General features: G+C 69.2%; 101 protein-coding genes, 1 tRNA gene, 2 pseudogenes and 1 riboswitch (2 of these 105 only partly in view). Of the genes and pseudogenes, 64 read left to right on the forward strand and 40 right to left on the reverse strand.

Annotation, left to right across the window (positions count from 1 at the left end):
- From paaZ to ACHAA4_RS10315, 3 genes are all read left to right on the forward strand, one after another.
- Positions 1–513, forward strand: the 3' portion of a protein-coding gene (paaZ, locus tag ACHAA4_RS10305) for a phenylacetic acid degradation bifunctional protein PaaZ (RefSeq protein ID WP_435774087.1). The gene continues 1596 nt to the left of window position 1, outside the view; 513 of the gene's 2109 nt are visible here — the last part of the coding sequence; its start codon lies beyond the left edge, outside the window; it ends in the stop codon at positions 511–513.
- A gap of 172 nt (positions 514–685) precedes the next feature.
- Positions 686–2269 carry an LTA synthase family protein gene (locus tag ACHAA4_RS10310; RefSeq protein ID WP_435774088.1) on the forward strand — a complete coding sequence of 528 codons (1584 nt, stop codon included), beginning with the start codon at positions 686–688 and terminating at the stop codon, positions 2267–2269.
- A gap of 105 nt (positions 2270–2374) precedes the next feature.
- A complete protein-coding gene (locus ACHAA4_RS10315; protein ID WP_435774089.1) occupies positions 2375–3685 on the forward strand; it encodes a carboxylesterase family protein in 1311 nt (436 codons plus the stop codon).
- Between the two features lie 120 nt (positions 3686–3805).
- Here the strand turns inward: ACHAA4_RS10315 and ACHAA4_RS10320 are convergent, their stop codons facing one another.
- Positions 3806–5206, reverse strand: coding sequence for an aldehyde dehydrogenase family protein (locus tag ACHAA4_RS10320; RefSeq protein WP_435774090.1), 1401 nt, complete (start codon positions 5204–5206; stop codon positions 3806–3808).
- A 64-nt stretch (positions 5207–5270) separates the two neighbouring features.
- Complete coding sequence (locus ACHAA4_RS10325; RefSeq protein ID WP_435774091.1) at positions 5271–6887, reverse strand: GMC family oxidoreductase; 1617 nt, start codon at positions 6885–6887, stop codon at positions 5271–5273.
- A 95-nt stretch (positions 6888–6982) separates the two neighbouring features.
- Here ACHAA4_RS10325 and ACHAA4_RS10330 point away from each other — a divergent pair, with 95 nt between their 5' ends.
- Positions 6983–7948, forward strand: coding sequence for an AraC-like ligand-binding domain-containing protein (locus ACHAA4_RS10330; protein ID WP_435774092.1), 966 nt, complete (start codon positions 6983–6985; stop codon positions 7946–7948).
- Between the two features lie 2 nt (positions 7949–7950).
- Here ACHAA4_RS10330 and ACHAA4_RS10335 read toward each other — a convergent pair whose 3' ends face one another.
- The 15 genes and pseudogenes from ACHAA4_RS10335 to ACHAA4_RS10405 all read right to left on the reverse strand — a co-directional run bounded on the left by ACHAA4_RS10335 (position 7951) and on the right by ACHAA4_RS10405 (position 21032).
- On the reverse strand, positions 7951–8721 hold the full coding sequence (locus ACHAA4_RS10335; protein ID WP_435774093.1) for an enoyl-CoA hydratase/isomerase family protein: 771 nt from the start codon (positions 8719–8721) through the stop codon (positions 7951–7953).
- 24 nt (positions 8722–8745) lie between these two features.
- Positions 8746–9897, reverse strand: a complete 1152-nt coding sequence (gene paaE / locus ACHAA4_RS10340) for a 1,2-phenylacetyl-CoA epoxidase subunit PaaE (RefSeq protein ID WP_435774094.1) — start codon at positions 9895–9897, stop codon at positions 8746–8748.
- Positions 9897–10409: a 1,2-phenylacetyl-CoA epoxidase subunit PaaD gene (gene paaD, locus ACHAA4_RS10345; RefSeq protein WP_435774095.1), complete on the reverse strand. Its 513-nt coding sequence runs from the start codon at positions 10407–10409 to the stop codon at positions 9897–9899. Before paaD ends, paaE begins: the two co-directional genes overlap by 1 nt.
- 11 nt (positions 10410–10420) lie before the next feature.
- Entirely contained in the window at positions 10421–11248 is an 828-nt protein-coding gene (gene paaC, locus ACHAA4_RS10350) for a 1,2-phenylacetyl-CoA epoxidase subunit PaaC (protein ID WP_435774096.1), read from the reverse strand.
- Entirely contained in the window at positions 11245–11544 is a 300-nt protein-coding gene (gene paaB / locus ACHAA4_RS10355) for a 1,2-phenylacetyl-CoA epoxidase subunit PaaB (RefSeq protein WP_036474355.1), read from the reverse strand. Before paaB ends, paaC begins: the two co-directional genes overlap by 4 nt.
- 97 nt (positions 11545–11641) lie before the next feature.
- Complete coding sequence (gene paaA, locus ACHAA4_RS10360) at positions 11642–12673, reverse strand: 1,2-phenylacetyl-CoA epoxidase subunit PaaA (RefSeq protein WP_435774097.1); 1032 nt, start codon at positions 12671–12673, stop codon at positions 11642–11644.
- Between the two features lie 187 nt (positions 12674–12860).
- Positions 12861–14087 (reverse strand): MFS transporter, encoded by a 1227-nt coding sequence (locus ACHAA4_RS10365; RefSeq protein ID WP_435774098.1) that lies wholly within the window; start codon positions 14085–14087, stop codon positions 12861–12863.
- 69 nt (positions 14088–14156) lie between these two features.
- Positions 14157–14891, reverse strand: coding sequence for a MerR family transcriptional regulator (locus ACHAA4_RS10370; RefSeq protein WP_435774099.1), 735 nt, complete (start codon positions 14889–14891; stop codon positions 14157–14159).
- Between the two features lie 12 nt (positions 14892–14903).
- A pseudogene (locus ACHAA4_RS10375) lies at positions 14904–15200 on the reverse strand (GNAT family N-acetyltransferase); the annotation flags it as partial.
- Between the two features lie 129 nt (positions 15201–15329).
- Positions 15330–15614 carry a DUF3253 domain-containing protein gene (locus ACHAA4_RS10380; protein ID WP_435774100.1) on the reverse strand — a complete coding sequence of 95 codons (285 nt, stop codon included), beginning with the start codon at positions 15612–15614 and terminating at the stop codon, positions 15330–15332.
- A gap of 31 nt (positions 15615–15645) precedes the next feature.
- Positions 15646–17034, reverse strand: coding sequence for an SPFH domain-containing protein (locus ACHAA4_RS10385; RefSeq protein ID WP_435774101.1), 1389 nt, complete (start codon positions 17032–17034; stop codon positions 15646–15648).
- Positions 17035–17389: 355 nt separating this feature from the next.
- The gene (locus tag ACHAA4_RS10390) at positions 17390–18010 is read right to left on the reverse strand and encodes a TetR/AcrR family transcriptional regulator (RefSeq protein WP_435774102.1); all 621 of its coding nucleotides are present in this window, start codon (positions 18008–18010) and stop codon (positions 17390–17392) included.
- 21 nt (positions 18011–18031) lie between these two features.
- A complete protein-coding gene (locus ACHAA4_RS10395; protein WP_435774103.1) occupies positions 18032–19363 on the reverse strand; it encodes an AMP-binding protein in 1332 nt (443 codons plus the stop codon).
- A gap of 4 nt (positions 19364–19367) precedes the next feature.
- Positions 19368–19844: a hydroxyphenylacetyl-CoA thioesterase PaaI gene (gene paaI, locus ACHAA4_RS10400; RefSeq protein WP_435774104.1), complete on the reverse strand. Its 477-nt coding sequence runs from the start codon at positions 19842–19844 to the stop codon at positions 19368–19370.
- Between the two features lie 117 nt (positions 19845–19961).
- Positions 19962–21032 carry an NAD-dependent epimerase/dehydratase family protein gene (locus tag ACHAA4_RS10405; protein WP_435774105.1) on the reverse strand — a complete coding sequence of 357 codons (1071 nt, stop codon included), beginning with the start codon at positions 21030–21032 and terminating at the stop codon, positions 19962–19964.
- A gap of 104 nt (positions 21033–21136) precedes the next feature.
- Between ACHAA4_RS10405 and ACHAA4_RS10410 the strand changes: the two genes are divergently transcribed.
- The gene (locus ACHAA4_RS10410; RefSeq protein WP_435774106.1) at positions 21137–21910 is read left to right on the forward strand and encodes an AMIN-like domain-containing (lipo)protein; all 774 of its coding nucleotides are present in this window, start codon (positions 21137–21139) and stop codon (positions 21908–21910) included.
- A 128-nt stretch (positions 21911–22038) separates the two neighbouring features.
- Here ACHAA4_RS10410 and ACHAA4_RS10415 read toward each other — a convergent pair.
- Positions 22039–22130 (reverse strand) — tRNA-Ser (locus ACHAA4_RS10415).
- A gap of 139 nt (positions 22131–22269) precedes the next feature.
- On the opposite strand from ACHAA4_RS10415, the gene ACHAA4_RS10420 reads away from it, so the two are divergent.
- Positions 22270–24384, forward strand: a complete 2115-nt coding sequence (locus tag ACHAA4_RS10420) for an FAD/NAD(P)-binding protein (RefSeq protein ID WP_435774107.1) — start codon at positions 22270–22272, stop codon at positions 24382–24384.
- Here ACHAA4_RS10420 and ACHAA4_RS10425 read toward each other — a convergent pair.
- From ACHAA4_RS10425 to ACHAA4_RS10440, 4 genes are all read right to left on the reverse strand, one after another.
- A complete protein-coding gene (locus ACHAA4_RS10425) occupies positions 24359–25846 on the reverse strand; it encodes an FAD-binding oxidoreductase (protein WP_435774108.1) in 1488 nt (495 codons plus the stop codon). The genes ACHAA4_RS10420 and ACHAA4_RS10425 overlap by 26 nt on opposite strands.
- Before the next feature lie 81 nt (positions 25847–25927).
- A complete protein-coding gene (locus ACHAA4_RS10430) occupies positions 25928–26218 on the reverse strand; it encodes a hypothetical protein (RefSeq protein ID WP_435774109.1) in 291 nt (96 codons plus the stop codon).
- Positions 26219–26302: 84 nt separating this feature from the next.
- Complete coding sequence (locus ACHAA4_RS10435) at positions 26303–26665, reverse strand: hypothetical protein (RefSeq protein ID WP_435774110.1); 363 nt, start codon at positions 26663–26665, stop codon at positions 26303–26305.
- 108 nt (positions 26666–26773) lie between these two features.
- A complete protein-coding gene (locus ACHAA4_RS10440) occupies positions 26774–26980 on the reverse strand; it encodes a hypothetical protein (protein WP_435774111.1) in 207 nt (68 codons plus the stop codon).
- A 167-nt stretch (positions 26981–27147) separates the two neighbouring features.
- Positions 27148–27282: riboswitch (SAM riboswitch) on the forward strand.
- 132 nt (positions 27283–27414) lie between these two features.
- Here ACHAA4_RS10440 and ACHAA4_RS10445 point away from each other — a divergent pair.
- From ACHAA4_RS10445 to ACHAA4_RS10515, 15 genes are all read left to right on the forward strand, one after another.
- Positions 27415–28851: an O-acetylhomoserine aminocarboxypropyltransferase/cysteine synthase family protein gene (locus tag ACHAA4_RS10445; protein WP_435774112.1), complete on the forward strand. Its 1437-nt coding sequence runs from the start codon at positions 27415–27417 to the stop codon at positions 28849–28851.
- 15 nt (positions 28852–28866) lie between these two features.
- Positions 28867–29997, forward strand: coding sequence for a homoserine O-acetyltransferase MetX (gene metX / locus ACHAA4_RS10450; RefSeq protein ID WP_435774113.1), 1131 nt, complete (start codon positions 28867–28869; stop codon positions 29995–29997).
- Positions 29998–30139: 142 nt separating this feature from the next.
- Entirely contained in the window at positions 30140–31279 is a 1140-nt protein-coding gene (locus tag ACHAA4_RS10455) for an acetamidase/formamidase family protein (RefSeq protein ID WP_435774114.1), read from the forward strand.
- Positions 31279–32700, forward strand: a complete 1422-nt coding sequence (locus ACHAA4_RS10460) for an amidase family protein (protein WP_435774216.1) — start codon at positions 31279–31281, stop codon at positions 32698–32700. The genes ACHAA4_RS10455 and ACHAA4_RS10460 overlap by 1 nt, the downstream gene beginning before the upstream one ends.
- Positions 32687–33178: a 2-oxo-4-hydroxy-4-carboxy-5-ureidoimidazoline decarboxylase gene (gene uraD / locus ACHAA4_RS10465; protein ID WP_435774115.1), complete on the forward strand. Its 492-nt coding sequence runs from the start codon at positions 32687–32689 to the stop codon at positions 33176–33178. The genes ACHAA4_RS10460 and uraD overlap by 14 nt, the downstream gene beginning before the upstream one ends.
- A 52-nt stretch (positions 33179–33230) precedes the next feature.
- Positions 33231–34487: a pyridoxal-phosphate-dependent aminotransferase family protein gene (locus tag ACHAA4_RS10470; protein ID WP_435774116.1), complete on the forward strand. Its 1257-nt coding sequence runs from the start codon at positions 33231–33233 to the stop codon at positions 34485–34487.
- On the forward strand, positions 34484–35725 hold the full coding sequence (locus ACHAA4_RS10475; RefSeq protein ID WP_435774117.1) for an allantoate amidohydrolase: 1242 nt from the start codon (positions 34484–34486) through the stop codon (positions 35723–35725). Before ACHAA4_RS10470 ends, ACHAA4_RS10475 begins: the two co-directional genes overlap by 4 nt.
- 7 nt (positions 35726–35732) lie before the next feature.
- The gene (locus ACHAA4_RS10480; RefSeq protein ID WP_435774118.1) at positions 35733–36650 is read left to right on the forward strand and encodes a MurR/RpiR family transcriptional regulator; all 918 of its coding nucleotides are present in this window, start codon (positions 35733–35735) and stop codon (positions 36648–36650) included.
- Between the two features lie 78 nt (positions 36651–36728).
- Positions 36729–37055 (forward strand): hydroxyisourate hydrolase, encoded by a 327-nt coding sequence (gene uraH, locus ACHAA4_RS10485; protein ID WP_435774119.1) that lies wholly within the window; start codon positions 36729–36731, stop codon positions 37053–37055.
- A gap of 75 nt (positions 37056–37130) precedes the next feature.
- Positions 37131–38069 (forward strand): factor-independent urate hydroxylase, encoded by a 939-nt coding sequence (gene pucL / locus ACHAA4_RS10490; RefSeq protein WP_435774120.1) that lies wholly within the window; start codon positions 37131–37133, stop codon positions 38067–38069.
- A gap of 156 nt (positions 38070–38225) precedes the next feature.
- Complete coding sequence (locus ACHAA4_RS10495) at positions 38226–39707, forward strand: uracil-xanthine permease family protein (RefSeq protein ID WP_435774121.1); 1482 nt, start codon at positions 38226–38228, stop codon at positions 39705–39707.
- Positions 39704–41137 (forward strand): allantoinase AllB, encoded by a 1434-nt coding sequence (allB, locus tag ACHAA4_RS10500; RefSeq protein ID WP_435774122.1) that lies wholly within the window; start codon positions 39704–39706, stop codon positions 41135–41137. Before ACHAA4_RS10495 ends, allB begins: the two co-directional genes overlap by 4 nt.
- Before the next feature lie 5 nt (positions 41138–41142).
- On the forward strand, positions 41143–41466 hold the full coding sequence (locus ACHAA4_RS10505; RefSeq protein WP_435774123.1) for a helix-turn-helix domain-containing protein: 324 nt from the start codon (positions 41143–41145) through the stop codon (positions 41464–41466).
- Positions 41467–41509: 43 nt separating this feature from the next.
- A complete protein-coding gene (locus tag ACHAA4_RS10510) occupies positions 41510–42133 on the forward strand; it encodes a nucleotidyltransferase family protein (protein ID WP_435774124.1) in 624 nt (207 codons plus the stop codon).
- Positions 42130–43536, forward strand: a complete 1407-nt coding sequence (locus tag ACHAA4_RS10515) for an NtaA/DmoA family FMN-dependent monooxygenase (protein ID WP_435774125.1) — start codon at positions 42130–42132, stop codon at positions 43534–43536. The genes ACHAA4_RS10510 and ACHAA4_RS10515 overlap by 4 nt, the downstream gene beginning before the upstream one ends.
- Positions 43537–43538: 2 nt before the next feature.
- Here ACHAA4_RS10515 and ACHAA4_RS10520 read toward each other — a convergent pair whose 3' ends face one another.
- Entirely contained in the window at positions 43539–47537 is a 3999-nt protein-coding gene (locus ACHAA4_RS10520; protein WP_435774126.1) for a molybdopterin-dependent oxidoreductase, read from the reverse strand.
- A gap of 3 nt (positions 47538–47540) precedes the next feature.
- Positions 47541–48575 (reverse strand): XdhC family protein, encoded by a 1035-nt coding sequence (locus ACHAA4_RS10525; protein WP_435774127.1) that lies wholly within the window; start codon positions 48573–48575, stop codon positions 47541–47543.
- Between the two features lie 178 nt (positions 48576–48753).
- Here ACHAA4_RS10525 and ACHAA4_RS10530 point away from each other — a divergent pair, with 178 nt between their 5' ends.
- From ACHAA4_RS10530 to ACHAA4_RS10565, 8 genes are all read left to right on the forward strand, one after another.
- Positions 48754–50163, forward strand: a complete 1410-nt coding sequence (locus ACHAA4_RS10530) for an amidohydrolase family protein (RefSeq protein ID WP_435774128.1) — start codon at positions 48754–48756, stop codon at positions 50161–50163.
- A gap of 60 nt (positions 50164–50223) precedes the next feature.
- Positions 50224–51291 (forward strand): ABC transporter substrate-binding protein, encoded by a 1068-nt coding sequence (locus ACHAA4_RS10535; protein WP_435774129.1) that lies wholly within the window; start codon positions 50224–50226, stop codon positions 51289–51291.
- Between the two features lie 9 nt (positions 51292–51300).
- Positions 51301–52179, forward strand: a complete 879-nt coding sequence (locus ACHAA4_RS10540) for an ABC transporter ATP-binding protein (protein WP_435774130.1) — start codon at positions 51301–51303, stop codon at positions 52177–52179.
- The gene (locus tag ACHAA4_RS10545; RefSeq protein ID WP_435774131.1) at positions 52176–52961 is read left to right on the forward strand and encodes an ABC transporter permease; all 786 of its coding nucleotides are present in this window, start codon (positions 52176–52178) and stop codon (positions 52959–52961) included. Before ACHAA4_RS10540 ends, ACHAA4_RS10545 begins: the two co-directional genes overlap by 4 nt.
- Positions 52961–53797, forward strand: a complete 837-nt coding sequence (locus tag ACHAA4_RS10550; RefSeq protein WP_435774132.1) for an ABC transporter permease — start codon at positions 52961–52963, stop codon at positions 53795–53797. The genes ACHAA4_RS10545 and ACHAA4_RS10550 overlap by 1 nt, the downstream gene beginning before the upstream one ends.
- 1 nt (position 53798) lies before the next feature.
- Positions 53799–54875: an adenosine deaminase gene (add, locus tag ACHAA4_RS10555; protein WP_435774133.1), complete on the forward strand. Its 1077-nt coding sequence runs from the start codon at positions 53799–53801 to the stop codon at positions 54873–54875.
- A 90-nt stretch (positions 54876–54965) separates the two neighbouring features.
- A complete protein-coding gene (locus ACHAA4_RS10560) occupies positions 54966–56360 on the forward strand; it encodes an NtaA/DmoA family FMN-dependent monooxygenase (protein ID WP_435774134.1) in 1395 nt (464 codons plus the stop codon).
- Entirely contained in the window at positions 56357–56899 is a 543-nt protein-coding gene (locus tag ACHAA4_RS10565; RefSeq protein ID WP_435774135.1) for a flavin reductase family protein, read from the forward strand. The genes ACHAA4_RS10560 and ACHAA4_RS10565 overlap by 4 nt, the downstream gene beginning before the upstream one ends.
- Positions 56900–56952: 53 nt before the next feature.
- Here the strand turns inward: ACHAA4_RS10565 and ACHAA4_RS10570 are convergent, their stop codons facing one another.
- A complete protein-coding gene (locus ACHAA4_RS10570; protein ID WP_435774217.1) occupies positions 56953–57810 on the reverse strand; it encodes an SGNH/GDSL hydrolase family protein in 858 nt (285 codons plus the stop codon).
- Between the two features lie 146 nt (positions 57811–57956).
- Here ACHAA4_RS10570 and ACHAA4_RS10575 point away from each other — a divergent pair, with 146 nt between their 5' ends.
- Entirely contained in the window at positions 57957–58616 is a 660-nt protein-coding gene (locus ACHAA4_RS10575) for an alpha/beta hydrolase (protein ID WP_435774136.1), read from the forward strand.
- Here ACHAA4_RS10575 and ACHAA4_RS10580 read toward each other — a convergent pair.
- The 4 genes from ACHAA4_RS10580 to ACHAA4_RS10595 form a co-directional block, all read right to left on the reverse strand.
- On the reverse strand, positions 58603–59856 hold the full coding sequence (locus ACHAA4_RS10580; RefSeq protein ID WP_435774137.1) for a glycosyltransferase: 1254 nt from the start codon (positions 59854–59856) through the stop codon (positions 58603–58605). The genes ACHAA4_RS10575 and ACHAA4_RS10580 overlap by 14 nt on opposite strands.
- Complete coding sequence (locus ACHAA4_RS10585) at positions 59853–61883, reverse strand: glycosyltransferase family 2 protein (protein ID WP_435774138.1); 2031 nt, start codon at positions 61881–61883, stop codon at positions 59853–59855. Before ACHAA4_RS10585 ends, ACHAA4_RS10580 begins: the two co-directional genes overlap by 4 nt.
- Complete coding sequence (locus ACHAA4_RS10590; protein WP_435774139.1) at positions 61883–62965, reverse strand: glycosyltransferase family 4 protein; 1083 nt, start codon at positions 62963–62965, stop codon at positions 61883–61885. The genes ACHAA4_RS10585 and ACHAA4_RS10590 overlap by 1 nt, the downstream gene beginning before the upstream one ends.
- Positions 62966–63120: 155 nt before the next feature.
- Positions 63121–63366 carry an RNA-binding S4 domain-containing protein gene (locus ACHAA4_RS10595; RefSeq protein ID WP_435774140.1) on the reverse strand — a complete coding sequence of 82 codons (246 nt, stop codon included), beginning with the start codon at positions 63364–63366 and terminating at the stop codon, positions 63121–63123.
- A gap of 128 nt (positions 63367–63494) precedes the next feature.
- On the opposite strand from ACHAA4_RS10595, the gene ACHAA4_RS10600 reads away from it, so the two are divergent.
- The 5 genes from ACHAA4_RS10600 to ACHAA4_RS10620 all read left to right on the forward strand — a co-directional run bounded on the left by ACHAA4_RS10600 (position 63495) and on the right by ACHAA4_RS10620 (position 69709).
- Complete coding sequence (locus ACHAA4_RS10600; RefSeq protein WP_435774141.1) at positions 63495–64496, forward strand: DMT family transporter; 1002 nt, start codon at positions 63495–63497, stop codon at positions 64494–64496.
- Positions 64497–64599: 103 nt separating this feature from the next.
- Positions 64600–65982 carry a glycine--tRNA ligase gene (locus ACHAA4_RS10605; protein ID WP_435774142.1) on the forward strand — a complete coding sequence of 461 codons (1383 nt, stop codon included), beginning with the start codon at positions 64600–64602 and terminating at the stop codon, positions 65980–65982.
- Between the two features lie 226 nt (positions 65983–66208).
- Complete coding sequence (locus ACHAA4_RS10610; protein WP_435774143.1) at positions 66209–67174, forward strand: GNAT family N-acetyltransferase; 966 nt, start codon at positions 66209–66211, stop codon at positions 67172–67174.
- Between the two features lie 11 nt (positions 67175–67185).
- On the forward strand, positions 67186–68376 hold the full coding sequence (dusB, locus tag ACHAA4_RS10615) for a tRNA dihydrouridine synthase DusB (protein WP_435774144.1): 1191 nt from the start codon (positions 67186–67188) through the stop codon (positions 68374–68376).
- A 10-nt stretch (positions 68377–68386) separates the two neighbouring features.
- Positions 68387–69709 carry a deoxyguanosinetriphosphate triphosphohydrolase gene (locus tag ACHAA4_RS10620; RefSeq protein ID WP_435774145.1) on the forward strand — a complete coding sequence of 441 codons (1323 nt, stop codon included), beginning with the start codon at positions 68387–68389 and terminating at the stop codon, positions 69707–69709.
- A gap of 107 nt (positions 69710–69816) precedes the next feature.
- Here the strand turns inward: ACHAA4_RS10620 and ACHAA4_RS10625 are convergent, their stop codons facing one another.
- Both ACHAA4_RS10625 and ACHAA4_RS10630 read right to left on the reverse strand, forming a co-directional pair.
- The gene (locus tag ACHAA4_RS10625; protein ID WP_435774146.1) at positions 69817–70527 is read right to left on the reverse strand and encodes an AAA family ATPase; all 711 of its coding nucleotides are present in this window, start codon (positions 70525–70527) and stop codon (positions 69817–69819) included.
- 8 nt (positions 70528–70535) lie between these two features.
- Positions 70536–71033: an aminoacyl-tRNA deacylase gene (locus tag ACHAA4_RS10630; RefSeq protein WP_435774147.1), complete on the reverse strand. Its 498-nt coding sequence runs from the start codon at positions 71031–71033 to the stop codon at positions 70536–70538.
- A gap of 97 nt (positions 71034–71130) precedes the next feature.
- Between ACHAA4_RS10630 and dnaG the strand changes: the two genes are divergently transcribed.
- The 5 genes from dnaG (at position 71131) to ACHAA4_RS10655 (ending at position 80299) form a co-directional block, all read left to right on the forward strand.
- Positions 71131–73080 carry a DNA primase gene (dnaG, locus tag ACHAA4_RS10635; protein ID WP_435774148.1) on the forward strand — a complete coding sequence of 650 codons (1950 nt, stop codon included), beginning with the start codon at positions 71131–71133 and terminating at the stop codon, positions 73078–73080.
- Positions 73081–73320: 240 nt separating this feature from the next.
- Entirely contained in the window at positions 73321–76026 is a 2706-nt protein-coding gene (locus tag ACHAA4_RS10640) for a phosphoenolpyruvate carboxylase (protein ID WP_435774149.1), read from the forward strand.
- A 114-nt stretch (positions 76027–76140) separates the two neighbouring features.
- Positions 76141–78315 (forward strand): prolyl oligopeptidase family serine peptidase, encoded by a 2175-nt coding sequence (locus ACHAA4_RS10645; protein WP_435774150.1) that lies wholly within the window; start codon positions 76141–76143, stop codon positions 78313–78315.
- 167 nt (positions 78316–78482) lie between these two features.
- Positions 78483–79472, forward strand: coding sequence for an ATP-binding cassette domain-containing protein (locus tag ACHAA4_RS10650; protein ID WP_435774151.1), 990 nt, complete (start codon positions 78483–78485; stop codon positions 79470–79472).
- Positions 79469–80299, forward strand: a complete 831-nt coding sequence (locus tag ACHAA4_RS10655) for an ABC transporter permease (protein WP_435774152.1) — start codon at positions 79469–79471, stop codon at positions 80297–80299. Before ACHAA4_RS10650 ends, ACHAA4_RS10655 begins: the two co-directional genes overlap by 4 nt.
- A gap of 33 nt (positions 80300–80332) precedes the next feature.
- Here the strand turns inward: ACHAA4_RS10655 and ACHAA4_RS10660 are convergent, their stop codons facing one another.
- On the reverse strand, positions 80333–80836 hold the full coding sequence (locus ACHAA4_RS10660; protein ID WP_435774153.1) for a DUF4870 domain-containing protein: 504 nt from the start codon (positions 80834–80836) through the stop codon (positions 80333–80335).
- 104 nt (positions 80837–80940) lie between these two features.
- On the opposite strand from ACHAA4_RS10660, the gene ACHAA4_RS10665 reads away from it, so the two are divergent.
- From ACHAA4_RS10665 to ACHAA4_RS10675, 3 genes are all read left to right on the forward strand, one after another.
- Positions 80941–81759, forward strand: a complete 819-nt coding sequence (locus ACHAA4_RS10665; RefSeq protein ID WP_435774154.1) for an SIR2 family NAD-dependent protein deacylase — start codon at positions 80941–80943, stop codon at positions 81757–81759.
- Between the two features lie 50 nt (positions 81760–81809).
- Entirely contained in the window at positions 81810–82259 is a 450-nt protein-coding gene (locus tag ACHAA4_RS10670) for a DivIVA domain-containing protein (RefSeq protein ID WP_435774155.1), read from the forward strand.
- Positions 82260–82359: 100 nt separating this feature from the next.
- On the forward strand, positions 82360–82530 hold the full coding sequence (locus tag ACHAA4_RS10675) for a DUF3117 domain-containing protein (RefSeq protein WP_084479395.1): 171 nt from the start codon (positions 82360–82362) through the stop codon (positions 82528–82530).
- Positions 82531–82653: 123 nt separating this feature from the next.
- On the opposite strand, the gene ACHAA4_RS10680 is transcribed toward ACHAA4_RS10675, so the two are convergent.
- Entirely contained in the window at positions 82654–83304 is a 651-nt protein-coding gene (locus ACHAA4_RS10680) for an O-methyltransferase (protein ID WP_435774156.1), read from the reverse strand.
- A 153-nt stretch (positions 83305–83457) separates the two neighbouring features.
- On the opposite strand from ACHAA4_RS10680, the gene ACHAA4_RS10685 reads away from it, so the two are divergent.
- Both ACHAA4_RS10685 and ACHAA4_RS10690 read left to right on the forward strand, forming a co-directional pair.
- The gene (locus ACHAA4_RS10685; RefSeq protein ID WP_435774157.1) at positions 83458–84351 is read left to right on the forward strand and encodes a hypothetical protein; all 894 of its coding nucleotides are present in this window, start codon (positions 83458–83460) and stop codon (positions 84349–84351) included.
- Positions 84352–84377: 26 nt separating this feature from the next.
- Positions 84378–84989, forward strand: a complete 612-nt coding sequence (locus tag ACHAA4_RS10690; RefSeq protein ID WP_435774158.1) for a twin-arginine translocase TatA/TatE family subunit — start codon at positions 84378–84380, stop codon at positions 84987–84989.
- A gap of 107 nt (positions 84990–85096) precedes the next feature.
- Here ACHAA4_RS10690 and ACHAA4_RS10695 read toward each other — a convergent pair whose 3' ends face one another.
- Positions 85097–86227 carry an Mrp/NBP35 family ATP-binding protein gene (locus ACHAA4_RS10695; protein ID WP_435774159.1) on the reverse strand — a complete coding sequence of 377 codons (1131 nt, stop codon included), beginning with the start codon at positions 86225–86227 and terminating at the stop codon, positions 85097–85099.
- Between the two features lie 87 nt (positions 86228–86314).
- On the opposite strand from ACHAA4_RS10695, the gene ACHAA4_RS10700 reads away from it, so the two are divergent.
- Complete coding sequence (locus tag ACHAA4_RS10700; protein ID WP_435774160.1) at positions 86315–87304, forward strand: YflT domain-containing protein; 990 nt, start codon at positions 86315–86317, stop codon at positions 87302–87304.
- A 166-nt stretch (positions 87305–87470) separates the two neighbouring features.
- Here ACHAA4_RS10700 and ACHAA4_RS10705 read toward each other — a convergent pair whose 3' ends face one another.
- Positions 87471–87746 carry a GlsB/YeaQ/YmgE family stress response membrane protein gene (locus tag ACHAA4_RS10705; protein WP_435774161.1) on the reverse strand — a complete coding sequence of 92 codons (276 nt, stop codon included), beginning with the start codon at positions 87744–87746 and terminating at the stop codon, positions 87471–87473.
- A gap of 160 nt (positions 87747–87906) precedes the next feature.
- Entirely contained in the window at positions 87907–89541 is a 1635-nt protein-coding gene (locus ACHAA4_RS10710) for an aminopeptidase P family protein (RefSeq protein WP_435774162.1), read from the reverse strand.
- Between the two features lie 84 nt (positions 89542–89625).
- Between ACHAA4_RS10710 and ACHAA4_RS10715 the strand changes: the two genes are divergently transcribed.
- The 9 genes from ACHAA4_RS10715 (at position 89626) to ACHAA4_RS10755 (ending at position 97429) form a co-directional block, all read left to right on the forward strand.
- Complete coding sequence (locus tag ACHAA4_RS10715; RefSeq protein WP_435774163.1) at positions 89626–90474, forward strand: PHP domain-containing protein; 849 nt, start codon at positions 89626–89628, stop codon at positions 90472–90474.
- Between the two features lie 14 nt (positions 90475–90488).
- On the forward strand, positions 90489–91139 hold the full coding sequence (locus ACHAA4_RS10720) for a TetR/AcrR family transcriptional regulator (RefSeq protein ID WP_435774164.1): 651 nt from the start codon (positions 90489–90491) through the stop codon (positions 91137–91139).
- A gap of 108 nt (positions 91140–91247) precedes the next feature.
- On the forward strand, positions 91248–91481 hold the full coding sequence (locus ACHAA4_RS10725) for a DUF3107 domain-containing protein (protein WP_435774165.1): 234 nt from the start codon (positions 91248–91250) through the stop codon (positions 91479–91481).
- An 11-nt stretch (positions 91482–91492) separates the two neighbouring features.
- A complete protein-coding gene (locus tag ACHAA4_RS10730) occupies positions 91493–93271 on the forward strand; it encodes a DEAD/DEAH box helicase (protein ID WP_435774166.1) in 1779 nt (592 codons plus the stop codon).
- Positions 93272–93282: 11 nt separating this feature from the next.
- A complete protein-coding gene (locus ACHAA4_RS10735; RefSeq protein WP_435774167.1) occupies positions 93283–94188 on the forward strand; it encodes a DNA-methyltransferase in 906 nt (301 codons plus the stop codon).
- On the forward strand, positions 94185–95069 hold the full coding sequence (locus ACHAA4_RS10740) for an ABC transporter ATP-binding protein (protein WP_435774168.1): 885 nt from the start codon (positions 94185–94187) through the stop codon (positions 95067–95069). The genes ACHAA4_RS10735 and ACHAA4_RS10740 overlap by 4 nt, the downstream gene beginning before the upstream one ends.
- Positions 95066–95746: an ABC transporter permease gene (locus ACHAA4_RS10745; protein ID WP_435774169.1), complete on the forward strand. Its 681-nt coding sequence runs from the start codon at positions 95066–95068 to the stop codon at positions 95744–95746. The genes ACHAA4_RS10740 and ACHAA4_RS10745 overlap by 4 nt, the downstream gene beginning before the upstream one ends.
- Positions 95743–96414 (forward strand): ABC transporter permease, encoded by a 672-nt coding sequence (locus tag ACHAA4_RS10750; RefSeq protein WP_435774170.1) that lies wholly within the window; start codon positions 95743–95745, stop codon positions 96412–96414. The genes ACHAA4_RS10745 and ACHAA4_RS10750 overlap by 4 nt, the downstream gene beginning before the upstream one ends.
- Positions 96415–96523: 109 nt before the next feature.
- On the forward strand, positions 96524–97429 hold the full coding sequence (locus tag ACHAA4_RS10755) for an ABC transporter substrate-binding protein (protein ID WP_435774171.1): 906 nt from the start codon (positions 96524–96526) through the stop codon (positions 97427–97429).
- A gap of 121 nt (positions 97430–97550) precedes the next feature.
- On the opposite strand, the gene ACHAA4_RS10760 is transcribed toward ACHAA4_RS10755, so the two are convergent.
- Positions 97551–99014 (reverse strand): glutamyl-tRNA reductase, encoded by a 1464-nt coding sequence (locus ACHAA4_RS10760; RefSeq protein ID WP_435774172.1) that lies wholly within the window; start codon positions 99012–99014, stop codon positions 97551–97553.
- Positions 99015–99073: 59 nt separating this feature from the next.
- Between ACHAA4_RS10760 and hemE the strand changes: the two genes are divergently transcribed.
- From hemE to hemC, 5 genes are all read left to right on the forward strand, one after another.
- Entirely contained in the window at positions 99074–100294 is a 1221-nt protein-coding gene (gene hemE, locus ACHAA4_RS10765) for a uroporphyrinogen decarboxylase (RefSeq protein WP_435774173.1), read from the forward strand.
- An 11-nt stretch (positions 100295–100305) separates the two neighbouring features.
- Positions 100306–101991 carry a protoporphyrinogen/coproporphyrinogen oxidase gene (locus ACHAA4_RS10770; RefSeq protein ID WP_435774174.1) on the forward strand — a complete coding sequence of 562 codons (1686 nt, stop codon included), beginning with the start codon at positions 100306–100308 and terminating at the stop codon, positions 101989–101991.
- A 149-nt stretch (positions 101992–102140) separates the two neighbouring features.
- Complete coding sequence (hemQ, locus tag ACHAA4_RS10775) at positions 102141–102863, forward strand: hydrogen peroxide-dependent heme synthase (protein ID WP_435774175.1); 723 nt, start codon at positions 102141–102143, stop codon at positions 102861–102863.
- Entirely contained in the window at positions 102860–104185 is a 1326-nt protein-coding gene (locus ACHAA4_RS10780; protein WP_435774176.1) for a ferrochelatase, read from the forward strand. Before hemQ ends, ACHAA4_RS10780 begins: the two co-directional genes overlap by 4 nt.
- Complete coding sequence (gene hemC / locus ACHAA4_RS10785) at positions 104186–105205, forward strand: hydroxymethylbilane synthase (protein ID WP_435774177.1); 1020 nt, start codon at positions 104186–104188, stop codon at positions 105203–105205.
- A 71-nt stretch (positions 105206–105276) separates the two neighbouring features.
- Here hemC and ACHAA4_RS10790 read toward each other — a convergent pair whose 3' ends face one another.
- Positions 105277–105795 carry a hypothetical protein gene (locus ACHAA4_RS10790; protein WP_435774178.1) on the reverse strand — a complete coding sequence of 173 codons (519 nt, stop codon included), beginning with the start codon at positions 105793–105795 and terminating at the stop codon, positions 105277–105279.
- A 41-nt stretch (positions 105796–105836) separates the two neighbouring features.
- Between ACHAA4_RS10790 and ACHAA4_RS10795 the strand changes: the two genes are divergently transcribed.
- From ACHAA4_RS10795 to hemL, 3 genes and pseudogenes are all read left to right on the forward strand, one after another.
- The gene (locus ACHAA4_RS10795) at positions 105837–106649 is read left to right on the forward strand and encodes a uroporphyrinogen-III synthase (protein WP_435774179.1); all 813 of its coding nucleotides are present in this window, start codon (positions 105837–105839) and stop codon (positions 106647–106649) included.
- Positions 106650–106750: 101 nt separating this feature from the next.
- Positions 106751–107725: pseudogene (gene hemB / locus ACHAA4_RS10800) on the forward strand (porphobilinogen synthase); the annotation flags it as partial.
- A gap of 242 nt (positions 107726–107967) precedes the next feature.
- Positions 107968–109275, forward strand: coding sequence for a glutamate-1-semialdehyde 2,1-aminomutase (gene hemL / locus ACHAA4_RS10805; protein ID WP_435774180.1), 1308 nt, complete (start codon positions 107968–107970; stop codon positions 109273–109275).
- A gap of 86 nt (positions 109276–109361) precedes the next feature.
- Here the strand turns inward: hemL and ACHAA4_RS10810 are convergent, their stop codons facing one another.
- Positions 109362–110402: a zinc-binding dehydrogenase gene (locus tag ACHAA4_RS10810; protein ID WP_435774181.1), complete on the reverse strand. Its 1041-nt coding sequence runs from the start codon at positions 110400–110402 to the stop codon at positions 109362–109364.
- Positions 110403–110550: 148 nt separating this feature from the next.
- Positions 110551–112158 (reverse strand): choline-sulfatase, encoded by a 1608-nt coding sequence (gene betC, locus ACHAA4_RS10815; protein ID WP_435774182.1) that lies wholly within the window; start codon positions 112156–112158, stop codon positions 110551–110553.
- Between the two features lie 153 nt (positions 112159–112311).
- Here betC and ACHAA4_RS10820 point away from each other — a divergent pair, with 153 nt between their 5' ends.
- Positions 112312–112948, forward strand: partial view of a formylglycine-generating enzyme family protein gene (locus tag ACHAA4_RS10820; protein ID WP_435774183.1) — the 5' portion only. It continues 401 nt past the right edge of the window; 637 of the gene's 1038 nt are visible here — the first part of the coding sequence; it begins with the start codon at positions 112312–112314; its stop codon lies beyond the right edge, outside the window.

The raw sequence follows: 112948 nt of genomic DNA on the forward strand, positions 1-112948 counted from the left end.
GCCAAGGCGGTCACCGCAACCCCGGAGACCGTGGCCGACGGCACCGCCGTGCACCCGTTCCGGAAATCCCTCGCGGAGCTGCGCATCGGCGATCAGTTCGCCTCAGGGCTTCGCACCGTGGCGCTGGAGGACATCACCTCCTTCGCCGAGTCCACCGGCGATACCTTCTACGCCCACACCAATGAGGAGGCGGCGACGGCGAACCCGTTCTTCCCGCGCCGGGTCGCCCACGGGTATCTCCTCGTGGCCTGGGCGGCCGGGCTCTTCGTCGAGCCTGCCCCGGGGCCTGTGCTGGCGAACACCGGCCTGGAGAACCTCTCCTTCCAGACCCCGGTGACCTACGACGACTCGATCCGGGTGACCCTGACCGCGAAGCAGATCATCCCGCGCGAGACCGACGACTACGGCGAGGTCCGCTGGGACACCGTGCTGCACAACCAGCACGATGAGATCGTCGCGACCTACGACGTGCTGACCCGCGTGGCGAAGGAGAACAAGCCCGAGTGGGTGTGACGCCGTCGTCGGAGGCGGCAGGCTGAAAGGGGCGGGACCGGGGCGAGCTGCCCGGTCCCGCCCCTTTGCTGTGAGCGGGCTCCATGACCTCTCTGGGAGCAGCGAGTAATGTAAGGGGCTAAGTTTTTGATCGCCTGTGATCGGGCTCGACGTCGGGGGAGAGGTGCGTGCAGTGACACATGGACTGCGAGCCGACCCGTCGCGCGCCCAGACCCGCCGCCTGGCCCGCCGCTCGGCCGTGATGCTCGGGCGCATCGTGGTCTTCGTGCTGGTCTGGGTGGGGCTGGCGCTGCTCATCGCGGCCGGCCTGATCCGCTTCTTCTGGGGCGAGATCACTGTGGGGCAGATGATGCTGAACCTCATCTCGGTGGAGACCGACGGCGGGGGCGGAGCGGTCGTCTGGGCCTGCATCCTCGGGATCGGCGTCCTGCCGCTGCTGATCACCTCCGCCGCCGCATGGTCCCTGCACCGGCGACGGCGCAGACAGCGCCCGAAGCCGGGCAGCGACCACGGCTGGCGCTCTCCCTGGCTGATGCGCACCGTCTCATCGGCGCTGGCAGCCTCGGTGGTGGTGCTCGGCGCCGCCTCCTTCTCCACCGCAGTGAGCCTCGCCGACTACATCGATGCCGGCAACTCCAACTACGATCTCGCCGATCACCACGTGCCGCCCCGGGTCACCGGCGAGCAGGAGAAGCGCAACCTGGTCCTGATCTACCTGGAGTCCGGTGAGGCGACCTTCGAGGACGAGGCGCTCTTCGAGAAGGACGCCTTCGCCCCGCTCAAGGAGGTCACCGAGCCAGCCCGGGGCTGGCGCAGCGCGAAGGACCTCCGGCAGTACGAGGGCGGAGGCTGGACCATGTCGGGGCTGACCGCCACCCAGTGCGGGATCCCGCTCGCGGGGGTCACCTCGGCGGCCAGCAGCGGGGCCCTCGGTGAGCTGCGCGAGGGGGACGGCACCTACCTGGACGGCACGACGTGCCTGGGCGATCTGCTTCAGGAGCGCGGCTACACGAACGTGTTCCTCGGCGGAGCCAGCTCCTCCTTCGCTGAGAAGAACACCTTCCTGCGCAGCCACGGCTACTCAGAGGTCAGAGGGCTCGACGACTGGCGGGCCGCCGGTGAACCTGAGAGCAGCTTCCGCAGCGACTGGGGGCTCAGTGACCAGAGCCTGATGGAGCAGGCCAAGACCGAGGTCGATGAGCTGCACGCCGAGTCTCAGCGCACCGGCGAGCCGTTCAACCTCTCGCTGCTCACCCTGGACACCCATGAGCCGGTCCACGTCTTCGACTACTGCGATGTGGACACCCAGGAGGAGGCGACGTCGGTCTTCGCCTGTTCGATGGTCCAGGTGGCGGGGTTCGTGGAGCATCTGGAGGACCAGGGCTACCTGGAGGACACCGCCGTCGTGATCATGGGCGACCACCTCAAGCCGGTCAACGCCGGGGACTCCCTGCAGGCGCAGCTCGAAGACCACCCCGACCGGACCATCTTCAACCGAATCTGGATTCCGGGCGCAGAACAAGACACCATGCTGCGCGCCGGCATGGACCAGCTGAGCATGTACCCGACGCTTATCGAGGCAGCCGGCCTGACCTTGGCTGATCGTGAGGCCGGGATCGGCGTGTCCGGGTTCTCCGCGGAGGTGCCCGCTGACTCGGCGCAGTCGCTGTCCCCGGAGGCCTACTCCGAGCTGCTGAGATCACGTTCCCCGGAGTTCTACTCCGAGGCGTGGAGCTCGCATACCCCGGCCGGCTAGTGAGGCGCGTCGGCAGAGCCGTCGCGGTCCCGAACAGCGGTGCATCCCAGAGTCGGGCAGCGGTGATTGACTGAGAGGACACATCGTCGAGCAGATGGGCCGGGCATGAGCGCTGAGCACCGATTCACCCCTCCGTGCGGACCCGTCATCGGCCGTGCGCTCGGGCCCGTGGTCAGGGCGTCCGGCATTCCCTACGCGCGGGCGCCCCGGTTCCACCCGCCGCGCCCCGTGGAGGACTTCTCTGCGCCGTATCGCGCCCTTGAACCGGCACCGGCCTGCCCGCAGTGGCGCATTCGGGAGCTGGAGCCGGTGGTCGGGAGTCACACCGGAGGGCTGCCGCAGAGCGAGGACTGTCAGAACCTCACCGTGACCACGCCGGAGAGCAGGCGGGAGGGAGAGCTCCTGCCGGTGATGGTGTGGATCCACGGCGGGTCCTACATCTCCGGCGCCGGGGACGCGCTGATCTATGATCCCACCGCCCTGGTGGAGGAACAGCGCGTCGTCGTCGTCTCGGTGACCTACCGTCTCGGCGCCTTCGGATTTCTCGGCGGCAGGGGGCGCTGCGCCAATCTCGGCCTGCTCGATCAGCTCTGCGCCCTGGAATGGGTGCAGCGCAACATCGCAGCGTTCGGCGGAGACCCGGACGCGGTCACCCTCTTCGGGCAGTCCGCCGGAGGTGACGCCATCGCCCACCTCATGGCCACGCGCGATGCGCCGAGGCTGTTCCGCCGGGCCATCATGCAGAGTCCGCCGTTGGGCATCTCCCGGGGTCGAGAGAAGATGACGGCGGCCATGGCCGCGGCGGGCCCCGAGATGTCCGCAGATGCCTCGGTCAAGCAGGTGCTCCGTCTCCAGGAGGCTGCGCGCGCTGCGGCGGCTCCGTTCGGGATGCAGGGGCTCATGCCCTTCGGAACCCAGTACGGAGCCGCGCCCCTGCCAGCGGAGTCCCAGGTCGACGAGGCCTGGAAGGCCGTCGCACCTCAGATCGACATCTTGATCACCCACACGGCGGAGGAGGCGCGGCTGTTCATTCCGGTCGCGCACCCGGTGAAGCGGCTTCGCGAGCTGCCCGTGATCGGATCACCGGCGATGACGGTGCTGAGCCGGCTCGGGACCAGGCTCATCTACGTCACCGGCATCCGTTCCTTCCTCCGGCGGCACCGTCGAGCCGGCGGCCGGGGGCACTACTACATCATCGACTGGGCCGCCCCGGGCAACTTCTTCCGCTCGGCCCACGGGATCGACGTGGCGCTGCTCTTCGGAAACCGGTCGAACACGGCGGGGCTGGAGCTGCTGAAGGGGGCGTCCTGGGAGGACCTCGAGGAGGCCGGGAAGTCCGTCCGGGCGCTCTGGGCCCGGTTCGCCCGAGGAGCGGAGCTGCCCGCCAAGGGCCGGATCCCGGGCGTCCCGGTCTGACGGGCCAGCCCGCACCGTCGGGCTCACCAGCCGCGGAGGCAGAGCGTTCCGCCGAGGTCTTGACTCGGCTCGGCGGAACGCTCTGCCAGGGTCGCCAGCGCGACCTTCGGGTCGTCGCGCTCAGCGCTGGATCACATGCGGCTGGGCGACCTCCTTGAGTCCCTGCAGCCCGAATTCCAGGCCGAAGCCTGACTGCTTGGCCCCGCCGAACGGCACCCGCGGGTCGATGGCGCCGTGCTTGTTGATCCATGTGGTGCCCGCCTGGAGCCGTGCGGCCACCTCGGTGGCCCGGTCTGGGTCCGAGGACCAGACGGAGGAGCCCAGACCGACTTCCAGGCCGTTCGCCCACTCGATCGCCTGCTCGAGATCGCTGTAGCGGATGATCGGCAGCGCCGGGCCGAACTGCTCCTCGATGACGAGGGGGTTCTGCGGATCGATGTCGGCCACCAGGGTGGTGGGATAGAAGAAGCCCGGGGCTTCGACGTCGGGGTCCGCTCCGATCAGCACGCGGGCACCGGCATCCTTGGCCGCGTCCACGAGCCCGGCCACGATGTCGCGCTGCTTCGCGTTCTGCAGCGGCCCGAGCACGTTCTGCTCCTCGAGTCCGATGCCCATCGGCATCTTCGCGGCCACCTCGGTCAGCGCCCGACAGACCTCGTCGTAGATCGCGTCCGGCACGTAGAGCCGCTTCAGCGCCGCGCAGGTCTGCCCGGTGTTGATGAACGCGCCCCAGAAGAGGTCCTCGGCGATCGCCTGCGGGTCGGCGTCGTCGAGCACGATTCCGGCGTCATTGCCGCCGAGCTCCATGGTCATCCGCTTCATGGTGTCCGCAGCCGTCTTGATGATCGCCTTGCCGGTGGTCACCGAGCCGGTGAACATGATCTTCGCGATGTCGCTGTGCTCGGTGAGCTGTCTGCCCAGCGATCCGTCACCGGGCACCGCGATGAGCACATCCGCAGGCAGCGCCGAGTTGAGCACCTTGACCAGGGCCAGCACGCTCAGCGGGGTGTACTCCGAGGGCTTGACCACCACCGTGTTGCCCATCCGAAGGCTCGGGGCGATCTGCCAGATCGAGATCATCATGGGCCAGTTCCAGGGACCGATGGCCCCGACGACGCCGAGCGGCCGGTAGTGCAGCTCCGCGTGGCCCGACTCATCGTCGAGGAGCACCTCAGGCTCCACCGCGATGGATGCCGCGGTGCGCAGCCAGGCCACGCATGCCCCGACCTCGAAGCGGGCGTTGGGACCGTTCAGCGGCTTGCCCTGTTCTCGGGAGAGCAGCTGGGCGAGCTCCTCGGCGTGGGCCTCGATCGCATCGGCGGCGGCATTCAGCGCCGCCTGACGCTCGGGGTGGCCCGCGGCGGCCCAGGCGGGCTGGGCGCGCAGGGCGCGGGCGACGGCGTCGTCCAGGTCTGCGGCCGAGGTGCGCGGCGCATGGCCGATCAGCTCCCCGGTGGCCGGGTCGTGGATCTCCTGTCCCTCGGAGGTGGTGATCTCCTCGAGCAGCGTGGTGGTGGTCATGGTGTTCTCCTTGATGTCGTCAGAGCTGAACAGGTCAGAGGATGCTGGAGCGCGGCAGAGCGGTTCAGCGGCCCAGCAGCAGGTCCGCCGCCTTCTCGCCGATCATGATCGACGGGGCGTTGGTGTTGCCGCTGGGCAGCGCCGGCATGATCGAGGCGTCGGCCACGCGCAGGCCGGCGACGCCGCGGACGCGCAGCTGCGGGTCCACCACGGAGAGGTCATCGACGCCCATCCGGCAGGTCCCCGCCTGATGGTGATACGTGCCGGCCATCGCCCTGGCGTGCGCGCGGACCTGGTCCCGGGTCTCCAGCGGGGCCGAGGGGCTGAACTCCGCCTTCCGGTAGGGCGCGAGCGCGTCCTGGGCGCCGATCTCTCGGCACAGCTCGATGGCGTCACAGAGGGCCTCGAGGTCGTAGTCCTCCGCGAGCAGATTGGGGTCCAGCAGCGGCGCGATCCTGGGGTCGGTGCTGGTCACCCGCAGGGTGCCGCGGGAGAGCGGCCGCACGATCCCGGCGTTGACGGTGAACCCGGCGGCAGGCACCGCGCCGCCGTCGGTGGGATAGGGGAAGTGCATGAAGAGCGGCTGGATGTCCGGGGCCTCCTCCTGGGTCTGCCGGCTGTGCGCGAAGAGCTGGGCCTCGAGGAGATTGTGCCGCCCCTCGGCCAGCGGTTCCGGCGCCTCATAGATGACGCTGGCCAGGACGTGGTCGTGCAGGTTCTTGCCCACCCCGGGCAGCTCGAGGACCGTGCTGATCCCGGCCTGGCGCAGGTCGCTGGGATCCCCGATGCCGGAGTGCTGCAGGATGCTGGGGGAACCGATGGCTCCGCCGCAGAGCACGATCTCTGCCGAGGCGTGTGCCGTGTGAGTGCCGTTCCCGGTGCTGTACTCCACGCCGCTGGCGCGCCCGGCGTCCACGGTGATCCGGTGGACCAGCGCGTCGGTGGTCAGCGTGAGCCGCTCATGTCCGAGGATCGGATGCATGAAGGCCCGCCAGGGACTGTGTCGCTTCCCGTCCTTGGTCGTGGTGTGGTTGAACCCCGCACCGGAGAGCTGCGCACCGTTGAAGTCCTGGGTCTCGGAGATGCCCACGCTGCCGGCGGCCTCGACGAAGGCCTCTGAGCTGGCGTGGCGGTTCACGATCTTCTCCACATGCAGCGGACCGCCGGCACCGTGGAATTCGGATTCACCGTCCTCGTGGTCCTCGGAGCGCTTGAACAGCGGCAGCACGTCCTTCCAGCCCCATCCTTCACACCCGGCGGCGGCCCACTTGTCGTAGTCCGAGCGGTGGCCCCGGATGTAGATCATGCCGTTGAGCGACCCGGAGCCGCCGAGCACCTTCCCACGCGGCCAGGCGATGCTCCGGTGGTCGGCGTGGACCTGGGGCACGGTGGTCAGCGCCCAGTCGGAGGCTCCCTGCATCAGCATCGGCCAGCCCTGTGGGCTGTGGATGTTCGGGTCCTCATCGCCGCCTCCGGCCTCGATCAGGTGGACGCTGTGGCCGGCATCGAGCAGCCGGCGGGTGATCACAGACCCGGCGGACCCGGCTCCGATGACGACATAGTCGGTGGTCATGGCTTCGTTCATGGTGTTCAGCTCTCCTCGCATCGCGGTGCGTCCGGGAACGCCGTTCATCTGTAGTGCCTCCAGCATGGCGAGGCGGCCGGAGGGCGCCTTGATCACAGGCGCACGGTCCTGTGCACCAGGTGCAGGCTTGTGGCGCGGATCACAGTCGACTGGAAGACTGGAGCCATGCGGACACCGGATCGAGTCATCTCATGAGCACGACGACGGGGCAGGTGTCCTTCGATCCCGCGCAGCTCGCGCCGCAGGATCGGTTCGAGGCGTGGAGGCATGCGGTGAACACCGCGTTCGTGCCGCTGGACGCCAGCACCGAGCATCCCAGCTCGTTCCACGGTGCGCTGACCGGTCTGGCGCTGGGTTCGCTCAGCGTCGCCGGGGTGGGCGGTGACGCGGTCACCGTGCGGCGCAGCCGGCAGGCGATCGCGGCGGGGGACCCAGGGGTGTTCAAGTTCGCACTCCAGGTTCAGGGCAGCTCGTTGACCCGGCAGGACGGTCGCGAGGCGCTGCTGTCCCCGGGGGACCTGGTCATCTACGACACGCGCCGTCCCTATGACCTGGTCTTCGGCGGGGCGTACCGGATGTTCGTGGTGCAGATCGCGGTCGAGCAGCTCGGGCTCTCCGCCGAGCAGGCCCGGGCCGTGGTGGCGCAGCGGATCCCCGGCTCGGCCGGTCTGGGTGCGCTGACCTCCTCGCTGCTGGGCAGTCTGGATGATCAGCTGCAAAAGGGTGAGATGGCGCCGGACCCGCGGGCGGCCTCAGCGGTGCTGCAGCTGGTCCAGGCCACGCTGCTCTCCCGGTTCCGTCCCGCCGCCGAGGTGCCTACCCGCGATGTGGTCTACCTGGAAGCGGTCCGGCACATCGATGATCATCTGGGAGATCCCGAACTGGGAGTCGGGGCAGTGGCCCGCGCGCTGCATGTCTCGTTGCGGTACCTGCAGGGGGTCTTCGCCCAGGAGGGCACGACGATCAGCGAGTGGATCCGTCAGCGTCGGTTGGAGCGCTGCCGGATGGAGCTCGGAGATCCTTCGCAGGCGCACCGCTCAGTGAGCGCGGTGGCCGCGCGCTGGGGCTACCCCGAGGCCTCCAGCTTCAGCCGCGCCTTCAAGCATGAATATGGGGTCTCCCCGGGAGCGTTCCGGCGCGAGGTGGCTGGGAGCTGAGCTCAGCTCCCGTGGAAGACGGGTCTCCGCTTCTGCTGGAAGGCGGCGAAGCCCTCGGTGTAGTCCGCCGAGTCACACAGCCGGCCCTGGGCGTGGTTCTCGGCGTTCAGCGATTCCCACAGGCCGATGCGCTGATCCCGCACCTCGGCCACCAGGGCCTTGGACTCCCGGAAGGCCAGGGTGGCGCCGGCTGCGGCCACGGCGACCTTCTCGCGGGTGACGTCGAGCAGCTCCTCGGCCGGCATCGCGCGGGAGAAGAGTCCCGCGGCCACCGCTTCGGCGCCCGACATCAGATCGGCGGTGTAGATCAGGTCCAGGGTCCGGTGCGCACCGAGGCGCTCCACGAAGAGCGCGTGTCCGCCGGAGTCCAGGGTGGCGCCCAGCGCGGCGAAGGGGGAGCCGATCTTGGCGTTCTCGGCCACGTAGACCACGTCGGTGGCGATGGCCAGACCCAGTCCCACCCCGAGGCAGGCGCCCTGCACCGCGGCGAAGGTCGGGGCGGGAAACGCCGCCATCCGGCGCATCAACGGAGTGACCCGGTCCTGCAGGTACCCGCGCGCGTCGTCGGTGGCGGGCACCACCTGGGAGATGTCCCGGCCCGCGCAGAAGCCCTTGCCCTCACCGCGCAGCAGCAGCGCCCGGACCCCCGCGGCCTCGGCCTCCTGGTAGGCGGCATCGAGGTCATCGAGCGCCTGTTCATCCAGGGAGTTGAGCTTCTTGGGGGCGTCCAGGACGATCTCGGCGATGTTCTCGGTGATGCTGAGGCTGATCATGGGGTCTCCAGGGTTGGGACGCGCTCAGGCGTCGTAGTCGACGACGAGCTGCTTGGAGGTGGGTCGGGTCTGACAGGTCAGGATGTATCCGGCCTTGACCTCGTCGGACTCCAGCGCGAAGTTCTCCTCCATCTCGAAGTCTCCGGAGACGACCTTCGCCCGGCAGGTGCCGCAGACCCCTCCGGCGCAGGCGAAGGGCACGTCGGGCCGGGCGCGCAGTGCGGCGTTGAGCACGGTCTCTCCCGAGCCGCTCGGGGAGGCGACCTGTCCGGTGAGCCCGTCGAGGGTGAACTCGATCGCGATGTTGTCGCCCTCCGGGTCGGCCTCGACCTTGCGGCCCTGCTGCCCTTCGGGGCGGTCCGGGCGGCCGGTGGTGAAGAGTTCGAAGCGGATGTCGCCCTGATCCACCCCGCGGGCGGCGAGCGAGTCTCGGGCCATCTGGACCAGCTCGAAGGGCCCGCAGAGGAACCACTCGTCGGTGTCCTGGACGCGCAGCACCTTGTCCAGCAGGTCGCTGAGCTTCTCGTCATCGATCCGGCCGGTGAGCAGCGGGTTGATCCGCTGCTCGCGGCTGAGCACGTGGTGGACCGCCAGGCGTGCGGGATAGCGGTCCTTGAGGTCGCCCAGCTCCTCGGCGAACATCACGTCGCCGGCAGAGCGGTTGGCGTAGATCAGGTCGAAGGTGGAGTCCTTCGAGGCTGCCAGCACCGAGCGGGCGATCGCCATGATCGGGGTGATCCCGGAACCCGCGGCGAAGGCGACCAGGTGCACGTCGGAGCGCAGCGCCACGGCCTCCTCGGCGAGCTTGGCCGGATTGTTCATCGAGGTGATCGCCGTCTTGGAGACGAACGCCCCCGAGGGGTTCATCACCTCCATCTGATCCCCCGGCTGGAGCGACTCATTGGCCCAGTTCGAGAACAGCCCTCCGATGTCGCGCTTGATCGCCACCCGGATCTCACCGGGGGTGGGTTCGGTGCAGATCGAGTAGGAGCGGCGGACCTCCTGGCCTTCGAGCTCGGTGCGCAGCGCCACGTACTGGCCCGGTGCGTAGTCGAAGTCGTCCTGCAGCTCCGGCGGCACCGCGAAGGTGACCTCCACGGAGTCGGCGGTGAGTGGGCGCACCTCGGAGACGGTGAGCGTGGAGAAGGTCGCGCGGCGGCGGGTGGTCGTCGACATCAGTGCACCTTGAAGTGGTCGAAGGGCTCCAGGCAGTCGCGGCACTGGTACAGCGCCTTGCATGCGGTGGAGCCGAAGCGGGTCATCTCACGAGTATTGGGGGAGTCGCACCGGGGGCACTTCACGCTCAGGCCCACGCGGACCGGCCCCAGGGCTGCCTTGCCGGTGGGCGGGGCGATGCCGTATTCACGCAGCTTCGCCTTGCCCTCCTCGGTCATCCAGTCGGTGGTCCACGCCGGGTGCAGCACCGTCTCGAGGCGCACCCTTTCGTGTCCGGCATGGCGCAGCGCGGCGGTGACATCGGCGTTGATCGTGTCCATGGCCGGGCAGCCGGAGTAGGTGGGGGTGATGACGACGACGGCGGTGCCGTCCTGGTCCACTCGGGCCTCGCGCAGGATTCCCAGATCGGCGATGCTGAGCACCGGGATCTCGGGATCGTTGACGCTCGCGGCGATCTCCCAGACGGTGGCGCCGGGGGGCAGGGTCACGGATTCGGGTCCCATCACTGCCATGGGTGCTCCTCTCACCAGGTGGCTCCGGGGTGCTGGCGGGCCAGCACCTGCATCTCGGCCAGGATCAGTCCGCGCTGCTCGGAGTGGCGGCCGGAGCGGTCGGCTCCGTGGGCGCCGGACATGTCGGGGACGGCCAGCCCTGCCTGTTCGATGACCTGGTGGAGCCGGGTCAGCGTGGGCTCGCGCAGGGCGGAGGGCAGCACGGCGACGTCACCGAGCTGCGTCATCGGCTCCACATCGGTGAAGAGCTCCTCGACGTAGGACCACACGGAGTCCAGGCCGGCCTGGACTCGGCGGGCGGACTCCTCGGTGCCCAGGCCCAGACGCAGGATCCACTGGGCGGCGTGATCCTGGTGGTAGTCCACCTCCTTGAGCGCCTTCTCGGCGATGGCCGCGAGGGTGGGGTCGGTGGAGTTCACCAGTCGGCTGTAGAGCTCGTGCTGGTAGAAGCTGAAGATCAGCTGCCGGGCGATGGTCTTGCCGAAGTCGCCGTTCTCCTGCTCCACGAGGCGGCAGGAGCGGAACTCCTCCTCGCTGCGGAAGTACGCGAGGTCGTCCTCGGACTTGTCCCAGGCGGTGCCGGCGTAGGTGAGCAGGAAGCGGGCGTGGCCGAGCAGGTCCAGGGCGATGTTCGCCAGGGCGACATCTTCCTCCAGCTCTGGGGCCCGGGAGACCCAGGCGCCCAGGCGCTGGGAGAGGATCAGCGCGTCGTCGCCCAACAGCAGCGCGTACCGGGCGGTGGCATCCTCGGCCTTCGCGCCGGAGGCGGCGATCTCCTCGGCGGTGATCGCCTCGCCCTGAGACTGGCGGGTGGCGGAATCATGCGATGCGAAGCTCACAGGTGCTTCACCCCTTCGGACTGGGTGTAATACGTGGCATGGCGGTAGCTCTTGCCCTGGGCGGACTCGAAGTAGGCGCCCTTGGAATCCGGATCCGAGGCCATGATCGCCGCGGCCGGCACGACCCAGACCGAGGTGCCCTCGTTGCGCCGGGTGTAGAGGTCCCGGGCGTTGCGGATCGCCATGGTGGCATCGGGGGCGTGCAGCGAGCCCGCGTGGACATGGGAGAGCCCGCGCGAGGACCGGATGAAGACCTCCCAGAGGGGCCAGGAGCTTGAATCTGCGCTGGAGGTCATGGCCTCGCCTTTCTAGCAGTGATGTCGGGGGAGTGCGGCTGCATCGGGAGCGCAGCGGGGTCGGGACTGAAGCTGCTCAGGAGCGCATCGGTGGGGCTCAGGCGCCGATGAGGGCGGCCTGGTCACGATCCTGGTCCTGGGCCTGACGATCGGCGTAGGCGACCGCGGCTTCGCGGACCCAGGCGCCCTCGTCGCGGGCCTTGCGGTAGTGCTCCAGGCGCTGCCGGCTCAGCGGGCCGTTGCCCTTGATCACGGCGAAGAACTCGTCCCAGTCCAGGTCGCCGAAGTCGTAGTGCCCGCGCTCCTCGTTCCACTTCAGCTCAGGGTCGGGGAGGGTCAGGCCCAGGGCCTCGACCTGCGGGACCAGCATGTCCACGAAGCGCTGGCGCAGCTCGTCGTTGGTGAAGCGCTTGATCTTCCACTCCATCGACTGCTGGGAGTTCGGGGAGTCGCCGTCCGGCGGGCCGAACATCTGCAGCGCCGGTCCGTAGAAGCGGTTCACGGCGTCCTGGGCCATCTGGTGCTGCGCCTCGGTGCCGTGGGAGAGCGAGTAGAGGATCTCCCAGCCCTGGCGCTGATGGAAGGACTCCTCCTTGCAGATGCGCACCATGGCGCGGCCATAGGGGCCATAGGATGCGCGGCAGAGCGGCACCTGGTTCACGATCGCGGCGCCGTCGACCAGCCAGCCGATCGCACCGATGTCGGCCCAGGTCCGGGCGGGGTAGTTGAAGATCGAGGAGTACTTGGCCTTGCCGCTGTAGAGCTGGTCGTACATCTCTTCGCGGGGGCGGCCGAGGGTCTCGGCGGCGGAGTAGAGGTAGAGCCCGTGGCCGGCCTCGTCCTGGACCTTGGCCATCAGGATGGCCTTGCGCTTGAGGCTGGGGGCGCGGGAGATCCAGTTGCCCTCGGGCTGCATGCCGATGATCTCGGAGTGCGCGTGCTGGGAGACCTGCCGCACCAGCGACTTCCGGTAGGACTCGGGCATCCAGTCGCGGGGTTCGATGCGGGAGTCCTCGGCGATGATCTCGTCGAAGCGGTTCTGCCCGGCCTCTGCCTCGGCGAGCGCCGCTGCGGCGTCGCTCTCATCGGCGAGGTGGAGGGGAGCGTGCTGGTGGTTCTGGGGTGACATGGTCATCCTCTATTCCGTCGCATTATTTACCGACCGTTCGTTCAGTATAGCACTGGAGGTGTGACGGTCAACACGCGATGTCGAAGAGGATGAGATGACTGGGTGGGGGAGACCTCTCGAGCCGGGCGCCGCCTGTGGCGACGCGCCGACCGAGAGGTCTCCTCCGAGGGATGATCCTGATCCGCGGTCAGGCGTCGACGAGCTCCCGGGCTGGTTCGCCGAGTCGGCGGATCCGCGGACTGAGCAGGGAGGCCAGGGAGACGATCACCCAGAGGGTGACGAAGACCGTGGTCGCCAGGTGCAGGCTGCCGCTCTCGATCAGGACAGCACCACCGCCGATGCCCAGCGCAGGGGTGAGCGTCAGGATGGCGTTCTGCGCGCCGAGGACCCTGCCGCGCTGGTTCTCGTCGACGTTCTCCACGAAGGTCAGTCCGACGACGGCGTTCATCGCGCCGCCGCCGATGCCCGCCACCGCTGCCGAGGCGAAGATCGACCAGACCGGGCCCAGGATGGCGAGGCCGCCCAGACCCGCCGCCAGCGTGGCGATGCCGGAGATGAACCAGACCCGGCGCGGAATCCTGTTGGCGAGGCCGGCGAAGAGGCCGCCGCCGACGAGCAGGCCCGCGGCGAGGGAGCTGAGCACGAATCCGACGAACTGCGGTTCATTCTGGAAGGCGAAGTGGACTGGGATCACCATGCCCTGCATGGCCGCCAGAACGACCCCGAGCGTGACGGCCAACAGCAGCATCGTGCGCAGCAGGGGGGAGCGGAGCAGGAGCGTCAGGCCGTGCAGGAGCGACCGGACGCCCTGTGTGGTGGGTGCCGCATCGCGATCGTGCTGATGCGCCGTCGCCCCGGACGGGATGCCGAGGGTCAGCAGCACCGCCAGGGCTGCGATGCCGGAGGTGATCCACAGGACCGTGACCGGTTCCAGTGCGGCGACCAGCACGCCGGCCACCGCAGGGCCGATCAGCATGGTCACCCCGGTGAGAGCTTCACGCAGTCCGATCAGTCGAGACGGCTCCGATCCCACCGCCTTCGCGATGGCCGGGAGCATCGCTTCCCGGGCCGTCATCCCTGGGACGTCCCCGAAGGAGCCCAGGATCGCCACGGCGATGAACCATCCCACGTTCAGTCCGACCGTGAGGTCCACGATGGGCAGGATCATCAGCGCGACGGCGGAGATGACGTCCGACAGGATCGAGGCCGTGCGTCGGTTGATCCGGTCGATGAGCGAACCCATCAGGAGTCCGGCGATCGCGGCGGGCACCGCGGCGGCGATCGCGACGATTCCGGCGTCGAGCGGGCTGCCGGTGCTGAACAGCACGAGCAGCGGCAGGGCGATGGCGGTGACCGAGTTGCCCAGCAGAGACGTGACGAATGAGGCGAAGTAGAAGAATGAGGTTCTTTTCATGCCCACAGTGAAGACTATGACGTCGCGTCAGGGTCAAATGCTTGGTGCCGCCCCTGCCTGACCTCCGATTCAACCCTCTTCGAGCGCCTCCAGCTGCTCCTGGATCTCGCGCAGGACGCGGCGCTGGACGGGAAGGAGTCTCCGAGCGGTCAGCTCATCCATCAACGCCGCGACCTGGTCATCCAGCGGCGGAAGATCGGCGAACCTCGCCTGCACAGGACGCAGGGTCGAGACCATCTCGTGGATCAGAGAGTCGACCTCGGCGTCGGGGGTGTCAGCGTCGAGCGCGGAGAAGCGGGCCGTCAGCGGCGCGATCATCCGGGTGTTGAGCGCCGCGAACCCTTCGGTGAACACTTCGTGACCCCGGTCTCCCAGGAGGTGTCCCAACAGGACCAGCTGTTCGTGTTCGAGCCGGGACATGTCCTCTGGCAGAGAGATGTCGGGAGTCGAGCGCCAGGCCGCGAGCTCGGGTGCGAGATCAGGCGGAGAACCGCTGCGGCGCAGCGCGGCGATCCGCGCACGCCGAGCGTTGAGCCGGTCGATCTCGGCGGCGGCCTGCAAGTCGAGCTCCTCGAGCAGGCTCTCGGCTGCGGACGGAACATCGAGGACCGTCGAGAGTTCCGACAGGGGGACTCCCAGGGCAGTCAGTCTCTTGATGCGCAGGAGCTGGACCAGATGACTGATGTCGTAGTGGCGGTAGCCGGTGCTGCTGCGCGGAGGCTCGGGAAGCAGCCCCACCTGGTGGTAATGGCGCACGGTGCGCACCGTGACTCCGGCGAGCTCGGCGATCTCACTGCTCAGCACTGGTCTGACTCCTCAGGCGTTGATCGGTGGTACCGCGAGCTGGTACTTGAATCCGCGGTGGGAGCCGACGAACCCCAGGCGCTCATAGAAGCGGTGCGCATCGACCCGGGCCGCATCAGAGGTCAGCTGCACCAGGGTGGCCCCGGCGGCGGGGGCGGCCACCTCGACCACCCACGTCATCATGGCTGAACCGATGCCGCTCGAGCGGTGCGCGCTGGAGACTCTGACGGCCTCGATGAGCAGTCGAGTGGCACCCCTGCGGGTCAGCCCGGGGATGCGTGTGAGCTGCATGGTGGCGATCGGTTCTCCCGCGTGATCACCCGTTCTGGTCGTGACGATCGTGGGCAGGTCCAGGGATCTCATCATGCAGGCAGATTCGCATGTGCCCGACGATGGGGCAAGAGCCCTGATGATGGGGCACCAGCGCTGGGTGCTGGATCAGCCGGGTCCTGCGTCGGCAGGGCGGCGACGGATCCGGATCGGGCCTCGCGCGGTGGCGAGGTCGACCACAACGCCTCGCTGCGTGATGTCTACGACGCCGGCGGCGACGAGGCGCTGAGCGGCTGCCCGCGCAGCATCCATCTGATCCCGCCAGTCATCACCTGCCACGGCGCGAGCAGCCTCCGAGGGGCAGATCGTCGCGGCCTCAGCTCGTTGAGCGAGCAGTTCGAGGATCACCCGCTCCATGTCGCGGTCGGAGACTGGTGCAGGGGATTCGTCCATGGCGCCATTCTCCTGCATCTGTGACTGCTGGCTACTGGTCCTGAGTCGGCGCAGAGCCCGTGCTGCTGGACTCGGAGATCGCCTCGCCGATGGCAGCGCCCTGAACCTTGGCCTGCAGGATCGATCCCAGGTCGATGCCGGTGGCGGCTTCGACGCGTTTGAACACCCCGGCCAGGGCCACGGAGGCCTCGCCGTCGAAGTGCTTGGAGGCCCCTGATTCACCGGAGCCGCCGATCAGTGTCATCGAACCGATGTTCGCGTAGCCGGCGGCGAAGGAGTCCATCAGCTGTGGAAGCACCGCGAGTGCCTCGCGAGCCAGCACGGCTTCCTGGTTTTCGCGCAGCGCTTCTGCCTCCGCGCGGATGGCGGCGGCCTTGGCCTCGCCCTCTTCGCGGATCGCGGTGGCCTCGGCCTCGGAGCGCTTCAGGCGTGCCCGAGCCTCGGACTCGGCGACCAGTGCTCCTGCCTCAGCGGCCTTGGTGCGCTCGTAGGCCTCGGCGTCCGCGCGCTTCTGCTGCTTGTAGAGATCAGCGTCGGCGACACGCTTGACGTCGGCGTCGAGCTCGGCCTGCCGGTTCTCGGCTCGCTGACCGAGCACCTCCTGGCGGGCCTTCTCGCCCGCCAGGGCTTCGGCCTGCTCGGCCTGTGCGCGGGCCTGACCCACTCGTGAGGTGGCAGCGGCCTTGTTCGAGTCGTACTCCGTCTCCTCGACCAGGTTCTGCTCGTTGTTGAAGATGCGTTCCTTGGCGATGGCGCGCTCGGCGTTCGTCGCGGCGATCTCTGCGGCCTGGCGCTTGGCCTCGATCTCGGGTGCACCCAGGGAGGAGATGTAGCCGGAGTCATCGGTGATCTCACGGATCTGGAACGAGTCCAGCAGGAGTCCCTGAGTCTGCAGCTCCGGAGAGATCGACTCGGAGATCTCGTCGGAGAACTTCTGTCGATCCCGCATCAGCTGGATCACGGTCTGCTGCGCCATCAGACCGCGCAGCGCACCTTCGAGCTGGTCCTGGGTGTACTCGACCACTGCGTCGTCCTGGGAGGCGAAACGCTCGGACGCTGCCTTCACGTCTTCGTCCGCGCTGCCGATCTTGACCAGGGCGACGGCTTCGGCGTTGATGGTGACGTTGTCGTGGCTCTGCGCCGTCACGGTCATCAGAACCTGGCGCGAGCGCAGAGAGATGATCTCGTGGCGCTGCCGAATCGGGTTGACCAGCGCGCGGCCGTTGACGATGACCTGTTTGGGGCGTGACCCTGGGAGGTCGGAGCGCGATGACTTGCCCGTGACCACCAGCGCTTCATCCGCTCGGGCGACCTTGGTCCATGCCCGCATCATCAGCAGGGCGACGGTGCCGACGATCACCGCGGCGACGATCACCGCGATCACGATGGCCAGCGTGCCGCCGGTTGTCAGAATGTCCATGCGTCGGTACCTCTATCTGCGTGGGTGATCAGGGGCAGCCGCAGGTCGCGAAGGGCCGCGGCCGCTCTGCTCCTTGGGCTCATGCACCGCGCGCAATGAACTACAAAGCACCCCGGACATAAACTGACGCTAACCTGAACAAAACCTCGAGGTCAACAGATGTATGCACTGTGTCCTGGGCAGATTCCGCCGAGCTCCAGCCGGGAGAAGGCCGGATGCCTGCGAGGCCGCGGATGTGACCGGTTGCCTAATGCAAACAATATTTCGGGAGCCCTGGCGGTGAGTGTCGATGGTCGACATTTCGAGGGCGGGAGGGCAGGGCCCGTGGGCACTGCGCCGCCGAGGACCGTGAAGGTCAGCGGCCCTCGGGCGCGCGGAGTCCACCCAGGATGATCTGTTTCACGGTTTCGGCCAGTGCGGCGTCCGGGGCGCCACCCACAGGCCGGTACCAGTCCACGATCGAGTTGATCGTGCCCATGGCCAGGCGCGAGGCGGTGCGGGCGTCGATGTCTTCACGCAGGTCACCGTCCTGCTGGGCCTGCCGGATGAGTTCGGCGATGCGCAGCGTGATCTCACGTCGCCGCTGCAGCGCCTTGACCTCCATCTCGGAGTTCCCACGCAGCCTCAGCAGCAGCGTCACATAGGGCAATGAAGTGGTCAGCACCTTCACCGATTCGCTCAGGATCATCTCCAGCTCGGCCACCGCGGACGCGTCCAGCGCCTCAGCCTCGGTGACCACACGCTCCAGCTCCGCCAGCGAGCGGTTCAGCGCGATGTCGAGGATCTCTTCCTTGGAGCTCACATGGTGGTAGATCGCCGACTTGGAGATGCCCAGCTCCCGGGAGAGCGCGCCCATCGAGGTCGCCTCGTAGCCATGGCGGTTGAAGGTCTCGACACAGACGGTGATGAGCCCCTCGCGGTCATAGCCGGGGCGGCCCCGGCGGGAGGCGGACGCCGTCGTCGAAGTGGTGGTCATGACTCCACCCTAGTCGCGGGACTATCGCGGCCGCTGATCATAGATCCGGCGCAGCTTGCCCGAGGAGCGCGCCAGGGAGCCGGGCTCCTCCACGCTGATCTTGCAGCTGGAGCCGACCTTGACCTTGATCTGCCGAGCCAGCTCGGCACCTGCCGTCTCGGCAGCTGAAGCGGAGGTCTCCGGGCGACGTTCGATGTGCACGGTCATCTCATCCATCTTTCCCGGCCGGGCCAGGCGCAGCTGGAAGTGCGGGGAGAGCTCCCTGATCTCCAGGGCGATCTCCTCGATCTGGGACGGGAAGAGGTTGACCCCGCGCAGGATGATCATGTCGTCGCTGCGTCCGGTGATCCGGCCCATCCGGCGGTGTCCTGGGCGCTCGGAGCCGGGCAGCAGACGGGTGAGGTCGTGGGTGCGGTAGCGGATGATGGGCAGCGCCTGCTTGGTCAGCGTGGTGAAGACCAGCTCACCGTGCTCACCGGTGCGCAGCACCTCTTCGCTGATCGGATCGATGATCTCGGGCCGGAAGTGGTCCTCCCAGATCGTGGAGCCGTCCTGACGCTCCACCGACTCGCCGGCGACGCCGGGGCCCATCACCTCAGAGAGGCCGTAGATGTCGCAGGCCTTCAGCGCGAAGGTCTGCTCGATCTCGTGGCGCATCTTGTCCGTCCACGGTTCCGCACCGAGTACGGCGATCTCCAGCGAGGTCTCCCGCGGGTCGACCCCGGCCGCGCGGAACGCGTCGGCGAGGGCGAGCAGGTAGGTGGGGGTGCACAGGATCACCCGGGGCTTGAAGTCCTGGATGAGCTGGACCTGCTTCTCGCTCTGGCCACCGGACATCGGGATCACGGTGGCCTTGAGCTTCTCGATCCCGTAGTGGGCGCCGAGGCCGCCGGTGAACAGGCCGTAGCCGTAGGCGTTGTGCACCAGATCGCCCGGGCGGACTCCGGAATAGCGCAGGCAGCGCGCCAGCAGGGTGGCCCAGGTGTCGATGTCCTCATCGGTGTAGCCGACCACGGTCGGGCGCCCGGTGGTGCCGGAGGAGGCGTGCACCCGGCGGATCTGTTCCATCGGCACCGCGAAGGCCTTGAACGGGTAGGCCGCGCGCAGGAACTCCTTGTCGGTGAAGGGGAACTTGGCCAGGTCCTCCAGCGTCTGGAGGTCATCGGGGCCCACGCCGTGGGCATCGTAGAGCTCGCGGTAGGCCGCGACGTTGTCGTAGGCGTGGCGCAGGGTCTGCTGAAGCCGGGTGAGCTGGAGGGCCTCGATCTCGTCGCGGCTCATCAGCTCTTCGGTGTCCGGAAGTCCCGGCTCGGTGGCGGGGATCGCGGTGGCTTCGGTGTTGAGGATGCTCATCGGGTCACTTCTTTCCAGGGGAGGCGATGGTGCGCGAGCGGCCGCGGAAGACCCCGAGGAGGTCATCACCGCGGGTGATCTTCACGTCGTAGACGCCGCTGCGCCCGGTGCTCGCCACTTCGATCGCTTCGGCGAGGACGGTCTCGCCGAGCAGGGCAGGTTTCAGAAAGTTGATGTCGACGCCGGAGGCCACGGTGATGGTGCCCTCGTCGAGGCTCGGGTGGTTGCAGGCCATGGCGAAGCAGGTGTCGGCCAGGGCGAAGATCATTCCCCCATGGGCGATGTCGAAGCCGTTGGTCATGTCTTCGCGGATCACCATGCTGATCCGTGCGTGGCCTGGATCGGCGGTGAGCACGACGATGCCGAGCGCCTCGGAGGCCCGATCGTTCTCCAGCATCCGATGCCGAGGCTGGGCTGCGGTGCTCGAATCTGCGGCGCTCGACTTCAGGCCCTCGGGGGCGAGCTGGGTGGACTCAGTCATCGGGGCTCCTCATCGCATTTCCAGACCGAATGGTCGGTAAGTCAACTGAAGCACCGGAGTGGATGTGATGTCAAGCACAGTCGAGGTGGGTCCACCTGCTGGCTCGGGGCTGAGCGGTTACTCGCGCAGGGCGGCGGTGTACCCCGAGCGGAAATCCGGGTGCAGGAGCTCGCCGAGCAGGCGGTGCAGCAGCGAGCCATCGAGGGCCTTGCCGTGGCCCGCGCGCAGGAGTGCGGACCCGAACAGGTCTGTGCTGGAAGGATCTTCGCCGGAGAGATCAGCGCCGGACAGCCCGGAATCGGTCAGCACCGAGCCCGAGGGCGTGTCGGCGTGGTGGCGGACCGGTGAGTTCAGCGGCACTGAGTCCAGCACCTCGGGAGCGAGCCGCGGATCGCTCCACGGACGAGGGAGTTCCAGCTGGTCGGCCATCCAGTTGTGCACCACCCCCAGGGGCAACGGAAGCTTGTCCACGCCCAGCACCAGGGCCGGTGGGGCCGCGGCGGTCAACAGTTCGACGGCGGCGCGCGCAGCGTCGTCGGAATGGATGCGGTTGGAGATCCGCCAGGCATCCTGGTCGTCCTGACCTGCGGCTTCGCCGACCGAACTGGAGCGCAGCTGCTTGATCAGCCGGTCCCGCCCCGGCCCGTAGATCCCGGCGAGCCGCAGGATCCCGCTGCGGGAGCGGGCCGACGACTCGGTCCCAGCCGCTCGCCATTGCTGCAGCAGCGCCTCGGTGCGGGCCAGGATCTCACCGGTCGGGCTGGCGGGAGTCAACGCGGCGGACTCGTCCACCCGGCCCTGAGCGTCTCCGAGCACCGAGGTGGAGGACACCAGGAGCACCTGCACGGTCTCGGCGAGGCCCGCCTGCGTGATCCGGTCCAAGACCCGTTCAAGTCCGCGCAGGTAGACCTGCTCGTAGCGCTCCGGGTCACGGCTGCCAGCGGCGGGAGAGAAGACCACGGCCGTGGTGTCGGAGGGCAGATTCGGGATGCTGGAGTCCTCGGTGAGGTCCACCGCCGCGCCGTCGAAGGCCGCGGGCAGGCGCTCCGGGCTGCGCCGCCACCCCGTGACGTTCCAGCCCTGGTCCAGGAGCCGGTTCCCGATCCGCGTGCCCACGTCTCCACAGCCCACCAGCACGGCGCGGGGGGTGGGGGAGTCGGCAGGCAGCGCAGCAGCGGAGGAAGTCATGGTCCGAGCCTAGCGATTTCCCACAGGCTACGGTGGTCAGTGCAGGTCAGAAGTCGAGACGTCAGCCAACAGCCTCCGCGACCCCCTGAGATGAGCGCCGAAGCATGAGTCCCCGAGATGCCCTCCTGTCCACCGCCGCGATCGCCGCAGCGCTCGCGCTGACCAGCTGCGGGTCCGCCGAGGATGAGATGCCCCATGACGAGCCGGCTGAGCAGAGCGCGGAGCCGGCTGAGGAATCGGCCGAGCCCACTGAGTCGGCTGACTCGGACGAGTCTGCTGAACCGAGTGATCCTGCTGAAGCGAGTGATCCTGCTGAACCGAGTGCTGACGAGGACGCCGGCGAGGATGAGGAGCCGGCGGCGGACGAAGATGCCGCGGAGGCGGAGGGTGATGAGTCTGAGCCGGTCGACCTCAACGGGTTCAGCACCGCGCTCCAGTCCAGCGAGGACTTCGAGGACTTTCAGCTCGACGTCGGCCACGACACGATCCAGGTGCTCAGCGCGCTCCGGCTCGGCTCCCATGAGGGCTATGAGCGGATCGTGCTGGAATACGCACTGGACACGGACATCGCGCACCAGGTCCAGTACATCGAGCCGGGCAGTCAGGCGGAGGGCTTCACCGAGGTGCAGGACGACCTGGCCGAGGCGATGCTGCTGATCGACGTCCTGGGCACGACCGGCGGACCCGACGCCGAGGCCGCCGCGTGGACCGAGTCCTGGACCCCGGAGACCGAGGCGGCGATGGTCCGCGAGATCCAGCCCGGCGAGCTTCTCGGCGGCGAGAGCCAGGTGCTGATCAGTCTGGATGAGGAGCGAGACTTCCGGGTCCAACAGCTCGATGATCCCGTGCGGATCGTGCTGGACATCGCGCAGGACTAGGCTCTGATCCTCGGGCCCGCCGCTGGAGCCCACAGAGCGGGCCCGCCGATCGATGCCGCTCCGGGGGACTCGTCAGACACAGAAGAACCCCCGTCAGGACTGCTCCCGACGGGGGTTCTTCTCCACGTTGGCGGAGGCGGGGAGATTTGAACTCCCGGTCCGCTTTGAGGCGGACACTTCATTAGCAGTGAAGCCCATTCGGCCGCTCTGGCACGCCTCCTGTGCCCACGAGATCGGTGAACCGTTCTCGTGCGCCCGTCTAGACTAGCGGTTCGTCCAGGAAACTGACAAAGCGCGCGCTGGCAGTAGCCTGGTCGGAACCAGCGAGCCGCAGATTCCACCAGGAGAACACCCCGCCCATGCCCCGCGAGACCGAGGAACGCAGCGTCGCGCTGATCGGTGCCGGACCCCGCGGCACGTCTTTTCTGGAGCGGCTTCTCGCCGTCGTGGAGCACGGCGCGGTCAATGACGCCGCGGTGGAGCAAGGCGCCCCGACCCCTCGGCTGCGCATCTTGGTGATCGACCCGGCGCCGCACGGTCCCGGTCGGGTCTGGAACCCGCAGCAGTCTCCGCTCTACCTGATGAACACCCCGGCCAGCTTCCCCACCGCGGCGCCCGCCGGCGCCACCCAGGCCGCGCTGCCGGCGTCGTCGGCCTCGCGCTCCTTCGCGCAGTGGCGACACGAGCATGAGGCCGAGGAGACGGTCACCTCGGTGCGCGCCGACGGCTTCGAGCCGCCGGTGCCGAAGGGGATCGACCACGGCGGAACCGACACCGACTACCCGACCCGCGCCGCCTACGGGCAATACCTGAGCTGGCTGCACACCGAGGTCTGCGCGGCGCTCGCAGATCAGCCAGGCATCACCGTGGAGCACCTGCGCGCGGAGGTCACTGAGCTGCGTCGCGCAGACTCCGGGTACGAGCTCACGGTGGAGGACGCTGGAGACCTGAACGACGCCGAAGACCATGGCAGCACCCACAACCAGGACGACGCCGCCGCCAGCCCGACCTCAGGTCAACGGCTGCGCGCCGATCAGGTCGTGCTCGCGCTCGGTCACATCCCGGCCGGACTGAACGAATCCGGCGAACACTTCACCGAGGTCGCCGACCAGCTCGGGCTGCACTACCAGCCGCCGGCGATTCCCACCGAGGTCGACTACTACTCGTTGCCCGCGGGGGAGAACGTCCTGGTCCGCGGCATGGGGCTGAACTTCTTCGACCTGATGATCCAGGCCAGCGTCGGCCGTGGGGGAGTGTTCCACGAACACGCCGACCGCCCCGCCGGGCAGCGTCTGGAATACCTCGCCACCGGCGACGAGCCGCATCTGGTGGCCGGGTCTCGCCGCGGCACCCCCTACCGCGCCAAGTCCACCGCACTCACCGAGGCGCCCGGCTTCGCCCCGGTGGGCATCAGCCTGCATCACTTCAGCCCCGAGGCGATCGCGGAGGCCGAGCGGCGCCACGATGTGCTCGACTTCTCCGCCCACCTCTGGCCACTGATGCAGCGCGACGTGCTGCGCACCTACTACCGAACCTTGGTGGAGCTCGCCCCGGAGCTCTTCCGCACCGGTTTCGACGCGGCCCTGGAGGAGCTCCTCGCGGACACCCACCTGGGTGAGGCGGTGCTGCAGACCCGCGGTCAGCGTCTGCTGCGCGAGTTCGCCCCGGATGTGCTCTGGTTCGACATCCGCTCCCTCGGGCGACCCTTCGGCGGGCTGACCTTCGAGTCCGCCGAGCAGTACCAGCAGCACATGAGCGCCTACCTCGAGGACGACGCCGCCACCTCCGCCGCGGGGGTGCGCAGCCCGGTGAAGATGGCGATCGGCGCACTGCACCTTGCCCGGATGGAGGTCAAGGCGCTGATCAGCCAGGGCCGGGTCTCCCAGTCCAGCCAGATCAGCGAGATCGAGGGCTGGTTCGAATCTCTGGTGGAGGGTCTGGCCAGCGGTCCGCCGCTGCAGCGGATCGAGGAGCTCGCCGCGCTGACCCGCGCCGGTGTCGTGGAGTTCCTCGGACCCGAGCCGATCTTCGACGTGGACCGTGAGACCGGCTTCTACACGGCCGAGTCCCCGGCGGTGGCCGCCCCGGCCTACCAGGCGCGCTGGCTGCTGGAGGCCATGATGCCGGCCAACCGGGTGCAGCTCTCCCGTTCACCCCTGGTGGCCGGACTGCTGCGCAGCGGCCTGGCCCGGCCACGCGAACTCGTGGACGCCTCCGGGGCGCCGCGAGCAGGCAAGGGCTTCGACGTGACCACTCTCCCGCACCGGCTGATCCCGATGGACCGCGCCGAACCGGAGGAGATCTACGTGCTGGGTCTGCAGCTGAGCTCGGTCCAGTGGGGCACCGCGATCGCGGCCGAGGCCGGTGGCACCGTTGATTCCTCCGCCCGGTCCCTGGCAGATGCCGACGCGGCGGCCCGCGCGGTCCTTCTCGGTCCGGCCCGTGCGGCTACAGGATCGCCCGCCCAGGATTGAGCCGGTACTCCGGATCGAACACGTCCTTGATCCGGCGCTGCAGCGCGATGACCTCCGCAGACTGTTCCCAGTCCAGCCAGCGCAGCTTGTAGGTGCCGATCCCGTGCTCTCCGGTGATGGTCCCGCCCATCTCAAGCGCGAGCCGGACCGAGCCGTCCAGCGCCGCATGCAGCCGCGACATCGCCGAGGCCGCAGCGCCGTCCGCACTGGCATCAACTGTCACCGAGGTGCCCTCGGGCTGTGCGGGAGAAGCGGCGTCGTCGTCGGCCTGCGGCTCGGGACTGGTCTCTGGACTCAACTCGGAGCTGGGGACGCTGAAGGTGGGGTGCAGGTTGCCGTCTCCGGCGTGCGCGACCACCTTGAGCTGGACCTGATGCTCCTCGGCGAGGTCCTCGATCGCGCGGATGTAGTCCACCAGCCGTGAGCGCGGGACCGCGACGTCCTCGCCCACGCGCACCTCGGTGGCGATGCCGTCGCCGCGGGCGTGCCGGCGCAGCTCGATCAGCCGCTCGGACTCGGTGGAGCCGGGGTCGCTCACCGTGGCGCCGAGTCCGCGCAGCACCTCGCGGATGATCTCCGCCTCGATGGCGGCGCCGTGCCCGTCGGTCTGGATCAGCAGCAGCGTGTTGCCGCGTCGGGCAAGGTCGGAGCCCTGGGCCTGGTCCAGGGCGAGCATCGTGTTACGGTCCAGCAGCTCGGTGATCGACGGCTGTACCCGGGCCTTGCCGATCTCCAGCACGCCCTGCGCGGCCGTGGTCAGCTCGTCGAAGAACGCGGCGATGGTCTCGATGTGCTCGCTCAGATGGCGCAGCCGTACGGTGACTCCGACGACGATGCCCAGCGTCCCTTCGGACCCGACGAACAGGCTGGTCAGGTCGTAGCCGGCGACGCCTTTGAAGGTGGCCTGGCCGGTGTGGATCAGGGTTCCGTCGGCGAGCACCACGTCCAGGGCCAGCACCGAGTCGCGGGTCACCCCGTATTTGGCGCAGCGCAGCCCGCCGGCGTTGGTGGCGACGTTTCCGCCGATGGTGGAGATGCGGTAGCTCGCTGGGTCCGGCGCGTACATCAGCCCGTGCTCTGCGGCGGCCGAGTTCAGATCAGCGTTGATCACGCCCGGTTCGACCACGGCGACCTCGTCCTCAGGTCGCATCGCGAGAATCTGGTTCATCCGGGTCAGGTTCAGCACCACGGAGCCCTCGGTGGAGTTGGCCCCACCCGAGACCGACGTTCCCGCGCCCCGGGTGATCAGCGCGAAGCCGTGTTCGGCGGAGAGCCGCACGAGCTTCTGCACGTCCTCGGTCGATTCGGCGAAGACGACGGCGCGCGGCGGGTGTACCTGCCAATGCTCCAGCGGTCCCTTGTCCACCGCGTGGGCGTCGAGCTCGCCCGGGTCGGTGGTCAGGGCATGCGGCGCGAAGGCGCTGCGCAGGGCTGTCAGGACATCGTTGTCGGAGGCGCTCATGGGAGATGAGTCTAGGTCAGGGCGCGCCCCCGCCCCGGGGTGAAAAGTCGTAGCGTTGTGGCGGGTCGTAGAGCTAGAGCGCTACGACGAAGCAGCTACTCTACGATTTTTTGAATCCGGGGTGCGGCCCGTGGCGTGGGTCCGGACCAGCAGGATGGTCAGGATCGAGCCGATGAACGGGGCGAGAACCAGCAGAAAGGCGAATGCGATCTTCGGTGCGAAGTCCAGGCTTCTGTTCCGGACGAGCTCCACAGCGGCCCAGATGACGAGGCTGGCGTAGAGGACCGGTATGGCCCACCACGCGATGTCGATCCAGGAGGAGGTGATCGTGGGGTTCAGTCCGAGGAACGCAGAAAGCGTCGTGTGAAGCATGAAATAGGTGTCCAAGAGATGGGGGTCCACGTTCGCGAAACCACGCTACATCCTCTGGCGCTGAAGGATAAGAGGTCGTCGGTCTCAGGGGCGGGGGGTGGAGGGCGTGACCAGCCATCGCTCGGCATCGTCGTCGCACTCCTCGGGGACGTCGTAGATATCCGGGCCCGGTCCGCCTCCGCCTACCGTGATGTCATCGCCGGCGGAATATTCAACGCCCCGCCACGTGAACTCCGCCCCGTCGGGAGCCTCTTCGAGCTCATGGGCGGGGAAGAGCGCGAGGGTGAGGGCATGCTCGGGAGCAGGCCCCTGGATGTAGTAGCACCCGCGGATCTCTGCGATGCGTCCCTGCAGGCCCATATCGGGCCCGGAAGCGTCCTCGACGACGTAGTTGGGGACGCCCGCCGGGGCGTTCGGGTCCTGGAGGCCGGTGGTGCAACCAATCATGGTTGCTCCGAGGACGGCCCAGGCCGCGGTCGCGCCAGCGAGTCTCCGTGAACCTGCCATGGTCTTACCGTGGCAGAGATCCGTGGGCTTCGGAAGGTCTTTGGCGGATCAGCCCTCAGTGTGGACCTGCCACTGCTGGACGTCCTCATCGCATTGATCGGGGACCCGATAGGTCATCGATCGGGCGGGGCTTCCTCCGAGCCAGATGTCGTCGCCCTCGGCGCAGTCCTCCCCGTTGAGGACGTATCCCTCTCCTGCGGAGGACTCCCCGAGAATGTCGGCCGGGAAGACCGCGACCCCCGGCTCGCCCCCCACGCTCGCAGAAATCGTAGCGCTGTGGGAGATCGTAGGGATAGAGCGCTACGACAAAGCAACAGCTCTACGATTTTTTGCCAGCAGGGAGGGGGGAACATGACGAACTGCGAATCCCACCTGGAGTCAGCACTTGCACGCAAGCATTCCGCCGTGCAGACTTATGCCTAGGTCAAGAGTGCCAGCGCAAAACCCCGGTTTGCTGGCCGGCAACCCTCCAGTTCGCGGTGGGGTGCCCCGGGTGACGACCTGGCTGCGGCAGTCTTCGTAGAAGCTTCATCGACTGACCGTGGCAAGCGCGGGCCACACACCAGTGCGGGCCCTTTCACCCCAGTCCTCAGGACAGGGCCGTACAGGATTCAGCGCCGGCAGCTCTATCACCGGCAGCGACGTTCATATCCGGTCCAGGTCCTGGGCCGCATTGAACGGAGAATCTTTTGAGTAACGAGAACAACTGGCAGTTCGAGACCCAGCAGATCCACGCCGGAGTCGCTCCCGACCCGGTCACCGGAGCACGGGCGCTGCCGATCCAGCAGACCACCTCCTTCGTCTTCCCCGACACCGCCGCCGCCGCGCGTCGCTTCGGCCTCGAAGAGATCGCCCCCGTCTACTCCCGCATCGGCAACCCCACGGTCCAGGCCGTGGAGGACAAGATCGCCGCCCTCGAGGGTGGAGTCGGGGCGCTCGCCGTCGGCTCCGGACAGGCCGCAACCTCGCTGGCGCTGCTGAACATCGCCCACGCCGGCAGCCACATCGTCGCCTCGCCCACGCTCTACGGCGGCACGCAGAACCTCTTCAAGCACACTCTGCCGAAGTTCGGCATCGAGGTCTCCTTCGTGGAGGACCCCGATGACCTGGAGTCTTGGCGCGCCGCCACCCGGGAGAACACGGTGGCCTTCTTCGGCGAAGCGGTGGCGAACCCGCGCGGCGACGTGCTCGACATCGAAGGCGTCGCCTCGGTGGCGCACGAGTTCGGGGCGCCGCTGATCATCGACTCCACGCTGACCACGCCCTACCTGATCCGTCCCTTCGACTTCGGCGCCGACGTCGTCGTGCACTCGGCGACGAAGTTCCTCGGCGGACACGGCACCGCCATCGCCGGGGTGATCGTGGACTCCGGGCGCTTCGACTACTTCGCGCACCCGGAGCGCTTCCCCGGCTTCTCCACCCCCGATGAGAGCTACCACGGGCTGGTCTTCGGCCGGGATCTCGGGCCGGAGGGGATCTTCGGCGTCAACCTCTCCTTCATCCTCAAGGCCCGGGTCCAGCTGCTGCGCGACTTCGGCCCGGCGCTGTCCCCGCACAACGCCTTCGAGATCAACCTGGGCCTGGAGACGCTCTCGCTGCGGATCGAGCGCCACGTCGAGAACGCCCAGAAGGTCGCCGAATACCTCGAGGCCCACCAGGACGTGCGGCGGGTCTACTACTCCGGTCTGCCTTCGAGCCCCTGCTTCGAGCGCGCCCAGAAGTACCTGCCCCGGGGGTCCGGGGCGGTGCTGGCCTTCGAGCTCGCCGGCGGAGCAGCCGACGACGTCGAGGCGCAGGCCCGCGCGGGCCAGGCGTTCGTGGACGCCCTGGAGCTGCACTCGCTGGTGGCCAACGTGGGCGACGTCCGCTCGCTGGTGATCCACCCCGCCTCGACCACGCACAGCCAGCTCAGCCCCGCCGAGCAGCGGGCCGCCGGGGTCAAGCCCGGACTGGTCCGGCTCTCGGTGGGCCTGGAACACATCGACGACATCATCGCCGACCTGGCCCAGGGCTTCGAGAAGGCCGCCCAGGCTGCTGCCGACGCGGCGTCCGAGACAGCCGCAGACGCAGCCTCCGAGGCCGGTGCTGAGAATGTGACGAAGCAAGAAACCGCCGCGGCGGTCTGAGGTTAGGGTGATCAGGTGCTGAATGACTTTGGGAACAGGCCCGCCGGCGCGCTGAAGACCGCTGAGGTCGGCGCGTACACGTTTGAGACCGGCGGCCGGCTGCCCGAAGTCACCCTCGCCTACGAGACCTGGGGCACGCTCAACGAGGACGGCAGCAACGCCATCCTCGTCGCGCATGCTCTCACCGGCGACTCCCACGTCGCCGCGACCGCTGCGGACCCTTCCATCGGATGGTGGGAGGGGCTGCTCGGACCCGGTCGCCCGATCGACACCGAGCGCTGGTTCGTCATCGCCCCGGCCATGGTCGGCGGCTGCTACGGCTCCACCGGACCCGCCTCCCTGGATCCCGAGGGGAAGCCCTACGGCTCCCGATTCCCCTTCGTGACGATTCGCGATTCCGTGCACCTCGAAGCCCGGCTGGCTCAGGCCCTGGGCATTCGGAAGTTCCACACGGTGATCGGCGGATCCATGGGAGGTGCCCGGGCGCTGGAATGGGCCGTCAGCTACCCGGACATGGTCGAAGGCGTCGCCGTCTTCGCCTGCGGGGCGGCCTCCACCGCGGAGCAGATCGCCTTCGGCCAGGCCCAGGTGCTGGCCGTGGAGAACGACCCGGACTTCGCCGGCGGTGACTACTACGGCGGCCCCTCGCCGCAGGCCGGTCTCGGGCTGGCCCGACGGATCGCGCACATCACCTACCGCGCCGAGTATGAGCTGGCGGTGCGCTTCGGCCGCTCCGCGCAGGGTTCCGAAGACCCGTTCGGCTTCTCGGAGCGCCGGCGCGGGCGCTACCAGGTGGAGTCCTACCTGGACCACCAGGCGGAGAAGCTGCTTCAGCGCTTCGATCCGAATGCCTACATCGTCCTTGCCGAGGCGCTGATGAGCCACGATGTCGGCCGAGGACGTGGGGGAGTGGACCAGGCCCTCGCCGGAGTCACCGCGGTGCCGTTCTTGGCCGCCGTGACCACGGACCGGCTCTATTTCCCGGCCCAGTCCCAAGAGATCGCCGACGCGGTCCCCGGGGACCACACGGTGCACATGATCGACTCACCCATCGGGCACGACGGCTTCCTCACCAGCGCGGAGCAGCTCGGCGAGGCCATGCGTGAGACCCTGCGGCTGGACAGCCGCGCGCCGCTGCGCCTCTGACACGGGAGCGGCCCTGACACGGGAGCGGTCCTGACACGGGAGCGGTCCTGAAGCAGCGAGACTCTGAAACAGCGGTTTCTGACGCGTCATTCCGCTGTAACACCTGATCGGGCAGACTTGATCGGGACGAGGAGAGTGATCCATGAGCCTGCCCACCCGCCAGCAGTCCCGCGCCCGTCCCGGCGTGGAGGCCAGCCCCGAGCCCATCCTGCAGCCGGGCGAGCATCTGCCCGAGGGTGCCCGCTACCTTCCCGCCGCTGCGCAGAACATCTTCTGGGGTCGGCTGCCCTGCGCCACCGATGTCCCGGTGCTGCACATCCAGCCCGGTGAGCAGGTCGTCATCGACACGCTCTCCCACGAAGGCATCCTGGAGGACCAGGGCCGCGACCCGGCCGGCTATTTCGGCGGCCACGGGGTCCCCGCTGAGCAGGTGCTCACCGACGCGATCGAACTGGCGGCCAGCGATCACGCCCGGGATCCCCGCGTCGATGGGCCGCATGTGAACACCGGCCCGATCCATGTGGCGGGGGCCCAGCCCGGAGACCTGTTGAAGGTCACCATCGACAAGCTCCAGCGCCGCGTGCCCTATGGCATCATCTCCAACCGACACGGCAAGGGGGCGCTGAACGGCGAGTACCCGCGCGGCGAAGCCAATGTGTCGATCTTCGCCGCCGTGGAGCCCGACGACGAGGGCGTCCCCCGCGGCTGGATGGCCCCGAAGGCCGGCGCTCCGCGGCAGATCAGCTTCGACCTCGCTCCCTTCTTCGGGACCATCGGAGTGGCCGTGGCCGGCGACGTCCGGCCGCACTCGGTGCCCCCCGGCGCCCACGGCGGGAACATCGACATCAAGGTCCTCACCGAAGGGACCTCGCTCTACCTCCCGGTCCAGGTGCCCGGAGCGCTGGCCTTCGTCGGAGATCCGCACTTCGCCCAGGGCGACGGCGAGGTCGCCCTCACCGCCATGGAAGCCTCGCTGCGCGGGCACCTCAGCTTCGACGTCGTTCCGCGGGAGGAGGCGCTGCGTGCCTTCGGCGAGCAGGTCGGCCCGCTCGCGGAGACCACCGATCACCTGATCCCCACAGGCATGGATGAGGACCTCGACATCGCGGTGCGCAACTGCGTGCGCAACGCCATCGTGCTGCTCCAGGCCCGCTGGGGACTCGACGCGGAACACGCCTACGCCTACCTCTCCGCCGCCACCGACTTCAACATCTCCCAGGTGGTCGACATCGTCAAAGGCGTCCACGCGAAGGTCTCCGTCAAAGACTTCGCGGGGCTGTGATGAAGCCGGGGGAGAGGCCATCGGCCACGACGGCTCCGGGAGAGGCGACGGCGCCACCCGCCGAGGCGACCGCAGACCAGGTCGATTCGACCGTGTGGCGGGCCCGGGGTGAGGGCGGCACTCCGCTGGTGCCCCCGACCGGAACCGGACCGCTGGATGGACACACCCTCGCGGTGAAGGATCTCTATGCCGTGGCCGGGCAGCGGATCGGGGCGGGCAACCCCGCCTGGCTTGCCGAGGCTGAGCCTCAGACCACCACCGCGACCGCGGTGACCCGGTTGCTCGACGCCGGCGCGTCGATCACCGGGCTGGCGCAGACCGATGAGTTTGCGCTCTCCCTGGCCGGCACCAATCAGCACTACGGCACGCCGCCCAATCCGGCCGCACCCGCGCGGATCAGCGGCGGATCGAGCTCCGGCTCCGCCGCCGCTGTGGCCCTGGGACAGGCGAGCATCGGACTGGGCACCGACACCGGAGGTTCCATCCGGGTGCCCGCCTCCTATCAGGGCCTCTGGGGTCTGCGCAGCACCCACGGCGCCATCTCCCGCGACGGGCTGCTTCCGCTGGCGCAGAGCTTCGACACCGTCGGCTGGATGACCCGCGACGCGGACACCCTCGCCGCCGTCGCGCAGGTGCTGCTCGCCCAGACCGGCGACCAGACCAGCCTTCAGGCCGGCGAGCGGACCGGCGACGAGGCTGGGGCCCAGCCGGAGGAGCCGGCCCTGGCTCCTGAGCCCGGGCTGAAGCTCATCCCGAGCCTGTTCGAGAAGGTGGAGCCCGAGGTGACCGACGCGGTGCGCGCCGCGATCGCGGCCCAGGTGAGCCCCGCCGTCGAACACTCTCGCGAGAGCCCGGCAATGCAGCTTCACGAGCTCGACGGTGTCTCATCCGGAATGCACGACGCCTGGTTCGAGGCGTTCCGGCTCATCCAGTTCCGGGAGGCCTGGGCGAACCACGGCGACTGGATCGCCCACCACTGGGAGGCGATGGCGGCCGACGTCGGCGCCAGGTTCCGCATGGCCAGCGAGGTCACCTCCGAGCAGGAGATGCAGGCCAGGGCGCTGGCGGCGGGAGCCCGCCGGATCATCCGCGGATGGGTGGGGGACGGGATCCTCGCGGTGCCCTCCGCAGCCGGGCCCGCCCCGCTGCGCGAGGCCGCAGCCCTCGGCGGCTCCGTCATCGAGGAACATCGCCGCGGCACCATGCTGCTGACCTGCCTGGCCGGCCTGGCCGGGCTTCCCGCGGTCAATGTCCCGCTGCGCACCCGCGAGGGGCTGCCCACGGGCGTCTGCCTGATCGGCCCGGCCGTCAGCGACATCGCCCTGATCCATCACGCCGCGGCCTTCCACGGTCGCATCCCTGCACCGGCATCCGCGAGAACCCGGGGCATCGACGACGAGGAGACCCATGAAGCTGACTGAGTTCAACGACGCGCCACCTGAGGAGCTCACCGAGCTGCTCGCCTCCTGCGCCCCGATCCCCTCCTGGCGGGCCGCGCTGCTCGCCCGGCGCCCCTATGCCAGCGTCGAGGAGCTCACCGAGGTCGCGGCAGAGATCGCCCAGGACTGGACCGACCTGGAGGTCGACGCCGCCCTGGAGCATCACCCCCGCATCGGCGAGAAGGTCCAGGGCGCGACGCGGGAGGCACAGGCCTCACGACGGGAACAGGGCAGCCTCAGCGAGGACGAGGCCGCGCAGCAGGAATGGATCAGCGCGAACCAGGCCTACGAGGACCGCTTCGACCGGATCTTCCTGATCCGCGCCGCCGGACGCACCCCGGCACAGATGATGACCCAGCTGACGCTGCGACTGCAGAACACCCCGGAGGAGGAGGCCGGCATCCGCCGCGAGCAGCTGGCTCAGATCGCCGTGCTGCGCCTGGAACACAGCGTGTCCTGAGGATACGTCCCTGTTTCATGAATGAAACAATAGTTTCAGTACCATGGTGTCTATGAGCTCCAGCCAGATCAATCCGCCCCCACGGCTGCTGATGGGCCCCGGCCCGATCAACGCCGACCCGCGCGTGCTGCGCGCCATGTCCGCCCAGCTCGTGGGCCAATACGATCCAGCCATGACCGGGTACATGAACGAGGTCATGGAGCTCTACCGCGGGGTCTTCAAGACCACGAACGAGGCCACCGTGCTGGTGGACGGCACCTCCCGGGCCGGCATCGAAGCCGCGCTGATCTCCCTGATCGAACCCGGCGCCAAGGTGCTGGTCCCGATCTTCGGCCGCTTCGGACACCTGCTCAAGGAGATCGCGGTGCGCGCCGGAGCCGACGTCGCCGTCCGCGAGAAGGCCTGGGGCCAGGTGTTCACGCCCGAGGAGATCGAGCGTGCCATCATCGAGGAGCAGCCCACCCTGCTCGCGCTGGTCCAGGGCGACACCTCCACCACGATGAACCAGCCGCTTGCAGACATCGGCGCGATCTGCCGGGCCCACGGCGTGCTGTTCTACACCGACGTCACCGCCTCCGTGGCCGGCAATGAATTCCGCGCCGATGACTGGGGGATCGACGCCGTCACCGCCGGCCTGCAGAAATGCCTCGGCGGGCCCTCCGGCTCCGCGCCGATCAGCCTCTCCGACCGTGCGGTGGAGGTCATCCGCTCCCGCCGCCACGTGGAGGAGGGCATCGCCGACGGCACGCAGGGCCGCGGCCGCCGGATCGCCTCGAACTACTTCGACCTGGCGATGATCCTCGACTACTGGGGACCGCAGCGGCTGAACCACCACACCGAGGCCACCTCGATGCTCTACGGCGCCCGCGAATGCGCTCGAGTGCTGCTCGAAGAGGGCATCGACACCTCCATCGCCCGGCACCAGCTCCACGGCGCGGCGATGCTCGCCGGAGTCCAGGGCCTGGGCCTGGAGGTCTTCGGCGACGTCGCGCACAAGATGAACAACGTGGTCGCCGTCCAGATCCCGGCGGGGATCGACGGTGACGCCGCCCGGCACGCGATGCTCCATGACTTCGGGATCGAGATCGGCACCAGCTTCGGCCCGCTGCATGGGAAGGTCTGGCGCATCGGCACCATGGGGTACAACGCTCGCAAGGACGCGGTGCTGCTCACCCTGGCCGCGCTGGAACAGGTGCTGCGCGCCGGCGGTGCAGGCGTGACGCCCGGAGGGGGAGTCGGCGCCGCCACCGAGATCTATCAGCAGGCCGATGCCCACCAGGATGCCGCTGCCGGTGAGGCCGCCCGATGAACCTCGCGTCCGAAGCCGCCCGCATCATGGCCCGGTGTGATGAGCTCGCGCAGATCAGCGCGATGCCTGACGGGATCCTGCGCGCCTACCTCACCGAGGAGCACCGCCGGCACAACGCGCTCGCCGCGCAGTGGATGGCCGGGGCCGGACTCCACGTCTGGCAGGACGCTGCGGGCAACCAGTGCGGCCGCCTGGAGGGCGCCCGTCCGGGGCTGCCCGCTCTGATCATCGCCTCCCACCTCGATACCGTGCCCGACGCCGGCCGCTACGACGGGATCCTCGGCGTGCTGCTGGGGATCGAGACCGCGCGACGACTGGCCCCGCACGCCACGGAGCTGCCCTTCGCCGTGGAGATCGTCGCCTTCGCCGACGAGGAGGGCGCGCGCTTCGGCGCCACCCTGCTGGGCTCCCGCGCCATGGCCGGCACCTGGGACGCGGACTGGTGGGCGGCCGCCGACGCCGAAGGCATCACCATGGCCCAGGCGTTCTGGGACTTCGGCCTGGATCCCGAGAAGATCGACGACGCCGCTAGGTCGCCCGAGGATCTGGTCGGCTATCTCGAGGCTCACATCGAACAGGGCCCCTACCTCGAGGCCGAAGGTCGGCCGCTGGGACTGGTCAGCTCCATCGCCGGAGCCCGCCGCTTCAAGCTCAACATCCTCGGTGAGGCCCGGCACGCCGGCGGCACCCCCTATGAGCGTCGCCGCGACGCCCTGATCGGGGCTGCCCAGGCGGTGCTCGACGTCGAGCGGATCGGCCGCGACCGCGGGGTCATCGCCACGGTCGGTCAGCTCGAGGCCCGCCCCGGCGCGGTCAACGTGGTCCCCGGCGAGGTGGAGCTCTCCCTGGACCTGCGCGCCGAATCCGACACGCTGCGCGACTCTGCCTGGGACGAGATCCACGCCGCGCTGAGCGGCTTCTGCGCCCAGCGGCGCCTTGAGCTGGTCATCGAGGAGATCCACTCGGCCCCCACGGTGAGCTGCTCACCGAGGCTGCGCCAGGCATTCGCCGCCGGGATCGCCGAGACCGGGGACCACGACCCCATCACGCTCTACTCCCGGGCCGGGCACGACGCCATGGCCATGGCTGCCGTCACCGAGATCGGAATGCTCTTCACCCGCTGCGAGGACGGGATCAGCCATCATCCGGAGGAGAATGTGCTCGAGGCAGACGTGGCGCTCGCCCTGCAGGCCCTGGAGCGCGCCGTCTGGACAGTGGCCGCCGAGCAGCGAGAGTGAGCAGCAGATGACGAAGACGCCGGACACCGTGCCCCGATCCGACGCCGAGTCCGGCTCGGACGTCGAATCCCGGCTCGACACCGAGACCCGGATCGACGCCCGGATCGATGCGCGCTACGGGAGCCTCCCGCCGCAGGAGCGCCGGGTGGCCGACTTCCTGCTGGAACACCTCGGGGACCTCGCGATCTTCTCCGCCGCCGACATCAGCCGGGAGACCGGGGTCTCGAAGGCCACCGTGTCCCGGCTCTTCCGAAAGCTGGACTTCGAGGACTTCCGCGAGGTCAAGGACCATGCCCGAGCGCTGCGCAGCCGCGGGGTGCCCACCGCGGCCCCGGTGAGCTCGGCGGACAACGACGCCTCCACCGGAGTCCAGCGCCACGAGGCCCGCGACCATGAGAACCTCGCCCGACTCGGGGCCGGGCTGGCCGAAGGCCGGCTGCAGCAGGCGGTGGAGATGCTCGCCGCCGCAGAGCGGGTGACCGTGCTGGGCCTGCGCAACAGCTACCCGGTCGCGCTGCACCTGCACCAGCAGCTCATCCAGACCCGCTCCAAGGTGCGCCTGGCGCCCCAGCCCGGACAGACCCTGGGCGAGGAGCTCGCCGGCATCGGAGCCGGAGATCTTGTGGTGGCGGTGGGCTTCCGGCGTCGTCCGGTGGTCTTCGGCAAGGCAGTGCGGGCGGTCGCCGCGTCGTCGGCCCAGCTGCTCTGCCTCGGCGACAGCACCTCACGGCACTACGCGATGGAGGCCGACTGCTGGATCGAGTGCCCCATCGACTCCGAGGGCGCCTTCGACAGCTACGCCGCCGCGATGTCCCTGGTCAGCCTGCTGGCCAACGGGGTGCTCAACCGCCAGCTCGGCGCCGGACGCAAACGCATCTCTGCCATCGCGAAAGCCTACGACGAGCTCGACGAGCTCGAGCACTGAACCCCGAGACCGACCCCCCCATGCCGCCCCGCACCGGCAGCACCGCCCCGGCGCACAGAGATCACGACAGGAGCCCCGATGAGCCTCATCACCACCCACGTCCTGGACACCAGCACCGGAACCCCCGCCGCCGGCATCGAGGTCATCCTGCGCGGACCGGAGCAGCGCCAGATCGCGACCGGGATGACCGACGACGACGGGCGGGTCGGTGATCTCGGTCCCGAGTCGCTGGCCCCCGGGATCTATGAGCTGATCTTCGCGACCGGGGAGCACTTCGACGCCCGCGGGCTCGAGCACTTCTTCCCCCAGGTGACGCTGGCGTTCACCGTGGAGGCCTCCGCCGCGCACTATCACGTGCCGCTGCTGCTGAGTCCCTTCGGCTACACCACCTACCGGGGCAGCTGAGCGGGCCGCCCGGCCGCCGTCCCGCATCTTCCCGCCCAGCCCCAGCCCGCGCCTCGCCAGAAACAGGAGCACCCTATGAGCAGTTCCGACATCGTCCTCGGTCCGAATCAGTACGGCAAAGCAGAGGTCCGGGTGGTCCGGGTCAACCGGGAGACCCCGGTCCACGAGCTCATGGACCTCAACGTCAGCTCGATGCTGCGCGGGGACTTCACCGACTGCTACACCACCGGGGACAACGCCAAGGTCATCGCCACCGATACCCAGAAGAACACCGTCTACGCCTTCGCCAAGGAACACGGAATCTCCACTCCGGAGGAGTTCCTGCTGCTCCTGGGCCGGCACTTCAGCGCGCAGGACGAGGTCAGCGGAGGCCGCTGGACCGCGGAGTCCTACCCCTGGGAGCGGATCCAGGTGCCCGGAACCGACGGCGCGCTGGTCGACCACGAGCACTCCTTCGTGAAGTCCAAGCAGGAGATCAGGACCGCCGCGCTCACGATCCACGACGGGGCCGAGCACCTTTTGGGCGGCTTCAGCGATCTCACAGTGCTCAAGACCACCGGCAGCGAGTTCTCCGGATTCCCCAGAGACCGATACACCACCCTGCCCGAGACCCGGGACCGGGTCATGGCCACCGACATCACGGCCCGCTGGCTCTTCACCGGAGATGCAGGGCCAGCCAAGGACACTCCGGCCGTCGATTTCGACGCGATCTACACGACGGTCAAGCAGGTCGTGCTGGAGCAGTTCGCCCTGGTCCACTCGCTGTCCCTGCAGCAGACCCTCTACGCCGCCGGGGAGACCGTACTGGGAGCGGTGCCTGAGATCGAAGACATCCGCTTCGTGATGCCCAATAATCATCACTATGTGGTGGACCTGAGCCCCTTCGGCCTGGAGAACCCCAATGAGGTCTTCCAGGCCGGAGATCGGCCCTACGGTCTGATGAACGCCTCGGTCACACGTCGTGACGCCCCCGCCCGCCCGCATGCCTGGGAGTGGCTGGGCGGCTTCTGCTGACCACTCCCGCGAGCACGAAGAAACAGGTGTTCCGCAGTTATTGAAACGCGGAACGCATGTTTCTTATAGCGGTAATCGCTCGGAAACACAGCCCTAACAACGGACTCCTACCGTAGAAGCAACCAGCCGGTTTCACCGTGACAGGAAGTTGCTCCCATGAGTGCCGAGACCACCGCAGCCCGCACCCGCTCTGAGGTGTCGACCTCCCCGGGTGAGCCTGAATCCCCGGGCGTGGAGGCTGACGCCGTCGATCCGGTGAACCAGATGCCGCCGCTGCACCGGGCGTTCCCGCTCGCGATCCAGCACCTCCTGGCGATGTTCGTCGGCAACGCCGCTCCGCCGCTGATCGTGGCGACCGCCATCGGCATGGCGGCGGGGGAGACCACTCTGATGGTGCAGCTGGCGATGATCGTCTCCGGTGTCACCACCCTGCTGCAGACCCTCGGCGTCGGGCCGATCGGGTCCCGCCTGCCGGTGATGCAGGGAACCAGCTTCGCGTTCCTGGCCGTGGCCATCCCGATCGCCCAGGAGTTCGGCATCGCCGCAGTCTTCGGCGGAGCCTTCGTGGCCGGGTTCGTCCAGGTCCTCTTCGGCGGGGCGCTGCACTGGATCTCCCGGCTCTTCCCGCCGCTGGTCTGCGGCGTGATCATCCTGATCATCGGGATCAAGCTCATGCCCACCGCGATCGACTACGCGGCCGGCGGCGCGCCCGCCGAGGCCGCCGGGAACTACGGGGCGCTGTTCCACTTCGCCATCGCCGCGCTGGTGGTCGCGGTGACCGTGCTGAGCAACCAGCTCGGCCGCGGGCTGCTGTCGGTCGCCTCTGTGCTGATCGGACTGCTGGTCGGCTACGCCGTGGCCGCCGCCTTCGGGATGGTCAGCATGGAAGCGGTGGCGGAGGCCGACTGGGTCTTCGCCCCGATGCCGCTGCACTTCGGCATGGACTTCACCAGTGCCGCGATCATCGCCATCACCATCATCGCCGTGGCCTCCTCGGTGGAGTCCATCGGAGACCTCACCGCCGTCTCGCGCACCGCGATCGGCAGGACGCCGACCTCCCGCCAGCTCAGCGGCGGCGTCATGGCCGACGGCATCGGCACCTCGCTCGGTGCGCTGTTCGGAGCCATGCCCAACACCACGTTCAGCCAGAACACCGGCGTCGTCGTCCTCAGCGGCGTGGTCAGCCGCTTCGTCGTCGCCCTCGCCGGCGGGATCCTGCTTCTGGCCGGATTCGTGCCGAAGTTCGCCGCCTTCTTCAGCACCATCCCCTACGCCGTGCTCGGCGGCGCGGTGCTGGTGATGTTCTCGATGGTCGCCGCCGCAGGAATCCAGGTGATCGGCAGCGAGGTGCTCAACCGTCGCGCGCTGCTCATCGTCGCGGTCTCCCTCGGACTGGGCATCGGCTTCTCCTTCGCTCCTGAGGAGGTCACCGCCGCCTTCCCCGCCGACATCGCGCTGCTGCTCACCTCCGGGATCGTGCCCGCGATGCTGATAGCCGTGGTGATGAACGCGGTGCTGCCCGCTCAGCCCACGCCCGACCGCCGGCCCGCCACCCTCGGAACTGCACCCGCCGCCGGGACTCCGGTCCCAGCCCCCGGGACTCAGGCCCCCGCCGCCGATGCGGAGGCCGGTCGATGATGCTGCGTCACCTCATCGCCGAGCAGGTCCTGCTCGAGGGTGAGTTCACCCCGGCCCACCTCGAGATCCTCGAGGGCGAGATCGTCCGCATCCACCGGCTCAGCGCCGGCGAGGGGCGACGTCGCGCCGAGATCGTCAAGGCCAGCGACGTCGGCGCCGGCGCGGGCATGACCGTGATCAACCCTCGGCACCAGGTCCTCCCCGGCAACGTCGACACCCACGTCCACATCAACGAACCGGGCCGGACCAGCTGGGAGGGCTTCGCCACCGGCACCATGGCCGCCGCGCTCGGTGGCGTCACCTCGGTGGTGGACATGCCGCTGAACTCCATACCGCCCACCGTGGACGTGGACTCGCTGCGGATCAAGCAGCAGGCCGCCACGGGGCAGACCTTCGTCGACGTCGGATTCTGGGGCGGCATCGTCCCGGGCAACACCGCTGCGCTGCGCCCGCTCTGGGACGCCGGGGTGTTCGGCTTCAAATGTTTCCTGCTGCCCTCCGGGGTGGAGGAGTTCCCGCCGGTCAACGGGGTCCAGCTGCGCGAGGCGATGGCGGAGGTCGCGAGCTTCGACGGACTGGTGATCGTCCACGCCGAGGACGCCGAGACCATCGAGCGGGCCACCGATCTGACCGGACGACGACGCCGGCTCAGCCACTACGCCGACTGGGCCGAGACTCGGCCGCATGACGCAGAGGTGGCGGCGATCAGCGACCTGATCGAAGCGGTGCGCGAGACCGGCTGCCGCACCCATATCCTGCATCTGGCGTCGGCCCGAGCCCTTGACATCATCGCCGATGCCCGCGCCGAGGGGCTCCCGCTGACCGTGGAGACCTGCCCGCACTACCTGTGCTTCGACGCCGACGCGATCCCGGACGGGGCCGCAGAGTTCAAGTGCTGCCCGCCGATCCGCGACCGCGGGAACCGTGAGGCCCTCTGGGACGGACTCCGCGAGGGCATCATCGACGCCGTGGTCAGCGACCACTCGCCCTCCACCGCAGAGGAGAAGCACCGTGGAGCCCCCGACCTGCAGCAGGCCTGGGGCGGAATCTCCGGACTGCAGGTGGGCTTCTCCGCCGTGGCCCATGAGGCCCGACTGCGCGGGATCGGGATCGAGACCGTCAGCACCTGGATGGCCGCCAACACCTCGCTGCTCGCCGGACTGCACCGCAAGGGAAGCATCGCGCTGGGCAAGGACGCCGACCTGGCCATCTATGACCCCAGACAGACCAACATGGTCTCTGCCGCCGGACTGGCGCACAAGAACCCCATCTCCGCCTACGACCACTACGAGATCACCGGCACCGTGGTCGGCGCGGTGCTGCGCGGCACCCCGCTGTACACCGCCCAGGACACCACCAGCGCGCTGGTCCCGGTGGGCGGGTTCCTGCAGGGACTGGGCAGCTCCGAGCTCAGTGTGCCGAGGCGCTGAGCCGGATGGATGAGCAGAAGGAGCAGACCGTGGACGACGGACGAGGCCCAGAGGCTCGCCCCCCAGAGACGGTGCACCCAGGAGCCCGCCGCGCTCCAGGAGTGCAGTCTGTGGACCGAGCGCTGGACATCCTCGAGGTGATCAACGCGCACGGGGGACAGCTGAGCCTCAGCGAGCTCGCCGAGGAGACCGGCCTGCCCGCCCCGACCGCGCATCGGCTGCTGCGCACGATGATCGCCAAGGGCTACGTCCGGCAGCTCGCGAACCGCAGCTACGGGCTCGGTGAGAAGCTGATCCTGCTCGGCCAGGCCGCCTCCGCGCGAGCCTGACCAGGACGGTGCTGCGATGCCTGACGCGACCAGGGGCCCTCATGTGACCGTGGGTCCGGACGTGACCGTGATCCTCGCCGCCGGTGCCGGCACCCGACTCGGCGGACAGGGCAAGGCGCTGCTCCGCGTGGGCGGCGAGACCCTGGCGGAGCGCGCCCTGCGCAGCGCACGGGCAGCTGAGACATCTCCGCTGCTGGTGCTCGGTCACCGAGCAGCCGAGGTGCGCGCCGCGCTGAGCCAGGAAGCCTCCTGGACGTCTGCGGAGATCGTGGACTGCTCCGACTGGGGACAGGGACTTGCGGCCTCCCTGCGGGCCGGTGTCCGCGCCGCCGCCGAACGCGGGGTCGGGCGCGTCGCCGTCGTCCTGGTAGACCAGCCCGGCATCAGCTCGACCGCCCTGCGCCGGGTGCTCCGCGCCCACACCCCCGGGCGCATCACCCGCGGCGTCGTCCGCGGCGCTGCGACCCACCCGGTGGTGTTCGACCTCGGCACGGCGCAGGAGGCCGCGACGCTCGCCGTCGGCGATGAAGGAGCCCGCACCTACCTGCGCGCGCACCCGGAGCTCATCGACGCGGTGGACATCAGCGACGTCGCGGAGCCCGCCGACATCGATACACCCGAGGACCTCTCCCGCTGGGAGCCCGACACGAGGAAAGAGACCAGATGACCAAGCAGATGCACTTCGGTGCCTTCGAGGTGTACGGACCCCAGGTGGGTGGGACGCTGAGCTGGCCGCACCCGCTCAGCGACCAGATCAACTTCGCTGACACCGAGCACTGGATCGACGTGGCCCGGATCCTCGAGGAGGGCGGATTCGACTTCCTGTTCTTCGCCGACGGCTACGGGTACCCCATGATCGGGGAGGACATCTCGGACGTGGCCGTGGAGCGAGGCATCAACTTCTCCGGCTACGACCCGGCGATGATCATCCCGATCCTCGCCCAGCACACCACGAGCCTCGGGTTCGTGGTCACCGCCAGCACCGGGATGGACCACCCGGTCCAGCTGGCCCGCCGGTTCGCCACTCTGGATCAGCTCACCGGGGGCCGGATCGGCTGGAACATCGTCACCGGCGCCTCGCAGAACGCCGTGGCCAAGCTGCTCGGGCACGCCGAGATGCTGCCACACGACACCCGCTACGCGATGGCGGCGGAGTACGTGGAGCTCGCGGCCAGATACTGGGAACAGGGCTGGGACGACGACGCCGTCCGCGCGGACAAGCTCACCGGCCAGTATCTGCGCCGCGAGGGGATCCACCGGGTGGACTACGCCGGGGAGCACTACCGCTCCTCCGGCTACTTCACCGCCCCGCCCACCCCACAACGGACCCCCGTGCTCTTCCAGGCGGGGACCTCACCCAAGGGCCGCGCCTTCGCCGCCGAGCACGCCGAATGTGTCTTCGTCCAGGCCACCACTCCCGCGCACACGGCAGGCAATATCGCCGACATTCGGGCCCAGGCTGCGCAGGCGGGCCGAGATCCGCAGGGGCTCAAGATCATGGCGGGACTCACGGTCTTCGTCGCTGCAGAAGAGTCAGCGGCCGTGCAGCTGCAGCAGGAGTTCCTCGTGATGCAGACCGATGAGATCGCGGCGACGCTCTACGCCGGGAACACCGGCATCGACCTGCTGGCCCTGGATCCCGACAGGACTCTGCACCAGGTGTTCGACGGCGACGCCGGACCGGCCGGACAGATGGGCGTCAGCAATATCGAACGCTTCCTCGGCGGCAACGGCGCCCCCGCCCCGACCGTCCGGGAGATCCTCGATGATCTGCGCGGACGCGGAACCCGCGGCTTCACCGCCGTCGGGACCGGGGAGCAGGTGGCGGACCAGCTGCAGGCGCTGGTCGAGCAGGCCGATCTGGACGGCTTCCTGATCGAACCGGTCTACGACCCCCGTGACCTGCGCGCCTTCTCCGAGCTGGTGATGCCGGTGCTGCGGCAGCGCGGGCTGCTGCCGAGGAAGGTCCAGGAGGTGACCCTGCGTGAACGGATCCGCGAGCAGCCCGGAGCCCGCCTGGGCGCGGACCACCCCATCCTGGGGGCTCGATCCGCGCCGCAGGTCGTCTAGCCTCAGGCCACCGGTTCGCGGGTCTGAGCGCCGCGCAGCGCGGCGGCGATGCGGTCCTTGCGGAACGGGGTGCGGGTCATCCGCAGCCCGGTGGCGTCCCGGATCGCGTTGCCCAGCGCCGGGGCCACCGGGTTGAACGGGGCCTCGGACATCGACTTCGCGCCCAGCGGGCCGACCGGATCGTGGGTCTTCGCGAAGTGCACCTCGGTGCGCGGCACGTCCGCCATCTGCGGCACGTGGTAGTTGCGCAGGATGTCGGTGGTGACCTGGCCGGCGTCGTCGATCTCGAGCTCCTCGAACATCGCCGCGCCCAGCGCCTGGGCGACTCCACCCTCGATCTGGCCGCGGCACTGGGCCTCGTTGAGCACCACCCCGGCGTCGGCGGCGTGGACCGACTGCAGGATGCACAGGGTTCCGCTGCGCCGGTCCACCGCGATCCGGAAGCCCTGGACGTTGAAGGAGACTGACCGCGGCGTCCCGGCCCAGGTGCCCTCCCCGGTCATCCCGACCGGGTCCGCCGCGGGGTCCGCGGAGAGCTTCTGCAGCAGGTCCTGCGCGGCGGCGTGGGCGGCCTTGACCCCCACCGTCATGCCGGTGGAGCCGAACGCGCCGGTGTCGAAGCGCACCGCGTCGGTGTCGGCCTGGATCAGCTGGATCTTCTCCGTGGTGGTGCCCAGCACCTCGGCCACCACCTGCCGGTGCACCGTGGAGGTGCCGTTGCCGAACTCCGCGGTCCCCACCTTCAGCAGATAGCGCCCCTGGCCCTGGGCGGTGACGGTGACGTGGGAGTGGTGCCCGTTGGGCGGGACGGTGTCGATCATCGCCACGGCGGTGCCGGCGCCCACCGCCCAGTCCCCGCGGGACGCGTCCTTCCGGGCAGATGCACCGCCGACGGACGCGCCGTGGCGCTCCTCGGTGAGCAGCCGCTCGCACTGGGCCCGCTCCGCGACGGTGAGCTCCCCAGTGCGCAGCTGGTCTCCGATGATCTGCAGGCACTGCTGCAGCCCGTCGACGTCGGCGGCCACGTCGTCGTGTTCGGCGCCGAAGAGGACCTCCCCGGGGGCGACGATGTTCGCGGACTTGAAGCGCAGCGGATCTTCACCGAGCCGGCGGGCCAGCTCGTCCATCGCGGAATCCACCGCGAAGGTGGTCTGGCTCAGCCCGTAGCCGCGGAACGCCCCGGCCGGGGGATTGTTCGTGTAGACGACCTCGGCGTGGACCTGCTTATGCGGGGCGGAGTAGAGCTGCATGGACTCGGTGATGCTGTGGAACATCACTCCCGGCCCGTGATTGCCATAGGCGCCGGTGTCGGAGAGCACCGTCAGCTCCAGCGCCTGCAGCCTGCCCTGCGCCGAGGCACCGACCGAGACCTCCAGCTGGAACGGATGCCGGGTGGTGGTCGCCGCCAGCGCTTCGGACCGGGTGAGCTCCAGCTGCACCGGGCGGGTGATGCCGCGCGCCTTCAGCGTGCGCAGGGCCAGCAGCACCAGGTCCTCGGTGAGCACCTCCTGCTTGGAGCCGAAGCCGCCGCCGACGCGGGGCGCGAACACCCGGACCGCCTCCGGTGCCAGCTCGAAGATCCGGCAGAGCGTGCGCCGGACCAGGAACGGCACCTGGGTGGAGGAGCGCACCGTGTAGCGGCCCAGCTCGTCGATCCAGCCCAGGGCGCCGTGGGTCTCCAGCGCCACATGGGAGGTCCGGTGGGTCTCGAAGCTTGCCGAGTAGGCGGCCCCGCCGGTGCCGGCTGCGCTGCTGCCGAGCACCGGACCCGCTGACTCCGCAGACTCGTGGGTCTCGGTCAGTCGGGCGAGCTCCTGGGCGGCCTGGCCCTGTGAGCTGGATGCCATGGCGATGAGGTTCTTCTGCGGGAACAGGATCCGGTGTGTCCTCGAGTCTTTGTCCCCGTGGATCGCGGGCGCGGAGTCCTGCTGGGCCTGGCGGGGGTCCAGCACCGCAGGGAGCAGCTCATAGTCGACGTGGACCAGAGTGACCGCGCGCTCGGCCTGCCGACGAGACTCCGCGACGACGACGGCGACCCGCTGTCCCACGTGCCGGACCACGTCATCGAGGACCCGGGTGTCCGCGGGGTCATCTTCGACGAGTTCATGCTGTGCGGAGGAGTAGTGCTCGGCGGGTGCGTCCGCATGGGTCAGCACGGCGAGGACCCCGGGGGAGGCGAGCGCCGCGGCGGCGTCGATGCTGCGGATCCACGCGTGGGCATGCGGGGCGCGGATCACCACCAGGTGCAGCGGGGGTTCCTCGGGGCGTTCGCCGGCCTCATCGAAGGTATAGGCCGCGGTCCCGGTGACCACGGCGGGTCCGGCGGGAGGCATCGGGCTCTTCCCCGGGCCGGACTCGGCGCTGACCCGCGAGGTCTGGGTGAGTGCGTCCTTGATCGAGCAGTAGCCGCTGCAGCGGCAGAGGTTCCCCTTGAATCGGCGCAGCGTGTCCGGGTCCTCCGGGTCGGTGTCGGTCCCGGGCTTCGGGGAGTAGGGGCCCGGCGCCGTCGCGGTCATCAGGAACCCAGGCGTGCAGTAGCCACACTGGAATCCGTGGGCATCGAGGAAGTCCCGCTGGGTGGGATGCAGGGCGGCCTTCAGCGCGTCGGGGTCCTCGACGTCTCGGGTCCGCTGTGATCCCGCCGGTGTGCCCCGGCCCTGGTCGGCCTTGACGCGTGCTGTCGCCTCAGGACTCAGCCCCTGTACGGTCGTGACCTCTGCTCCGGCGACACGTTCTGCCGGGACGATGCAGCTGTGCACCGCAGTGGGAGTCTCGCCGGGCTGCCCCAGGTGCACCGTGCAGGCGCCGCAGTCTCCCGCATCGCAGCCGCGCTTGACCCCTGCCGAGCCCGAGTCGCGGAGGAAGGTGCGCAGGCACTGGCCCGGAGCCGCGTCGAGGGTGAGCGGCTTCCCGTCCACCGTGACCTGTGCCGGGGTCGCCGGTGCGGCAGCTGCCTCGGCGGTGTCGGTCGTGGGGGTTTTCGGAGTCGAGGTCGGCTCGGGCAGCGCCGCGGCGGAGGAATCGGTGAACCGGTCGGTGGGGGCTTCGCGGGGGACCGCCCAGAGCTCCTCGCGCAGTTCGGACGCCAGCCGGATGGTGGACTCGATCCGCCACCCACGATCGCCGTGGACGTCGTCGTTCCACAGCGACTCGTCGATCTGCGTGCGGATCACCTCGGCCACATCATCGGTGGGGCGCAGGTGCAGGATCACCGGGCGCACCGTGCTGGCGGTGACGGTCAGCCGCATCGCCTCCGGACCCGAAGCGTCGGGAAGGGAGGTCTCAGGAGCTCCTGCGGAGACCGGGGAGGCCAGCAGCAGCGTGGCGGAACGCCCGTAGCGGGTGAGGGATTCGCGCACCATCAGGGTGGGTCGGGCCAGAGTGCTCGCCGGGACGAAGAACGCCCGGATCAGCTCGCCCGGTGCGAGCCAGGTGTGCCCGGTCTTGTGCAGCAGGTCGGAGACCAGGGCGGTGCGCCGGGTGCCGCCGGGGCACAGGATGAGCGCAGTGGCCTCCATCGCGCTGAGCCAGGAGGTCATCGGACCCGCCGGCAGGGCGGTGACCACGTTGCCGCCCACCGTGGAGGTGTTCCAGACCTTCCAGGACGCGACGAAGCACTCGGCGGCCGGGGCCATCAGCTGGATCCCCGGCAGATCCGCGAGCTGAACCGGTCCGACGGAGCTGGAGGGATGTGCTGCCAGCTCGGCCGCTGTGGCATGGAACTGCATGATCGTGCAGGTCGCGGCGATCTCCAGCCCGGTCCACCCTGCAGCTCCCGCCACAGCTCCGGCCCCGGCTTCCGCCGCCACCGTCGCACCGTCATGCCAGGTCAGCGGGGTCCAGCCGGCCGTGGTGATGTCCAGGAGTCGGCGCGGGGCCGGGTTGGTGAAGTCATAGCCGTAGGAGTAGAGCACGGTGCCCCCGGCCAGCCAGGAGTCGCCGGGCGCGAAGGCGTCCGGGTCCGTGGTGTGCAGGGTCTGGTCAACGCTGGTGATGTCCACGCTTCACACTGCCATTTCATCGAGGAGGCTCGCGGTGCGCTGCCGTGAGATGTTGATCGGCCCGCTGCACCGGGTCAGGGGTGCCCCACTGGCGGGCGCATTCTTCGCCGCGATGAGCTGGGCCATCATCGAGACTGCCGCTTCAGCGGGGGTCTGCGCGCCGAGGTCCAGGCCCAGCGGTGAGACCACCCGGTCACGGGCGGACTGGCCGTGGCCCAGCTCGGCCAGTGCGGCGTCCCGGCGTGCGGCTGAGCTGCGGGAGCCCATGGCGCCGATGAAGCAGCGGGCGCCGTCGTCGTCGGACCCGGGGCCCTCCCAGCGCAGTGCGGTGTCCAGCACCGCCACGTCGAGATCGGGGTGGTGGGTCATCACGCAGATAGCAGTCCAGGACTGCGGGTCCTGGTCCTGGCTGAGCAGCTCAGTGATCACGGTGGCCGGGTGGCCCAGGTGCAGCTGCACCCCGGCGGGCACGCGTTCGGGGGTGGCGAAGGCGGGTCGGATGTCGACCAGCTCCACACGCCAGCCGGCCTGGACGCCGAACTGGGCCAGGTGGAAGGAGAAGTCGTGGACGCCGCTGAGGATCAGACGCGGGGCACCCGCACGCCGCTCCGCCACGGTGAGGCGCTCCCCGTCCTGCCCCTGGAGCTCGCGGGTGAGCGTCGCGGCGGTGCGTGGATCCTGCCGGGCCAGCTCCCGCAGCGCTGCGAGATCTGCGGTGACCAACGGCTGGATCACCACCTCGATCTCCCCGCCGCAGGTCAGTGCGACGCCGAGGCCCGCCGCCCCGAACGGGGTGCCGTCGGGCCCGTAGGACTCGCGCCGAACCCCGCCCGCGGCGATCGCGTCCTGGGCCGAAGCCGCCACCGCTGACTCCATACAGCCGCCGGAGAGCGACCCGATGATGCGCAGATCAGTCGAGACCGCCATGGACGTTCCGACCGGGCTCGGGGAGGAGCCGCGGACCGAAACGATCGTTGCCACGGCCCAGTTCTCGGGATCCTCGAAGCAGTCCAGATAGGAGCTGATGCGATCAAGCACGGGGTCTCCTCCTCCAACGATCGACATGCGGGAACCTGCAGGGAATCGGCCTCCAGCATAGGCAGGTGCGGGTTACAGCACCGTTACGAGATCGGCATTTACATGCCCGTAACCGGGCAGGATGAAGGAAGAAACATCCGTTTCATAGGTTGGGGCCAATCTACTTTCAGGAGGACGGATGCCCCCCGCCCAGACGCACGTCGACACGCTGATCACCAACGCCTACATCGTGCTCGAGGCCTCCGGCGCAGGCGCCGACGCGCAGGAGCAGGCGCTGGCGGCAGGCCGCGAGATCGACGGCGGCTGGATCGCGCTGGACGCCGGCCGGGTCATGAGCGCCGGACCCTCCACGCAGCCGGCGCCAGCGGCGCGGCGGGTCATCGACGCGGGAGGCCGGCTCGTGACACCGGGTCTGGTGAACACCCATCATCACATGTACCAGAACCTGACCCGGGCCTTCGCCCCGGCGATCAACGGCACCCTCTTCCAGTGGCTGACCACGCTCTACCCGCGCTGGGCGGCGCTGGATGAGGAGTCCACCTACCTCTCGACCTACGTGGCCTGCGCGGAGCTGCTGATCAGCGGCTGCACCACCTCCTCGGATCACATGTACGTCCACCCGAAGCCGAACCTGATCGACGCCCAGATCAAAGCGACCACCGAGATCGGGTTCCGCTTCATGGCCAACCGCGGCTCGATGACCCGCTCCGTCGAGGACGGCGGCCTTCCACCCGCGTCCGTGGTCCAGGACGAGGACACCATCCTGAGCGACTCCGAACGGCTGATCTCCACCTTCCACGACCCTGCCCCCGGAGCGATGACCCGGGTGGCACTGGCGCCGTGTTCGATGTTCTCGGTCAGCGAGTCGATCATGCGGGCCACCGCCGAGCTCGCCGAGAAGCACGATGTGCGCCTGCACACCCACCTGGCGGAGGACAAGGACGAGGACACCTATGCGCTCGAGGTCTACGGCCGCCGCCCGGTGGAGTACTTCGAGGACGTCGGCTGGGCCACCCCGCGCTCCTGGGTGGCGCACTACGTCTACGGCAATGCGGAGGAGAACCAGAGACTTGCAGCGGCAGGGGTCAGTGCGACCCAGTGCCCCAGCTCCAACATGATCCTCGCCGGAGACACCGCGGACGCCCAGGCGCTGCGCTCCATGGGGATGCCGGTCGGCATCGGATGCGACGGCTCGGCCTCCTCGGACTCGGCCAACCTCTGGATGGAGACCCGCGGCGCGATGCTGCTCGCCCGCTACCGCGACGGGCCCTCCGCGATGTCCGCCCGCGAGGCGCTGTCCATGGCGACCAACGGATCCGCCGCCAACCTCGGCTGGGTGCAGGAGATCGGGCACCTGCACCCCGGCGCCTGCGCCGACCTGGTGATCTGGGAATCCTCGCCGCTGTCCCAGGCCGGGGCGCTCACCGACCCGGTGGAGGGCTGGCTGCGCTCAGGACCCGCCAGCGGCTGGTACGTCCTGGTCGCCGGGAACCCGCTCGTGGAATCCGGGGAGCTGAAGCTGCGTGAGCTCGACGACGTGCTTCCGCGCCACGCCGCCGCCGCCGCCGCGATGCAGGGCCTGAACTGACCACCCCGATCTTTCTGATCCCTCCACCCACCCATTGCACCCTTGATGAAGGAGACCCCCATGAAGAACCCCATCCACAGCCGCCGGCTCCAGCTGAGCGCCTTCTCCGCCGTCGGCCTGCTGGCCCTGACCTCCTGCGGAGGCGAGGACTCCGCCGCCGCCGAAGACAGTGAGGACGCGAACTACGGCGACATCAGCATCGCCCTGTCCTGGATCGAGAACGCCGAGTTCGCCGGGGAGTTCTTCGCCCAGGAGAACGGCTACTACGAGGAGGCCGGCTTCGAGACGGTCGAGTTCATCCCCGGACCCGGCCCGATCGAGAACATGGTCGCCTCCGGAGAGGCCACCTTCGGCACCTCCAATGCGGTGGCCACCGGCGAGATCATCGCCCAGGAGGACGCCCCGTTGAAGATCGTGGGCGCGAAGTACCAGCGCAACCCGTTCACCATCCTCTCGCTCGCCGACGAAGGCAACATCGCCACCCCGGAAGACCTCGAGGGGAAGACCATCGGTGTGCAGGCCGGCGGCAACGAGGCATTGTTCGAAGCGCTGCTCGAGGTCAACGACATCGACCCCGAATCGGTCGAGATGGTCCCGGTGGAGTACGACCCGGCGCCGTTGATCGACGGCGAGGTGGACGGGTTCTTCGCCTACGTGATCAACGAGTCCATCACGGTGGAGCAGATGGGCTACGAGATCACCGATCTGATGCTCAGCGAGAACGGGCTGCCGTTCGTGGCCGAGGCCTTCATCACCTCCGAGGAGATGATCGAGGAGGAGCCCGAGATGATCAAGTCCTTCCTCGAGGCCGAGCTGCAGGGCTGGCACGACGCGGTGAGCGACCCGGAGGAGGGCGCCCGCCTCGCCGTGGAGGAATACGGCGAGCACCTCGACCTCGACATGGAGAAGGAGCTGAGCCAGGCCGAGGTCCAGGTGGACCTGGTGCTCACCGACGAGGTCCGGGAGAACGGGCTGTTCACCATCTCCGAGGACCTCCAGGGCGAGAGCGTGGACAGCCTGGAGCGCGCCGGCGTCGACGTCACCGCCGAAGAGCTCTTCGACCTCTCCCTGCTCAACGAGCTGCTCGAAGAGAACCCCGAACTCGCCGAGATCCCCGACGGAGCGTGAGCTGAAGCCATGATGACTGCACCACAGCGGCAGGCATCCTCGGCCGGCGGCGCGCCCAGCGCCGAGAAGCCCGGTGCCGGAGCGGGAACCTCCCCGTCCGGCACCGGACTCCGGATCGAGGGACTGACCAAATCGTTCAAGCTCGGCGGCGGCGAGACGCTCACCGCACTCGAGGACGTCTCCCTGCACACCGACCGGGGCAGCTTCCTCTCGCTGCTGGGCCCATCCGGCTGCGGCAAGTCCACGGTGCTCCGGGTGCTGGCCGGACTGGAGGAGCCCACCCACGGGACCGCGCTGGTCGACGGCAAGACCCCGGCGCAGCTGCGCAGCGACAGCGAACTGGGCATCGCCTTCCAGGACGCGGCACTGCTGCCCTGGCGCAGCGTGGCCTCCAATATCCGGCTGCCCTTCGAAGTCTCCGGGCAGAAGCCCGACGACGCCCTGGTCTCCGAGCTGATCAACCTGGTCGGACTCAAGGGATTCGAGAAGGCCAAGCCGGGCCAGCTCTCCGGAGGCATGCGGCAGCGCGTCTCGATCGCCCGGGCGCTGGTCGTCCAGCCCTCGGTGCTGCTGCTCGACGAGCCCTTCGGCGCCCTGGACGACATGACCCGGCAGCGGCTGAACGATGAGCTGCTGCGCATCTGGACCGAGAAGCCGGCCACCACGCTGATGGTCACCCACGGCATCGCCGAGGCGATCTACCTCTCCGACAAGGTGGCCGTGATGAGCGCCCGCCCCGGACGCATCGCGGAAGTGATCGACGTGGACCTGCCCAGGCCGCGCACCCCCTCGATGATGCGCACGCCTGAGTTCCACGCCCTGCACGACCGGGCCTCCGAGCTGCTCTTCGGCTACGCGGAGACCGCGTCCGGGGGCCAGAGCGGATGAACACCGAGATCGACAGGGGCCGGGCCACGCTCTACAGCGTCGCCGGACTGGGCGCCGTGATCGTCCTGTGGTGGGTCGCGGCGCTGACCGTGCTCTCCGAGGCCCGCGTGCCCTCCCCGGCCGGAGTCGTCCAGGCGCTGATCCGCGACGGCTTCGGGTTCTACTGGGGACACTTCTCGGTGACCATCCACGAGGCGGCGATCGGCTTCTTCTGGGGCAACCTGATCGCGATCCTGCTCGCCTCCGTGGTGCTGGTCCTGCCCTGGACCGAACGGCTGGTCACCCAGATCGCGGTGATCAGCTACTGCATCCCGATCGTGGCGGTGGCGCCGGTGCTCTACATCGTGATCGGCGCCCCCTCGACCGGAGAGCCCTCCGGCACCGCGGTGGCGCTGGCAGTCCTCGCGGTCTTCTTCACCACCGTGGTGGGGACGCTGCTCGGGCTCAAATCAGCGGACCCGGCGAGCCTGGACGTGGTCACCGTGTACGGCGGCTCCCGGCTCACCCAGCTGCGCAAGGTGCGGCTGGTGGCCGCGCTGCCGGCGATCCTCAACGCGCTGCAGATCGCCGCACCGGCCGCGCTGCTCGGGGCCATCCTGGGCGAGTACGTCGGCGGAGTCCGTCAGGGCGTGGGCCTGGCGCTGATCATCGCCCAGCAGAACCTCGCCGTCGAACGCGCGTGGGCCATCGGCCTGCTCTGCGCGGCGGTGGCAGGAGGCGCCTACGCGATCTTCGGCCTGATCGGAAAAGTGGCAGCACCGTGGTCGAAGGGAACAGTCTGATGAGCGCAGCCCCCGTGGCGGAGATCTCTCGCGTGAACCGCGCCGGAACCTTCACCCGCACCGCCCTGACCACACTCGGCAACACCCTGATCATGCTCACCGTGATCCTGGTGCTGTGGGTCGGCCTGCTCCGCGTCTTCGACGTCTCGGACTTCGTCGGCAAGGGCCCGCTGGACGTCTATGAGCACCTCTTCCTCGAGGACGACGCCGCCGCGATCCGCGCAGAGATGTGGGGGCTCGCCGCGGTCACCGTCCGCGACGCCGCGATCGGCTTCACCGCCGGCATGATCGCCGCGGTGGTGATCGCCGTGGGCATCGTGATGAGCCGGGTGGTCGAGTCCGCGGTCATGCCCCTGGCGATGATCGTCCGCTCGGTGCCGCTGGTCGCCCTGGCCCCGCTGATCATCCTCGCCGTGGGCCGCGGCACCGCCGTGGTCGCCGCGATGGGCGGGATCGTGGTGCTCTTCCCGGCGCTGGTCACCATCGTCTTCGGCCTTCGTTCGGTCACCCCCCAGATCCGCGACGTCGTCACCGTCTACGGGGGCTCCACCTGGGACATCCTGCGCAAGGTCGCCGCGCCCTCCGCGCTGCCGGCGTTCTTCTCCGCCGTGCGCATCTCAGTGCCCGGCGCCTTCACCGGTGCGCTCCTGGCCCAGTGGCTGGCCACCGGAGAGGGCATCGGCTACGCCGTCGTCTCCGCCGTGAGCCGTTCGCAGAACACCCGGGTGTGGGCGCTGGTCGTGGTCATCACGCTGGTCTCGCTGCTGCTCTACATGGTGGCGCAGCTGGTGGAGAACCTGGTCCTGCAGCACTACGACATGGCCAAGGACGCCTGAGATGGTCACCTCTGGAATCCAGACCGAGTCGCAGCGTGCTGGGCTCGAGCACCTGGTGCGAACGCTCCCGAAGGTCAGCCTGCACTGCCACCTGCTGGGCAGCGTGCAGGCCAGCACCGTCGTGCAGCTGGCCCGCAGACACCGGGTCGACCTGGCTGGACACACCGCCGAGACGCTCTATGACCACGACAGCTACGAGGATCTCGGGGAGTTCCTCCGGGTGCTCGACGTGGTGGGCTCGCTCGTGCGCGATCTCGATGACCTGCACCGGATCACCTATGAATCACTGACCCTCGGCGGGGCGGCTCATCAGGTGCTGCATCGGGAGATCCAGATCAGCCCTCCGGGCCACCCCGGGGTTCCCTATCCGCGGCTGATCGAGGGCATTACTGCGGGCATGCGTGATGCACACACCGACACCGGGATCACCAGCAGCATCGTGGTGGGACTGTGCCGGGAGGACAGCGTGAGCCAGGCGATGGAGATCGTGGAGACGGTGATCGAGCACCGCACCGATGAGGTCGTCGGCATCGGATTGGACTACGCCGAGGTCAAGGGCGCGCCCGCGCAGTTCGCCCCGGCCTACGCCCGCGCCGGCGCGGCGGGCCTGCGCCGCACCGCGCACAGCGAGACCGGACCCCCGCGTCATATCGAGGTGCTCCTGGACGAGCTGGGCTGCGATCGGATCGACCACGGCTATCACGTGGTCGATGACCCGAGGATCACCCAGCGCTGCGTGCAGCAGGAGATTCCCTTCATCTGCACCCCGGTCAGCTCGGACATCGGACGCTATTCCGGCAGCGGAGACGGCAGCCATCGGCGGATCGCGCAGATGGTCGATGCGGGGCTCAAGGTCGCGATCGACTCTGATGACCCGCCGATGTTCGGCACCGACCCCACCCACGACTTCCGGGCGCTCGCTCGGGCCCTGGGCTACGGGCTCGAGGAGCTCGCCGGATTCACCCGCAACGCGGTGGACGCCTGCTGGCTGGACGCGAGCGACAAGGCGGCGCTGCGCCACCGGGTGGAACAGCAGATCACGGCGCTGGCCAGCGATGCGGCCGCGCCACACGACTGACGGTGCGTCGGCAGCAGTGGGTGCGGCGCGCAGAGGAACACCAGGAACTACTCGACAGAGAGGGATGATGTGCACACTTCAGGGGAGAACATGCCGACGGTGAAGAAGGAACTTGTGCTGGGCGCCTTCGAGGTGATGGCTCCGACCTTCCTGGCCAACTCGTGGAGACACCCGCTGGCCAGGCCGGAGGAGTTCGCGAGACTGAGCTTCTGGCAGGACCTGGCCCGCGAGCTCGATGCCGGGGGCTTCGACTTCCTCTTCTTCGCCGAGCACCTGGCCTATCCGATGGATGAGGGAGACAGGGTCCCCGAGGTCGTGGTGAAGGAGGCCGTGCAGTTCCCGGTCCACGACGCCCTGCTGGCGATCAGCGGACTGGCCGCGGTCACCGAGCGGCTCGGCTTCTTCGTCACCGCCTCCACCACGGCCGGTCAGCCGTATCTGAACGCCCGCAGCTTCGGCACCGTCGACCATCTCACCGCGGGACGCATCGGCTGGAACATCGTCACCAGCGATATGCAGACGGCACTGGTCCGGCTGCTCGGCCACGACACCGTCACCGCCCACGACAAGCGCTATGCCAAGGCCGATGAGTTCGTCCAGCTCTGCCTCCAGCAGTGGGAAGGCGGCTGGGGTGAGGACGCCCAGCCGATGGACAAGCAGTCCGGGGTGTTCAACGATCCGGAGAAGGTGCACTGGATCGATCACGACGGCGAGTTCTACAGCCTGCACGGATACTTCCCGATCGCGCCCTCCCCGCAGCGAACCCCGACGCTGTTCCAGGCAGGCGCCTCACCGCGCGGCAAGGACTTCGCCGCGAAGTACGCCGAGTGCATCTTCACCCAGGAACGAGACATCACGAAGACCGCGGCCCTGGTGAAGGACCTGCGGGCGCGCGCCGAGGCCCAGGGTCGGCCCGGGGACTCGATCAAGATCATCAATGGGATGTCCGCCATCGTCGGGGAGACCCACCAGGAGGCGGTCGCGCTGCGCCGAGAGCTGCTCGATGCGCCCAGCCGTGAGGCCATGGCCTCGCTGTTCATGGGCTGGAGCGGGGTCAACCTGATGAACTTCGACCCCGAGACCACCCTGGCCGATGTGCGCACCGAGATCGGCCAGAGCCTGCTCTCCCAGTACCAGGACGGCCGGACGGTCGGGGAGGTGATCGACGGGCTGCGCGAGACCATGGGCGGCTTCAAGGTCACCGGGACCGCCCAGGAGGTCGCCGACGAACTGGAGCACATCGCCGAAGAGACCGGGATCGACGGTTACCTCGTGGAGCACAGCTTCGGCGGCATCGAGAGCTACCGAGACTTCATCCACCAGGTGATGCCGAAGATGCGCGAGAAGGGCATCCTGCCGCAGACTCCGCGGCGTGGCAGTCTGCGCGAGATGCTCACCGGGGCCGAGACGTCACGCCTGGCGAGGGATCACCCGGGTGCGGCCTTCCGGCACGAACACCTGGCCGCCGGGACAGGGGCGGCATGATCGCGGGCTTCGGCACACTCACGGGCGCCGTCCCCGACGGCAGGTCGGCCGGGTCGGGCTTGGCCGCGGATCAGGCGCGCGAGGTCTTCGCCTCCTATCCCTCCGGGGTCGCGGCGTTGTGCGCCCAGACCGCGCAGGGGCCGGTGGGGTTCGTGGTGACCTCCTTCACCGCAGGGGTCTCCTACGACCCGCCGATGGTGGCCTTCTCGGCGCAGAACAGCTCACGGACCTGGCAGGCGCTGCGCGGCGCCCGGCGCATCGGGGTCTCCGTGCTCGGCGACGCGCAGCAGAAGGCCTGCCGGCAGCTCGCCTCCAGGACCGGTGACCGATTCGCGAACCTCCCGCATCACGTCACCGGTTCCGGTGCGGTCCTGCTGGAGGATTCGCCGCTGCGCATGGACTGCCAGGTGCTCAGCGAGACCCCTGCGGGGGATCATCAGGTGGTCCTGCTGCAGGTCCACGGGGCCCAGGTGCAGGAGCACCTCTCCCCGATGGTCTACCGCTCCCGCAGCTTCCACCACATCATCGCCGCCGGTTGACCCGGCCCGCTCGAGGTCAGGCCCGGCCGCCACTCGGATCCCGGTCGGGAGCCTCAGTCTTCCGCGGCGCCGCCGCCCGGGGGCATCGACCCGCCGAAGAGCGGCTCGAAGTTGGGTCGCTTCGCGTGGATCCCGTCCCCGGAGGACCGTCCGCGCAGCCGCCGTACCACCCAGGGGAAGAGGTGATGGCGGGCCCACACGGCGTCGTCCACGCGAGCCTCGCGCCAGGTGCGCACCGGCACCGGGCTCGGCTCGGACGGCGGCAGATCGTGCTTGACGTTCATCGTGTCCAGCACCATCCGGGCGATGGTGTGGTGGCCCAGGGCGGAGAAGTGCAGCCGATCCTCGTCCCACATCTCCGGGCGGGTCAGCTCCCGCAGAGACCACATGTCCGCGACCAGCGCGTCGTGCCGGGCCGCAATGGTGCGCACGTTCTCGTTGAAGATCGCCACCTTGCCGCGGATCGATCCGACCACCGGCGTCTCGCGGACGTCGGGGCCGTTGAACAGCACGATGGTCGCGCCGGTGGTGCTCAGGATCTGCACCATGGTGTCGAGGATCCGGGCGGTCTCGTCGGGATCCCCGCCGGGACGGATGACGTCGTTGCCGCCGGCGCACAGGGTGATCAGGTCCGGGCGCAGCTGCAGCGCGGGAGCGATCTGTTCGTCACGGATCTGGCCGATGAGCTTGCCGCGCACCGCCAGATTGGCATAGGAGAACTTCGGGGCGCCCTCCACCGCGGCGGCGCCGAGGGAGAGTTCCTCAGCCACTCGGTCAGCCCAGCCGCGGTGGTAGCCGGGCCGGGTCTCATCGGGATCCCCGATGCCCTCGGTGAAGGAGTCGCCCAGGGCGACATAGCGGGTCCACGGGTGCCGGGGGGTCAGCGGGTTCTCGCCCGCGTCGGCGGGCAGGTCAGGTGTCTCAAGCAGGTCATCAGTATCGTTCACCCATATATTCTCTCCGACGACCCGCTCGGGTTGCATCCCCCCTTGGGCTGATCCGTGACCGGCTGATTAGAGTGGAGCAGGCACCCCTCCCGTCACGCAAAGGTCATTCCATGTCTGAATCTCCGCACGTCGTCTGGTCCCGCGAACCTGAAGAGCGCTCCGGCACCCCGCTGGTGGTGCTGCTCCACGGCTACGGCTCCCACGAGCAGGACCTGATGGGCCTGGTTCCGGGCCTGCCCGCGGACTTCACCTACGCCTCCGTGCGCGCCCCGGTGAAGATGGAGTTCGGCGGCTACACCTGGTTCGACCTCGACGTGGAGCGGCTCGCCTATTCCTCGTCGGCCGCCCGCGAGGCGGTGGAGCAGCTCTGGGAGTGGATCGTCTCGGTCAAGGACCAGCACAGCTCGGTGACCCTGTTCGGGTTCTCCATGGGGATGGCGATGGCCACCTCGCTGCTGCGCAGCCGCCCAGAGGCGTTCGCCGCCGTCGTCGGGCTCTCCGGCTTTGCCGTGGACCCGACCCGGGGCGAGGGGATCGAGGACTACTTCGACGACGAGGCGCTGGCCGCCGCGAAGGTCCCGTTCTTCTGGGGCCGCGACCAGGCAGATCCGATCATCCCGGCCGAGCATGTGGAGTACACCCACGGCTGGGCCACCAAGACCGTGAAGCTGACCAAGGTGCTCTACGCCGGGGCCGGCCACGGAGTGGTGCCGCAGGAGATCAGCCATGTGGGGGAGTTCCTGACCCACACGCTGCTCAACTCCCGCTGAGCGCCCTGGCGTAGACCTCCGCGTGGGCGGCGGCGATCTGCCTCCGCTGCTCACGCCGCCACCCCACACGCGCTGCCGCGGCCTGCGTGAGCCACGGCTTCGCACCCGGGTCCGCTGTCGTCGCGCGCTGGGGATGCCCGGGCGGTGTAGCGGCCGGCGCTGCCGAGGCCGAGGCTGCCGAGGCGGGCGCTGGAGAAGCCTGCACTGCCAAGGCCTGCGCGGCGGCGGCGTGCACCGCGCGCCGCAGGCTGGCGGCGTCGAGGCCCCCGTCCTGCCAGCGGTAGAGAAAGTCGGCCCCCTGGCTCCGGTAGCAGCCGACGTCCGGGGCGATCACGGTGGTCCCCAGATCGTGCGCGGCCTCCATCCATCCGGAGTGGGTGCCGAAGCGGTAGGGGAGCAGCGAGGTGTGCAGGCCGGCGAGGTAGTCGAAGAGCTCGGCATCGGTGTAGTAGTCATGGACCCGCAGGTCGACCAGATCGATGTCCTGAGCCTGCAGCCAGCGGACCAGCTCTGCGTCGTGGCGCGGGCCGGCGGCTTCGAAGACATCCCGGTGCAGATCCACCTGCAGCACCGAGCCCGGAATCTCGCGCAGCGCCGCGAGGGCGGCCTGGAGCACCTCCACGCCGACGATGTTGGCGCGCAGGCTCTTCAGATGGACCCCGAGGCGGAACTCCTCATCCCTGCGCCGCGGGGCCTCGGCGTACCCGCGGATCAGGTCCAGATCGACCACATGCGGATGCGGGATCACCTGGGCTTGAACGCCCCAGCGCTCGCGGATCTCCTCGGCGGCCTGCTCGCTGAGCGTGATCACCGCTCGGGCGCGGGCGAAGAGGACCTCGAGCTGGGAGTCATGCAGCGTGGGGTCCTCCTGGTGCGGATTCCACAGGTCGTGTGCGGTGTAGATCAGCGGCCTGCCGCGGGCATCGAGCGCGTCGAAGACCTCGTGCAGCTGCTCCGGGGTCTGCGCATCGAAGCCGAAGTGGACATGCATCAGATCGAATTCGTGGGCGGCGATCCATGCGGGGTCGAGCATCGCCGGAGGCCACCACGGGGCACCGGTGGGCGTGTCCTTCCGGGCAGACGGCGGATCCGGCAGCCGGAGCACCGGCGCGGCCCCACGGGTGTGCCCACGGGTGTGCCCACGCGGTGCGTCGCTGAGGGGTGCGGGGTCATGCTGTGGGTGGCTCAGGTGGCGGATGTAGACGTGGGAGGCCGGCACCGAGGCCACTGTGATGCTCACGCCGAGCGTCCTGTCGAGTCTTGCTCCGTTGCGCGCGCCGTCGCCTGCCCCGTCCTCTGCTGGGGATCCTGGCTGGCGACCCAGTCCTCGCGCTTGCGGTGCACCAGCCCCATCCGTTCGAACTCCTGCAGCCAGCCCTCCATGGGCCAGTGTCCCCACCGGTCCGCGAAGATCCGGCCATTGCGCAGGATGTCCGTGAGGTGCTCCACCGGCGGTCGCGAGACCGGGTGGTGCTGGTGGTAGGCCCGGGCTCCGCCCACCCAGGTCAGTTCGACCCCGTGGGCTCGGGCGCGCCAGGAGAAGTCGGTGTCCTCGGCCCCGTAGCCGGTGTAGGCCTCGTCGAATCCGCCGATCGTCTCCCAGACGTCGCGGCGGACCGCGAAGGACAGCGACCAGAACAGCGCGTGCTCTCCGTGGGTTTGGATCTCCCCGGGCGCCGGGGCTGGCCGTGCCGGATGCGGCTCTGCCCATGCGGCGAGCTGCTCGGCAGTGGCTGCATCCAGTGCCTCGCCGGGGAGCTCGGGCAGGTAGGCCACCGGCCCGCAGAGCAGATCCTCCGGTCGCAGTCGGGAGGCTTCGATATAGGCGCTGATCAAGCCGGGGTCGGGGATGCAGTCCACGTCGAGGAAGATCAGCAGGTCATCGGGTCCGGGCAGCTGTTCCAGGGCGCGCTGCGCACCGAGGTTCCGGGCTGCGGCCAGCGGCAGCCGGCCGGCGCTGCGCGGGATCTCCCACACCTGGGTGGGCAGCTCGGCGGCGTGTCCAGTGACTCCGGCCTTGGTCGCATGGTGCGTCCCGGGCTGAGCCGCCGCCAGTCGAGCGCTGACCTCAGGGTCCTCCATGGCCACCACCACATGCGCCACCGCGGGCGGGGCGCTGAGCGCCAGGGCGGCGCGCTGACGGCGCAGGTGGGTCGCCCGCCCATGGACCGCAGTGACGACGACGGCGCGTGGCGTGTCCTCGGCGGGTGTGGCGGGCGCCGGCAGCATCGAGTGCAGCAGCTCCGCGAACCGGTCCGCGGCTGCGCCGTCAGACCAGCTGGCCCAGTCCTGGCCCTCGAGGGCCAGCGCCTGGTTCACAGCCCGGTCCCAGCCGGCGTCGTCGCCGGGCTCTGGAGCTCGAAGCACCGGCCAGGGTCCGCGCTCGAGGGCGTCGAGCATATGATCCTGTTCCTGGTGCGGACGGTCCAGAGCGGTGACCAGCGCCGGGGTGCGGCTGGCGGCGATCTCCGCGATGGAGTTCTGCCCGGCCGCGGTGAGCACCAGGTCGGCACGGATCAACAGCGGCCAGGGGTCGGCCTCCCAGGAGCCCTCCCCGCCGAGGACGCGCAGCCGTGCCTGCGGCAGAACCCGGCGCAGCTGGGCGATCGCCGCGTCGGTCACGGCACCGCCGCCGCCTCCGCTGAGCACCAGGACCTCGGACTGCCGGTCCTCCGGCTCGGTCCGCTTCGCGGTGTCACGGTGGTCTTGGGTGACTCGTTCGGCTGAGCCGGCTCGGCTCTCCGGGGAGAAGCGGGAGAGTCCGCCCAGGGCGTGGACCTCCGCGGCGCCGTGGAAGATCCCGGAGGCTTCGGCGGGCCACATGCCCACCACCGCGGAGGAGATCCCGTAGCCCAGCCGATGCGCCGGATCATTGCGGTCACCGGGCAGTGCCACCGTGACCACGGGGATTCCATGGAGCCGGGCGAGCAGCGCGATCTCCACCGAGACATCGGCGACCAGCAGCTGCGGCGCGGCGTGATCGATCCAGGCCGAGAGCTGCGCGCTGCGTCGGCGCAGCCCCGCGTGGCGCAGCGGGGCCCAGTGCAGCGCGCCCGACGCGGTGGGCTCGCGGAACCCGCCGTCGTCCTCACCTGCGGTGTCATCGCGGTCCAGCTGGACCCAGCCGGCCTCACCCGGCCAGTCAGACGGTTCGGGGAGCGAGGAGATCCCGGTGATCTGCATGCCCCGAGCCGCCGCGGCCTGGGCCACGGCGGTGGCGCGGTGCAGATGACCGCGACCCTGATGGTGGATGTACCAGCCGATCATCAGGCTGAGGCGCTCGGCTGCGAGGCGGATTCCATGGCCATCTGGGCATAGAGCTGCTCGTACTCATCCACCATCCGCTCCAGTGAGAGCGATCCTTCGGCGCGCTGGCGCACGGCGGCGCGATCACAGCCTGCGGCGCGGGTGATCGCCTCCGCCAAGGCGGCCACGGACCCGTCCGCGGCGAGGGCGCCGGAGGAGCCGGTCACGATCTCCACCAGCCCGCCGCGGGGGAAGGCCGCCACCGGTGTCCCGCAGGACATGGCCTCGGCGGCCACCAGACCGTAGGGCTCGTCCCACTGGGAGCTGACCACGGCCACCGCAGAGGAGCCGACGAGCTCCACGAGCTCGGTGTGGCGCAGGTGCCCCACATAGACCGCGTCATCGCCGAGCCTCGGCGCGACCTGTGCTTCGAAATAGCTGCGGTCCATGATGGGGCCCGCCAGGGTGATGCTGCGACCGGCGGCGCGCGCGGCGTCGATGGCCAGATGCGGTGCCTTCTCCGGCACCAGACGCCCGGTCCAGACGCACTCGTTGCCACCGGGTCCCGGATGCCACACATCGGTGTCGACTCCGTTGGGGATCACGCTGGAGGTGACCGTGCTCGCCCAGGCCTCGGCCGTGGCGGAGCTCACCGCGGTGAACACCGCGGAGGGTGCCGCGTAGTTCATCGCCGACTCCAGCCAGGGGGTCGGGGGAGTGTGCAGCGTGGTGAGCACCGGCATCGGCACCAGCGAGGAGAGCGCAACCGGCAGGTGATGCAGCGAATTGTTGTGGATCACGTCGAAGTCCTTGGACTCCGCGAGGTGCAGCATGAGGCCGAGGTAGGCGTGATGCTGTTGCATCCAGTCCACCGGCATCGCACCGACGTCGGAGCGCGCGGCGGCGGTGAGCTCCAGACGCTCGGGCAGCAGCATCTGGGCGCCCAGGGCCGGGTCGCTGCCGCCCGCGGCGAAGAGCGTCACGGAATGCCCCCGGCTGATGAGCTTCTTGGCCACCGTGTGTGTAAAAGCCTCAAGCCCCCCGGCGAAGGGTTCCCGAATCGGAAACTGGCTCGAAGCGATGATGCATATGCGCAACCGCACCCCTAGTTCACAGGGCGAGACGCAACCCCCCGGCGCCGGTCATCGAGACCGGCAGGCACCTCGCAGAAGAATGTCATGTGAGGCCCGTTACACAGCGTGCGGACGGCCCCTAGAGGCACTGTACACGCGGTTTCAGGGAGGTGGGTTCAGCCCTGTCAGCCCGCCACGGGCATGAGTCGCGCGGCGGGCAGACCGAAGGGCTCGCCGTCGAACTCCACGAGCTGTCCGCGCTTGATCTGGGCGCCGCGGCGGGTCTCCACCTCACCGTCGACGGTGACGCCGGAGGAGTCGATCACCTCGCGGGCGATCGCCCCGTTCTCGACCACTCCGGCCAGCTTCAGGAGCTGCCCCAGTCGGATGGACTCGTCGCGGATCGGGACTTCAGACACTTCTTTGCTCATGGGCCAAGTCTGTCATGCATCCCCAGCGCTTTACCTGGGCTTGGGTGCTTGACCTGCCCGACGGTAGGCCCGGTCCATCACGTAGAGCCCGGTCAAGCGTGGGGGAGGGGTCTGGATAAGGTGGGCCCATGAGTTCTGCCGAGCCCGCAGCGGGCCCCCGCTCCCCGCTGGTCTGGGTCTTCCTGCTTCTGCTGATGCTCGCCTCGGGTGCAGCGATCCCCACTCAGGGCCGCGTCAACGCCGCGCTGACCAGCGAGATCGGGGACCCGGTCCTCGCGGCGACGATCAGCTTCAGCGTCGGCAGCATCATCTTGCTGCTGGTGACCTTCGGCACGGGCCGGGGCCGGCGGGCCATCGGAAGGGTGGCCCCGGCGGTGCGCGAGGGGCGGATCCGCTGGTGGTATTTCCTGGCCGGCTGCGTGGGCGCCTACTTCGTACTCACCCAGACCCTGACCATCGGGCTCATCGGCGTCGCAGTATTCACCGTGGCTGTGGTCACCGGGCAGACCCTCGGGGGACTGCTCTGGGACCGGATCGGTCTGGGACCGGCCGGTCGGATGCGGCTGAACCCGTTCCGCGTCGGCGGTGCGGTGCTGACCGTGCTCGCCGTGCTCTGGGCGGTCTCCCCGCAGCTCAGTGCCGCCGGGCAGGGACCCGCTTGGCTGGCCCTGGTCCTGCTGCCGCTCTCGGGAGGCTTCCTGCAGGCGGCCCAGCAGGCCATCAACGGCCGCCACTCCGCGGCGTATCGGTCCCCGGCACCGGGAACCCTGTTCAACTTCCTCGCGGGCACCCTGTTCCTGCTGCTGGTCTGGGCCGGCAAGGCGCTGATCACCGGGGTGGAGCCGGCGCTGTCGCTGATCTGGTGGCACTATCTGGGCGGGCCTCTGGGGATCATCTTCATCGCCCTGGGTGCGCTGCTGGTCACCCGGGTCGGAGTGCTGATCGCCGCGATGGGGATGATCGCCGGGCAGCTGCTGGGCTCGCTGCTGCTCGATGTCCTGCTGCCCACCCCCGGCTCGCTGGTCACCGTCGCCACCGTGCTGGGCACCGGGCTGACCCTGCTCGCGGTGATCATCGCCTCGCTGCCCGATATCCTGCGCGGACGCCCAGGGCGTAGGCGCGGAGCCTGAGCTCCTGGTCCGGAACCGGACCCGCATTCGGGCCGGGTGCGTGCGCGCGATAAGCTGGCGCAATCTGTGTTCATCCCCGTTCTACCTGAGGTGTATCTGCCACATGGCCAAAGAGACCGCACTCGACAAAGTCATCTCCCTGGCGAAGCGCCGCGGCTTCGTGTTCCAGTCGGGAGAGATCTACGGCGGCACGCGCTCTGCCTGGGACTACGGACCGCTGGGCACCGAGCTCAAGGAGAACATCAAGGCCGAATGGTGGCAGACCTTCATCCGCGGCCGCGGCGACATGGTCGGCCTGGACTCCGCGATCATCCTTCCGCAGGCCGTCTGGCATGCCTCGGGCCATGTCAAGACCTTCTCCGACCCGCTGGTCGAGTCGCTGCACACCCACCGCCGCTACCGCGCCGATCACCTGATCGAGGCCTATGAGGCCAAGCACGGGCACCCGCCGGAGAACGGCCTCGCCGACATCCGCGACCCTGAGACCGGCCAGCCCGGCAAATGGACCGAGCCGCAGCAGTTCTCCGGCCTGATGAAGACCTTCCTCGGCCCGGTGGATGACCAGGAGGGGCTGCACTACATGCGCCCCGAGACCGCCCAGGGCATCTTCGTGAACTTCAACAACGTGGTGACCTCGGCCCGGAAGAAGCCGCCCTTCGGCATCGGCCAGATCGGCAAGGCCTTCCGCAACGAGATCACCCCCGGCAACTTCATCTTCCGCACCCGCGAGTTCGAGCAGATGGAGATCGAGTACTTCACCCACCCGGATGAGGCCGACGAGTGGTTCAAGCACTGGGTCGACGCATGCTACAACTGGTTCACCGACCTCGGTCTGAACCCCGAGAACCTGCGCAAGTTCGACGTGCCTGAAGATGACCGCGCGCACTACTCCGCCGGCACCATCGACCTGGAATACCGCTTCGACTTCGCCGGCTCGGCCTGGGGTGAGCTCATGGGCGTCGCGAACCGCACCGACTATGACCTGAACTCCCACACCGAAGCCTCCGGCGCGAAGCTGCAGTACTTCGACCAGGCCAGCGGCACCCGCTACACCCCCTACGTGATCGAGCCCTCCTTCGGCCTGACCCGGGCGATGATGGCCTTCCTGGTCGACGCCTACACCGAGGACGAGGCGCCGAACACCAAGGGCGGCGTGGACACCCGCACCGTGCTGAAGCTGCACCCGAAGCTGGCCCCGGTGAAGGCCGCGGTGCTGCCGCTCTCGAAGAAGCCCGAGCTCGCCGGGGTCTCCCAGGATTTGGCCCAGCAGCTGCGCCAGCACTGGAACATCGATTTCGACGACTCCGGCGCCATCGGCCGCCGCTACCGTCGCCAGGACGAGATCGGCACCCCGTTCTGCATCACCGTGGACTTCGACACGCTGGAGGACCAGGCGGTCACCATCCGCCACCGCGACGAGATGACCCAGGAGCGGGTTTCGCTGGACAAGGTCCAGTCCTACCTCGCGGTGAAGCTGCTCGGATGAGCCGACGGGTCCCTTCCGTTGAGCTGACCCTGCGTTGACGCTGCGCCGATCCGAGCAAGACGGCTGCCCGTGAGGCGTCGGGTCGCTCAGCCCTCGGCTGAACGGCCCGACGCTGAACAGCGGGTATCGCGCGCGGGCGGGGTTGAGCTTTGTCCGGACGCAGGTGCGGGACTACCATGGCGTGTTTGGTCTGAACGACACTTACTGCCTCGTCTAAGGAAATGTGATGAGTATTGAGCACGACGCCGCGGCTCGCTCAGCGAACCCGGCCCGGCTGACTCTGGACTCCGGTCTCACCGTGCGCCCCTGGGCCGACGGCGACGACCTGAAGCTGCTTCAGGTCTGGGGAGACCCGGAGAACTCGATGCACCACCAGGACCGCAGCCTGCTGCGGCCCTCTTCTAACGAGCCCTGGTCCCGCTGCATCGTGGCCGAGGACGCGGGGCTGCCCGTGGCCGCCGCCACGATCTTCCGCTCCTCGCTGCACCCGGACCGGCTCTCCTTCTACGCCGAGGTCGCCCCGGATCACCGCCGCCGCGGCGTCGCGGCGCAGATGCTGCAGATCCTCGAGGCCGAGGTCCCCAACTGTGCCGTGCAGTCGCTGAAGGCCCGGGTCGCGAAGCGTTCCGCCGCCCAGTGCTTCCTCAAGGACAACGGCTTCACCAAGATCCAGGCCTCCCGCCAGGTGGTCGTCCAGCCGGGCGCCATCTCGCTGCCGGACCTGGACAGCGCCGGACTGGACCTCGAAGACCTCGCCACAGGATCGGTGGAGCTCACCCAGCTGGTCGCGGACTTCTACAACACCGTGCACAGCTGGGACCGCGCCGAGATGACCATCGGCAAGGCCCAGCAGATGCTGCTCGGCCCGGAGACCGGCGCCTCGGGCGCCGTGGTGCTGCGCGACACTTCCGAAGGCGGGAACAACGACATCCTGGCCTTCGCGATCAGCTACACCTCCGAGCGCACCGACGAGCCCGCCGACGTCCTGCTGGGCTGGAACACCGCGTTGGAGGACGCCGACGCCGAGACCGCCTGCCGGGCGATGCTCGCGCTGCTCTCCGCGCACTTCCCGGTCAAGGTCGAGGTCGACGACGCCATGGTCCCGCTGAAGACCGTCACCGACGAGCTCATCGAGGCCGGTGAGGCCGAGTACGACTTCGAGGCGCTCATCTACGCCAAAGACGCAGCCTGAGCGGGGAGCCGATGACCGTCGAGACCGCCGCTTCCAGCGCGCCGCAGACCACCGCGCTGCTGCCTCCGCTGACCCTGGGGCCGATCACGGTGAAGACCCCGGTGGTGCTTGCCCCGATGGCCGGGATCACCAACACCGCGTTCCGCCGGCTCTGCCGCGATTACGGCGGCGGGCTCTTCGTCAACGAGATGGTCACCGCGCGCGCCCTGGTGGAGCGCCGGCCCGAATCGCTGCGGATCATCAAGCATGAACCCGACGAGGTGCCCCGCTCGGTGCAGCTGTACTCGGTGGACCCGGTCACCACCGGCCACGCGGTGCGGATGCTGGTCGAAGAAGGCCGCGCGGATCACATCGACATGAACTTCGGCTGCCCGGTCCCGAAGGTCACCCGCAAGGGCGGCGGCTCCGCGCTGCCCTGGAAGATCCGACTCTTCGAATCCATCGTCGCCACCGCTGTGCGCGAAGCCTCCAAGGCCAACATCCCGGTGACCGTGAAGATGCGCAAGGGCATCGACGAGGACCACCTGACCTTCATCGAGGCCGGCAAGGTCGCCCGGGACTCCGGCGTGGCCGCAGTCGCCCTGCACGGACGCACCGCCCGGCAGCACTACTCGGGTCAGGCGGACTGGTCCGCGATCGCCGCGCTGCGCGAGTCCCTCCCCGACATCCCGGTGCTGGGCAACGGTGACATCTGGTCAGCAGAGGATGCTGTCGCGATGGTCGAGCAGACCGGGGTGGACGGCGTCGTCGTCGGCCGCGGCTGTCAGGGCCGACCCTGGCTCTTCGGTGACCTCCAGGCCGCCTTCGAGGGGCGCGAGGAGCGGCACCGTCCGGATCTGCCGATGGTCTCGGCCACGCTGTTGCGCCACGCGCAGATGCTGGTCCCGTATTTCGACGGCGACGAGCGCAAGGCCATGCAGGACATCCGCAAGCACGTGGCCTGGTACTTCAAGGGCTACGCGGTGGGCTCACACCTGCGCACCCAGCTGGTCGCGGTGGAGTCCATGACCCAGCTCCAGGACCTGCTCGGGCAGCTGGACCAGTCCCTGAGCTACCCCGGGGCCGATGCCGAGGGCCCGCGCGGCCGCGCCGGATCGCCCAAGAAGGTGCACCTGCCGCAGGACTGGCTGGAGTCCCAGGAGCTCAACGAGGCGCAGCGGGAGATGATCCAGGCCGCCGAGGTCGACACCTCCGGCGGCTAAGGTAGGACGCATGAGTGCGCAGAACGTGGAGCGAGTAGAGGGCGGATATGCCGCCCTGCGTCCGGGCTACACCGAGGCCGACGAGGCCCGCTGGGTGCCCGAACACGGCAAGTCCGTCTACCGGTCCAGCTTCGAGCGTGACCGGGCCCGGCTGCTGCACTCCTCGGCGCTGCGCCGACTGGGCGCCAAGACCCAGGTGGTCTCGCCCGACGTCGACGACTTCTCCCGCACCCGGCTGACCCACTCGCTCGAGGTCGCCCAGGTGGGCCGGGACCTCGGTCGGCTGCTGGGCTGCGACCCCGACGTCGTGGACGCGGCCTGTCTCTCCCATGACCTCGGACACCCGCCCTTCGGGCACAACGGGGAGACCGTGCTCAATGCGCTGGCCGCCCCCTACGGCGGGTTCGAGGGCAACGCGCAGACGCTGCGGCTGCTGACCCGGCTGGAGACCAAGCGCTTCCACCCCGACGGCCGCTCTGCCGGACTCAACCTGACCCGCGCCTCCCTGGACGCCGCGGTGAAATACCCCTGGCGCGCGCACGAGGCGCCGAGCCTGCCCGACGGCAGCCGCAGCGCGAAGTTCGGCACCTATGAGGACGACGTCGAGGTCTTCGACTGGATCCGTGCGGGTGTGGCGGGCCGGCGGAAGTCCATGGAGGCCCAGGTGATGGACGCCGCCGACGATATCGCCTACTCGGTGCATGACATCGAGGACGGGGTGGTCAACGGCCGGTTCCAGCTGAAGTTCCTCGCCGACCCGCTGCAGCGCCGCCGCGTGGTCCAGACCACCCACGACTGGTACCTGCCCGAGACCGACCCGGCCCGGATCGAGGCCGCGCTGGAGCGGCTCTCCACCGCTGATTCCTGGGTGGGGGAGTCCGACGGCTCGCGCCGGGCGCTGGCCGCGCTGAAGAACATGACCAGCGAGCTCATCGGCAGGTTCTCCCACGCCATCTTCACCGCCACCCGCGAGGTCTACGGGGACCGCCCGCTGGTCCGCCACGAGGCCGACCTGGTGGTTCCGGACGAGACGCTGGAGGAGGTCTCGCTGATGAAGGGCATCGCGGCGACCTACATCATGGCCTCCCGCGAGCAGAAGCCGGTCTACGCCCGGCAGCGCGAGGTCATCGAGGGCCTGCACGGGCTGCTCGCCGAGACCGGAGACCAGTTCCTGGAGCCGCCCTTCCAGGCGGACTTCCACGCCGCATCCGACGAGGCCGCCCGGCAGCGTGCGATCATCGACCAGATCGCCTCACTCACCGACGGCGCGGCGCTGGAGTGGTACGCCACCCTGGTCCACGGCCGCCCGGTGTTCAACCGCCTCTTCGCCTGACCCTCCGTTCCCTTCGCGTTGAGGGGCGGAACCTGCGGGTATCTCATGCGGCGGAGGGCCCGAAACAGTCGCAGAATCCGCCCCTCAACGCAGGGGGTGGGTGCGGCTCAGTCCAGGTGGCGCAGGTAGCGGTCCGGGGCGTCGAGGAAGGACCGCCAGTTCCGCACCAGGTCGAGGTCCTCATAGGCGCAGGAGCGCAGCCCCCACTCTCCGACCTCGATCAGCTCGGCCTCCGGCAGCGCGGCCAGGATCGGGGAGTGCGTGGAGAGCAGCACCTGCGCGCCGTCCTTCGCGAGGTCGCGCAGGGTGCCGATCAGCGCCAGGCAGCCGGAGAGCGAGAGCGCTGACTCCGGCTCATCGAGCACCCACAGCCCGACGACGCGGGAGCGGTCCGCGATGTATTCCAAGAACGCCTCGCCGTGGCTGAGCTCGTGCAGCCCGCCTCGGCCGATCGACTCCAGGTAGCTGAAGTGCCCGTGCATGGTCTCCGCGCGCAGGAACACCCCGCGCTTGGACGCCCCGAGTCCGCGCACCAGCTGCAGATGCTCCGCCAGGGGAGATTCGGTGGACCGGGTCTGATGCCTCGCGGAATGGGTGCCGCCCTCGGGGTTCAGCCCGAAGGCCGCGGCGATCGCCTCCACAAGCGTGGACTTTCCAGCGCCGTTGTCCCCGACCAGGACAGTGACCGGACCAAGGTCGAGTCCCTCCTCGAGGATCTGCCGCACCGGCGCCAGGGTCGCGGGCCAGCGGTCCCGATCCATGGGAGTCAGCGAGTGCTCCTCGACACGGCGCAGCGGCAGCGAGCTGAAGGCCTCCACGCCCGGGGCTATTTCCCGATGTCGCCGACGACGACGTCGAAGGCCGCGAACAGCTCTTCCGCCTCCACGAAGAGGTTCAGGTCCGGTTCGCCGGCTCCCATGGCGATCCGACCGGAGATCGACTCATCGGCGTAGACCGGCCACATCGTGCCCTCCGGGGTGCGGGCACCGAAGGGTGTGATCGTTCCCGGATGATACCCGGTGGCCGCCACGGCCTCCTCGGGCGCGGTCATCGACATCTTCTTCATCCCGGCGAGCCGACGCAGCTTCGCCCAGTCGACCTGCTTGTCCCCGGGGATCAGCGCCACCACATAGCTGTGCTCAGTCGAGGACTGGGTCAGTCTGGCCTTCGCGACCAGGGTCTTCACGATCTCCCGCGGCTCCACGCCGAGATTCTCGGCAGCCTCCTCCAATGAGGAGGCCGGTCCGCGCTGGACGAATTCAAGGGTCACCGCGCGTGAATCGGCATCGGCCTGCACCCGCTCGCGTCCGGAAAGCTCAGTCATGCTCCCCAGCCTAGCGAGACTTCGGTCCCTCCACCGCGCCTCCACAGCCAACGGCAGCGCACCGTCATCATTTGGCCCCGCCGAGTAGATTAGAGCCATGGCCGGACTGATCAAACGCGAAGACATCGATGCCGTCCGTGAGCGCGCAGACCTTCGCGAGATCGTCGAGCAGTACGTCACGCTCAAGGGCGCCGGCATCGGTTCGTGGAAGGGCCTGTGCCCCTTCCACGACGAACGCTCCCCGAGCTTCCACATCCGTCCCGGGGTCGGAACCTTCCACTGCTTCGGCTGCGGAGAATCCGGTGACGTGATCGCTTTCCTGATGGGCATGGACCACACCAGCTTCCAGGAGACCGTGGAGAAGCTCGCCGGTCGCCTCGGGATCGAGCTGCGCTACGAGGATGGCGGCAAGGGCCCGGACAAGGCCGAGATCGGTCGCCGCCAGCGGCTGCTGGACGCGCACAAGATCGCCGATGAGTTCTTCCAGGCCGCGCTGCAGAGCCCCGAGGCGCAGCCCGCCCGCGAGATGCTCACCGGCCGCGGCTTCACCCGCGAACACGCCGCCCAGTTCTCCGTGGGCTACGCGCCCAAAGGCTGGGACAACCTGCTCAAGCACCTGCGCGCGAAAGGCTTCACCGACGAGGAGCTCACCGAGACCGGGATGTTCTCCTCCGGCGGGCGCGGCATCTACGACCGCTTCCGCGGCCGGCTGATGTGGCCCATCCGGAACATGACCGGCAACACCGTGGGCTTCGGCGGCCGCCACCTCTACGAGGACGACAAGGGTCCCAAATACCTGAACTCGCCCGAGACGGCGATCTACAAGAAGTCACAGGTGCTCTACGGGATCGAACACGCCAAACGCCACGTCGCCAAGCAGCGCCAGCTTGTCGTCGTGGAGGGCTACACCGATGTCATGGCATGCCACGTGGCCGGGGTGGAGACCGCGGTCGCGACCTGCGGCACCGCCTTCGGCGAGGGTCATATCCGGATCGCGCGCCGACTGATCTCCGACGAGGGCGGCGCCGGTGAGGTGATCTTCACCTTCGACGGTGATGCGGCCGGACAGCAGGCGGCGCTCAAGGCGTTCAAGGAGGACCACATGTTCCTCGCCAAGACCTTCATCGCCGTCGGCCCCGAGGGCATGGACCCCTGTGACATCCGCCAGCACCGCGGCGATGACGCGGTCCGTGAGCTGATCAGCTCCAAGACCCCGCTCTTCGAGTTCGCCATCCGGGCCAAGCTGCGCGAATTCGACCTCAACACCATCGAGGGCCGGGTCGGCGCGCTGCGCGCCACCGCTCCGATCGTCGGTGCGATCAAGGACCCGGCCATGCGTCCGGCCTACACCCGGGAGCTGGCCGGCTGGCTGGGAGCCGAGATGGACGACGTCACCCGGGCGGTCGCCTATGCGCAGAAGCACCAGCCCTCGCCCCACCTGGAAGCCGAGAAGGCTTCGGCCGGCAACCAGAGCCAGTCGAATCAGCGTCAGGGAAATCAGCGCAACGGCAGCCCGGGCCAGGGCGGGCCGGCGGGGGAGCAGCTGCGCCGCAGCGCCCCCGGCTATCCACGCCCGGACACCCGCGACCCGGCGGTGCTGATGGAGCGCCAGGCGCTGGAGGTGATCCTGCAGCACCCCACCCATCTCACCGCAGAGCAGTGGGAGGAGATCTTCACCGTGCGCTTCACCGCCCCGGCGCACCAGGCCATCCACGACGGCGTGAGGATCGCCGCCGCTTCAGCCTCCGATCCGCGCAACTGGGTCCAGGCAGTGCGCGATGAGGTGCCGGAGCCGATCAAGTCCTTCGTCTCGGAGCTCGCGGTCACCTCGCTGCCCACCAACAGCGACGAGCATCTGGAGAAGTACTGTCAGTCCATCCTCAACCGGCTGGTCGAACTCAAGATCACCCATCAGAAGGCCAACCTGCTGGGACGGCTCCAGCGCATGGATGCCTCACACAACCCCGAGGAGCACCAGGCGCTGAACCGCGAGCTGATGGAGCTGGAGCATCGTCGTCGGGCGCTGCGAGAAGCTGAATGGGGCTGACTCGTCGGCGCTTCTCCGTCCAGCAGGATGACGGCCGACTTCGAGGCAGCCACCAGGCTTGATAACGTGTTGCCCCGGACACAGTGAGCGCAGCCACGTCGGAGCGCCGCAGTCAGTGAAGTTCAGATGTCAGTGAAGTTCAGACGCCACTGACGTGCAGACGTCAGTGAAGTTCAGCAGCAGGACAAGTTCATCAGCGTGACGATGGGGTCACGTGAAGCATCCTAGAAGGAGATTCACATGCCCCAGGAAACACCCGCCCCTGCGCAGGCGGGCTCGCCGGCCACCGGCAGCGTCACTCGCGTCCAGGCCACCCACGAAGTGCCCGACGCGATGCGTCGCGACGTCGGCCTGCTCGGCGGCCTGCTCGGCCAGGTCCTGGAGGAGTACGGCTCCGAGGGACTGCTCGCCGACGTCGAGGCGCTGCGCGAACTCACCATCGCCGCACTCGAAGACACCAGCGGCGAGACCCTGGAACGCGCCGAGGAGCTGGTCTCCTCCTTCTCCGCGGAACGGGCCAAAGAGGTCGCCCGCGCGTTCACCTCCTACTTCCTGCTGGCGAACCTCGCCGAGGAGCAGCACCGCGTGCGCACCCTGCGCACCCGTGACGGCGAGCTCCCGCTCGCACAGCAGCAGCCCTCTGACTCGGTGGCCGCGGCCTTCACCCACCTCGCCGCCGAGGTCGGAGAGCGCGAGGCCGAGCGCCGGCTCAAAGAGCTGCGCTTCCACCCGGTGCTCACGGCCCACCCCACCGAGGCCCGCCGCAACGCGATCACCGCATCGGTCCGCCGCATCGGTGCGCTCCTGGACGTGCGCGATGATCCACGGGTCGGACCCACCGAACTCGCCAAGAATCGCCGCGAGCTCCTCGAAGAGATCGACAACATGTGGCGCACCGCGCAGCTGCGCGTCTCCAGCCCCTCACCGCTGGACGAGGTGCGCACCGCACTGGGCATCTTCGACTCCTCCTTCTCCTCGGTCTTCACCCAGGCCTACCGGCGGATGGACGACTGGCTCCAGGGCGAGGCCTCCGGCGCGCAGGCGCCCAAGGCCCCGGCCTTCATCCGACTCGGCTCCTGGATCGCCGGAGACCGCGACGGCAACCCCAACGTCACCGCCACGATCACCCGTAAAGCAGTGGCGCAGGCCGCCGACCGGGTCCTGGCCGACCACGAGGAACGGTCCCGCCGCACCGCGATGTCACTGACCCTCGATGACCGCTACACCCCGCCGAGCAGCAAGCTCGACGCACTCTGGAACCGGCAGCGCCAGCTTTCCGAGGAGCTTGCCGAGCAGGCCTCCCAGCACTCCCCGGGAGAGCCGCACCGCCAGGTGCTGCTCGGCATCACCGGCCGGATCCAGGCCACCCGGGAGCGCAACGCCGATCTCGCCTACGCGGTGCCCGAGGAGCTCATCAACGACCTGCGCGTGGTCCAGGACTCGCTCGTCGAAGCCGGCGCGAACCGGGCCGCCTACGGTGACCTGCAGGAGCTGATCTGGCAGGTCCAGACCTTCGGCTTCCACCTCGCCGAGCTCGAGGTCCGCCAGCACTCCAAGGTGCACGCCCAGACCCTTGCCTGGCTCGAGGATTCGAAGTCGGTGGAGAAGATGGCGGTGCCCGGAGAAGAGGTGCTCGAGACCTTCCGCGCCATCGCCTCGGTGCAGCAGCGCTACGGCGTCGACGCCGCCCGCCGCTACATCGTGTCCTTCACCCAGTCCGCGCAGAACCTCGCCGACGTCTACACGCTCGCGGAGAAGGCCCTCGGGGGACCCGAGAACGCCCCGGTGCTCGACGTCATCCCGCTGTTCGAGACCTACGAGGACCTGCGCAACGCGCCGCAGATCCTCGAGGAGATGCTGACCAACCCGGCCGTGCAGGCCCGGCTGGAGCAGACCGGTCGGCGCATGGAGGTCATGCTGGGCTACTCGGACTCCGCCAAGGACGTCGGCCCGGTCTCCGCGACCCTCGCCCTGTATGAGGCGCAGGAGAAGATCTCCGCCTGGGGGATCAAGCACGACATCACGCTCACCCAGTTCCACGGTCGCGGCGGCGCCCTGGGCCGCGGCGGCGGACCCGCGAACCGGGCGATCCTCGCGCAGCCCCCGCACTCGGTGGACCTGCGCTTCAAGGTCACCGAGCAGGGAGAGGTGATCTCCGCCCGCTACGGCAACCCGGAGATCGCGCTGCGCCACATCGAGCAGGTCGCCGCCGCCACGCTGATGGCCTCGGCGCCCTCGACCGAGCGGCGCAACGCCGAGGCTGCCCAGCGCTATGCCGGGCTCGCCGAGAAGATGGACGGTGTCTCCCGGGAACGCTTCCACGGCTTGGTCAACGCCGAGGGCTTCGCGCCCTGGTTCGCCGAGGTCACCCCGCAGGACGAAGTCGGGCTGCTCGCCATCGGCTCCCGTCCGGCCAAGCGCGGACTCTCGGTGGAGTCCCTCGAGGACCTGCGCGCGATCCCCTGGAACTTCGCCTGGGGCCAGGCGCGGATCAACCTGACCGGATGGTACGGCCTGGGCAGCGCCCTGGAATCGGTGCAGGACCTGGAACAGCTGCGCCAGGCCTACGCCGAATGGCCGCTGTTCCGTGCCCTGATCGACAACATCGAGATGTCCCTGGCCAAGACCGACCGGCGCATCGCCGAGCGGTACCTGGCGCTGGGGGGCCGCGAGGACCTCACCGCGGTGGTGCTCGAGGAGTTCGACCTGACCTCCAAATGGGTCCTGGCCATCACGGATCAGAAGCGACTGCTGGAGAAGCATCAGGTCCTGGGCCGGGCCGTGCAGCTGCGCAACCCCTACGTGGACGCGCTCTCGCTGATCCAGCTGCGCGCCCTGCGGGTGCTGCGCTCGGGCAAGCTCGCCGACGATGAGATCGATGATCCGCGCAACCTGCTGCTGATCACACTCAAGGGCGTGGCCGCCGGACTGCAGAACACCGGCTGATCCCTGCCGCCCACTCCTCTGCGTCTTACCGGGCGCTGCGTGATCGACCGGCCCGGCGGTGCCGCCGGTGGGACACGGAAGCCCCGGTAAGACGCGGGTGGCTAGGATTGGGGGATGACAGTCCCCTCGGCGAAGCCCCTGATCAATCCCGACCTCGACCCGTCTCAGGCAGATCCACACCTCTGGCTCGAAGAGGTCACCGGGGAGCGCGCGCTGGAATGGGTGCATCAGCGCAATGCCCGTGCCGAGGAGCGGATCCAGGACGCAGGGTTCGACCCCCTGCGCACCGAGCTGCGCGAGATCCTCGACGCCTCGGACCGGATCCCCGGCGTGACCAAGCGCGGGGAGCACCTCTATAACTTCTGGACCGACGAAGCCCACCCGCAGGGGCTCTGGCGGCGCACCACCGAAGAGTCCTACCGCAGCGAGACCCCCGAATGGGAGATCCTGCTCGACCTCGACGCGCTCAGCGCCGAGGAGGGCGTCACCTGGGTCTGGCACGGTGCCGAGGTGCTGCGCCCGCACAGCACCGACCAGCCGACCCCCGGCCCCTGGCGGCACACGCTGATCTCACTCTCCCCGGGCGGCTCCGACGCCGATGTCACCCGCGAGTTCGACCTGGTCACCCGACGCTTCATCTCTGAATCCGAGGGCGGGTTCCACCGTCCGCAGGGGAAGGGTGGTCTGAGCTGGATCGACGCCGACACCGTCTACCTCACCCACGACGACGGCGCCGATGCCGTCACCAGCTCCGGCTACCCGCGGGTGGCCCGCCGCTGGCACCGCGGCACCCCGCTCACGCAAGCCCAGGAGGTGCTCAGCGTCGAGGCGGACCACATGACCGCCGTCGCCGGCTACGACAGCACCCCCGGATTCGAGCGGCACGTCGGGGTGCGGCTGCTGGGCTTCTATGACCGCGAGACCTACCTGATCGACCCGGACGCGCAGGACGCGATGACCCTGATCGAGGTGCCCACCGACGTCTCCGTGGGCTTCCACCGCGATCTGATCCTGCTGCGCCCGCGCACCGACTTCACCCATCACGGGGTGGCCTACCGCGGTGGCAGCCTGATCGTCGGCGACGCCGAGCGCTTCGTCGCCGGAGAGCCGGAGCTGCGGGTGCTCTTCGAACCCACCGAGGCCGCTGCGCTGCTGGGCGTGACGGTCACCCGCGAGACCATCCTGGTGACCATCATGGAGGACGTGATCCACCGGGTCGAGGCGCATTGGCGTGAGGCCGGCAAGTGGAGGGCCAGCGCCGCCTTCGGCGAGCTGAACGGATCCCTGGGCGTGGCGGCTGTGGATGAAGAGGAGTCCGAGGAGGTCTGGGTCACCAGCAACGACTGGATCACCCCCACCAGCCTCCACCGCGGCACCCTCGAGGAGCTGCGGACCGGCCAGCCGCCGTCGTTGGAGCTGATCAAGCAGGCCCCCGAACGCTTCGAGGCCGACGGTCTCGCCTCCGCGCAGAGCTTCGCCACCAGTGCCGACGGCACCCGGATCCCCTACTTCCTGATTGGCCGGGCCGACGCCGTGCAGTCGGTGGAGACCGCGAACACCGCGACCGTCCCGGGCGCCACGCAGATCGCGGGACCCGAGCCGCACCCGACGATCCTCTACGGCTACGGCGGGTTCCAGATCTCACAGACCCCGAGCTACCTCGGACTCGCCGGCAAGGCCTGGCTGGAGGCCGGGGGAGTCTTCGCCGTGGCCAACATCCGCGGCGGCGGCGAATACGGACCGGGCTGGCACCATGCCGCGCTGAAGGAGAACCGGCACCGCGCCTACGAGGACTTCGCCGCGGTCGCTCGGGATCTGGTCAGCACCGGGGTGACCACCGTGGAGAAGCTCGCCTGCCGCGGCGGCTCCAACGGCGGACTGCTCACCGGGAACATGCTGGCGCAGTATCCCGAGCTCTTCGGCGCCGTGGTCATCCAGGTGCCGCTGCTAGACATGCGGCGCTTCGCCCAGCTTCTCGCCGGAGCCTCCTGGCGCGCCGAATACGGGGACCCGGAGACCGCGGACTGGAAGTTCATCCAGGGCTTCTCGCCGTATCACCTGGTGGCCGAGGGCGTGGACTATCCGCCGGTGCTGCTGACCACCTCCACCCGCGATGACCGGGTCCACCCCGGGCACGCCCGAAAGATGACCGCGGCCCTGGAGGAGCTCGGCGCCGATGTCACCTACTGGGAGAACACCGAGGGCGGCCACGGCGGCGCGGCGAACCCGGAGCAGCAGGCCCGGATGAACGCGCTGATCTACCGCTGGCTCTGGCAGCAGCTGGGCTGAGAGGGGTTCCCTCGCGGCGGCTGCGGACTAGACTGGAGCGGATCGATCGGACCGCGGCGCGCCGGCAGGCGGGCTGGGACAGACGGCGAAGTGATCGCTCAGAGACGATCGATCAGGACTGATCAAGCGGGGACCGACAGCACCAATTCCAGGGGGGATCGCTGCGCATGAGTGTGCCAGCCATTGAAACGCGCGGGCTGGTCAAACGGTTCGGCAACACCGCCGCGGTGGACGGCATCGACCTCGACATCGCCCAGGGCGGCATCTACGGCGTCCTGGGCCCCAACGGGGCCGGGAAGACGACGGCGATCCGGATGCTCGCCACCCTGCTGCGCCCCGACGCGGGGGAGGCCCGGGTGCTCGGCCACGACGTGTTCACCGAGCCCAAGGCGATCCGCGAGAAGATCGCGCTCACCGGACAGTTCGCCTCGCTGGACGAGGACCTGACCGGGATCGAGAACCTGATGCTGCTGGGTCGGCTGCTCGGCTACGCCTCCCGCGACGCTAAGGTCCGCGGCATGACCCTGTTGGACGCCTTCGGCCTCACCGACGCCGCCGGCCGCCAGGTCAAGAAGTACTCGGGGGGCATGCGCAGACGCCTCGACATCGCCGGATCCCTCATCGTGACTCCGCAGCTGATGTTCCTCGACGAGCCCACCACCGGCATCGATCCGCGCAGCCGCAACCAGGTCTGGGACATCATCCGGACCCTCGTCGAGGGAGGCACCACGATCCTGCTGACCACCCAGCACCTGGAGGAGGCGGATCAACTCGCTGATCGGATCGCGGTCATCGACACCGGCAAGGTGATCGCCGAGGGGACACCCGGGCAGCTCAAGGCCCAGGTCGGCACCGGCGCGCTGAAGGTGCGGGTGGCCGACGCAACCCGCCGGGAGGAGGCTGCCGAGATCCTCGGCCGCACCCTGCTGGCCGAGGTCATCCGCGAATCAGACCCTGCGGCGCTGACCGTGCGACTCGAGGACGAGTCGCGTGCCGCGTCGGCGCTGATCGCGCTGCAGGACTCCGCCATTGCAGTGGAGACCTTCGCGCTGGGCCAGCCCAGCCTGGACGAGGTGTTCCTCGCCCTGACCGGCCACAAGACAGTTCACGAAGCGCCTGACGGGGAGACCGCGGACGCACAGGAGGAGGCGGCGTGACCACCACGGCGCAGGATCAGAACCAGCGGATCAGGAGCGTCCTGGTCCCCGCAGACCAGCGACCCGCCCCGGCGGGTGCGATCAGCGCCTCGCTGACCTATGGGTGGCGCGCGCTGCTGAAGATCAAGCACATCCCGGAGCAGCTCTTCGACGTCACCGTCTTCCCGATCATGATGACCGTGATGTTCACCTACATCTTCGGTGGAGCGATCGCCGGATCGGTGGACGGTTATGTCCAGTGGCTGATCCCCGGAATCTTTGTGCAGACGATGATCATGATCACCATGTACACCGGCCTCACCCTGAACCGGGACATCTCCAAGGGTGTCTTCGACCGCTTCCGCTCGCTCCCCACCTGGCGCCCCGCCCAGCTGGTCGGCGCGCTGCTCGGGGACCAGATCCGCTACGTCCTGGCCGGCACCATCATCCTCGGCGTGGGCTTCGTGATGGGCTTCCGGCCCGGGGGTGGCATGGCCGGAGTGCTGATGGCCTTCGTGCTGCTGCTGCTCTTCAGCTTCAGCCTCTCCTGGGTCTGGACGGTGATCTCGCTGCTGGTGCGCACCGAGCAGGCCGCGATGGGCATCTCGATGTTCATCATGATGCCGCTGACCTTCGCCTCGAACATCTTCGTGGACCCCGAGACCATGCCCAGCTGGCTGCAGGGCGCGGTTGAGGTCAACCCGGTCTCCGTGGTGGTCACCGCCATCCGCGAGCTGATGGCCGGCGTCGGGCAGTTCTCCAGCGTCACCCTGGTGCTGGTCTACTGCGCCGTGCTGATCGGGGTCTTCGGTCCGCTCTCGATGTACTTCTACAACCGCAAGAGCTGAGCGGGCCGGCGTGGTCGGCTCAGCTGCCGCGGCTCACTTGATGAACCGGATGGTCAGCGGATACCGATACGGGCGGCGGTTGTAGGCGGCGACAGCTGCCAGGATGCTGAACACGACCGAGAACACCCAGGCGAGGAACAGGACCAGGAAGCCGATCAGGATGATCGTCGTCGCCGCGCCGACGATGTAGGCGATGAACAGCGTGATCTGGAAGTTCAGCGCCTCCTTGCCGTGATCATCGAGCATCCTGCTGCGCTGTCGGAACACCAGCCACAGCACCAGCGGCACCAGCCAGGACAGGAAGACTCCGCCCAGGTGCATCGCCACGCCCCAGCCCTGCTCCTCCCCGGCGCTCACCGGCACAGCGGGCTGCCCAGCCGGCCGACCGGCTGTGTTGTAGCCGCCGCCCGGCGGGTGTTGGGCTGCGGGCGCCGGGCCCCCGGTTCCGCCCCGCGCCGGCGGCAGCTTGCGCCACTGCCCGTCAGGGTCCTGCTGCCATTCACCATCTGCACCCGAGGGCTGGGCGGGCTGTGTCATCGTTCCTCCGAGGTCTGTGGTGGGCAGGGACATGGGGTTCACCGGGCACGCTCACGTGGGGACAAGCGTAGTCTCCGCGCGCCGCGATCGATACGGTGGAGGACATGTCTGATCAGTCCGGTTCACCGTCCATACCAGCAGAGGTCCTCAGCCTGGCCCGTGGGGCACGCCACGTCGCGGTCTTCAGCGGCGCCGGCATCTCGGCCGAGTCCGGCGTGCCGACCTTCCGAGAGGTCCAGACCGGACTGTGGGAGCGGTTCTCCGCCCAGGATCTGGCCACTCCGGAGGCCTTTGAGAACGACCCTGCCCTGGTGCACACCTGGTACCGATGGCGCGCCGCGCTGATCCAGCGCGTGGCCCCGAACCCGGGTCACCAGGCGCTGGCCGAATGGCAGCGGCAGCTCACCGGCAGCGGGGGCAGCCTGAGCATCGCCACCCAGAACGTCGATGACCTGCACGAACGTGCCGGCGCCGCGGTCCTCGCCCATCTGCACGGCAGCATCACCGCCTACCGCTGCGCGGAATGCGAGGCTCCCGTCGAACTGCCGGCACCCCAGTACGACGGCGACGCCGCCCCCGCAGAGCCGTCCGATCCGCCGCTGTGTCAGGTCTGCGAGGAAGGGCTGATCCGCCCGGGCGTGGTCTGGTTCGGCGAACCCCTGCCGATGGAGCCCTTCGACGCCGCGGCGGACGCGATGCGCGCGGCGGACCTGATCCTGGTCGTGGGCACCTCTGGACTGGTCCAGCCTGCCGCATCCCTGCCGCTGCTCGGCATGGAGCGTGGGACCCCGTTGATCGAGATCAATCCCGAGCCCACCGAGCTCAGCGACGCGATGCATCATCGGCTGCGCGGCCCGGCCGGAGAGCTGCTGCCGGCGCTCGTCGAGGCGGTCACGGGCTCCGCTCAGGAGGGTCTCCCGTAGCCCCCGGGGTCAGCGCGCTGGACGTTCGGCGCGAAGGATAGGCTTGGTCCATGCTCTGGCTCTACCTGCTCGCCGTGGTGCTGCTCGGAACAGCCGTCGCCGCTCTGCTGGGACGCTGGGATGGTGCCGCCGTGCCCCGGGAGGAGTCCGATCTGCGCGAGTCTGATGTGGATGACCTGCTCCGACGCAGAGCCGATCGTCTGATCAGTGCGGCCGACCTTCAGGAGGTCCGCCTGGACTCAGCGGTGCGCGGCTACCGGATGGATCAGGTCGACCGGCTCCTCGACGCGCTCGCAGGACAGCTGAAGGAGCTTCCACAAGATCCGCCACAGGACCTGCAGAACGCCGCGACACCCTCGATGAGCCGCCCCGAAGACAGGTCTGAAGCAGTCGAAGAACCTGACCTCGACCCCGCGCATCATGCTTCTGGCGGGCCTGACAAGGATCTAAGCCCGCCGGGTCAGGACCATTTGACGCCCGGATATCCGCGAGTGGAGTGACATTCCTCGCAGATGCGAGATAATGGAACCAGTTCAGGTGCTGGATCTTTGCATCAGACATGGACAAGCACGTCAGAGAACTTCGGAAGGGATGCACTCGATGGCTGCAATGAAACCGCGCACTGGCGACGGTCCGATGGAGGTCACTCAGGAGGGCCGCAGCCTGATCATGCGGGTGCCTATCGACGGTGGGGGCCGTCTGGTGTTGGAGATCAACAACGAAGAGGCCCAGGCGCTCAAGCAGTGCCTCATCAAGGCCGTCGGAGAATGATCCTCGGTTCAGGCCGGTCGTGCACAGCGCGACCGACCTGAACCGTATCTGTCTGATTCACCGGGAGCCCCCGGTGCCGGCTGGTCGTAAGAGGATCCGCTCTGGAGGCCGGCCCGCCGCGGCTCAGCCTCGCGCAGCCACCAGCAGCCCCGAACCTGTCCCGAGCATCGCCGTGCGCAGGCGATCGTCCTCGAGGAGGCGGCGCTCCAGCTCCCGCATCTGCTGCGTGGAATCGTCGCGCACGGCCGGGCGTGCCAGCCGATCATGGTCCAGGGCATCGTTGATGATCAGCAGGCCTGACGGGCGCAGAAGCCTGATGCCCTGCTCGACGTACTCCACGGCGTGCGCCGCCTCCGCGTCGACGAACACCAGGTCGTAGCCGCCGGTGGTCAGCCGTGCCAACACCTGTTCGGCCCGTCCCGTGATCAGCCGCGTGCGCGCCGAGGCCAGCTTGGCGTCACGGAAAGTCTCTCGCGCCGCGTGGATGTGGTCTGCCTCGTAGTCGATGCTGGTCAGGACCGCGTCCGGAGTTGCCCCGCGGAGCAGCGCCAGCGAGGAGACGCCGACTCCGGTTCCCACTTCGACCAGGGCATGCGCCCGGGTGCTGGCCGCGAGCACGGTCAGCAACGAGGCCACCCCTTGGCTCACGGGCTGCACCCCGAAGTTCTCCGCGCGACGGCGCGCCTGCACCAGTGCAGGTTCCTCCTCGGCGTGCTGTTCCGCGTAGGCCCAGCTTGAATGCTTGACCGAATGCTGGGAGTGCTGGGTTTTCATGGAACCTTCTCTGCGTGCGAATGAATGAACGGGCGACCGGTGCGCGTAGGCCGGTCGGATCACCGCACCTCGGAGCGCCAGAAGGCACTCAAAAGGGGGAATTTTCTCCAAATTTTCAGCTTCTGCCCAGTTCTACCCTTCATGATAGCCAGGATGATCAGGCACGATCGCAGAACTCCGCCCGTTCGCGGAGTCGGCAGCGGTGAGTCACACCGCAGCTGGCAGCGCGCAGCGGTCGCCCACGAAGCCACGCGGCCGCGCGCCGGGTGGCTGGTGGCGCTGACCCTGCTGGTCCTTGTGCTGCTCGGGGTCCTCGTCTTCGTCGCCGCCTGGGTCGTCGGGGGACGCGCTCTGCCGCAGATCAACTCGGTCCAGTCGCTGCTTCCCCAGGGCCCACAGTCCAGCGAGCAGGAGGGTGAGGGCTTTGCCGACGACGGCGCGTCCAGCACCCCACTGACCAGCACCGATCTGAACCTGATTCCGATCGATGCCTCCGACGCCACGCTGCCCGGTGCGCCGGAGAGCAGCGAGATCCAGCAGATCCCCCTGGACAGCCTGAACGCGCTCAAGAGCCTGGGCTGGTCCGTCCCGCATCTCTCAGGCTTCGGGCTGACCACCGAGTACGCCGAGACCGGAGTGGTCGACGGGATCCGCACGGTCCAGGTCAGACTCACCGACGGTGAGCATCGGCTCGACATCTCCGAGACCCGCCCCGAGGAGTCCGGAGTGGAACTGGCCGCACTGGAGTCGAAGCTCGACGGCGTCGTGGACACCTCCGCCGCCGCGCGGGAGACCCTGGCCCTGCGCACCGGTGACGACTGCCAGCTCTACGTCTCCGAAGAGTCCGAGGAGTGGACCGCCGCCATGGAGAGCGCGCGGGTCCAGTACGTGGTCACCTCTGATCTGCCCGCTGAGACCGCCGAGCAGATCTCGAACTGGGTGATGGCCACCGACCGCTCGCGGGTGCAGGTGCTGCCGATCGTCCCCTCCGGGTCCGAGCGGCTCGAGCGCGGCTTCGAAGAGCTGCTCGACTGGCTCACCGACTGAGTCGCCGCTGACGGTAGGGTTGAGCTGTGCATGGAATCAACGGCTACGAGTTCGTGATCCTGGTCGTTCTCGCGCTCGTCATCCTCGGCCCTGAACGGCTTCCGCAGTATGCCCGGAATCTGGCCCGCTGGGCACGGCAGGCCCGGGACATGGCCGAAGACGCCAAGGGTCGGTTCAAGGACGAGACCGGCACCGACTTCGACGACGTCGACTGGAAGCGCTACGACCCCCGCCAGTACGATCCACGCAGGATCATCCGCGACGCGCTGAGCAACGAATATGGCGATGACTTCCGCGAGACCCGGTCTGCGGTGACCGGAACTCTGGACTCCGCGCGCGCAGCGACCGATCCGCGCGAACTCTTCCGCAGCAAGAAGGACACCAGCTCAGCCGGTCCGGCCCCCACGGGCGGAGTGTCCCCCTCAGCCGCGAAGCGCTCCTCGGGTGCCATCGCCGCTGGCATGGCCGGCGCCGCCACGAGCTCCGCAACTCCCAGCTCCGCAGCGTCGAGCTCGACAGATCCAGCCGCGAAGGGTCGCGGGGCAGGGAATCCTAGTACGGGTGGTGCCGATACGAAGGACTCCACCACCCCACTCGACGCCGGGCGCCCGGCGCCCTTCGACACCGAGGCCACCTGACCCACCCCTCCCCAGCGTTTTACTGGGCCCTACGTGGTGGACCGGCCCGACCGTGGGCCCTGTGGAACTCGTAAGCGCTGGTAAAACGCCGTGTGGGTGGGGTGGGGTCAGGCGGGGCTGATGGGCAGCTTGCGGCCGCTGATGCCGCGCTGCTGCACGGCCAGTCGGGAGGCGATCCCGCGCAGCGCGATTCCGGCCGGTGACTCAGGCGCCGAGAGCACCACCGGCTCGCCGTCGTCGCCGGCCTCGCGCAGGGTCATGTCCAGCGGCACCGAGCCCAGCAGCGGGACCTCGGCCTCCAGGGAGTCGCTGAGCCGGTCGGCGACCAGTTGGCCGCCGCCGGAGCCGAAGAGCTCGAAGCTGGAGCCGTCGGGCAGGGTCATCGGGCCCATGTTCTCGATCACCCCGGCCACGCGCTGCTTGGTCTGCGAGCTCAGCGCGCCGGCTCGTTCGGCCACGCTCGATGCGGCGACCTGCGGGGTGGTGACCACCAGCAGCTCCGAGCCGGGCAGCAGCTGCGCCACCGAGATGGCGATGTCACCGGTGCCCGGGGGCAGATCCAGCAGCAGCACGTCGAGGTCGCCGAAGTGCACGTCAGTGAGGAACTGCTCCACCGCGCGGTGCAGCATCGGACCACGCCAGGCCACCGCCTGGTTGCCCTCGACGAACATCCCGATCGAGATGGTCTTCACCCCGTACGCCACAGGCGGCAGGATCATCTCGTCGAGCCGGGTGGGCTTGTCGGTGATACCCATCAGGTCCGGGATGCTGAAGCCATGGATGTCCGCGTCGATGATGCCGACTTTGAGCCCCTGTGCGGCCATCGCACAGGCGAGGTTGACCGTGACCGAGGATTTGCCGACCCCGCCCTTCCCTGAGGCCACGGCGTAGACGCGGGTGAGGTTCTCGGGCTGGGCGAAGCGATTGACCTTCCCGGTCTCGCCACCGCGCAGATGGTCCTTGAGCTCGGCGCGCTCCTCGGGGGTCATCACGCCCAGCTGGACCGAGGCGGTGGAGACCCCTTCGGCGCGCACGGCGGCGGCAGTGACGTCGTCGACGATCCGGCTGCGCATCGGGCAGGCGGCGATGGTCAGCTTGACGCCCACCTGCGCGGCGCCGGCGTCATCGACGCTGATCTCACCCACCATGCCCAGCTGGGTGATCGGCAGGCGCAGCTCCGGATCGATGACCTCGGCGAGGCGCTGGCGGATGCGTTCGGTGATGGATGGATCAGACACCGCCCCAGTCTACGAGTCTCGTGCCGCCATGACGTCGCTGGTCTCCGGAGGGCTCCGCCATAGAGGCCGACCTGAGAGGATGGGGGAATGTCGATGAATGCTGGGACCAGTGCAGGCGGAATGTTCACCGGAGGGCTGCCGAAGGGCGAGCTGCTGGGGCGCTACCGCTCCTACGAGGATGCGCAGAAGGTGGTGGATCATCTCACCGCCGCCGAGGACTTCGACGTGAAGGCGCTGACGATCGTGGGCAACGATCTGCGCTCGGTGGAGCACATCCGCACCCGGCTGACCTACCCGCGCGTCGCCCTCGGCGGGGCGGCGCAGGGCGCCATGTTCGGCGCGTTCATCGGTCTGATCCTCTACCTGTTCAGCCCTGAGGCGAGCATCTACAACTTCGCCTTCTCGGTGGTGCTGGGCATGGCGATCTGGATGATCATCGGAGTCATCGGCTTCGGCATGCGCAAGGGCAAGCGCGAGTACGCCTCCTCCTCCCAGCTGGTGGCGACCACCTTCGACGTGGTCTGCGAGTTCTCCTCGGCCCACCGGGCGCGCCAGCTGGTCCCCGGGGCGCAGGTGATGAGCCTCAACGCCTACAACGATCCGACCTCGCAGTCCTCGGCGCGGCTCGTGCCGGCCCAGCCCGCCCCCGCCCGTCCGGCGTCAGCGCCGGCCCAGCCCGGGCCGGGAGGCCACGGCTCAGGACAGCAAGGCTCAGGTGAGCCGGCTTCCGGACATCAAGCGTCCGGACAACAGGATTCGGGGGAGCCGGGCTCCGGCCAGGAGACGACGTCGCCCGAAGCGGCTCCCGACCGGTTCGTGGCTGGGTACAACGATCTTCCCGATGGGCGTCCACGCTACGGCGTGCGCGTCCCGTCGGCGCAGACTCCAGCCGAAGCCGGCGCAGAGGGTGGTGCGGCAGAGGGTGCAGAGCACGGCACACCAGGCGAAGCAGAAGGCGCTGCAGCGCATCCTGCCGGCCAGCCGCCGCGGGATGTCGCCGCGGACCCGGCCCACACACCGGAGCGGGACTCACCCGCGCCCGCAGACGGCACGGACGACCCGCCGCGCAGTTCCTGACGACCCCCAGGCGTGAGGTCAGCCTCTCGGCCTGTGCTGAACTCTCCGCCACACACAGAAGCGCCCCGCCCATCCGATGCTCCAGTGGAGCAAGGATGTGCGGGGCGCTTCTTGTGTTCAGTGCGGTGAGGGCTCAGTCAAGAACCGATGGCCGCGCTGAAGTGGTTCAGACGGTCTTGCGACCGCGGCGACCGGTGATGGCCTGCCAGATGAAGGCAACCAGGACGCCGCCGCCGATGGCGAAGAGCCATGTGGGCAGATCGAAGAACGAGTCATTGACGTTGATGCCGAAGACTGCTGAGGCGATGAAGCCGCCGAGCAGTGCGCCGAGCACACCGGTGATGAGTGCAGCGATCCAGCCGCCGGCCTGCTTGCCGGGCAGGATGAGTCGAGCGATGGCGCCGGCGATGAGGCCCAGGACGAGCCAAGCGATGATTCCCATGATGTTCCTCCATTGATCTTCTGGACCTGTCAGGTCCGACTCATTCCAGCGTAGTCCCTGCAACGCAGGATCTAGTATTGTTTTGAGTCTGACAGTGATCGGCTACATCACAGTTCTGTCACCGCTTTATCACACTTATTCGCAGGTCAGGACTAGATCTTCAGGCATTCCAGACGCCCTGCATCCACTGTTCAATGTCCTGCGCCGTGCGGGGGAGTGCTGCGGAGAGATTCTCCGCACCGTCGGCTGTGACGAGCACGTCATCTTCGATCCGGATTCCGATTCCGCGGAACTCCGCAGGCACGGCGAGATCCTCATTCTTGAAGTAGAGACCAGGCTCGATGGTGAAGACCATTCCAGGTTCCAGAACCCCGTCGAGGTAGAGCTCGCGCTTGGCCTGGGCACAGTCGTGGACGTCCAGGCCGAGATGGTGGCTGGTGCCGTGAGGCATCCACCTGCGGTGATGCTGTCCGGTCTCGTCCAGGGCCTCCTCGAGACTGACCGGCAGCAGACCCCAGTCGTCGAGGTGCTCGGCGAGGACCGTGACCGCCGCCGCGTGGATCTCACGGAACCTGATCCCGGGCCGGACCACGGCGAACGCGGCATCGGCGGCGGCGAGCACCGCGTCATAGATCCTGCGCTGGGCGGGGGAGAACTCGCCGTTGACAGGCAGGGTCCGCGTGATGTCCGCGGTGTAGAGCGAGTCCGCTTCCACGCCGGCATCGAGCAGCAGCAGATCCCCCCGGCGCACGGCTCCGTGGTTGCGTATCCAGTGCAGCACCGTGGCGTTGTTTCCGGCGGCTGCGATCGTGTCGTAGCCGAGATCATTGCCCTCCAGCCGGGCGCGGGCGAAGAACGCTCCCTCGACGATCCGCTCGCCGCGGGCATGATCTGCCGCGCGCGGCAGGGCGGCCACGACGTCGTGGAAACCGGCGATCGTGGCATCGACCGAGACCCGCATCTGCGCGACCTCCCACTCGTCCTTGACCAGGCGCAGCTCGGAGAGGGCCTCGGCCAGCTCGCCGTCGAAGGCGTCCGAGGTCTCCAGGTCCACGGTCGTGTTGATCCGTGAGGTGTCCACCAGGGCGTCCACGTCCATGTCGACCTCGCGCAGCAGCCGGATCCTGGTCCCGCCGAACTCCACCGGGCCGGCGTTCTTGGTCACGGCGACCTCCAGGGCCCCGGAGTCGGCGGTGCGCAGCCCGAGCCGCTGCGAGAACTCCTCCAGTCCGGGCCGGGGACCGATCCAGAACTCGCCGTGTCGGGCGTCGGCGTAGAACTCCTGGGTGTCGCGGCCGGCCATCGGTTTGAAATAGAGGGTGACCTCATGTCCTGAGCCGTGATCGCCGGTGCCCTCGTCCACCGGTTCGAAGACCAGCACCGCACCTGGCTCATGGTCCACACCGAGGCCGGAGAGATGGGCGAAGGCCGAGTGGGGGCGGAACCGGTAGTCCGTGTCGTTGGAGCGCACCTTGTGCGGCCCCGCGGGGATCACCAGCCGCTCGCCCGGGAACTGCGCCGAGACCGCGCCCCGCCGCGCCGACGCGTGGCCGGCGACCTCGTCGCGCTCATGCTGCACCGGCTCGGCCGGCGCCCAGCTGGACGCCATGAACTCCTTGAACGCCTCGGAGGTGGGCCGCTGCGAGCGGTTGTTCACCCGGTCGCTGAGCTCCTGCGCCTGATCGGGCGCCTGGTCCTGCGGCTGCGCGGGGACGAACCCCGCCGACGAGGACGGCGAGACGACGTCGAACTCTTCTCGCTTCTCTGAACTGGTCATGTTCTCTGAACTGGTCATGGCTCCAGTCTAGGTGGGGGGACCCTTCCGGGGCGGGCCTGCGGGAGGCCGTTCCGTCGGGTGCTGGCCGGTAGGCTGAAGAGCATGAGCGTGGACCTGCACACCCATTCCAACGTCTCCGACGGCACCGAATCTCCGGCCGCGGTGATCGCGGCCGCGGCCGCCGCCGGCCTGCAGGGGCTCGCGCTGACCGACCACGACACCACCGCCGGCTGGGACGAGGCGATCACCGCCGCTCTCGAGCACCGGATCACCCTGCTGCCCGGCATGGAGATCACCACGCTGACCGAGAACGGGATCAGCGTGCATCTGCTCAGCTACCTCCATGACCCGCTGCACCCCGGACTCTCGGCCGCCGTCGCGCAGGCCCGGGATGGTCGGCTGCACCGGGCGCGGCGTATCGCGGACCGACTCTCGGTGGACTTCCCGCTGACCTGGGAAACCGTGGAACAGCACGTCAGCGCCGGGGCCACAGTCGGGCGGCCGCATCTCGCCGACGCGCTGGTCGGCATCGGGGCGGTGGCTGATCGGCAGGAGGCCTTCGACCACCTGCTGCACTCGGCGTCCCCCTACTACGTCGGCCAGGACAACATGCACCCGACGACGGCCATCCGGCTGGTCCGCGAGGCGGGGGGAGTCCCGGTGCTGGCCCACGGCATGGCCTCCGCGCGCGGCCGCACGGTCAGCGCCGAGCAGCTCGAGGAGATGGTCGCCGCAGGCCTCGCCGGGGTGGAGGTCTACCACCGGGACAACGCCGAATCGGGCCGCGAGGTGCTCCGCGAGCTGGCCGCCCGCCACGACCTCCTGGTCACCGGCTCCTCGGACTACCACGGCACCGGCAAGGAGAACCTGATCGGGGAGAACACCACCCCCTGGGAGACCGTGGAGACGCTGTGCGCCCAGGCGACCGGGACTGCCCCGATCCGGGCCTGAATAGACTGTCGACTATGAGCCAGAGCACAAGAGACCCCGCCGGCATCGTGCGGGCCAAGCGGCTGCCTCGGGAACAGCGCCGCACCCAGCTGCTGGAATGCGCGCTGCAGGTCTTCGTGGCCAAGGGGTATCACGGCGCCTCGATGGATGACATCGCCGAGATCGCCCAGGTCTCCAAGCCGGTGCTCTACCAGCACTTCCCCGGCAAGCACGAGCTCTTCCTCGGGCTGCTCGACACCCACTTGGGGGCACTGGAGCACGAGCTCACCCAGGCGCTGTCCATGGCCGAGGACAACAAGGACCGGGTGCAGGCCACCATGGGAGCCTTCTATGAGTTCATCTCCCGCAAGGACGAGGCCTACCGGCTGGTCTTCACCTCCGGCATGGACAACGACGACGAGGTCGAGGACCGGCTCGAACGCTTCCACGACGACATGGCCACCGCGATCGCCGAAGTCATCGCCGACGACACCGGCCAGCCGATGGCCGAGGCCACGATGCTCGGCCACGGCCTGATCGGCATGGCGCTCTCGGCGGCCCGGCACTGGAGCCGGCTCTCCGAGCGTCCGGACCGGGAGGTCTCTGCCGAGCTGACGGCGCGTTTGGCTTGGCGCGGAATCTCGGGCTTCCCGAAAGAGTCTGAAAGCACGGACAGCACAAGGTAGGTAGACTCTGGGCAGGTAAACCCGCCCGCTTCTTTCGCACCCGCCCGCATGACGGGCAGCTGCGGAACTCTTCGAAGTGGGCGCAGCCCATAGATTCAAGGAGTTGGCATGGAAGTACGTATCGGCATTCAGCACGTCTCTCGCGAGATCGTCATCGAGACCGACGCCAAGCCCGAAGAGATCGAGCAGGCCGTGGCCAGCGCCATCGAAGGCGCGCAGCCGCTGCTCAGCCTGGAAGATCGCCGCGGCAAGAAGATCGTCGTGCCCGTCGCGTCCATCGGCTACGTGGAGATCGGCTCCGACACCAAACAGACTGTGGGCTTCGCAGCCGCAGTCGCCTAATGAAAGTACCTATGACTGAACAGACCACCGAGCCCTCAGCCGCCGAGACGGACACCACCCTCGCCGCCGCTGACCCCGAGCTCGTCGAGGCCGTCGAAGCCTCCAGCCTCACCTTTGCAGACTTCAACGTGCGCCCCGAGATCGTCGAGGCCCTCGCCGCCAAGGGGATCACCACCCCCTTCCCGATCCAGGCCGAGACCCTGCCGATCGCGCTGGGCGGCTATGACATCATCGGCCAGGCCAAGACCGGCACCGGCAAGACCCTGGGCTTCGGCATCCCCGCCATCCAGCGTGTCACCAGCCCCGATGACGCCGGCTATGACGACCTTCCGGCCCCCGGCGCGCCCCAGGCGCTGATCGTGGCCCCGACCCGCGAGCTCGCCGTGCAGGTGGCCTCCGACATCAAGGTCGCCGCCGCCCGGCGCGGCATCCGCGTGGCCACCATCTACGGCGGCCGTGCCTACGAGCCGCAGATCGAAGAGCTGGACCGCGGCGTCGAGATCGTCGTCGGCACCCCCGGCCGACTGATCGACCTGCACCGCCAGCGCCACCTGAAGCTGAAGAACGTCAACATCGTGGTCCTCGACGAGGCCGACGAGATGCTCGACCTCGGCTTCCTCCCCGACGTGGAGACGCTGCTCTCCGCCGTCCCGGAGGTCGGTCGCCAGACCATGCTCTTTTCCGCGACCATGCCCGGCCCCGTGGTGGCCATGGCGCGCCGCTACATGTCCAAGCCGACGCACATCTCCGCTGCGGATCCGCTGGACGAGGGCATCACCAAGAAGGACATCCGGCAGCTGGTCTACCGCGCGCACCACCTGGACAAGGACGAGGTCATCGCCCGCCTGCTCCAGGCCGAGGGCCGCGGCCGCACCCTCGTCTTCACCCGGACCAAGCGCCAGGCCGACCGGCTTTCCGCCGAGCTGCAGTCCCGCGGCTTCGCCGCCGGCGCCATCCACGGCGACCTGGGCCAGGGTGCCCGCGAGCAGGCCCTGCGCGCCTTCCGCAACGAGAAGATCGACGTGCTGGTCGCCACCGACGTCGCCGCACGCGGCATCGACGTCACCGACATCACCCACGTCATCAACCTCACCGCCCCCGATGACGAGAAGGCCTATCTTCACCGCGTGGGCCGCACCGGCCGTGCAGGCAAGACCGGCATCGCCGTGACCTTCGTCGACTGGGAGGACATGCCCAAGTGGAAGCTCATCGACAAGGCCCTCGGCCTGGGCATCCCGGAACCCATCGAGACCTACTCCTCCTCTGCGCACCTCTACGAGGACCTCGACATCCCCAAGGGCACCAAGGGGCGCCTGCCGCGGCATAAGCGCTCCAAGGCCGGACTCGACGCCGAGGAGCTCGAGGACCTGGGCGGACCCGAGAAGCGCAAGTCCAGCGGCGGACGCGGTGACCGCGACTCCGGTCGCGGTGGACGCGGCGGTGACCGCGACGGCGGACGAGGCGGTCGCTCCGGCGATCGCGACTCCTCACGCGGCGGCCGGGACTCCGGCCGCGGTCGCACCCGCACCGACGACTCCAACCGGGACTCGACTCGGGACTCCTCCCAGGAGTCTGCACCCGCAGCCGAGGGTTCAGCCGCCCCGCGCAGCCGCAACCGTCGCCGCACCCGCGGCGGCGAAGACACCGGCTCCGCCAGCCAGGCCCAGCAGGGTCAGCCCGCCGAGTCTGCTGCGCCGTCTGCGGGTTCAGAGCCCGCCACGCAGCCCAGGCGGCGTCGTCGTCGTCGCGGCGGCTCCGGCTCGGGCGAGAACGCCTCCAGCGAGAGCTGAACGGCACCGATGTGAGCGACGGGGAGAGTGCTGCGGCGCGCAGCCGCAGCTTCGACCCCGACGGTGGTTCGCAGGTGCTCGAGGGTGAGAACCTCGAGCTCCTGCCGAACCTGCCCGACGGCGCCTTCACGGTGATCTACCTGGACCCGCCCTTCAACACCGGGCGGGCCCAGCGGGCCACCAAGACCACCAACACCCTGCGTCCCGACGGTGAGGGCAACCGAGCGGGCTTCCGTGGGCGCAGCTATGACACGGTCCGCCGCGCGCTGGCCGCATACGACGACTCCTTCACCGACTACTGGGAGTTCCTCGAGCCCCGGCTTCTGCATGCCTGGCGGCTGCTCGCCGATGAGGGCACCCTGTACCTGCACCTGGACTACCGCGAGGTCCACTACGCCAAGGTCCTCTGCGACGCGATCTTCGGGCGGGAGTGCTTCCTCAACGAGATCATCTGGGCCTACGACTACGGCGGGCGCACCAAGAAGCGCTGGCCCACCAAGCACGACACGATCCTGGTCTACGTGAAGAACCCCGACGGCTACATCTTCAACGCCGAGGCCGTGGACCGCGAGCCCTATATGGCACCCGGGCTGGTCACCGCCGAGAAGGTGGCGCGCGGCAAGCTGCCCACCGACGTCTGGTGGCACACGATCGTCTCGCCCACGGGCCGGGAGAAGACCGGATACCCCACGCAGAAGCCGGTGGGACTGGTCCGCCGGATGGTCCAGGCCTCCTCGAATCCGGGGGACTGGGTGCTCGACTTCTTCGCCGGATCCGGCACCCTGGGCGCGGTGGCCGTGGAGACCGGGCGACGCTTCATCTGCATCGACTCTTCCCCGCAGGCCCTGGACGTGATGGAGAATCGTCTGGGCGAGCACGCGCAGGTCCACCGACAGGCATTGATGGAGGCGTCATGATCGAATTTCGGCAGGTCAACAAGACCTACCCGGACGGGACCACCGCGGTCCAGGACTTCAGCCTCACCGTGCCCTCGCACACCACCACGGTGCTTCTCGGCTCCTCCGGCTGCGGGAAGACCACCCTGCTGCGGATGGTCAACCGGATGGTGGACCCCAGCTCCGGAGCCGTGCTCATCGACGACGAAGACGTGGCCGCCGCCGAGCCGGTGGCCCTGCGCCGGCGCATCGGCTACGTCATGCAGCACTCCGGACTGCTCCCGCACCGCCGGGTCATCGACAACATCGCCACCGTGCCGCGGCTCAACGGCGCCTCCCGGGCCGACGCGCGGGCCCGCGGCTACGAGCTGATGGAGATCGTCGGCCTCGACGCCTCCCTGGGCGTGCGCTACCCCGGCCAGCTCTCCGGCGGCCAGCAGCAGCGCGTCGGCGTGGCCCGCGGACTTGCCGCCGATCCGAACATCCTGCTCATGGACGAGCCCTTCGGCGCGGTGGACCCGCTGGTCCGCGTGGAGCTGCAGCGCGAACTCTCCCGGGTCCAGGCGGAGCTGAAGAAGACCATCATCTTCGTCACCCACGACATCGACGAGGCGCTGACCCTGGGGGACCAGATCGTGGTGCTCAAGGCTGGCGGAGAGATCGCCGCCGCCGGCACGCCTGCGGAGCTGGTGCAGAACCAGCAGGACGAGTTCGTCTCCCGCTTCCTCGGCCTGGACTCCGGTCGGCGGTCGCTGACCGCGGCCACAGCCGACGGCGGCGGCTGGCTGATCTCCGATGCGCAGGGCCGGCCCATGGGCGTGGTGGACTCCCAGCCGGAGCCTGCACGATCCAACGGCGTCCACACCAGCGCTGACCAGAACAACCCGTCCCAGCACCCATGACCTGGATCCTGGAGAACCTCCCGCGGATCGGGGAGCTCACACTCGCGCACCTGGCGCTGAGCCTGCCTGCGGTGGTCATCGCCTTCGTGCTTTCCATCCCCGTAGCCTGGGGCGCGAACCGGGTCCGGGCGCTGCGCGAACCGGTCCTCACCGGCACGGGGCTGCTCTACGCGGTGCCCTCGCTGCCGCTGTTCATCCTGCTGCCCGCGCTGATCGGCACCTCGGTGCGCGACCCGCTCAACGTGGTCATCGCGCTCTCGATCTTCGGCCTCGCCCTGATGGTGCGCTCCGCCGCGGAGGCCCTGGATGCAGTCACCGCTGACGTGCGCACCTCCGCCACCGCCATCGGATTCTCCGGAATCGGACGCTTCTTCACCGTGGAGCTCCCGCTGGCGGGTCCTGCCCTGCTCGCCGGGGTGCGCGTGGTCTGCGTCAGCTCGATCAGCCTGGTCTCGGTCAGCGCCGTGCTCGGGGTCAGCTCGCTGGGCTCGCTGTTCACCGACGGGTTCGCCCGAGACATCATCGGCGCCATCGTGGCCGGGATCCTGATGACGGTGGTGCTCGCGCTGGTCTGCGACCTGCTGCTGGTCCTGGCGGGGCGGATGCTGATGCCCTGGCAGCAGACGAGCCGCCGTCGTCGTCCGCTGCTGAGCAGGGCCCGGGAGGTCGCGGCATGACCAATATTCTCGAGGCGTTGAACTGGCTGTTCACCGCCGACTCCTGGACCGGGTCCGGCGGACTCTGGGTGCGCTCTCTGGAGCACCTCGGCTACACGCTGATCGCGCTTGGCATCGCCGCCGCGATCGCGCTGCCCCTGGGCCTGGCGATCGGCCACACCCGCAAGGGCCGCGGCGTCGCGATCGTGGCCACCGGCGCCGCCCGCGCGCTGCCCACGCTGGGCCTGCTGACCCTGGTGGCGCTGTTCACCGGGATCGGACTCACCGCCCCGATGGTGGCGCTGGTGATCCTCGCCGCGCCGTCGGTGCTGGCCGGCGCCTACGCCGGGGTGGAATCGGTGAACCAGGCCACCGTGGACGCCGCGCGCGCCCAGGGGATGAGCGGCTGGCAGGTCCTGACCCGGGTGGAGATCCCGCTGGGGCTGCCGCTGATCCTGAGCGGACTCCGGCTGGCGGCGCTGCAGATCATCGCCACCGCCACGCTCGCGGCCTATGTCGGTGCAGGCGGGCTCGGACGGCAGCTCTTCCTGGGGCTGCAGACCTATGACTACGCAGTGATGCTCGGCGCCTCCCTGGTGGTGATCCTGCTCGCGATCCTGGTGGACGCGGGGTTCGGCATCACCCAGCGGCTGCTGCGCCGGGTGCCCGGACTCGCCGGCACCGGATGAATATGACTGCGCACTGAGCACACTCCGCCGCTGGGGTTGAGTTTCTGCGAAGATTTCGCTCAGGACAAGTTGCCGCAAAGTGGGAGCTGCCAAGAGAAAGAGGACGACTATGAAGAGCACCGGACTGTGGGTCACGGGAACGATCGCCGCTCTGGCACTGACCGGCTGCGGCGGCGGAGACCCGCTCGCCGAAGAGGGCGAGTCAGATGCCGAGCAGGGCGAGGCCCTGGTGATCGGATCCCAGCAGTACTACTCCAACAGCATCATCGCCGAGCTCTACGCCCAGGCGCTGGAGGCCGAGGACATCGAGGTCGAGCGGGAGTTCGAGATCGGCCAGCGCGAGGTCTATGTCTCGGAGATCGAGTCCGGAGCCATCGACATCTTCCCCGAGTACGCGGGCAACTTCCTGCAGTACTACGAGGAGGACGCCGAGGCCGCCGCCCTGGAGGAGATCACCGCCGCGCTGGAGGAGGTGCTGCCCGAGGGTCTGCGCGTGCTCGAGCCCGCTGAGGCCACCGATCAGGACAGCTTCGTGGTGACCTCCGAGTTCGCCGAGGAGAACGACCTCACCGAGATCTCCGACCTCGCCGGCATCGAGGATCTGCGCATCGCCGCGAACTCCGAGTTCGAGACCCGGCCCTACGGACCCGAGGGACTCGAGGACGTCTACGGCGTGGAGATCACCGTGGTCCCGGTCCAGGACTCCGGCGGGCCGCTGACCGTGGACGCGCTGCTGAGCGGGGACGTGGAGGTCGCGGACATCTACAGCGCCGATCCGATCATCGAAGCCGAGGACCTCGTGGTGCTCGAGGACCCCGAGGAGCTGGTGCTCCCGCAGAACGTGCTGCCCGTGGTCTCGGAGCGAGTCGATGAGGACGCCGCAGCGGTGCTCGACGAGGTCAACGCCGCGCTGACCAGCGAGGAGCTGATCTCGCTGAACAGCCAGAGCGTCGACGAGCAGGCCGATCCTGCCGACGTGGCCGCCGACTGGCTCAGCGAACAGGGCCTGAACTGATCTGCCCCGCTGGGGTGATCCCCTCCCGGGCGTGAAAAAATCGTAGACCTGTGGTGAATCGTAGAGCTCTATCCCTACGACGAACCCACAGGTCTACGATTTTTTGCCCCCAGGGGACGGGTCAGCTGGCGCGGCGAATGTGCAGATCGCGCACGGCGTCGATGCGTTCGATCTCGAACTCACCGGGCCGGTGGTGCTGGCAGAACCCGCCGGCGGGGACCTTCGTGAGGTAGCTGGCCATCTGGGCGAGCTCCCCGGCGGAGAACTCCTCGGCCCGCCGACGCTTCGCGGGCTTGGCACGGGCAGGCTCCTCGCGCACCGGCACCTCGATGCCGTGCAGGTCCTGCAGCGCACGCACATAGTCCTCGGTGCGACCCTCGGCGGCCATCTCGCGGGCCCGCACGGTGGGGGTGTGCAGCATCTTGCGCACGATCCGGCGCACCGCGAACTCCACCTCTTCGGTGGCTCCGGTGCAGCCGTGCTGCTTGCGGATCTTGGTCATCTCTTCGTCCAGCAGCGCCTGGGTGTGCCGGCGCAGCGCCACGATGGCGTCATCGGCGGTGCGCTCGCGCCGCTCAGTCAGGTACTGATCCACTGCGGAGCGGACGACGTCGCGCGCCTCCTGCACCGAATCCTCGGTCTCGCCGGGGGCGGCCATCTTCACCGATTCCAGGGTGATCAGATCCACGCCGTCGAGCTCGGCCACATCGGGGTCGAAGTCATGGGAGAGGGCAAGGTCGATGACGGTCAGCGGCTTCTCCCGCGGGGAGTCCCCGGAGAGCCCGGCCAGGTTCTCGACCTCTTTGGCGGTGATCCGACGGTTGCCGCCGGAACAGCCGATGATCACATCGGCCTCGCGGAACGCGGCAGGAAGCTCCTGCATCTGCAGGGCGCGGGCCCCGCCGGCGCGCTCGGCCACGAAGTCCTCGGCGCGTCCGGAGCCGGAGAAGACCCCGATATCGGTGACCCCGCGCTCGACCAGCTGAGCCAGTGAGGTCCCGGAGTAGGCGCCGGTGCCGATCAGCACGACGTTCGCGCCAGGGTAGAAGGCCGCGCCGTCGCCGCGCATGTCTCCGGCGATGTCCAGGGCCACCGAGACGATGGAGCGTCCGCGGGAGCCCAGCGCGGTGCGGGTGCCGACATCCTTGGCGGTCCGGGACGCGGTCTCGAAGAGCTTGGTGAGGTTTCCAGAGATGGTGCCGGCGTGCTGGGCGTCGGCCAGAGATTTGCGCACCTGCCCGGCGATCTCGCGCTCACCGATGACTGCGGAGTCCAGACCGGCGCCGACCTCGAAGAGGTGAGAGACGGCGTCGTCCTCCACCAGAGTGCGGAAGGAGCGTCCGACCAGCTCGCGGTCCAGGCCCGAGGTCTCGGCCACGACGTCGAGGAGCTGCTCGCGGGTGGACTGCACGTCGTCATGGGAGGAGCCGCTGGACTCGGCGTAGATCTCCATGCGGTTGCACGTCGCCAGCGTCACGGCAGGCATGTGCACGGATCCGGCCAGTTCGGCCGCTCCTGAGCTGAGAGTGCCCACCGTCTCGAGGTCCAGCTCCGAGTGGGTGGCAACGAGAGAAATAAGTACCACGACGTCATCGATTCTACAGCGGGTCGAAGTGTGCCGCCGAAAAGTGGAGAATGTGGCATATGACTTCTGGATCTTTCGCCGGCATGGCCGCGTCCTCCCCGGCCACCGGCTCCGTCACGGCGATCCCGCGGGCGGCCGTACGTTCTCAGGGTTCCACCGCGCAGCTGCCCGAGGGCCATCCGCTGCTCACCGGGCTCACTGCTGACTCGGCGCTGCTGAACCAGTATCGCGGCGGGCGTAACAGTGCGGGGGAGATCACACGTCCGCACCGCCGCCCGGTGTGGTTCATGCGCCAGGCCGGCCGCTCGCTGCCCGAGTATCGGACGCTGCGCGAGGGCACCACCATGCTCGACTCCTGCCTGGACCCCGCGCTGGCCTCGGAGATCACGCTGCAGCCGGTGCGCCGGCACGACGTCGACGCCGCCATCTTCTTCTCTGACATCGTCATCCCGTTGCGCCTGGCCGGGATCGACGTCGAGATCCAGCCCGGTGTCGGTCCGGTGTTGGGTCACCCGGTGCGCACCCGGGCCGACGTCGAGGCCCTGCCCACGCTCGACGACGCCGCCTTCGCGCCGATCACCGAAGCGGTCAGGCGCACGGTGGCCGAGCTCGGCTCGACCCCGCTGATCGGCTTCGCCGGCGCCCCGTTCACATTGGCCGCCTACATGGTGGAGGGCAAGCCCTCCCGGGACCACCTCGGCCCGCGCACCATGATGCACGCCGACCCCGACACCTGGAACGCCCTCGCCGCCTGGGCCGCGGAGGTCTCCGGCCGGTTCATGCGCGCCCAGCTGATGGCCGGCGCCTCTGCCGCGCAGCTCTTCGACTCCTGGGCCGGGTCACTGGGCCGCGAGGACTACGCCCGCCACGTGCTGCGCCACTCCGCCGAGGCCTTCACCCACGTCAAGGACCTGGGCGGCACCACCCCTGAGGGGCACCGGGTCACCGCCCCGCTGATCCACTTCGGCACCGGCACCGGGGAGATCCTGGACCTGCTGCGTGCGGCGGGCGCCGACGTCGTCGGGGTGGACTACCGGCTGAACCTTGCCGAGGCCACCCGCCGGGTAGGTGCGGAGACGCCGCTGCAGGGCAACATCGACCCGGCGCTGCTGCCTGCGGACTGGCCCGTGCTGGAGAAGCATGTCCGCGCGATCATCGCGGCAGGTGCTGGCGCCGCCGGCCATGTGCTCAACCTCGGCCATGGAGTGCCCCCGGAGACCGACCCCGAGGTGCTCACCCGCGTGGTCAGCCTGATCCACGAGATCGGCTACGAGGACTGAGCTCCGCCTGAATGGACGCCCCGACCAACGCTCCGCTGAGCGAGCCCGCCGCCTCGTCTGCCGCATTCCGCGGTGACGCTGACGCTGTTGCTGACGGTGTCGCTGACGCAGTCGGCGAGCCGGCGCGCGCGCCACACGTCGCCGTGGTCGGCGGGGGCATCGCCGGGCTGATCGCGGCTTGGGACTTGGCTCGCGCCGGGGCCACGGTGCAGATCTTCGAGGCGGGCGACCGGCTGGGCGGCGCGATCGGTGCCCACGTCATGGGCGGTGTCGCCTACGACGCCGGCGCCGAGGCCTTCGCGACCCGCTCACCCGTGGTGCCGAAGCTGCTCCAGGAGCTCGGTCTGGACGAGCAGGTGGTGGCTCCGCAGCACTCGGCGGCCTGGCTGCAGCTGCCCGATCTCGCGGCCCCGCTTCCGGCCACCGGGATCCTAGGCATCCCCGCTGATCCCCTGGCCCCCGATGTGGTGGCGATCCTCGGTGCGGCCGAGGCGCGCCGCGCTGCCGAGGATCTCACCGCGCCCATGGAGAGCTGGGCCGAGGCCGCGGAGGCCCGGGCCGGGCAGATCTCCCTGGGCGAGGTGGTCCGGGACCGGATGGGCCAGGCTGTGCTGGACCGGCTGGTCACCCCGATCGTCTCCGGAGTCCATTCCGCGGATCCCGATGACCTCGACATGAACAACGCCGCCCCTGGACTCTTCGACGCGATGCTGCGCGAGGGCTCGCTGGCCCGCGCGGTCGCACTGGTGAAGTCCAAGGCTCCTCCTGGATCGGCCGTGAACTCCCTCTATGGCGGACTCAATCGGCTGGTCGGCGCGCTCGAGGCGGAGCTGCTCCGGCTCGGCGCAGAGATCCGACTCGACACCCCTGTCACCGACCTGGCGGCGCTCGCTGCGGGCAACGGCCCGGGGTTCGATCGGGGGAGCGACAATGCCGGCTGGAGCGTGCCGGATCATGTGATCCTCGCCCTGGATGCTCCGGCCGCGGTGCAGCTGGTGTCTGGAGTCGTGAACCTGGACGGGCTGGACCTGACCGGATTGACACCAGCGGGTGCGCAGGCCGCTGGTGCGACCGCCAACGACGCACCGGCCGCCGGCAGGTCCGCCAGCGACGCACCGGCCGTCAGCGCGCCGGACGCAGGCCGCGGCGTCGCCCTGGTCTCGATGATCCTGGACGCACCCGAGCTCGACGACCACCCGCGCGGCACCGGGGTGCTGGTCGCGCCCCAGGTCGAGACCATCGCCGCGAAGGCCATGACGCACATCAGCTCCAAATGGGAATGGGCGGACACCGCCGTGACCCACGCGCACGGGCCGGGCCACCATGTGGTGCGCCTGTCCTATGGCCGAGTCGGGCAGACCCACCAGGACGCGCTCGGCGCGGAGTCCAGCGACGCGCAGCTGCTCGCCGCGGCCGCCGAGGACGTCGGGGCGCTCTTCGGGGTGCCGATCGAACCGGAGCAGATCCTCGAGTCCAGCGTGATCCGCTGGCGCAAGGCGCTGCCGCAGACCTCCGCCGGCCATGCCGAGAGGATCACCGCGCTGCGCGAACGCCTGGCCGCGACCTCCGGCGCCGAAGCAGGTGAGGCCCGCCCCGGAATCCATCTGATCGGCGCCTGGTTCGCCGGCACCGGGCTCGCCCGGGTGGTGCCCGACGCGCGGGCCGCCGCCGCGACGATCCTCAGTGCCCGATCCTGATCAGTGCGGTCCTGACCAGCCCGCCCTGGTCACACCCCGCTGAGCCGTCCGTCACTTTTTTCGACGTCATGTAGAAAACGGTGGAAGACCGGGCGATAAGCTGGACGCGGGACATCGTCACCTGGGTCCCGCACGGACGATCAATGCTGATGGAGGCACCTGTGAGCTACGGCAGCAACGCCCAGCGCACGCCCGAAGAGGTCAACACCTCGGGCAAGGACTGGTTCACCCTCTACACCGTCTTCGCGCGGACCGGATCCGCCCCGCAAGGCGCTGACGTGGAGGTGGAGTTCGATGAGCTCGCCGGAACGTTCGCCGAGCAGGAGGTCGACTTCCGCGGCAGCTACGACGTCTCCGCCATGCGCGACGAGGCTGACATCCTGACCTGGGTCACCGGCCCCTCCGCCGAAGACCTGCAAGCCGCCGTGCGCCGGATTCGGCGCACCGCAATGTTCTCCCGGACCCGGATCGCGTTCTCCGCGATGGGCGTGCACCGCACCGCCGAGTTCGCCCGCAGCCACGTCCCGGCCTACGCCCTCGGGGTGCCCCCGGAGGACTGGCTGGTCATCTACCCGTTCAACCGCTCCTACGACTGGTACCTGCTGGACCCGGCCAAGCGCGGCAAGATGCTGCGCGAGCACGGCATGCTCGGCCAGGAGTTCCCCTCGGTGCTGGCCAACACCACCTCGGCGTTCGCGCTCAACGACTGGGAGTGGCTGCTCGCGCTGGAGGCGCCGAAGCTCACCGACCTGGTCGACATGATGCGCAAGCTCCGCGAGTCCGAGACCCGATATCACGTGCGTGACGAGATTCCCTTCTACACCGGACGCCGCCTGAAGGCCGCGTCGGAGATCGCTGAGGTCCTGCTGTGACGATCACCCCCGACAACACCGAGTCAGCCGAGTCCCACGAAAACACCCGACCGGTCCACCCGACGGAGACCTCCGACCACCCCACCGAGCGCGAGGCCGAGTCGGCCGTGGCGGACTCATCCCAGACCACCCCCACCCCGGGCACCGAGAACACGACCGAGGGCGCAGATGCGCCGGCCCCGCTGCCGGTGGACTACGCCGAGGGCACCACACGGGACGAGCCGAGCAACTACGACGCCATCCTGCTCGCCTCCTTCGGCGGCCCGGAGGGGCAGGACGATGTGCTCCCGTTCCTGCGCAACGTGACCCGAGGCCGCGGCATCCCGGATGAGCGGCTCGAAGAGGTCGCCACCCACTACCGCGCCAACGGCGGCATCAGCCCGATCAACCAGCAGAACCGGGACCTCAAGGGCGCTCTGGAGGCCGAGGTCGCGGCCCGCCAGCTGGACATCCCGATCTACTGGGGCAACCGCAACTGGAACCCCTTCTTCACCGAGACCTTCCGCGAGATGCACGCCGCCGGACACCGCCGGATCCTGGCGCTGGTCACCTCCGCGTACAACGGATACTCCTCCTGCGGTCAGTACCGCGAGGACTTCTCGCTGACCCTGGATGAGACCGGTCTCCGCGAAGAGATGAGCGTGGTCAAGGTCCGCCAGTTCTTCATGGACAAGGCGTTCATCGACCCGTTCAAGGACGCCCTGGCCGCCGGCGTCGCCGACGTCCGTGCCCAGCTGGAGCAGGCCGGCAAGGCGGAGGCGCAGCCGAAGATCGTCTTCGTCACCCACTCCATCCCCAGCCGCAACGCCGAGGCCATGGGCCCGGACCGGGTGATCGAGGAATACGGCACCGACGTCTACTCGGCCGAGCACCTCGCCGTCGCCCGCCATCTGATGGCCAGCGTGCCCGAGGCCGAAGGACTCGAGCACTCGCTGACCTTCCAGTCCCGCTCCGGCAGCCCGAAGACCCCGTGGCTGGAGCCCGACATCAACGACGCGATCACCGAGGACGCCGAAGCCGGCGTCGCCGGTGTGGTGGTGATGCCGATCGGCTTCGTCTCCGACCACATGGAGGTGCTCTGGGACCTCGACACCGAGGCCAAGGACACCGCCGCGGAGCTCGGCCTGGCCTACCACCGCGCCGCGACCCCCGGCATCCAGGAGAAGTTCGTCTCGGGGTTGGTCGACGTGCTCAGCGAATACCTCAAGGGAGTCAACGGCGAGCCCGTCGGCTTCGGCGAGCAGGTCGTGCCCGGTCAGTGGTCCGGCATCTGCGGACCCTGCAACTGCACCCGCTTCCGCAAAGACGTCGCAAGGAGCTAGATGCCCACCTTCACCGTAGGCACCCGCGGGAGCAAGCTCGCACTGACCCAGACGACGACGGCGGCCGACGCGCTCGCCGCACACGCCGAGGCCGAGTACGAGCTGATCACGGTCAAGACCGAGGGCGACATCCTCACCGGGCCGCTCGCCCAGATGGGCGGCACGGGTGTGTTCGCCTCTGCGCTGCGCCAGGCGCTGTTCGACAAGACCTGTGACGTCGCGGTGCACTCGCTCAAGGACCTGCCTGCCAAGGATCTCGAGGGTCTCGCGATCGCCTCGGTGCCGACGCGGGCGGATGTGCGCGACGCGCTGTGCTCCGCCGACGACGTGCCGCTCAAGGACCTGCCCGAGGGTGCGAAGGTCGGCACCGGATCTCCCCGACGCGCCGCGCAGCTGCGCGCCGCCCGGCCGGACCTTCAGATCGTGGACATCCGCGGCAATGTCGGCACCCGGCTGGCCCGGGTCCGCGGCCACGGGTCTGCCGCCGAAGCCTCTCCGCAGGCGCCAAACGCGGCACGGGGCGACCTGGACGCCGTCGTGCTCGCCGGCGCGGGACTCAAGCGGCTCGGCCTGGAGCATCACATCGCCGAGCTGATCCCCACGGAGGTGATGCTGCCCGCCCCCGGGCAGGGTGCCTTGGCGGTGGAGGTCCGTGCCGAAGATGCCGAGCCGACCGCGCCGCTGGGTATGGCGCTGGCGCTCTATGACGACATCCCCGCCCGGCTGGAGACCTCCGCAGAGCGGGGACTCCTGGCCAAGCTCAACGCCGGCTGCTCGGCCCCGATCGGTGGGCTCGCCCGCTACGACGACAACCCCGACGGCGGCGCCACCCTGCGCCTGGACTCGGTCATCTGTGCGCCCGACGGGACCAAGGTGCAGCGCGCCGGCGCCGAGATCTCCATCGAGGCCGGCGCTGATCGCCGGGTCTCAGTCGACCGGGCGATCCAGCTGGGCACTCGCGTCGCCGAGCAGCTGCTCGCCGAGGACTTCGGGCTGCTCAAGCACGTCATCGACTCCTGAGGAACTGACCGCGTGATCTTTCCTGGGCGGGATTCCTCACCGGGCCGGTGCACCGGCATTCACGCGGGGCGTCAGCCTGACACCCATTTCTCCAGCCGCTCCGTGAACTCCACAAAGTACTCCAGCCGGCGCAGCTCATCAGCGCTCACCTGCACCCCCACCTCGCGTGCCGAGCCGGCCAGCTCCGCCCACGGATGGTCCTCCACTGGAGGGCTGCCATCGGGCAGGTCATCGGGCAGCACGCAGTTGAGCACATCCTGCCTCAGGGACTCCAACGATGGTCGTTCAGCGTCAGCAGGAGTCTCGACCGTCACTCCGTCGGTCCAGTGCACGAGGGAGTGGGTGAAGCCGCGGACGGAGAGGTGGACCGTCTGGCCGTCGTCGAGGACGCAGTGTTCGAAGATGCTGATGCTCAGCCCGGGGTTGCCGCCGGTCGGCTCCTCGGTGAAGTCACAGAGCACGCCGATCGCAACCACGCGTTCGCCCCCGGTCAGCGAGGGGGTCCTGGTGAACGGTGACACTGGTGCGGTGGCCAGCTCCCCGAGAGGCGCGTAGTGTCCTTCCGCGGACCATGAGTCATGCGCATCCATGCCGCTCATTCTGCCTCCGCGCCAGTCGGTAGGCTAGTCCCATGCGCATCGCTCTGACCCGAGACCCCGCACAGGCGGGCCCGCTGGAGGCGGGGCTGCGCGCGGCTGGACTCGACGTCCAGTTCCTTCCGGTCACCGAGCAGCGACTCCCCGCCGACACCACCGAGCTGATGGCCGCGCTGGAGCGGCTCTCAGGTGGGGACTTCGCCTGGGTGCTGTTCACCAGCGCCAACACCGTCCGGGCCCTGGTGAAGCTGGGCTGGGACGGGGCCCTCCCGGCGCAGACCTGCGTCGGCGTCGTCGGTCCCGGCACTGCCCGAGCGCTGCACCGGCTGACCGGCATCAGCGAACCGTGGATGCCGTCAGGGGAGAAGAGCGCCGCCGGGATGATCCAAGAGATTCCCGAGCCCGCCCCGGAGGACAGTACCGCACTGTTGCTGCCCCAGTCGGCCCAGGCCCGGGCGGAGCTGCGCGAGGGCCTGACCGCCATCGGCTGGGAGGTCACCCCGGTCAGCGCCTATGAGACCGACTGCCTAGTGGTCGACGGCGCCCTCGCCGCCGGGGACCCGGAGCGCCGTCTGCTCCCGCTCCCGGCCCGCGAGGACCTCCTCGACCTCGACCAGCTCGCCGCAGACCTGCGCCACGACCGGCTCACCCACGTGGACCCCACGGTCCTGCTGGTCACCAGTTCCTCCGCGGCTGACGGACTCGCTGACCTCGGCCTCCCGGAACGGGTGCGGCTGCTGGCCATCGGACGGCCCACCGCAAGGACCCTCTCTCGCCGCGGAATCCCCGCCGCCGGTGTTCTCTCTGAGCCGAGCGCCGACGCTGTGATGGCCGCCCTGGGTCGCTGAGAACTAGACTGACCGGCGGCGACACGCTTCACGCTGGCCTGGATGACAAGGCTCAGCTCCAGCGCACCGACCGCCATCCCGCTGAGCACCAGGAGTCGCACGTGAGTTTCCCCGAACAGCGCCCCCGCCGGCTGCGCCGCAGCCCCGCCATGCGCCGGATGGTGGCCGAGACCCGGCTGCACCCGGCTGACCTGATCCTGCCGGTCTTCGTTCGGGAGGGCCTCACCGCCCCCGCTCCGATCAGCTCCATGCCCGGCGTCGTGCAGCACACCGAAGCCTCCCTGCTCACCGCCGCCGAAGAGGCCCGAGACCTCGGCCTCGCCGGCATCATGCTCTTCGGCATCCCCGCCACCCGCGACGCCCAGGGCAGCGCCGGCCTGGACCCCGACGGCATCCTCAACCGCTCCATCCGCGCCGTGAAGGACCGGGTCGGTGCTGACCTGGTCGTGATGAGCGACCTGTGCCTGGACGAGTTCACCGACCACGGTCACTGCGGGCTCGTCGACGAGACCGGCGAGGTGGACAACGACGCCACCCTGGAGGTCTACGCCGAGATGGGCGTCGCCCAGGCCGCGGCGGGCGCCGACGTCGTCGCACCCTCGGGCATGATGGACGGCCAGGTCGCCGTGATCCGGCAGGCCCTGGATGAGGCCGGACACCAGCACGTGCCGATCCTCGCCTACGCGGCGAAATATGCCTCCGGGTTCTACGGCCCGTTCCGCGAGGCCGTGGACTCCCAGCTCACCGGTGACCGCAAGCAGTACCAGATGGACGCCCCGAACCGCACCGAGGCGCTGCGCGAGGTGGAGCTCGACCTCGCCGAGGGCGCGGACATGGTGATGGTCAAGCCGGCCAGCGCCTACCTCGACATCCTCTCCGACACCGCCGCGATCAGCGACGTCCCCGTCTCGGCCTACCAGGTCTCCGGGGAGTACGCGATGATCGAGGCCGCCGCCGCCAACGGGTGGATCAACCGGCGCACCGTGATCACCGAATCGCTGATCGCGATCCGTCGCGCAGGAGCCACCAACGTGCTGACCTACTACGCCACCGAGGTGGCCGGATGGCTGCGCGAGGACCTCGCCGGACCACGGAGCACCCGCGCCCCACAGGCACCGGTCCCGACCAGCAGCCCCTCCGCGCCGAGCGCCACGACCCCGGTCCACCCGCGGGTCGAGCCGCACACCACGGTCGCCCCGGTGGAGGCCAGCTCACCGGCCAAGACCGCGTCGCCGGCCAAGCCCGACGGCGAACCCACCGACGAACCCCGCACCGACGCCGGCTTCCCGCCGGTCAGCTGAAAGGACCCTGCCCCGCGATGACCACGAACCAGGAACTCTTCGACACCGCCCGTGAGCTCATGCCCGGGGGAGTGAACTCCCCGGTCCGCGCCTTCGGCTCGGTGGGAGGCACCCCGACGTTCATGGTCGCCGCCGACGGGCCCTACCTCACCGACGCCGAGGGCACGCAGTACGTGGACCTGGTCGGCTCCTGGGGCCCGGCGCTGCTCGGGCACAAGCACCCCGCAGTGATCAAAGCCGTGCACGACGCGGTGGACGCCGGACTCGGCTTCGGGACCTCCCACCCCTCCGAGGCGCGACTGGCGGAGCTGGTCCGCCGTCGGGTCCCCGGCGCGCAGATGATCCGGATGGTCTCCACCGGCACCGAAGCCACCATGACCGCGATCCGGCTGGCCCGCGGGGTCACCGATCGCAACATCGTGGTGAAGTTCGCCGGCTGCTATCACGGACACTCCGACGGGCTGCTCGCCGCCGCCGGCTCCGGAGTCGCCACGCTCGGACTGCCCGGATCCGCCGGAGTCACCGAGGCGCAGGCCTCGGAGACCATCGTGGTGGAGTACAACGACCGCGCCGCGCTGGAAGCGGTCTTCGCCGAGCACGGCGAGCGGATCGCCGCGGTGATCACCGAGGCCACCCCCGCCAACATGGGCGTGGTGGTCCCGGAAGAGGGCTTCAACGCGTTCATCCGGAAGATCACCCAGCGCCACGGGGCACTGATGATCTTCGACGAGGTGATGACCGGATTCCGGATCACCGAGGCCGGCTACTGGGGCGCCTCCGGGCGCGTCGAAGGCTGGGAGCCGGACCTGTTCACCTTCGGCAAGGTCATCGGCGGTGGACTGCCCACCGCCGCGCTGGCCGGGCGCCGGGAGATCATGGAACACCTCGCGCCCACAGGGCCGGTCTATCACGCAGGCACGCTCTCCGGGAACCCGGTCGCGATGGCTGCCGGGGTCGCCACCCTGGAGCACGCCACCGCCGGGGTCTACGCGCACGTCGATGAGAAGGCCCAGATCGTGGCCGACGCGCTCACCGCAGAGCTGAACGCCGCCGGTGTGGACCACACGCTGCAGAAGGTCGGCTCGCTGTTCTCGGTGGCCTTCGGCACCTCGGCCACCGGGGTGCACAACTACGCGCACGCCCAGGCGCAGGAGAGCTTCCGCTACGGACCGTTCTTTCACGCGATGCTCGACGCCGGGGTCTACCTGCCGCCGAGCGTCTTCGAGGCGTGGTTCCTGTCCTCCGCGCACGACGACGCCGCCATCGGCCGCATCCTGGATGCGCTGCCGGCCGCCGCGAAGGCGGCCGCGCAGGCCAAGCCCTGAGGTCTCAGTCCTGAAGACCCGGGCCTGAAGATGAGGGCCTGAGGGATCAGTCCTGAGGAGTCAGGTCCGGACGCGGCAGCAGCGGATCACGCGATCCTGGGGTTGATCATCGTCATCCCCGGGGTCGCGGACCGTTGCATCGCTGGCAGCAGGTTGGCGGCTTCCTGCAGTCCGACCACGCGTTCGATCAGGTCCTGCGGGCGCAGCACATCGCTCGCGATCAAGGCCAGCATCCCGGGGTAGTCGGCGGCGGCCATGCCGTGGCTTCCCAGCAGGTCCAGCTCCCAAGCGATCGCGCGGGCCATCGGGACCTGCGAGAGCCCGGTCTCGGTGGGCAGCAGCCCGATCTGCACATGCCGGCCGCGGCGGCGCAGGCTCAGGACCGCGGCCGCGCAGGTCTGTTCGCTGCCGACGGCGTCCACCGAGACATCGCTACCCTCCCCGGTGATCGCCCGGACGGCCTCGGGGACGTCGCGGCCATCGGCGAGGATCACCTCATCCGCACCGAGCTGCTTCGCGGCGTGCAGGGCCTCGGGGCTGCGGTCCACGGCGATCACCTGGGTACCGAGCGCCTTGGCGATCATCACTGCGCTGAGTCCGACTCCGCCGGCGCCCACCACGGTGACCGATTCCCCGGCACGCAGTCCGGCGCGAGCGGTCAGCGCCCGGTAGGCGGTGGCGAAGCGGCAGCCCAGCGCCGCCGCGGCCTCGAAGGAGACGGCCTCGGGAATGGCGACCAGGTTCGTGTCAGCGGCGTGCAGCGCGACGCGCTCGGCGAAGGATCCGGCGTGGGTGAACCCGGGCTGCTGCTGGTTCGGGCACACCTGAGCGTTGCCGGAACGGCACCACTCGCAGGCACCGCAGCCACACACGAAGGGCACCGTCACCCGGTCACCCACCGACCAGTGCTGCGCCGCGGGGTCCACGGAGGCGATGACCCCGGCGAGCTCATGACCGGGCACGTGGGGGAGGGTGAGCTCCTCGTGTCCGGCCCAGGCATGCCAGTCGCTGCCGCACAGCCCGGTGGCGTGGACCTCCACGACGACCCCGCCCGGCGGTGGGGTCGGTTCGGACACTTCCCGGACCTCCAGGGGCCCTGCGATCTCATCCATCACCATTGCACGCATGAGGATGGATCTTACCTGCGGTCCCGGTGGGCTGGGTCGCCCGCATCGATTGGGCAGAACAGGGCGGAATGAGCCGGTGTCCCAGCGGTCATTCCACCCTCAACTGCCCAATCGATGAGCTGATCAGCTCAACTTGGCTCAGCTCACCTCAGCGGGCGCCGTCGCGGATCGTGCCGTACTCCAGCGCGCTCCAGAAGTCCCCGCGCACATAGCGCTGCTCGGGCTCCGGATTGTGATCGAAGGACCGTTTCCGTCCCTTGTTCAGCGCCTCGGCGACGAGCCTGCGCTGATCCTGGCTCTCCAGGATCCCGGCCTCCAGCGCCGTCATGTCGTAGCGGGAGTCGAGCTCGGCGCGCAGCCGCGTCACGGTGGCGGCCTGATGGTTCTCACGAGCCACGTTGTGCAGCTCGTGGGGGTCCGCGGCGAGGTCGAAGAGCTGATCCACGTCGCCGGGGCAGACCACGTATTTGTACTGACCGCTGATGATGGTCAGCTGCGGCCGGTAGGTGCCTTCGGCGAGGTATTCGATGATCACCGGGCGATCCTTGGGTCCGATGTCACCGGCCTGCTCGCGCCTGGCGATCTCGAGCACCGAATCACCGGCGGACTTCGGGGTCGGGGCTCCGGCGAGGTCCACCAGGGTAGGCATCAGGTCCAGCAGCGAGACCGGGGTCTGATGCCGGCCCCTGGGGACCAGGTGCTCCGGCCCGTAGGCGATCAGCGGCACCCGCGAGGAGCGCTCATAGGGAGACATCTTGTACCAGAGCCCCCGCTCGCCGAGCATGTCGCCGTGGTCGGCGGTCACCAGGATCACGGTGTTCTCGCTGAGCCCCAGAGTGTCGAGGCGCTCGCGGATCCGGCCCACGTGGTCATCGATGTAGCTGACCGCCGCGTAGTAGGCGCGCCGGGCATTGCGGACCTGGTCCAGGTCGGGGTAGCGCTTGTCGAAGCCGCTCATCGCGCGCAGCCGGTGGCTGTGCGGGTCCTCCGCGATGTCGGGCACCTCAGGGTGGGCCGGGTCGGGGATCTCGACGTCGGCGAACCGGTCCCAGTGCTCCTGCGGCGGCTCATAGGGGTCATGCGGGTGGATGAAGCTGCTGACCATGAGGAACGGCTGGGCGTCCTCGCCGGCAGCGGCGGCGGCCTGGTTGGCGCGGACCCGGTCGTTGAGGTGGCGCAGGGTGCGGAAGCCGACCTCGTCGTCGAAGTCCTGCTGGACCGAGGCCTTGGAGACCCCGGCGGTGAACACGGCGTCGGCGTCGTGATACCACTGCAGCTTCTGCTCCAGCGGCAGCGTCCAGTCCGGGACCATGTCAAGGTCAGCGGGGTAGACGTCGGTGGTGAGGCGTTCTTCGAACCCGTGGTGCTGGTCCGCTCCGACGAAGTGCATCCGGCCCACCAACGCCGTGTGATATCCGGCGAGGCGCAGCCGGTGCGCGAAGGTCGGGACCGAGGAGGGAAAGTCGTCCCCGTTGTCGAAGCAGCCCAGGTCCGAGGGCATCACCCCGGTCATCATGGAGGCGCGGGAGGGCGCGCACAGCGGGGAGTTGCAGTAGGCGCGGTCGAAGACGGCGCCCTCCTCGGCCAGTGCGTCCATGTGCGGAGTCTTCGCCGCGGTGTCGCCGTAGGCGCCGAGCGCCTGCGCGGCCATCTGATCAGCCTGGATGACGACGATGTTCGGGGGTGAGACGCTGGAGGGGTGCTCGGGCGGAGACACGGTTCCGGTGTGGTGTGAGATGGTCTGGTCCTCAGACATAGTGTGTCCCTCCTTCGTGATGAGCACTGAGATGGGCGTCCTGCGCGCAGGAGTGCAAGCGGCGCGCACTGCCAGGCTACAGGTGATCTTCCGCGAGATTCCGGGTCATCCACTGGCCTGGAGTGATCATCAGGAGACAGACAGGGGAGCAGAATGACCGACCCGAAGCATCGTCCCGCACCCGCGTCCTGCTGCAGCCCGGCGCGCCCGAACCGTGTCCCCAGCACCAGCACCGGCCCGACGACGACGCTGCCCGCCGCTTACGCCTCAGTCGCGAAGGCCGCGCTGGTCTCCCAGCTGGCCGCCACCGCCGCGTCGCAGCTCTCGATGATCGGGTTCTCCGCAGCCGAGTTCCGCATGGGCAGCGAGTACCCGCAGGCCTACCCGGACGACGGCGAGGGTCCCGTGCGGACCGCCCGCGTTGAGGCCTTCGCGATCAGCCCCACCACGGTGACCGTGGCGCAGTTCGCCCGGTTCGTGCAGGCCACCGGGCACCTCACCGACGCCGAACGTCATGGAGATTCCCTGGTCTTCCAGGGTCTGCTCTCGACTGAGCGGCGCGAGGCGGCTCCGGCTCCGGAGCCCTCCACTCCGTGGTGGCGGCAGGTCGCTGGTGCTGCCTGGTTCGCGCCCGAGGGCCCTGGATCCACCGCCCTCGGGCGCGAGGATCACCCGGTGACGCAGGTGTCCCAGCGCGACGCCCAGGCCTACGCGGACTGGGTCGGCGCCCGGCTGCCGAGCGAGACCGAGTGGGAGTATGCGGCCCGCGGCGGACTCGACCAGCAGCCCT

This window comes from Nesterenkonia maliinae, assembly GCF_051262655.1.
Taxonomy (GTDB): domain Bacteria; phylum Actinomycetota; class Actinomycetes; order Actinomycetales; family Micrococcaceae; genus Nesterenkonia.

Excerpts from the sequence above, each read along its gene's own strand:
- ACHAA4_RS10315 (WP_435774089.1), top strand. The coding sequence starts at position 2,375 with ATGAGCGCTGAGCACCGATTCACCCCTCCGTGCGGACCCGTCATCGGC.
- ACHAA4_RS10320 (WP_435774090.1), bottom strand. The coding sequence starts at position 5,206 with ATGACCACCACCACGCTGCTCGAGGAGATCACCACCTCCGAGGGACAG.
- ACHAA4_RS10330 (WP_435774092.1), top strand. The coding sequence starts at position 6,983 with ATGAGCACGACGACGGGGCAGGTGTCCTTCGATCCCGCGCAGCTCGCG.
- ACHAA4_RS10335 (WP_435774093.1), bottom strand. The coding sequence starts at position 8,721 with ATGATCAGCCTCAGCATCACCGAGAACATCGCCGAGATCGTCCTGGAC.
- paaE (WP_435774094.1), bottom strand. The coding sequence starts at position 9,897 with ATGTCGACGACCACCCGCCGCCGCGCGACCTTCTCCACGCTCACCGTC.
- paaD (WP_435774095.1), bottom strand. The coding sequence starts at position 10,409 with ATGGCAGTGATGGGACCCGAATCCGTGACCCTGCCCCCCGGCGCCACC.
- paaB (WP_036474355.1), bottom strand. The coding sequence starts at position 11,544 with ATGACCTCCAGCGCAGATTCAAGCTCCTGGCCCCTCTGGGAGGTCTTC.
- paaA (WP_435774097.1), bottom strand. The coding sequence starts at position 12,673 with ATGTCACCCCAGAACCACCAGCACGCTCCCCTCCACCTCGCCGATGAG.
- ACHAA4_RS10365 (WP_435774098.1), bottom strand. The coding sequence starts at position 14,087 with ATGAAAAGAACCTCATTCTTCTACTTCGCCTCATTCGTCACGTCTCTG.
- ACHAA4_RS10380 (WP_435774100.1), bottom strand. The coding sequence starts at position 15,614 with ATGGACGAATCCCCTGCACCAGTCTCCGACCGCGACATGGAGCGGGTG.
- ACHAA4_RS10385 (WP_435774101.1), bottom strand. The coding sequence starts at position 17,034 with ATGGACATTCTGACAACCGGCGGCACGCTGGCCATCGTGATCGCGGTG.
- ACHAA4_RS10390 (WP_435774102.1), bottom strand. The coding sequence starts at position 18,010 with ATGACCACCACTTCGACGACGGCGTCCGCCTCCCGCCGGGGCCGCCCC.
- ACHAA4_RS10395 (WP_435774103.1), bottom strand. The coding sequence starts at position 19,363 with ATGAGCATCCTCAACACCGAAGCCACCGCGATCCCCGCCACCGAGCCG.
- paaI (WP_435774104.1), bottom strand. The coding sequence starts at position 19,844 with ATGACTGAGTCCACCCAGCTCGCCCCCGAGGGCCTGAAGTCGAGCGCC.
- ACHAA4_RS10405 (WP_435774105.1), bottom strand. The coding sequence starts at position 21,032 with ATGACTTCCTCCGCTGCTGCGCTGCCTGCCGACTCCCCCACCCCCCGC.
- ACHAA4_RS10410 (WP_435774106.1), top strand. The coding sequence starts at position 21,137 with ATGAGTCCCCGAGATGCCCTCCTGTCCACCGCCGCGATCGCCGCAGCG.
- ACHAA4_RS10420 (WP_435774107.1), top strand. The coding sequence starts at position 22,270 with ATGCCCCGCGAGACCGAGGAACGCAGCGTCGCGCTGATCGGTGCCGGA.
- ACHAA4_RS10425 (WP_435774108.1), bottom strand. The coding sequence starts at position 25,846 with ATGAGCGCCTCCGACAACGATGTCCTGACAGCCCTGCGCAGCGCCTTC.
- ACHAA4_RS10430 (WP_435774109.1), bottom strand. The coding sequence starts at position 26,218 with ATGCTTCACACGACGCTTTCTGCGTTCCTCGGACTGAACCCCACGATC.
- ACHAA4_RS10435 (WP_435774110.1), bottom strand. The coding sequence starts at position 26,665 with ATGATTGGTTGCACCACCGGCCTCCAGGACCCGAACGCCCCGGCGGGC.
- ACHAA4_RS10455 (WP_435774114.1), top strand. The coding sequence starts at position 30,140 with ATGAGCCTGCCCACCCGCCAGCAGTCCCGCGCCCGTCCCGGCGTGGAG.
- ACHAA4_RS10460 (WP_435774216.1), top strand. The coding sequence starts at position 31,279 with ATGAAGCCGGGGGAGAGGCCATCGGCCACGACGGCTCCGGGAGAGGCG.
- uraD (WP_435774115.1), top strand. The coding sequence starts at position 32,687 with ATGAAGCTGACTGAGTTCAACGACGCGCCACCTGAGGAGCTCACCGAG.
- ACHAA4_RS10470 (WP_435774116.1), top strand. The coding sequence starts at position 33,231 with ATGAGCTCCAGCCAGATCAATCCGCCCCCACGGCTGCTGATGGGCCCC.
- ACHAA4_RS10475 (WP_435774117.1), top strand. The coding sequence starts at position 34,484 with ATGAACCTCGCGTCCGAAGCCGCCCGCATCATGGCCCGGTGTGATGAG.
- ACHAA4_RS10480 (WP_435774118.1), top strand. The coding sequence starts at position 35,733 with ATGACGAAGACGCCGGACACCGTGCCCCGATCCGACGCCGAGTCCGGC.
- uraH (WP_435774119.1), top strand. The coding sequence starts at position 36,729 with ATGAGCCTCATCACCACCCACGTCCTGGACACCAGCACCGGAACCCCC.
- pucL (WP_435774120.1), top strand. The coding sequence starts at position 37,131 with ATGAGCAGTTCCGACATCGTCCTCGGTCCGAATCAGTACGGCAAAGCA.
- ACHAA4_RS10495 (WP_435774121.1), top strand. The coding sequence starts at position 38,226 with ATGAGTGCCGAGACCACCGCAGCCCGCACCCGCTCTGAGGTGTCGACC.
- allB (WP_435774122.1), top strand. The coding sequence starts at position 39,704 with ATGATGCTGCGTCACCTCATCGCCGAGCAGGTCCTGCTCGAGGGTGAG.
- ACHAA4_RS10505 (WP_435774123.1), top strand. The coding sequence starts at position 41,143 with ATGGATGAGCAGAAGGAGCAGACCGTGGACGACGGACGAGGCCCAGAG.
- ACHAA4_RS10515 (WP_435774125.1), top strand. The coding sequence starts at position 42,130 with ATGACCAAGCAGATGCACTTCGGTGCCTTCGAGGTGTACGGACCCCAG.
- ACHAA4_RS10530 (WP_435774128.1), top strand. The coding sequence starts at position 48,754 with ATGCCCCCCGCCCAGACGCACGTCGACACGCTGATCACCAACGCCTAC.
- ACHAA4_RS10535 (WP_435774129.1), top strand. The coding sequence starts at position 50,224 with ATGAAGAACCCCATCCACAGCCGCCGGCTCCAGCTGAGCGCCTTCTCC.
- ACHAA4_RS10540 (WP_435774130.1), top strand. The coding sequence starts at position 51,301 with ATGATGACTGCACCACAGCGGCAGGCATCCTCGGCCGGCGGCGCGCCC.
- ACHAA4_RS10545 (WP_435774131.1), top strand. The coding sequence starts at position 52,176 with ATGAACACCGAGATCGACAGGGGCCGGGCCACGCTCTACAGCGTCGCC.
- ACHAA4_RS10550 (WP_435774132.1), top strand. The coding sequence starts at position 52,961 with ATGAGCGCAGCCCCCGTGGCGGAGATCTCTCGCGTGAACCGCGCCGGA.
- add (WP_435774133.1), top strand. The coding sequence starts at position 53,799 with ATGGTCACCTCTGGAATCCAGACCGAGTCGCAGCGTGCTGGGCTCGAG.
- ACHAA4_RS10560 (WP_435774134.1), top strand. The coding sequence starts at position 54,966 with ATGCCGACGGTGAAGAAGGAACTTGTGCTGGGCGCCTTCGAGGTGATG.
- ACHAA4_RS10565 (WP_435774135.1), top strand. The coding sequence starts at position 56,357 with ATGATCGCGGGCTTCGGCACACTCACGGGCGCCGTCCCCGACGGCAGG.
- ACHAA4_RS10575 (WP_435774136.1), top strand. The coding sequence starts at position 57,957 with ATGTCTGAATCTCCGCACGTCGTCTGGTCCCGCGAACCTGAAGAGCGC.
- ACHAA4_RS10585 (WP_435774138.1), bottom strand. The coding sequence starts at position 61,883 with ATGATCGGCTGGTACATCCACCATCAGGGTCGCGGTCATCTGCACCGC.
- ACHAA4_RS10595 (WP_435774140.1), bottom strand. The coding sequence starts at position 63,366 with ATGAGCAAAGAAGTGTCTGAAGTCCCGATCCGCGACGAGTCCATCCGA.
- ACHAA4_RS10600 (WP_435774141.1), top strand. The coding sequence starts at position 63,495 with ATGAGTTCTGCCGAGCCCGCAGCGGGCCCCCGCTCCCCGCTGGTCTGG.
- ACHAA4_RS10605 (WP_435774142.1), top strand. The coding sequence starts at position 64,600 with ATGGCCAAAGAGACCGCACTCGACAAAGTCATCTCCCTGGCGAAGCGC.
- ACHAA4_RS10610 (WP_435774143.1), top strand. The coding sequence starts at position 66,209 with ATGAGTATTGAGCACGACGCCGCGGCTCGCTCAGCGAACCCGGCCCGG.
- dusB (WP_435774144.1), top strand. The coding sequence starts at position 67,186 with ATGACCGTCGAGACCGCCGCTTCCAGCGCGCCGCAGACCACCGCGCTG.
- ACHAA4_RS10620 (WP_435774145.1), top strand. The coding sequence starts at position 68,387 with ATGAGTGCGCAGAACGTGGAGCGAGTAGAGGGCGGATATGCCGCCCTG.
- ACHAA4_RS10630 (WP_435774147.1), bottom strand. The coding sequence starts at position 71,033 with ATGACTGAGCTTTCCGGACGCGAGCGGGTGCAGGCCGATGCCGATTCA.
- dnaG (WP_435774148.1), top strand. The coding sequence starts at position 71,131 with ATGGCCGGACTGATCAAACGCGAAGACATCGATGCCGTCCGTGAGCGC.
- ACHAA4_RS10640 (WP_435774149.1), top strand. The coding sequence starts at position 73,321 with ATGCCCCAGGAAACACCCGCCCCTGCGCAGGCGGGCTCGCCGGCCACC.
- ACHAA4_RS10645 (WP_435774150.1), top strand. The coding sequence starts at position 76,141 with ATGACAGTCCCCTCGGCGAAGCCCCTGATCAATCCCGACCTCGACCCG.
- ACHAA4_RS10650 (WP_435774151.1), top strand. The coding sequence starts at position 78,483 with ATGAGTGTGCCAGCCATTGAAACGCGCGGGCTGGTCAAACGGTTCGGC.
- ACHAA4_RS10660 (WP_435774153.1), bottom strand. The coding sequence starts at position 80,836 with ATGACACAGCCCGCCCAGCCCTCGGGTGCAGATGGTGAATGGCAGCAG.
- ACHAA4_RS10665 (WP_435774154.1), top strand. The coding sequence starts at position 80,941 with ATGTCTGATCAGTCCGGTTCACCGTCCATACCAGCAGAGGTCCTCAGC.
- ACHAA4_RS10670 (WP_435774155.1), top strand. The coding sequence starts at position 81,810 with ATGCTCTGGCTCTACCTGCTCGCCGTGGTGCTGCTCGGAACAGCCGTC.
- ACHAA4_RS10675 (WP_084479395.1), top strand. The coding sequence starts at position 82,360 with ATGGCTGCAATGAAACCGCGCACTGGCGACGGTCCGATGGAGGTCACT.
- ACHAA4_RS10680 (WP_435774156.1), bottom strand. The coding sequence starts at position 83,304 with ATGAAAACCCAGCACTCCCAGCATTCGGTCAAGCATTCAAGCTGGGCC.
- ACHAA4_RS10685 (WP_435774157.1), top strand. The coding sequence starts at position 83,458 with ATGATCAGGCACGATCGCAGAACTCCGCCCGTTCGCGGAGTCGGCAGC.
- ACHAA4_RS10700 (WP_435774160.1), top strand. The coding sequence starts at position 86,315 with ATGTCGATGAATGCTGGGACCAGTGCAGGCGGAATGTTCACCGGAGGG.
- ACHAA4_RS10705 (WP_435774161.1), bottom strand. The coding sequence starts at position 87,746 with ATGGGAATCATCGCTTGGCTCGTCCTGGGCCTCATCGCCGGCGCCATC.
- ACHAA4_RS10710 (WP_435774162.1), bottom strand. The coding sequence starts at position 89,541 with ATGACCAGTTCAGAGAACATGACCAGTTCAGAGAAGCGAGAAGAGTTC.
- ACHAA4_RS10715 (WP_435774163.1), top strand. The coding sequence starts at position 89,626 with ATGAGCGTGGACCTGCACACCCATTCCAACGTCTCCGACGGCACCGAA.
- ACHAA4_RS10720 (WP_435774164.1), top strand. The coding sequence starts at position 90,489 with ATGAGCCAGAGCACAAGAGACCCCGCCGGCATCGTGCGGGCCAAGCGG.
- ACHAA4_RS10725 (WP_435774165.1), top strand. The coding sequence starts at position 91,248 with ATGGAAGTACGTATCGGCATTCAGCACGTCTCTCGCGAGATCGTCATC.
- ACHAA4_RS10730 (WP_435774166.1), top strand. The coding sequence starts at position 91,493 with ATGACTGAACAGACCACCGAGCCCTCAGCCGCCGAGACGGACACCACC.
- ACHAA4_RS10740 (WP_435774168.1), top strand. The coding sequence starts at position 94,185 with ATGATCGAATTTCGGCAGGTCAACAAGACCTACCCGGACGGGACCACC.
- ACHAA4_RS10745 (WP_435774169.1), top strand. The coding sequence starts at position 95,066 with ATGACCTGGATCCTGGAGAACCTCCCGCGGATCGGGGAGCTCACACTC.
- ACHAA4_RS10750 (WP_435774170.1), top strand. The coding sequence starts at position 95,743 with ATGACCAATATTCTCGAGGCGTTGAACTGGCTGTTCACCGCCGACTCC.
- ACHAA4_RS10755 (WP_435774171.1), top strand. The coding sequence starts at position 96,524 with ATGAAGAGCACCGGACTGTGGGTCACGGGAACGATCGCCGCTCTGGCA.
- hemE (WP_435774173.1), top strand. The coding sequence starts at position 99,074 with ATGACTTCTGGATCTTTCGCCGGCATGGCCGCGTCCTCCCCGGCCACC.
- ACHAA4_RS10770 (WP_435774174.1), top strand. The coding sequence starts at position 100,306 with ATGGACGCCCCGACCAACGCTCCGCTGAGCGAGCCCGCCGCCTCGTCT.
- hemQ (WP_435774175.1), top strand. The coding sequence starts at position 102,141 with ATGGAGGCACCTGTGAGCTACGGCAGCAACGCCCAGCGCACGCCCGAA.
- hemC (WP_435774177.1), top strand. The coding sequence starts at position 104,186 with ATGCCCACCTTCACCGTAGGCACCCGCGGGAGCAAGCTCGCACTGACC.
- ACHAA4_RS10790 (WP_435774178.1), bottom strand. The coding sequence starts at position 105,795 with ATGGATGCGCATGACTCATGGTCCGCGGAAGGACACTACGCGCCTCTC.
- ACHAA4_RS10795 (WP_435774179.1), top strand. The coding sequence starts at position 105,837 with ATGCGCATCGCTCTGACCCGAGACCCCGCACAGGCGGGCCCGCTGGAG.
- hemL (WP_435774180.1), top strand. The coding sequence starts at position 107,968 with ATGACCACGAACCAGGAACTCTTCGACACCGCCCGTGAGCTCATGCCC.
- ACHAA4_RS10810 (WP_435774181.1), bottom strand. The coding sequence starts at position 110,402 with ATGCGTGCAATGGTGATGGATGAGATCGCAGGGCCCCTGGAGGTCCGG.
- betC (WP_435774182.1), bottom strand. The coding sequence starts at position 112,158 with ATGTCTGAGGACCAGACCATCTCACACCACACCGGAACCGTGTCTCCG.